Source organism: Psychromonas aquimarina ATCC BAA-1526 (assembly GCF_000428725.1).
Taxonomy (GTDB): domain Bacteria; phylum Pseudomonadota; class Gammaproteobacteria; order Enterobacterales; family Psychromonadaceae; genus Psychromonas; species Psychromonas aquimarina.
Genome location: NZ_AUAM01000012.1, coordinates 1 through 115,343, shown reverse-complemented (window position 1 = coordinate 115,343; position 115,343 = coordinate 1). Strand labels below are relative to the sequence as shown.

Here is a 115,343-nt window from a genome sequence, read left to right as displayed (position 1 = left end):
ACGCCACACATTAGTTTTTCCGTCGATATCGCTTTTAACAATCGCAGACTGCGGTAAAACTGCAATAGAGTCGAGGCCCTCTGCACTTAGCCGGCTACGGTAAACCGCAGACATATCAAGCAGCAGTTCTGCACTCATTCCCGGAATAACATTTAAATCCTGCGGCGGCGGCAAACTAAAGGTTACGGCATAGGTTTGTGTACCCGGGCTGACTTTGCTGGAGCGCTCTTTGTAACTCACTGGATAAGTGTTGTTGTTTTGACCTTGAGAAACAAAACGTACCTGCGGCTGATACTGCTTGTCTAAATTATTATTATCTAAGCTGATAATCAGCGACTCCGGTACTTGAATAGTGACATCCAGCAGCTGGTCGCCCTGCAGTGCTAATACCACCTGCGCTGCTTGAATCATCTGATAATTATCCGACTCAACTTTGGCAACAACGCCCGAGAAAGGGGCGGTTAAGCGGGTATATTTGAGCTGATCCTGGGCTGCATTTAATGCCGATTTGGTTGATTTTAAAGTCGCTCTGGCTGTGTCAAATTCCGCTTTAGAAATGAGTTTCTGCTTTAACAGCTGCTCTTTACGCTGGAAATCAAGTTCGGCTAAATCGTAGTTTGCTTCTGCATTTAACAGGTTGTTTTTTGCATCGCGGTCGTCAAGCTGTGCTAATAACTGGCCTTTCTTGACCTGCTGGCCTTCAATTAAATCTAGTTTTACCAGTTCACCGTTAATGCGGAATGCCAGATCCGCCTGCTGGCTGGCGGCCAGCTCGGCTGGAAAAATTCGACTCTTCTGAAAAGCATCATCACCTATAGTTATTAATTTTACCGGTCGGACGACGGGGGCCTGTACTGCCGCGCTTTCAGCACTGTCGCAGCCGCTCAGCAGCGAGCCCATGAAAATAGTGCCTGACAGCATAGCCAGCAGGCGGAGATTGGTTGAGGTCATTAGGTCATTCCTTATTGTTGTCCCTTATCCTGGCTGAACTATAACCTGATAATACATTTCTAAAAACCAAACTAAATGGAACGAAAGGTTTCACTAAATGGAACACTATTCTATTAATAAGCATGTTAAAGTCTTCGCAACAGAAATGAACCGATGTAAACAGAGCATTATGAAAACAGAAGATATTAAGTTATTTCACCAGATAGTTGACTGCGGTAGTTTGAATCGAACCTGTGAAGTATATTCTCTGGCTAAATCAAACGTCAGCAGACGTATTAAAGCACTGGAGCAGGAGCTTAACTTTCAGCTGTTTGATCGTCATAATCGTGCCATGCAGGTAAGTCATGCCGGACTGTTGTTTTACAACAGCTCGAAAACGATATTAGCGGAACTTGAAACGGGTCTTCAGGAGATCTGCGTGCCGAGTTCTGAAGTTTCCGGGCATTTACGTATTCAGCTGCTGCCCCTGCCGATGATACTTAATATCAGCCGCATCATTTTCCGTTTTATGGATCGTTACCCTAAGGTAAGCATTGAAATATTTAACAGCGCAGAAGACACAAATCTGCTCGAGAATAATATCGACGTGGCTTTGCGTGTCGGCGAAAAACTTCAGGACTCCAGCCTGGTTGCCCGTCCATTCGGCAGTACTTCCTTTGGTTTTTACTGCACGCCGCAGTATATCAAAGAGCATGGGTTGGCGCAGACGGCAGAAGAGCTGCACAGGCACAATATCATTCGCTACCGTTTTCCAAATGGTCAGATTTACAGCAGTCTGCCTTTTGGTAAAGAGCAGTTCGTTGAGGTTTCCGGCAATCTGATTATGAACAGTGTGCCGTTAATACTGGAAGCCTGTCTGCAGAGCCGCGGTATTATTTTTATTCCCGAGAAAACGGCTGAGAAATATGTTGAACAGGGAAAACTAGTGCGTTTGTTCAGTCATATTGAACCGTCGCTCAATTACGGCTGGTTAGTTTATCCCTACAGAAAGCATCTTTCTCCGGCAGCGCGGACTTTTGTTGAATACATACTATCGGAAGTACAAAGCAGCACTATGGGGAGGTGCGAAACTGATGACTGCAGAAGCACAATAATATAATACACAAATGCTCGTTAGTGCCTGTGATTAAGGGCAGGAAACGGATTTTATTTTTTATTAATCAGCGAAGTTAATCTGCCGGCAGGGGCATTTACCTTAGTCGTCAGTTACTTCATTTTTTATTTAACAGGAACACCCTATGACCATCAAACGTATCTCTTGTGCAGCCGCTATTACTTTAAGCGGCCTTAGTTATTCCGCTCACGGTGATGATTTATTAGAAGTCTATCAAACCGCTAAACTTAAAGATCCGATTATATTAAAAAGCAAAGCACAGTATGATCTCTACCTGGAAAAAGTCAGCGAAGCTAATGCCGCACTGTTACCCCAGGTTGGTTTCGGACTCAATGCAGGTTACAGCAGCGTGAGTGACAATACATTATCGAACTCAAATTACGGTGCAGATCTGTCTTTATCACAATCGCTTTATAACGGTAGCTACTGGCAGCAGCTGGATATTGCCGAGAAGCAGGTTACACAGTATGCGGCGCTTTACGGTTATGCCGCACAGGAGCTGCTGCTGCGCACTTCCAATGCATATTTTGATGTTCTGCGTGCCGACGAAGCGGTAAGATCCATTAAAGCCAATATACGTGCGGTTGAGCGTCAGCTGCAGCAGACTAAACAGCGTTTTGAAGTAGGATTAATCGCTATTACCGATGTTCACGAGGCACAAGCGGAATATGACCGAACCCTTGCTGATCAGATCAATGCTGAAAATACCCTGGCTAATACCTATTACGCACTGCGTGAATTAACCGGGCAGGATGTCGGGGCTGTTGCTCACCTTGATATAAATACTTTTTCACCGCAGAAATTACAAGCGGATGTGCAGTTGTGGCGTAATAAAGCACTGGAGCATAATTTAAGTCTGCATGCTAAACGTATTGCCAAAGAACTGGCGAAAATGAATATAGATCGCGCTGAAACGGGCCATCTGCCGACATTAGATTTTACTGCCGGAATGGGATATAACAACAGCAGTTATGATAATGCGCCTGCACGGGATACGGATCTCAGCACAGGTACGGTGGGTATAAACTTGAATGTGCCGATTTATTCCGGCGGCAGTATTACTTCACAGGTAAAACAGGCGCAGTACAATTATATTATTGCCGCTGAAGACTTAGTGCAGACTTTCCGCAGTACCGAAGCGCAGATCAGCAGCGGCTATAATAATGTTACTGCCTCTTTAAGCTCAATTCATGCTTATGAACAGACAGTTGTCTCATCAAAAAGTGCGCTTGAAGCAACGGAAGCCGGCTTTGAAGTGGGCACGCGAACCATTGTTGATGTGCTTGATGCAACGCGCAGTTTATATGCATCTGAAAACCAGTTAGCGAATGCACGTTATGATTATATTATTAATATGCTTCAGCTTAAGTTTGTCGCAGGTACCCTGTCCGAACAGGATATCACTCTGGTTTCTGCCGCTTTAACTGACAAGAGATCAGCTTCTAATATGCAGTAACAGCGCTTGTCAGGATCTGCCCGGGTAATTACTCAGGCGGACCAGGCTGCATTTATTGATTATCACAGGGTTGTGAATATGCGTTTTATCGACACATTTATTTATACATTTATTGTTATTGCGCTAGCAGGTGCTGCTGCTGTTTTTGCTGTTTCAGCATGCTTTGCTTCTGATTCATTAATTGATCAGCGCCTGGAAGAGGAAATTGAAGTCAGTCATTCTCGTTTTGCACTTATTCCGCATAAACCCACTTATATTCTGCCCTTTGTCTTTAATGATAAAATCCAGCAGTACAGCTCCTATGAAAATGCACAAAACAGTGACCGCAATGATTATCAGCAGCTGGAAATGAAGTTTCAAATCAGCTTTAAAATGCCGGTTTTAATTGAACCTGCGGATCTGCCCCTTGCTGTTTTTTTTGCTTATACCCAGGTGTCCTACTGGCAGGCTTATAATTCAGATCAGTCATCGCCCTTTAGAGAAACCAATTATGAACCGGAAGTTTTTGCTCTGTGGCATTTCGATAAAGAGCTCGGTGCTGACTGGAAACTTAAACTTGCCTCCGCCGGTTTTGTTCATCAGTCCAACGGACAAAGAGAGCCTGTCTCACGCAGCTGGAATAGAATTGAAGGTAATTTTATACTGGAGAAGGAAGATCTGGTTATTGCATTAACTTCCTGGCACCGCCTTAAAGAAGATTATGAGTCAGATGATAATCCGGACCTGTTAGATTATTACGGTCATGGACAGATAAATGCGGTTTATAAGGTAGAAAATAATACCTTTAGTCTGGTCAGCCGAAATAATCTTGAAAGCGGCTTCAGCAGAGGCTCAATGCAGCTTTCCTGGAATTTCCCGATCCATAAAAAACTGCATGGTTATGTACAGCTGTTCTCCGGATACGGAAACAGTCTGATTGAGTATAATCAATATACTAATACTATCGGTCTGGGTATTTCATTGACTGACTGGCTGTAGCTGTGCTTAGCTGGTAATCTGCGCTTTAAAGTATTAATAAACACAAGACAACACTATGAAAACAGAAGATATCAAGTTATTTCATCAGGTCGTTGATGCAGGCAGTCTGGTCCGAGCGTCGGAGATCTTTGAGCTGCCTAAATCGAATATCAGCCGGCGTATTAAAACACTGGAAGAAGAGCTTAACATTCTGCTTTTTCATCGTCAAAACCGTGCGATGCAGCTGACCGATGCCGGTATTAAGTTTTATGATAAAACCAAAACCATGCTTAATGAGCTTGAAGCCAGCATCCAGGAGATCTGTGCGCCTGTTTATGAAATTTCCGGACACCTGCGTATTCAGCTGCTGCCGCTGCCGGATCAGCTCGATATCGGACGAGTAATTTTTCAGTTTATGGATATGTACCCCAAAGTCAGTGTAGAAATACTTAACAGCTCAGAAGATAAAAATCTGGTGGAAAATCATATTGATGTCGCCATGCGTATCGGTGAAACATTAGAGGATTCAAGTCTGGTTGCTCGTCCGTTCGGCAGGGCAACCTTCGGGTTTTACAGTACGCCGCAGTATATCGAATCGAACGGTGTGCCGCTGACTGCTGAGGACCTGCAGAAACTGAATGTGATCCGTTACCGTTTCCCCAGCGGGCAGATTTACAGCCAGCTGCCTTTTGGTAAGGATAAAACCGTTGAAGTTTCCGGCAACCTGATTATGAACAGTGTGCCGTTAATTATTGAGGCCTGCCTGCAGAACCGCGGTATTATTTTTATTCCCGAAAAGGTAGCTAATTTTTATATTGAAAGGGGCTTATTCGTGCGTATATTCAACGATATTGAGCCGTCAATAAATCACTGCTGGCTGGTGTATGCTTCGCGTAAACATCTTTCTCTGGCCGCACGTACTTTTATTAATTATATGCTGCAGGAGTTTGGCGGTGATGATGACTTATGTGATATTGAAAATGATGTGCGCGGTATGATTATTTAGATACTGAAAACTCCGGACATTAAACACAAAAAGGCGCGCTATGTTTACATAGCGCGCCTTTTTTTCTAAGTTAATTCAGCGTTTTTAAACAGTCTGAGTTACGCTCTGCTGGTTTTCTTTGAAAACAACTAACGCAATAACTAATGCGGCTGCAATCGGTAATGCTGATGCCATACCGACTTCATACAAAGGCAGAAAATCAAATGCGCTCATATTAACGCCAGCCGCTTTAATACCGTCTAGAAGACCAAACAGGAAAGCAACGGCTAATACAAAACGGAAAGAAAGTGTTTTGTTTGCCAGAAAGTTTTTGCATAAAGTCAGTGCAACCAGTGCGATCGCTATAGGGTAAACAGTGTATAAAACCGGTACAGAAAGACTGATCAGTGCACTTAGACCGACATTGGTTACCAGCGCACATAATGCACAGTTAAGAATAACCAGCAGGCTGCGGTTCCAGTCGGGTTTTAGTTTATGCAGGAAGTCCGACATAGCACTTACCAGGCCGACAGCTGTGGTTAAACATGCCAGTGCAACAACTAACGAAAGTAAGACCTGACCCGGCGTGCCGAACAGTGCTTCGACATAAATAGCTATAATTTCGCCGCCGTTGCTGAGATTTGGTGCTATTTCCTGGCTTGTTGCGCCTAAGTAGAACAATGAGATGTATACAAAGGCTAAACCGCAGGCTGCAATTAAACCGGAAATAGACAGGTATTTATACTGAGCACGTTTATCGCTGATGCCTTTGGTTTTGATTACGTTGATGATCAGCATGCCGAAGACTAACGAGGCAAGCGTATCCATGGTGTTATAACCTTCCAGAAAACCTTTAATAAAAGGTGTCTCTACATAATCTGCAGTGGAAGGACCGATCTCAGATAACGGGTTAAGGAAAACAGAAACAGATAAAACCATTAGCAGAATAATAAGTAGAGGAGTAATCACTTTACCTACCATGTCCAGCAGTTTACCGGTTGATAATGAAAGGCCGCAGACAACCGCAAAAAATAGTACGGAGAACACTGCCAGGCTAGTTGTACCTGGTGCTGACAGGAAAGGTTTTACGCCGATTTCAAATGCAACTAATGCGGTTCTTGGTGTTGCAAAGCTTGGACCGATAATAATAAAGACAGCTAATGCCAGTATTGTGGCTAAATTGCCCGGCAGGTATTTTGCCATGGTAGTTAAACCGCCGCCGGCTTTGGCAACTGCGATTAGAGTTAAAAGCGGTAAACCTACTGCGGTGATAAGAAAACCTAACATTGCCAGTATGTAGTGATCACCGGCCATAGCGCCTGCCAGCGGCGGAAAAATAATATTACCGGCGCCTAAAAAGAATGCAAAGTTCATAAAACCTAACGCGAGAAGGTCAAATGAGGATAGTTTTTTGTTCATCTAAATATGTTCCTGTTTTGGTTACTGCGGCTGCTTCTGCCGCCGCAGTTAACGCTGTTTTAGTTTTTTCAAAGACAAAGTGGAAAACCATAAAATGTCTTGAACCTTTAACTGCTGAGTTCATCCCTGGAAAAATATATTTCAAACCACTTGCAGATACAGGAGTCAGCCTGTTGAGAAGTTTTAACTTTTTTATAAGCCGGTAAGTATGAATTGAAAAGTGAATAATTAGTCATTATTCGTTAAGGCCGGATAACGCAGATAAACACGTTTTGCAGGTCTGTTTTAACATTTTCATTTATCTTCGATCTGTATATTTAAGTTGTTTGATTATGTCCACCCAAGCAGCCAAATCCTTTAGAAAGCTCAGGTGGTTTATATTAACAAGTGCACTCTAGTGGGATAAAGAAGTATTTATCTTGATTCAAAGCAAATTTTCGATTGTTTGTATTGGCCAATAACTGCTGTGATACTTTATTGCTGTTTAGCAGTACAAATCCAGCATTTTATTGTCCAATATTTGATGAATTGAGCTTTATTTTGACTAATATCCTAAGTTAGATGCGTTTTTCTTGGATTTTACTGAGGCTGGAAACGGCGGCTGTTTAGTTGATTATCTGCCTGCCGGAGGAGAATAGAGTATTAATTTTATTTTTCAAGCGGGTGCTTTCGGATCTGATTATGCAGCTGTTCAAGGGGGAAACTTTTACACTGTTACTCTGCAGATAAGAGGTAATTATGCAGTTAAAAGGAGTAAATATACAAAAACGCCGCTATTCAAATATTCTGATTATTTTCTGTATCGTTTTTTAACAGGAATTATTAAAGGCATTCAGCTTTTTGTTTTGAATAGAAGAGAGGAGCCGCCTATTTAAAAGCGATAAAATGCTTTAAACAGGCGGCGAAATTGACTGCCGATCTTTAAATCATGAATTTTGCTACGCTGTCATCCATGCCTTGAGAAAGTGATTTTACATTCAGGCTTTCACTGCGGGTCTGTTCACTGGCTTGTCCAGTTTCGATGGAAATATCACTGATACTGACCATAGCGCGTGCTACCTCCTCTGATACAGCAGCCTGCTCTGTGGTAGCCGATGCTATCTGACCGGTCATATCATTAATCTGAGCGACATGTTTAACCACTAACTGCAGATTTTCATCGGTTTGTGCGGCTGCTTCAATTGTATGCCTGGTTGCTTCTTTACCTGCGGACATACTTTGTGATGCGGTCTGTGATAAAGCCTGTAATTTTTCGATTATTTTCTGAATCTCAACTGTCGAGTTCTGCGTACTGTGCGCCAGACTTCTTACTTCATCGGCGACAACTGCAAATCCGCGTCCTGCTTCACCGGCACGGGCCGCTTCTATAGCCGCATTTAAAGCAAGTAAGTTGGTCTGATCGGAAATGCCGGTGATAACATTTAACACTTCAGCTATTTCTGCAGAGCCCTGTTTAAGTTCTTCAACCACTTCGCTTGCATGGTCGATTTTTTGTGAAGCATCAGCAATTAAGTTCATGGTATCAGCTACCATGCGGCTGGCATCGTGGATCATATCACTGGCTTCTGCTGTGGTATTTGAAGCATTGAGCGTGTTTCCTTCGACCTCTTTAACGGTTAAAGACATCTGTTCAATGGCACTGACCACCGTCTGGATCTCTTCTGTCTGTCTGCTGACGCCCTGGTTAGTCTGTCCGGCAATAACAGATAAACTGTCTGAAGCAGATGTCAGGTTCTGTGACGATCCGACTAATTTTTCAACTAAGATGTGAAACTCGTTAAGCATTGAGTTTATGGAGCTGCTTAAAGCGCCCAGCTCGTCATTTTTTAAAATATCTAGACGCTGGGTCATGTCGCCGTTTTCAGCCTTAAGCATGACTTTCTGAATATTTTCGATGGGTTTAATCACGGCTCCGATAATCATATAAGCGATAGTTAACAGACCGCCTAAAATAATAAGGACCATAAAGCCCATAGTAGCGATATTTTCAGACATTTTTTCCTGAAGATCACTGATGTAGATACCTGTACCTATCACAAGATTCCAGGGTTTATAGATAAGGGCGTAGGATAATTTATCTTCTGAGGTGCCGCCGCTGACCCGCTGAAATTTATACTTAACATAACCTCGCCCCTCTGAGTTTTGAGTGCTGTTTAAAATATCCCGGTAAACAAAACGTCCGTCAGCATCTTTAGCCGCTGCGACATTAACTCCGGTTCGCTTACCTTTTAAGGTTGCCTGTAGAATCATATCCGTTGTAAAAGCAAAAAAGTAACCGCTGCCGCTGTACTGCAGTTCCGGCACTGTTTCGTAGAATTCATGCTGTGCCTGTGTAAGAGTCAGTTCACCGCTGCTGACTTTTTTTTGAAATGATTTGAGCAGACCTTCAACGGTTTCAACTTGTACTTTTAACTGAATTTTTCTGTCCTGGTAGAGTTCGTCATTAATCAATGAAAGCCCTCGATAACCGATAATCAATATGGAAAGTAATGAGAAAAAAACAAAAAAATAAACTTTTTGTTTGATGGTAAATGACATATATATTCCTTTATGTTTTTAGTGCAAATTATGTATAGCTTATGCACTCTACTGTAAGCGGACTTAATATGCCAATAGGCTAACTGCGATGCTCAATTTTCGGAAATAAAACTTCAATTATGCTTGTAGTATTGCCTGGTTAAAGGCATCTTTTAAAATATCAAAACAGATCAATTAGTTATCTGAGCACGTATGGATCTATGCAGCTAAAATATTTTATGACAGCTTTGCTTACAGTCACTATCTGTATTTTTTAAATATAACGCTGCAATTTTTTTTTGCTATTTTAATGCTGCTTATTGCTTTGTATATGTGTTACTTACAGTTGTTTTATGTGCGGTTTATAGTTGTTGTGTGCGCAGTGTTGAAAATGTGATCTGGCTCCGTTCGTTTGATGTTTTTTTAATCATCGTATCTTTGTAGCCATTCATTGTTGAGCGCATTTTGCCAGCTTGAATGCGGCTCTGCGATAGGTTTAAATAGTTTGGTTTTTTTAGCTATGCCTGTTACATACTGCGGCGCTAGAATGGTTGGATCTCCCCATACTGAAAACTCTCCTTTTACCGATTGAGCCTCCGGGCTGAGCATAAAGTTTATTGCAACTAAGGCGCCGGCTTCGGTGTTGGCATTCCAGGGAATAGTCAGGAAATGCGCCTGGGTTAATGCGCCGCTTGTAAATGCATAAATCTGCGTTGAAGAGTTTAATGAACCGTTAGCCTGTGCGCTGAGTACTTCATTGGGATTAAAAGTGAGTGCAAGGTCCAAAGCTCCATCGTTTAACAGCTTTATCATCTGCGCACTACCGGCCGGAAACTCCTTACCCTGCTGCCAGGCGACATCATGAAATTTATCTAAATAGGACCATAAAGGTGCGCTGAACTGCTGAAAAGTCTCCGGATCAACTTCCTGATAAAGGGGGTTTTTATCCGTACTTAATTCCAGCAGGGCCGCTTTAAGAAAACTGCTGCCGAGAAAAGAGGGCGGCTTCGGGTAGGTTAATTTATTCGGAGACAGTTTTGCGTAGCTGAGCAGCTCCGAAAAACTTTTTGGAGGGGTATTTACCTGATTTTCATCGTAGATAAAAAGCAGTTGTCCTATGCCCCAGGGCACTTCTAATCCGAGTGTCGGTTCGGAAAAGTCAGTGTCGACGGGCAGTGATTTATTGACCAGTACCCAGTTAGGAAGCCGTGTCGAGAAGGGCTTTGCCAGCAGCCTGTGCTGTTTCATTTTTTTGAAGGTTTCGCCGTTAACCCAGAGAATATCGACTTCTCCATTGCTGTTTCTTCCAGCCTTTTTCTGGCGCATGAATACTGGAAGCAGATCTGCCGGGTCATTAATTTTGACATGCTTTAAAGTTACGCCGTATTCCTTCAGCAGACGTGTACTTAGCCAGTGGAGATATTTATTTATCTTTTCACTTCCTCCCCAGGCATGCATATGCACAATCTGCCCTTTAGCCCGATATTCTACTAATTTCCAGTGCAGGGCTTGATCCTGATAAGAGCCGCTGATCATCAGCATGCAGATGATCACGATAAAGAATTTTTTCATAAAAATCCTGTGTTTTTGTTTCTCTGAATCTGTTTATTAAAAAGTGTTGCTGCAGATAAGTATAGGTGAAGTCAGACGGTGAGTGCGGTAGTTCTATTCAGTATCACAAAATCATGATAGTGAGTATTTTTTATTAGCAGTTTGTTTCTTTTAAGCTTGCCGGGTGGAACGGTAGAAAAAGCAATTATACTGAGCAGTATATAAATACAAGCATGCTGCTCAGTCAGACAAAAAAGGATTTAATGATGAGTAAAATACCACAGGCTCTTTTATTAGGAGCTGCACTGATGAGCGTACAGCCGTTAAATGCAGCTGAATATGCTGACACGATTATTAATAATGCGCTGATTTATAGCGAGGAGCCTGCACAGGCTTTAGCTGTTCACCAGGGGAAAATTATTTATATCGGCGATAATCAGGGGGCAGAGCGCTACCGCAGTGCGCAGACTAAAGTGCTGAATATGGACGGAGCCATGGTGCTGCCGGGGTTTGTTGATAATCATAATCATGTTTTTGAAGCGGCATCAGATGCCGGTGGTAACTGTGAACTGGGAGCTGATGCCGGACTTGAAGAGCAGATTCCCTACCTGAAGCTGTGCCGTAAACAGAGCCGCGATCAGAAGTGGCTGACCGGTTACGGTTTTTCACTGGATCTTATTTTGAGTGAAGCTAATAGACGTACGCCGCTGCAGGTGCTGGATAAAATATTTCCCGATCGACCTGTGGTATTGATGGAGCAGACTTCACATTCTATGTGGGTTAATTCTCAGGCACTTAAACTGGCAGGTATCAGCAAAGACTCCCCAGAGCCGCAGGGCGGTAAAATATTAACGGATCCTGTCAGCGCAGAGTTAAATGGTATTTTACTGGATAATGCCGGTGATATTGTTATGGAAATAGCCTGGAACAGCCTGCAGGATAAATTCAGACAAAGTTATAAAGGTTTATTAGCCGGATTAGAAGAGGCTGCCGTGCACGGTATTACCACTATTGGTGACGGACGCCTGTACTGGAAGCGCGGCTGGTATGAGGTATGGAAAGCTGCTGAAAAGAATGGTGATTTAAGCGCGCGTGTATCACTGCGTCCGTGGATTTATCCGCAGGACAGCAGCGCTCCGCAGCTGCAGTATCTGCAGAAAATTCGCTCAAAGGAGCCGGGAGCTCGTCTGATTGTTGATCAGGTAAAGATGTACAGTGACGGTATCTTAATTAACGGTACAGCCAAAACGCTGGCCCCTTACCGCTTTACCTATATTGAAGATCAGCCTTACGGAATTAATTATATCGCACCGGAAAAGATGAAAGACTGGCTGTCTGCGCTTGATAAGATAGGTTACGGTGCCCATATTCATGCCATTGGTGACGGTGCTGTTCATGAATCACTAAATGCGGTTGAATATATACGCAGTAAAGGGGGCGATCGTGATTATACGTTAACCCATGTAGAAATGGTGCAGGCTGATGATATAAAACGTTTTAAAACGCTGGATGTGAGTGCAGATTTCCAGGTTGGCTCAGATTATATTGCCTACCATGATCATGCCTGGGCAGAGCCTTTTATCGGTAAAAAACGCAGCGCTTCACTGATGCAGGTCGGCACTGTTTATAACAGCGGCGCGAATGTCAGTCTCAGCAGTGACTGGAATGTCCATGATATTAATCCTCTGGCCGGTATTGCAAACAGTCTTATTATGGGCGAGCAAGGTCTGCCGGATATAGATGCAGCTGTTGATGCCTACACCATTAATGCTGCTGTGAGCCTTGGGCTTGATGATATAACCGGTTCGATTGCTGTTGGAAAATCTGCGGATCTGGTGGTCCTGGATAAAGACATCACTAAACTTGCACCGCAGTTTATTGCAGATACGCAGATCTTAATGACCATGCTCCAGGGGGAAATCGTCTTTGCAGCGGAGTAATAACTGCTGCATAAAGTGCCCGTAAATAATGCGGGCACAGTTCATTTCTAGCACATGAATTCATGCTGTTTTTTAATAATATTGAGCAGCTTAGTTCCCTGGCGGGTCTGCTGCAGTCCCGGCTGCCATAATAACTCGACGCGCCGTGTTATCTGCTTTTGTTCAAAGTCTGTTTGTAAAAGAGATAACTCCTGTCCGTCGAGTTCTGTTTTAATCATATCCTGCGGCAGAAACGCATAACCAATGCCGCTTTTAAGCACAGCCAGCAGTGTAGATAAGTCCGAAAATGTCCCGTAGCAGCTGCTGTAACCCGGTTCGTTATCTTCTGTTATCTCTTCGCGTGTCCAGATCAACTCGCGAAATTCTGAGAGCATTTCTGTAGTGACTGCTGCTTGCTGAGATAAAACATGTCCCCGGCCGACAACTAAAATATCTCGATAACAGCCCAGACGGCAGTATTCATAATCGTTATAATGTAGGGCTTCACCTTCACTGAGCAGCGCGATATCCAGGCTTTTATCCTGAAGCTGTTCAGTCAGCACTCTGCGCTCATCACTGGAAACTTCAATATTGACCGGCAGCTCAGTCAGTGCAGAAACAAGCGCTCGGTGCAGGCTGGACGGAGGAATAAAATTATCAATGCCGAGGCGTAAAGTCACCGGTTCATTACTGCATAGAGCCTGTGCACAGGCAGAGAGTTTTTCTGCCTGACTTAGTGTATGAACAATCATCGGCAGCAGTGTTTGACCCTGTTCACTTAAATGCGTGCTGTTGCCGGTCCGCTCAAACAGTGCTGCTCCTAAGTCAATTTCTAGATTTGCAATCCACTGACTGACTTGAGACTGTCGTTTGCCCATAGACTTAGCAGCAGCTGAAATAGACCCTAGTTGATTAGCTAGAACAAATGCCTTTAGATGTTGAATATTCATGTGTTTATCTTCTATTGTCGATACAGGAAAAGATGTAATGCCAGGCTATATTACAGTTTATTCAAGTGAATTCAGTCTGAAAAGACTATTATTTTTTTAGCTGACTTCTTTTGCTGTTAAACAGGTGAATGATGAAATGGCTGATATAATTTGAAGCAGATAGATATTTAATGCTGCTGTAGAGAATACAAGGATGGTCATAATGTATATCAATATGCTTAAGTTAATAAGTCCGTTTTTTTTACTGTTATTTCTGCTTTCCGGCTGTGCCTCCGGCGGAAAAGGAGAAGCCCTGTTATCGGCGGGGGCGCTGGAACCCCCAGCGGTAGAGCCGGTTTTTGCAGATACAGGAGCTGAACCTGAAGCTGTGCCTGGCCCCGTATCCGGACCAACCGTTCTACCTACACTGATAGCTGAATCTTTTGGTTTTACTTCCACCTTATATATTGACAATAAGCTTAAGCTGTCATGCGGCGATTACAATCCATCCAGCCGGGCCTGCGGCGGCGGCAGTGAAAGAGCCTTTTTTAGTATTGCAGCTTCCGGTGCTGCCGCCGCTCCCGGTATTAATTTTCTGATCCGCGGCGGTGATTACCGGGAAGTGCTTCATGTCAGCACCTCGGGCAGCGCCGATGCTTATCTTGGGTATTCTGCTTATCCTGGAGAGGTGGTGACTCTGGTCGGTGTTGATTCCTGGGACGGCGCCGAGGAATACGGACCGATTTGGCTGGATCAGGTTTCCTACGTACTGGTGAATGAGATTGATGTACGCGGTTCAATTGGTTTTGGACGGTTATTAAACTCGCATTATAACATTATCAGCAGCAGCAGTTTTCATGAGTCAAAGATCTGGAACAACGGACGTGGATCCAGTAAACGCGGCGGTTTATATGTTGCTTTCAGCCATTACAACCGCATTTTAAACAACCGCTTCTATAAAGGTACCGACTCTCTGGCGATTATTCATTCCAATCATAATCTGGTTGAGGGCAACCGTATGGATCTAGCTGGTCATGATCTCTGGAATATTAAATGCGGCAGTTATAACGTTATTCGTAATAACCAGTTCAGTAATAAAAACCAGAAACTCGGCTCAGTATTTGACTGTGAATCATCAACCTTAGCCTGGCATGGAAACGGTGAGTTTGCGCAAAGAAAGGCTGTGCTGAACAGCACACAATACAATCTTATTGAGGGAAATATTTTCCGGGACTCGGTAAGGTATTACTCGACCAGCGGCGGCAACGGCATCCAGTATGCGGGGCAGAACGGCATTATCCGCGGCAATCTGTTTTACCGTGTAAATGCAGGGCTTGCTATGGCTTCGTATCGTGATGAGGCGACCTATAATTACGGTAATCGTATTTACAATAATACCTTTCACAATAACTGGTGTACGGCTGTCGCGATCGGCAAACCGATTAACAAAATGGCGGATAATCAATATAAAAACAATATCTTATGGGATAACCAGGGGCTTAGTCAGGAGCAGTGTTACGACAGCAGTGCCAAACAGATCCTGCTGCTTTCTCGTTTAAAAAGCGGGGATCGTTTTATTAATAATAATATCGCCAGCCGTGCAGGCGAAGACGTGCTGGGATTATGGGGTAATCCAGAAGCTTATACTATTAAAGGTTTTGAGAATAACCTGGGGGCAATTAGTTTCTCTGAAAATCTGGCTGAAGATCCGCTTTTTGTTGATGAATACGGCAATGACTACCGACTGCACTCTGCCAGCCCTATGGTGGACAGCGGCGCCTTTCTGAGTACGGTAACCAGTGCCTCCGGATCCGGTACTACACTGCAGCTTGCTGATGTTAACTCTTTTTATGATGGTTTTGCTATTCCGGGAGAGGTCGGTGACAGGGTGCAGATTGAAGGGCGTAGTGCAACAGCGGTGATTATTCATATCAATCATAAGCGTAAAATGATTATCCTGGACAAAGCCCTTACCTGGAAGCAAGGAGACGGCATTGCGCTTAGTTATAAGGGATCGAAACCAGATATAGGCGCTTTTGAACTAGGACAATAGTTGAATTTGATTTAGTAAGAGTGAGGTAGGGAGCAAAGGTGAAGAAAGTAACCATGCTGTTAATTTTAATGCTTACTTTTACAGCGGCCCATGCTGCAGTGAAAACTCTGCGGGCAGATTTTCGCCATCGCCCGCCGGAAATGGTTGTTTCAGGAAATCAGTTCTCCGGCCCTCTGAAAGAAATTATTGAACAGGCTGCAGATAAAACAGGTTATAAAATAAAGTGGCGGAAGGCGCCTTTTATTAGAAGCTTAAAGGGGGTAAAAGAGGGTAGTGTTGATATTTTACCCAGGACAGTGAGAAACGAAGCCAGAGAAAAGTTTATCGCTTTTCTTGGTCCAATTGGTTACCAGAATAAGGATATTATATTTTTAGTCAAAAAGGGTAACGAAGATCTGATTAACCACTATGAAGATCTATACGGGCTAAAAATAGCTGTTAAGAGAGGCACAGCTTATTTCAAACGTTTTAATGAAGATAACGGCCTTGAAAAGCAGGTGCATATGGATGATACAAATATGGTGAGAATGTTCAAGCGGGGCAGATTTGATACCATGGTGGTACTTGATCGGGAATCGCTTGAAGATGCGCTGCGGAAGCATAAAATAAGTGATTATGCCTATGCGAATTATAAGTATATTCAAAAAAACGGGAATTATTACGGCATGCCTAAAAAGTATGCCGGCAGTAGAATGTTTAGTCTGCTTAATAAGAGTCTGCTCAATATGGTAACGTCTGGTGAAATTACTCATATTTATCAGCAGTATGGGATTAAGCCTCCTGTTCAGAATAAGGAAAATGAACAGCCGTAAACATTTAAAATATTTACGGCTGTTTTGATGTCCGGTAATCTATATCCATATTACTTCAAGATGAGTCCTGATAAAGCACCTTGAGGTATCATAGGTATATATTATTTATTGGCTACTTTTTTGACACTTTCAGCTTCAAGCTGTTTAGGTGTTCCACTGTTATTTTCCGGCGCCGTCAGCTGGCTGTTATTTTTGTCGATGCTGGATACTGTTGATGCTTCCATCGGATGAATATCACCAAAGAATAAACCACCGCGGTCAATACTTAAGTTATCGCTGAATGCCGAGCCGGTAATTTTTCCTTTTTCGAGAATTTCAACAGCATTTGCATAACAAGAGCCGTTAACCACACCGTTAACTACGACTTTTTCAGCAAAAATTTCACCTTTAACGCAGCCTTCGTGACTGATCACCACCATTTTTTCGGAAATGATTTTGCCTTCAACCTGGCCGTCGATTTGAATATCGCAGGCTAATTGGATTGAACCAGTAATTCTGCATCCACTTGCGATAATAGTTGTAGCTGAGAGCTTATTTGGCGCTCCACTTTTCTTACCAAAAATTCCCATTTTACCGCCTTTTCTTTTTTAAAGATTGAATCAAAATTATTATTATCCCATTTTACAAATGCGAGAGGATTTAGTGCTCTGCCGACAAATCTGACTTCATAGTGCAGATGCGGTCCCGATGACAGGCCTGTATTACCAGATTTTGCCAGTAGTTGTCCTTTTTCAACAAAGTCGCCGTTTTTCACTTTAAAAGAGCTTAAATGTGAAAATGATGAAGTAAAACCGAAACCATGCTGAATACGTAAAAAGTTACCTGAACCGGCATTACTTTTACGTGCAATTTCGACTACACCATCGGCTGTAGCATAAACAGGCGTACCGGTATTAACCGCAAAATCGAGACCGTTGTGTCTCTTTTTTTTATTTGTTACCGGGTGAGTACGGTAACCAAATCGAGAAGAAAGGCGGGCATTTTTAACCGGTGCACCGTTAGGTATTGACTCCAGTAAACTAATCCGTACTGCGGAATTGACTGCCGCGATATTTAAGCGCAGATCAAAACCGCTGTCTTTTCCGCTGCTTAATGATGCCGGATAGCTTTCTGTTTCAAGGTATTGTTCAATCTCATCGAGGCGCGTTGAAACGTCTGTAATAAGGGTATCTCTGTTTTCCAGATCCTGCTCTAGGTTTTTGTTTTCAGAGCTTAAATTTTCAATGGTCGACTGCAGGGTTGAGCTGTGCTGTTTGAGTTTATCTTCCTGCGCGCTGACCTGATCGACTTTTTTACTGAGGTAGGAGAGGTTAAAAACAACAGCTGAAACCACCAGTACAAAGATCACTGCGCTGATTTTTAGAAATTGAGAATGCCATTTCTCGAAATGAAAACCTCTGGTTCCGTAAATAGTTGAAATTGTAATGATGGATTTGTTTTTCATATTAATAACATGTTCTGGGCCATACTTTTTGCAAAACAGGGTAATGGATAAAGGCAGCATTACTTTTGTCAGCTAAACCTGGTTCAAATTTAAGCAAGCAGACAATAATAGTGTATTGCTTGAAGATTTACAGTAGTTTTCGCATCCGGTTTTAAAAAACAGCTGCGGGATCTAATTATTGAACAGGTTTTGTAAGTATATTTGCTTTTAGCTGCGTTTTTTTTCTCTGTGCCGCTAAGCAGCTGTAAACTACAAATAAAAATGAGTGCATTTAGCTTGAGTTTTATATGAAGAGTTGAGGATACAATGAAATTATTTCTAAAAACGGGGGCTTTGTTATTTCCCTTTTTCGCTGCTGCGCAGCCAGTAGTAATCAATAATACTTCTGAGCTGCGAAGCTGGTGCGCAAACATATCAAAACAGCATTTAATCAGTAAAGATATGAAACCCTATAACTGGACCTCTTCCGGGTGGATTGAAGGCAGTGTTTTGAACGTCAAAGGGCAATGGAAAGCGGACCATAAAAAACAGCATGTAAACTGCCGAATTTTAAAAGGCGCTCCGGAAAAATATGCATTTATAGAAACACAGTCACAGACTCTGCCGCTCAGCAGTTATGAGGACCATACTCCAGTCAATAAAAGTGAAGAATTAGTTGCCTGGTGTAAAAACAGATCTGCGCAGCAGTACGTTGAAAAAGGTCTGCCTCTTTACAACTGGCAGGCAGAGCACTGGGAAAAAAGGGATTTCCTTTATGTAAAGGGTACCTGGAAAGTTAATAACTTAACACAGATTATTAACTGCCGGGTTAAAAAGGGGCTTTCTGAAAAGTATGCGCTTATAGAAATGATTAAAAAATGAAAGCGGACCGAGTCCGCATAAAGCTGATGCTTTTAACTGTTTTACTTATTCTGCTGTTCAAGCAGCGCCTGCAGCTCATTTAAGGAGCTGACCTGATAATGCGGTGTAATGTCTACCGGATTTTCCAGTCCTTTCACATTTAACCAGCAGGTATCGAGCCCGGCATTTAAACCGCCTAATATATCAGAGTGAGGGTTATCACCAACCATCAGTACATGATGCTTCTGCGGTTGTCCGATACTGACAAGTGCATGTTCGAAAATACCCGGGTGCGGTTTAGCAATACCGACCTGCTCAGAGATAATCAATGAATCAAAGTATTCACTAAAACCGGTCCGTTTTAAACGGATCTCCTGAAGTTCGGTAAAACCATTGGTAATAATGCCCATCTTGACTTTGCCGTGCAGTGAGGCGAGCAGTTCTTTAGCTCCAGGCAGTGGAGAGCAGATATCGGCCATTGCTTCCAGAAAGGCGCTGTTTAATGTCTGTGTTTTTACCTTGAGCTTTTCCGCCCATGCCTCAAAACGAATATTCTGCAGCTGCTTAGCAGTAATCGTACCGTCCTGGTAGTCGACCCATAGAGGTTTATTAGTAACCTGATACTCCTCGTAATCACGACGGGTAAAATCAATATCATAACGTGAAAACATTAACTGCAGCCCTTTAAAGGCATCAAAGTGAAACAAGGTTTCATCAGCATCAAACAGGATCCATTTGTATTTCATTGTTTATCTCCATCGGCTGAAAAGCCTTTAAGCACGTAGTACGATTTCTGCTAAGCGAACATGATAAGCTAGTTAGCCGCTAAACCCAAATTCAGTGCATTTGCAGATGATTAACCATTCTTTTAGTGCATTGTTGTAACTTCTTTCCCACAGTACTTAAATATCAGTGCACTCTAAATTCAGCGCTGCCTCACTTTTATCACTATAAAACTAAACGACAACTAAAAATCAATTGGTTATGTTCTATTCTTTATCTGTTGCTGGTGTCCAAGAAGGAATTTCTAATGCTGCTTAAACGTATAATGATCATGCTGTTTACGCTGCTCGGTTGTCTATTGAGCCTGCCGAGCTATTCACAACAAACGGATACTGGCGCTTCGTGGGAGCAGTGGGTGGCAGATCGCCATCCGGATTTAGATTGTCCCTGGCTTATCTCCGCTAAGAAACAAAAGGTCTGCAGCTGGCCCGGAGAGTTTGTCGGCAGGATAGTGGATGACGGTATGCTGTTCGAAATGTCGGTGCAGGTACTCTCTAAAGATGCTCTGCTTAATTTGCCCGGCAGTAAACTTAACTGGCCGACCGATTTAAGCGTTAATCAGCAGCCGGCCGATGCTATTGATCACAACGGCACACCAAGACTGCACCTCAATAAGGGAGCTAATATAATTCGCGGCAGGTTCCTGTGGCAGGAAATTCCACCAGCTATTGTGCTGCCCGAGAGTATTGCTTTAGTAAAAGTATTGATCAACAAAAAAGTGCTGCCGACCAGTATTAACAACGGACGGCTTATTTTATCTGCGCACAAAAAAGAAGCGCAGCTTAATGATAAAAACACGCTGAAAATTCAGGTCTATCGGGCAGTAAAAGATGCGGTTCCGATCTCTTTAACCACTATTATAAAACTGTTTGTCAGCGGCAAATCCCGTGAAATAACTATTGGGCAGGTTTCAATTGCAGGCAGCAGGACGGTCTCTCTGCGCTCGTCTTTGCCGGCGAGATTAGAAGAAGACGGTATGCTGCGGGTGCAGGTGAAACCGGGAATACATACGATAACAGTGGCAGGGCGTTTTACAGACAACCGTACTGCCGTTTCTACCAGCAAAGTTTCTGCGCAGTGGCCGCAGTATGAGTATTTTTCTTTTATTGCTGATCCCCGTATCCGGGAAGTTAAAATAAGCGGTGTTAAAAGTATTGATACGTCACTGGTTGATGTACCTGCGCAATGGAAATCCTATCCTACTTACCGTCTTGAAAAGGGTGATACACTGCAGCTTGAGACGACTACCCGCGGGGACAGCGATGCACACCATAACAGTATTAATATAGATCGGCAGATCTGGCTCTCCTTTGATGGAGAGGACGCTATCGTTAAAGACAATGTCAGCGGCAGAATGCATCAAGGCTGGCGTTTAGATGCAGCCGAAAGCATGCAGTTAGGACGGGCGTCGGTTAATCAAACCCCGGTATTAATTACCCGCTTTGAAGATAATCAGGGGGTGGAAATACGCAGTCCGAAAATTAATCTGCAGGCTGTCAGTTCTATCCCCTCGGTCAGTAATATCAATGCTGTGGGCTGGCAGACAGATGCCGAAAAATTAACGGCGGCAATTCATCTTCCTCCCGGCTGGCGCGCAGTTCACGCCGGCGGTGTTGACGGCATCAGCGGCACATGGGTGCAGAAGTGGAATTTATGGGATATCTTCTGGCTGATGATTTTGACTGCTGCCGCCAGAAAGCTGCTCGGTGTTAAAGGGGCGCTGCTGATGGCGCTGACCTTAGTGTTTACTTTTCATGAAGAGCAGGCACCGAATGCCCTCTGGGCAACTCTACTGGCCTTTATCGCTATTATCGGACTACCGCTGGGCAGGCATAAAGTATGGCTGAGCAGAATGGCTCTGCTGCCGGCTGCCGCTCTGGTACTGGCCTTTATCGCTTTCACTATCAGTTCGCTGCGTCTGGCTATATATCCGGCACTGGAAAAACACAGCATTAGCAGTTATCAGGTAAGTACGCCGCTGTATCAGCAGAATGCTGCTCCGGCAGAAGTGCTGATGATGGAGATGGATGAGGCTGTTACTGCTAGAAGTAAAAAAGAGGGGCTGCGCGAGAAACAGGTTAGACGTGAGCAGGAGAGCAGGCGTGATATTTATTCACAGAGTGAGCGTAAAGCCGGGCAGAACCTATACCAGGTGGGGGACAATGACCGCGTGCAGACGGGGCCGGGCATTCCTACATGGTTCTGGAACGCCTTATATATTAACTCCTCGGGCACAGTGACTGCAGATCAGCAGATCAGCCTGCTGCTCTCTTCTCCGCTGTTAACGGCTCTGTGGCGGATAATTAATGCTGTACTTATTGGTTTTACCGGAGCAGTTATGCTGCGCAGACTGTTAAAGGTTGGAAAGTTTAAAAAAGATAAACCCGAAAATAACGGTACAAGCAGTGCATCCACAGTACTTAGCGCGGTGCTGCTGCCGTTATTAACTGTGCTGATCTTGATTTCGCCGCAGCGTGCGGATGCTGCAGACCGGCTGCCTGAAGCAAACGGTTATCCGCCTGAATATCTGCTTAATGAATATGAAAGCCGGCTGCTGAAAGCACCGCCTTGTCTGCCGTCCTGTCTATCACTGGATAACGGCCTGCTGATGGTGAAAGATAATCGTCTAAGCTTGACCTTTGAGATCTCTGCCGATGCTGATATTGCCATGCCGTTACCTTCTGCGGGTGATGCCTGGCTGGCTGAAAAGATCCTGCTTGATAATAAGCCGGCGGTGCTTAGAAAGTCTAAAGGTGGTTTGAGAATATTTGTGACTAAAGGCAGGCATTCAGTCATCATGTCAGGGCAGGTAAAAAATGAACAGATATCCATTAACCTGCCGCACAATATTCATAATTTCAGGGTTAATGCGCCGTTTTGGTTAATCGACGGTATCCGTAAAGGGGTGGTCGTTAATAACAATATCGGACTTACCTCGAAAGAGGCTCTTGCCCGCCAGGACAGCAATACGCTGGCCCCGCTGCCGGTGAAATCATACGCTCTTGTACACCGCCGTATAACCCTTGGTAAAGAGTGGCGCATGCTGACCCGCGTAGAGAAACTGGCACCGACTGTTGATGCCGCCTCATTCAATATTACTTTATTAGAAGGCGAGCAGGTACTGTCTGCTTATCCGGTTAATGAAAACGGCAGTGTCAATGTCCAGATCCCGAAAAAGCAGCGTATGATCAGCTGGCAGTCGGCACTGCCGCCGGCTGAAATCATCACTCTTACGGCGCAGGATAATCCTTCCTATTCAGAAACCTGGACATTGATCCCTTCCTCTATCTGGAACGTAAAATTTACCGGTATCAAACCGCTCAAATCGGATATCAACAGTGGTCAGCTTCAGCCAGTGTGGAAACCATGGCCGGGAGAGTCCCTTGATATCCATGTAAAACGTCCGGATGGTGTGGCTGGAGAAGTCTTTACCACGGAAACGGCAGCGTTAATCCAGCAGCCCGGTAAAAATGTACAAAAGTCTACCCTCAAGCTTAGAGTGAGAGCCAGTCAGGGCACTGCTTACGAAATCATCCTGGCTGAAGGATCCAGAATTAATTCGCTGCTGCATGACGGACGAAAAATGAGTATTAACAGCGGAAACCGCGCTATTGTACAGCTTCACCCCGGTGAGCAGCAGATTGAGCTGCAGTTTGAAAAGCGTGCACAATTAAGCTGGAGTAACAGCAGTGCTGAAATAAAACTGCCGGGTAAAACCGTTAATATTAATATCGAGTACCACCTTAGCCGCGACCGCTGGTTAATCTACCTCAACGGCCCGTCACTGGGGGCTTCGATGTTATATTGGGGAATACTCTTTGTTATCTTAATCGGCGCGCTAGTCCTGCCGCTTATTGCCCGGAAACTGCAGCTGAGTATGCCGATAGGTACACCCGGCTGGGTTTTATTAGGTCTCGGTTTTTCAACTGTTAACAGCTATGGAGTTTTGCTGACTGCGCTGTTCTTTTTTGTGAGCGCATTGCGCAGTCAGTTTGTGGAGCCGGCTGCCATGAAGCGCTGGCAGTTTAATTGTCTGCAGCTGAGCCTGCTGGCTTTGACAGTGATTTGTGTGATTTCTCTGCTGGTGTCGATTCCGATAGGGCTGTTATCAACACCGGAAATGCAGGTCACGGGCAACGGCAGCTACGGACATTATTTTAAGTTTTTTCAGGATAAAGTCACAGAGGGTCATCTACCGGTTGTCACTGTGTTCAGTCTGCCGATCTGGTTTTATCGTCTGGTGATGCTGACCTGGTCTTTATGGATAGCAACCCGCTTAATCGGCTGGGGTAAATGGTGGTTTGCTGGTTATTCTCGCCACGGTGTCTGGATATCTAAACCGAAAAAGTCAGCGGGCAGGAAAAAACAGCAGACGGAGGCGCAAGGGGGTAATAAAGAGACTTAAGAAGTGCTTAGACACAGAATGAAAATCCTGCTTAGCGGGATTTTTTGTTTTTTATCTGCAGTAATGCCATTTTGCTTAAATATATGATTTAAAAGAATATAAGGTGTTAATATTTGCGATTTAAAACGTTTTAGCAGGCGTATATATTATTTTAATTATTTTTAGGTAATTAATACGCATTAGATTCACATTTGTTTGCTATAATCAGAATGATTTGACAATTACAGTGCTTATTAATAAGCCTGCTGTCTAACACATTGTTATATATTAACTGTATATAGAAGGACCTATAGATGTTAACAATAATAATTCTAATAGCAATATCTGTTTTTTTACCGTTTTTCTGGTTTATTACGATTGGATATATTATTTACCTGATTGCAACTAAAAAACGGCAAAGAGATAAAGTCATATTGGATGAGATAATACAGTCTATTGATTTAAAAAGAGAAAAAGTTATTCTAGATTGGTTGTATTTTAATTCGGCGAAAGGTTTCGCTGCAGATAACGGTGTGACTTTGTCCGAGTACGATAATGATCCTTCAGATGATACATTGATTGTAAATCTAAATATTGCTGGAGAAGATTATCAAGTAACCTTTCAGCGCTGGGGGGCAGACGAAACTCAGCTTTTAGTCTGCACTGCTGCAGAGGCGAAAGAAAAGCTGCAGAACACATTGGATAAGGAGCATATTTTATTAAAAGACTGCGCGTAACAAGTGACTGACTAAATGTATTGGGTTCATACTTCGATGTGGTCTGAAAACACCCAAATAATTACAAAGTAAAAGTGAGTTATTTAAATCATCATAACCAAAAAGGACACTTGCTCTATTGAATAATATAAGTGTCCTTCAAAGCAGTCTCTGAAGTTTTCAGCCTTTAGCGTAATACTCAGCAACAGCCGGAATTTGTGCAATGCGCTGCATATGCTCATTCAGCAGCGGAGCGGTGTTTTCAACCAGCGTGGCGGGGATATGATCCAGAAACCCGGAGTTAAGGGTACGCACCCATTCGAACACTTTTAAATCCGCCATAGTCAGGCGGTTATCTGCAAAATATGTTCCGCCATTGCGCTGCAGGTAAAGTGTAAATGGTCCTGCGGCTAAAGCCTCCCGGGCATTTTTCATCTCTTTTTCGGGTAAATGGAAGGTCGGCATCAGTTTATTGACTGCATCTTCCAGAGCACTCATGATTTCATCGCAGAGCATTGCCTGAAAGTTATCTTCCGGGTAGAGCCCGGCTAATTTGCCGATAAAACGGTTGATGCTGTTGCACTGGGTTATCTGTCTGCCGTCTATGGTCAGCACCGGTACCTGATTTAACGGGGTCTTCTTTTTAACTTCGGCAAACTGGGAGAAGGGAAAACGGATATCTTCGAAGGGGATACTGCCGATATGCATAGCAAGTCTGGCCGGCTCTGCGCGGCCGGCGGCGATATCAAAATAGGTTAGGCTGAGTTGGTACATTTTTTCTCCCATTGTGCTGCATGATTTTAAGCAAGTGTAATACATTCGCCGGAATAAGAGAGAAAAGACAATAGATCAGACTCTTTAAGGTCTGTTTTATAAAACCGCTCTGTTTTTTTAGATCATCTTCTGCAGCTGTACTCAGCCATGCAGCTGAGTTTATTTAACTGAACGCTGTTTACTTTGTGTTAAATCTTCTCTTGTGGTTCGCAGCTTATTGGATTATATGCTTTAATTACTGCATCTCCCGGCGGAGAAAAGTACTCAAACATATCTTTTCCAGCAGTTCTAGTTAGACACTTATTCTATGAATTTACGATCTGTTTTTCTGGGGTAAATATGAAAAAAATTTTAACTGTATTTGGTACTCGTCCTGAAGCGATTAAAATGGCTCCACTGGTACATAAATTATCTGAACAAAATAATTTAATCAGCAGAGTCTGTGTAACAGCACAGCATAGAGAGATGTTAGATCAGGTCTTAAATTTATTTGAAATCATACCGGACTACGACTTAAATATAATGAAACCGGGGCAGGATCTGTTTGATGTCACTGCTAATATATTAAATGGTTTAAAAGAAGTATTAGATGATTTTAAGCCGGATATTGTACTGGTGCACGGTGATACTACTACCACTTTTTCGGCCTCTTTAGCCGCATTTTATAAGCAGATCAAAATCGGCCATATAGAAGCTGGACTGCGCACCGGTAACCTCTACTCTCCCTGGCCTGAAGAGGCTAATAGAAAATTAACCGGGGTACTTACTCAATACAACTTTGCGCCGACTCAAGGAGCAAAAGACAACTTAATCAAAGAGCTGGTACCTGAAGCACGTATTACGGTAACAGGCAATACGGTGATTGATGCGCTTTTATGGGTTAAAGCTAAGCTGGATCATGATGCATCATTAAGTAACGAACTTGAGCAAAAATTCTCGTTTTTAGATAAGGGCAAAAATTTAATTTTAGTCACCGGCCATAGGCGGGAAAGCTTCGGCGGAGGGTTTGAGCGGATCTGTCAAGCGTTAGCAAATATTGCTGAATCGCGGCCGGATGTGCAGATATTATACCCTATGCATTTGAATCCTAATGTACGTGAGCCGGTAAATAGAATTTTGTCAGGCTTGGATAATATCTTTTTAATAGAACCTCTAGACTACCTGCCCTTTGTGTATTTAATGAACCGCAGTTATTTAATTATTACTGATTCAGGCGGCGTGCAGGAAGAGGCGCCGTCGCTGGGTAAACCTGTTTTAGTGATGCGCGATACCACTGAGCGTCCGGAAGCGGTAGAAGCGGGAACGGTTAAGCTGGTCGGTACTGATATTGATAAAATCACCACTACCGCTTTAGAGCTGCTGTCTGATAATAATTTATATCAGCAGATGGCAAAATCACATAACCCTTACGGTGATGGTTTAGCCTGCAGCCGGATCGTAAAAAAGTTAGTTAATGGTGAGTAATTGGATTGATAACACAGGGAATAAATTTTTCAGTGTGTTATCTGTCTCGCTCAATTTTTTACAGGTTAATTCTATCTTGTCCAGTCTCTCTATACGCTAAGAGATAATCCTGCTTTACTTTTGTTAAACTCCCTTTTAAATTCAAATTGTTATATTAATTCATCAAATTAACCTTATAGACTGTTGAGAAGTTCAAATATATGTTTCTGAAATGATGCTATTGTGGTTTTTGTTCAGGATGAAAAAGGCTGGCTGTTTAGATCTACAGTTCAGTCCGTTTATAACGGGTAAAGTACGTTAAAGGGGAGATTATGTATAAATCAACGGTTTATGTTTTTCTATCAATACTGGTACTACTGCTTAGCGGCTGTTCTACAGCCAATCACGCTACATTTATTTCGAATACTTTTATCGATCAAAAAATCCCTGCAAAAGGCTTATATGTTGCCGATGCTGTCGGCGAGTCTGCACAGACATGGTTTTTGTATATTATTCCAATGGGGGAGGCGCCTTCAACGAATGCCGCTATTGAAAGTGCCATACAGCAGAACCGCGGTACTAAGTATCTGACCGATCTGTCTATAGATGATCGTGTGAGCTGGCATTTCGGTTATTCTATCCAGTCTATAAAAGTTGAAGGCAAGGCTTATAAATAGGGAGTATTTTTGTGAGGGTGGTTGTTTATATATTAGCTGTAAGCTGTTTTTTAATTTCAGGTCAATCTTTTGCCGGCTCCGAGAGCAGTGAACAAACAGCAATGCTTAATAACCTGGTGCATGAGTGGGCCGTGCAGTTGAGTGTACCGAGTGTTATGCTGCGGGTTGAAGATGCAGGCGGCTTGATCTATGCGGGAGCCGCAGGACAAGCCTCTTTTAATGATCTTACGCCGGTTAAGCCTGATTCATATTTTCGCACCGCCAGTGTCGGTAAATTATTCACCGCGGTGACAGTGTTAAGGCTCCATGAAAGGGGGCGCTTAAGCCTTAATGACACGGTTGATAAGTATCTTGATGCGGATTTAGTCGCGCGCCTGCATGTATACAAAGGCAGGAGTTACGGGAACTCAATAACCATTAAGCAGCTTTTATCACACAGCAGCGGCTTGCCGAATACCGATGACAACCCGGCTTTTGGACGGTGGTTAATGAAATACCCGCAAAAGAATAGAATGCCGCAGGAGCTGCTTGAATACGCGATACAGATCGGGCCTGAATTTGCGCCCGGTGAAGGGCAGAGGTACTCCTCTCCGGGTTATACTCTGCTGGGGTTAATTATCGAAAGGGTCACTAAAAAGCCTTATTATCAGGTTGTTCGCGAGGAGGTGCTTACTCCTCTCGGGCTGAAAAACACCTTTGAGGAAACACACGAACTGCCTGGTTATATTAAACCAGTGCATAGTTATGTCAGTGATTATGATATGAACCAGATTCATTCCAGCATGGAGTTTGCAGATGGCGGATTTGTAACAACTGCAGCTGATTTAACCAAGTTTGCTTTGGCGCTGAACAGCGGTAAAACTTTTATACATGCAGATACATTAGCATCTGCACTAAAATTGTACGGCAGTGAGTCGATAGGATTAGGTCCCTTTGTCGGGGGAGCCGGTACATCGCAGGTGTTTTTTTATCACCCCGGTCACTGGGGCGTTTTACTGTATGTTGATAGAAGTAAACAGCTGGTCATAGTATATACGGTTAATCAGGGAAAAATAGATTACTCAGCTCTGCTTGATCAGGTTATTGAGATTTTGAATCAGTAGCCGTATAGGGGAAGTAAAATGGATTATATCGTTGTGGATAAAGATAATCTTGCATCGGAGCATATCTGCTGCGCTTTCTCAGACCGCAAGTGTAAGGATAGTTACCAGGCGAAGAAAACCTGGCTGCGCAGTCAGTTTGAAAATGGTTATGTGTTTAAGCGCCTGGATAAAAGAGCGAAAGTGTTTATAGAATACGGACCAGCTGAGAAAGCTTGGATGCCGGTTGATGCTGACAATTATCAGGCTCTCGGCTGTTTCTGGGTATCCGGTAAGTATAAGAAAAACGGGCATGGTAAACAGCTTTTAGCTGAGGCTGTTGAGGAGGCTAAAGCGCAGGGCAAATTCGGCATCATAACCGTTGCCGGTAAAAAGAAAGCGCATTTTATGAGTGATACAAAATGGCTTTTAAAGCAAGGTTTTGTTATCTGCGATGAAACACCTATGGGATTTGTTCTGTTGTGTCTGCAGTTTGATTCCGGCGGGCGTTTACCGGTTTTCTATGATAATGCCAAAGTCGAGCAGATCGAACAGCAAGGATGTGTTGCCTACTATTCAAACAGATGTCCGTATTCTGAATATCATGTAACGCAGTCGCTGGTTGAAAGCTGTAATAATCGTAATATTCCGCTGAAAGTAATTAAGCTCCAGAGCCTTAAGCAGGCTAGATCATGCCCGTCAGCGGCTACGATTTTCAGTCTGTTTTATAATGGCGAATTTATAACGACTGACATAAGTGCATGTATGGACAGCCGTTTTGATAAATTCATTGCTTTATAATCAGCTTTCATGCAGGTGCATGCGGCGCCTTCTGATAAAGATAACAATTAAAACGGCTGCTAGAATCACAGTCAGTGCATTAGGCGCGGGAGTCACAAAAATACTGAATTTTTCGGCGCTGTGTTCGCTGTTAAACAGTAACGCGAAATCGGTATTATAGATGTCCTGATCCAGTAAGTCCCAGTGCCATGTTTTTTGTGCTATACCGATATCTACTTTAAGCGAGGCATCGAGGATAAGATCTATATCATTTAGGAAAGTATTATCCAGCATAATCTCCGTTAGATAAAAGTCCCAGTAACCGTCTAAAGGCAGATCAAGTCCCAAATTTATGCCTTCATTTGTGCCAAGGTTAAAATTCATAAAACTGCTGTAACCCGAATCTCTATGCCTGCCGAGAATTGAGCCGTTTAAGCCGTTTGCCCAGAAACTGGCCGTTTGTTCAATAGCAAGATCAATCCCGATATCAACTAAACCGAGATCAAGTCCGGGGTTGAACAGGCTGAAGCTGTCTGAGCCCTGCTCAACTTTAGGGATTATCAGGTCTATGCTGCCCCAGGGAGGCGGGAGCTGAAACGAAAATTCTTGCGGAAGCTGCGGTGTAAACACTTCATCGATATTCAGTGAATAATCAGCAGAAAAAATATTACCGGATCCGGTTACCGGAATACCTAAAAGGTGCGTATCAACAAACCAGTCGAAATCAATATCAAGACCGGCAAATGTTGATAAGGAGCCCGCTCCCGGCTGTCCCTGAAAATTCAAATTTAGACTGGTATGTGTACTTCCGGTAAGCTCATCGTCATAAGCAATGGATAAAAGGCCGTCAAAATCAGCACTTACCGTGCCGCTGCTGGCTCTGAGCGTATACTCAAAGCCTGCCGCACCGCCGATTCGATCACTGTCTTCAATACTGCCTATCGGTCCTCCTTGAGTCCACATACTCTGCTCAGGGGCATGAAAATCGAGCTGCTGGTTGAGGGTTATCGGTACTGCGGCCAGCGCCGGGCTGAAAAGAAAAATAACGCCGCATAGAAACTTCCTGTGTAGATTTTTCATGACCTTACCCTCTGTCAGGTTATGCAGATTTTCTGTTTTCACCGCTGTAAAACGGTCCTAACCTGCTGTTACTGCTTGTGTGTCGGTAAACTTTTGTATCTGTAATTATAGTACTTTTTGTAAGGGTATAAGCCGCTTTGACCTGCTTAATCAGTAAGCCTATGAGCTGAACTTTCTTATGCAGACTTCAATGAAACACAGCTTTGTTTAATAAGCCGCCTGGTGGTCTTAAATTAGCTCTTGAAATCAATGCATTCTATAAAACGCATGGCGGCGGAGATAAATGAGTTTCGGTGCTGTAACAGTGTGCATATGGATAGAAACGCGCTGATGGATACAAAGTATTGATTATTAATTGAGTGCACAGGCGCAGAGCAGGTGTTTCTGTACACTATAATTTATTTAACTGACAGGTAAGCAAAATATGTACTGGATGTAGAAAGCAGGGAATGCTGAGGTGAATAATGACTATCTATTTATTGCCGAAAAAGAAATATCATCTCATTTTTGCACTCTATTTTGTTATCTTCGGTGTCATTGTTGCGCTGCTGACTTCATTTATAACTTATCATTTCAGCATTGCTGATATTGATAAAGAGTTTCAGGAAAAATCAAAATCCAGTATGGAATTCTCACGAGCGGCTCTGGATGACTATTTAGCCGCATCAGAAATGATTGTCTCGGCAGTTATACAGAATGAACTAACAGAGCAGTATATTAGATCAGACAGCAGTGACGATAAAAGAAAGCTGCTGCGTCTTTTTCAGGGTTTAACTTACGCTAATAATGATATTATGCAGCTGCGCTATATTGATGCTTCCGGCAAAGAAAATATTAGAATTCACCGTCATAGAAAAAATCAAAAGCTGCATATCGTCAGTGAAAGTGATCTGCAGGATAAAAAGCAGCGTTATTATTATAAAGAAACCGCCACATTAAATGCAGATCAGTTCTGGCATTCAAATATTGATCTCAATATTGAGAATAATAAGATTGAAATGCCCTTAAATCCCACCTTTAGAGTGGCTGCCCCTTTGTTTATTGACGGACGTTTTGAAGGCATTGTGATCGTTAATCTGCTGTTTGAAAAAATAATTAACTTATTAACCTATTCCGAGAATTTTAATATCTATCTTGCTGATCAGAATGGAGAAATAATTTCCCAGCCGGATCGGAGCAAGTCATGGAGCCGCTACTTTAAAAACAACCCGGATATGTCTGCGCTTTTTCCGGAACATGTTGAAAGTATTCTGTATCAGGAAACCTTCAGTGCTGAAAAAATATATTCATACAGCCTGGGCGAGTTGTTTAAAAATAATGAAGGAATAAAACTTATTTTTGTACCCGAGCAGGCTGTCGTACAAGAACTGCAGCAGGCTAATATAGTTCTGGCGCTGCTTCTTGCGTTTACCGTTATTCTGATTTCAATTCCCCTGTCCGGACTGGTGAGCATTATACCTGCAAGGCTGCAGTCGCAGCTTGCAAAAGCTTATAAGGTAATTAGAGATGACGCTGCTATCATAGACAAAAACGTTATGATTGCCAGAACAGATAAACATGGTGCTATACAGAATATCAGCACATGGTTCAGCAAAGTTACTGGTTATCAGCGTGATGAAGTTATCGGTAAAAACCACAATATATTAAGGCATCCCGATACAACACTGGAAACATACAGCAGCCTGTGGCAGACAATACTTGAGGGTAATACATGGGAAGGGCAGTTAAAAGATCTCAACAAATCAGGTGAAGAGATCTGGCTGAATACTGTTATTACACCAGAGTTTAAAGATAATAATTCAATCAGCGGTTTTACTGCGATTTCTCAGGATATTACTGCGCAGAAGGAAATCGAAAAAATGTCTGTCACTGACAGTTTAACGGGTTTATATAACCGCCATAAACTGGAGCTGCTATTGTCTGCTGAAATCTCCCGCTTTAAACGTTATCAGACTCCTTTTTCCCTGCTTCTTTTTGACGTTGATTACTTTAAAAAAATTAACGATTGTCACGGGCACTTAGTTGGTGATGAAACGCTGATTGCTTTGGCAAAACTTCTTCAGGAGAATGCGCGTGTGACAGACTGGGTCGTCCGCTGGGGCGGAGAAGAGTTTTTAATTGTTGCCGCAGGCACTGATATTGAAAATACCTGGTTTTTTGCTGAAAAATTACGCACAACAATTGCCGCACATAATTTTTCTGTTATCGGCAAGGCCACCGCCAGCTGTGGAATTGCGCAATATAAAGAGGGGGAATCTGCAGAGGAACTACTCTCTAGAGTCGACAGTGCTCTTTATCAAGCGAAGCAGACTGGAAGAAATAAAGTGGTAAAAAGTACAGACCCGGCTTAATCATTCTATCTGCTTTAATTATTATAATAATTTCCCGTATGCCACTGTTAAGGTTTATCAATGAGCTTCTTCGATGCCAGGCATTAGCTGTTCTTGAAGAAAAGTTTGCAGAAAACGCAACATGAGGACACAGATAGCTATGCACTTACTAAGCAGTATTGTGCTTTTAACTCGGTCTCTATTCTGACTAATCCTGCTGTTTTACAAATGCCCGTGTTGATTTTTTGTTTGTGTTTTATCATTTTCTGTCATGCTGTCGCGCCGCGGCAGAAATTTCAGTGAGTCCTATATAAAAAGGATTAGTTATAGTCGACAGGGGCAGGTAGGTAATGTCAATACCATATATACATAACAGGTATGTTAGTAACACATTGGATTGAAAGCTTAAATTTGTGATAGAGTAGTGTTCGTGCTTTATCTGCCGCATCGATAATTAATATCTCTGCAGCTGGCTTTGCTGTTTTTTCAAAGATAAGAGAGGTGCTTTATAACTGTGTCTCTATATTACCTTTGCCTGACACATGCTTTTTTTGTGATTAAGTTAAGCTGCTTTTGACTCTTGATTGTGGTTATTTTTCCCTAAAAAGTATTTGTTAAAAAAGCTCGGATTAATGTTGTTTATCGTTATAGTGAACAGATACAGAACAGTCTGCTCTTAGCTTAAACATTGGGCTATTCGCGATTTATGCTTTTTGTAAATTTAGGATAATAACGTGAAACTTGAAAATACAGATGATTCAGTTGTTACATGGCGAAAAACATGTGAGATGTGCGGCGGTAAATTTCTGGCTTCAATGAGTAAACCCTTCCCTATTCGAGTCAGAGATTTCAAAACCGCTTTCGGCCTGTGCCGCGAATGTACGCAGATGAGAAGACACCGTTATAAAATGAAGAAACGGCGTGAAAAAAATCTGTTTTTTGCCAGAGATCTACACTGGACCTTTGATTCAGTAAAAAAGTACTTCGAAACAAACCCTCCCTATAAAGGACAAGAGCTAATTGTTCTTGACAGCAGCTTCAATAAGAATACCTATGTGCTGGTCACTGTCGGTAGTCCGGCACACAGCCGCCAAAAAATCATTATTGACGGCTACAGTAACGGCTATTCCGGTAAAAGCTTCCACTTTTCAGGTAAAAACTGTTTTTCACCAGAAGGGCTGGTACGCTTGTTTCCATACCATCATCAGATTGGAAGTTTGATTAAACAAGGAGATGGAAAGTCTATATGCCTGGATCTCGAGCAGATAATTACTTTAATCGGTGAGAAAAATGCCGCAGAGCAAGATTTTTAATTGATTAGCCGCTGATTAATAGATACTGATGTCTGCAGCCTATAATAAAATACACTTTTGAGTGCCGCCGCTCGAATATAACTGTCCTGTTTCTCATTAGTTTTGCAGTTACTATCTTTGCTTTCGTCAACAACCCAGTATAAGCTTAATTTTATAATAAATTATTATAAATGAGTGTAAATCATTCTAATTAATGGTAAATGATTTTTTGTTGCGTGCTTTTTTTAGTATCTTATTGATATGTTTTTGAGTGCATTGGCACAATAATTCATATTTTAGGGTCTGTTGATCTTTCAAGGTTGTTTTTGCAATAGTTTGCTGGCTATTTATACAAGGCAGAGTCTATGTAGTGTAGTTGTTCTACATAAATAGACGATAACGCAGTAAAAATTGTCAGCAAACGTTGCCCTTCGGGTTCATCTCAAAGCGTTTTGCTCTTTGTTGAACGAAATTTACTTAGGTGACTAAGCCGCATTTCGTTCGTTGTGATCAAAACGCTTTTAGATAGAACAAAAATCAACCGGTAAAGATCAACAGATCCTAATAACAATTCTTAATAAATTATCACTTATTAAAAGTAAGTGGCTAAGGAGTTAGATTATGAGATACAAAAAATCACTAACGGCATTAAGTGTTGCCGGCTCATTGTTCTGCAGTAATATTCTGGCCTCAGAAGTTATTACTACGGAGCAGTACCGTGCTCTTCTGCCTGCCGATGGTTATCTGTTAACACTGGCTGATAAGACTACTGTTGATTACCACTGTAATATTAAAGAAGATGGCGGAAGATACGTTCTGGATCCTGACACCTGTGATCAGCGAACGATTAACTGGGAAAATGACTACCCGGACGAGGTTGATCTGAGCATTCTAGGTATTCCGTCAGATCTGTCTCTAAAAGAGCATAAGCTCTGGGCGATGTCCTTTGCGCATGCGGCAATGAACAGCATGGTATTAATGCAGTATGCGTTAGCCAAAGAGGGCGGCACATTTGATTTAGAGCGTCCCTTTGCAACAGGTGAATCTTTCGGCGATTATTTTATGAGAAATATGGGGCCGAATTATTACCTGTCAAAAGGTCTGCAGGAGTCATCTCTGGGGGACGATCTGCCGGATAATCCGATGGGAGAGGGGGATGACGACGGTGTACTGCAGGTAGAGTACCCAGGCAGCGCGTGGGCTGAGCTGCAGGGCGTAGCATCCGGCGGTTTTCCTGCTATTTTCGCAGCGATGGATCCGCAAGCTGTGTTGAGTTCAAACAATGGTCCGGCGAGAAATATTCTCGGTTCTGCAAGTACCAGTGCTTATTATAATGCATCGGCAACGGCAATTAATACCGGGTCATTAGAGTGGGATCAAAATCCTGACGGGCAGGCTAATCCGCAGAATAGACTGCATGAGTTTATACAGGGGGCAGGGGATCCGGAAGCCCTGTCAAAAATGCTCAGCTTTATGTACAACCGCGGCCCCTATGCGGCTAAAGATCAGCCTTTGAGAACAGAAGAGATTTTTCAGCACTGTATGTCGCTTCCCGGCGATCTGGAAAACGACTGGACCTGTTTTACTAAGCAGAATGACTTCGGTACAAGGTATATTCGCCAAATACCGGATGTTACCAGGCAGTTACTGGCTTCAGAAAATGCCTATGAAACGCAGCTGAGCTGGAGTGATTTACAGGCGTATCTGACACTGCTGACAAATTATGGTTTTTATGCTCAGGCCGATTACGATACGCTTGAAGCTGCAGTAAAAACGGTATTTGATGCCAGCGAGAAAGACGGCGGTATCAGTTACCAAAATGACTTCGGTAAAGTGATTGAAGCAATTGTCACCTCGGTGCCGATTAAAACATTTGCTGAAAAAGGCCCGATTGATCCGAGTAAAGAGATGCCGGTTTACGTAGCCGCGGATATTACCCCAAACTCTATGTTGATGCAGGCACATGACAGTAACAATAGTTATATTGTTAATGACTATTTAGTCCCGAATAAGCATATTTCATTACCTGTTGATGTCACAGTGACAACATTAAGCTATAGCGGTGCCAGCTGTGAAGATTCCTTTAATGAAGCTTTCCAGGTCTCCATTGAAAACATTGATCCGGAGAATCCCATTCAGCTGAATATTCTTTTTGAATCTGGTGACTGCAATATTTATGAAAGTGAATATGTAGAGGTTGAAGATGAGGAGCCGCTTCCTGAAGGTCAATGGGATCCGAACAAAGCATACCCGGAAAATTGTACTCTGGTTACTTATGAGGGAGCTGAGTATAAAAATGAATGGTACGCCAACCCTGGACAAGCACCTGATCCAACAGATATATATGGAGTTTGGCGGCAGCCGGACTGGACGAGCAGCACTTGTAAATAAACAGCTTTGCTTACTAAAAACGGAATTTTATTAAGCACAACTAAAGCGGGCCTCTAGAGATGAAAAACTAACTGTTGATATAGCAGAATCTCTGGGGCCCTGTGCAGATTACTTCTCAAATAGTACTTCTTATATAGCCTTTCCTTTGAAAAGAGAAACTTAAATATATACATCACTTCTCAGTGATGTATTTTCCGGATCACGATTTTGTTATATATATTTGCAATATATTGGTTTAATTTGATGTTTTAATTATTATTAGGTGGGTAACGTCGTTATGCAGCACTGCACCGTTTATGTCTTTACATAAAATCATTAGTGAGAGAATAGAATGGATATTTTAGCTAAATCGGATCCAGAAATATTATAAATTACAGCCGGTCATCGCTTCGCGATTGTAATCAGCTCTGATTCGGCGCTTAAAATGGCGTTATGTAACTAAACCTATATATGGTTTTATCAGAGAGGTTTAAATGTTCTTAATTAACAGCATATATTTTACTGCCGTTAGATATGTATCTAAGGTAACCCGTTTAGGAATGAAATTAACAACTAATAAGGATATTACTATGAAATTAAACAACTCCACTTTGAATAAGCCTTCATCAGCCTATATTTTAGCCACTTGGGGGGCTTTAATTATAGGAGTGTTATCCTATTTAATAGGGCTTTGGAATTCAACATTTGAATTAAATGAAAAGGGCTTCTATTTTGCTGTATTTCTGCTCGCTATGTTTGCTGCTGTAACATTGCAGAAAACAGTCAGAGATAAAGAAGAAGGTTTGCCTGTCACACAAATTTTTGTGGGTATGTGCTGGGCGGCATTCGCATCAGCCATTGCCATGCTGGTAATCGGTTTAATAAATGCGGATATTCTGTTAAGCGAAAAAGGCTTTTATGGTATCTCTTTTGTATTAGCATTATTTTCTGTAATAACGGTACAAAAAAATACCAGGGATTTAACAAATGAGCTGGGTGAAACGGATCCGTCTGCATTCCCTAAATCAGCACAAGGTATTGATGCTGCAGTAGAAACATCAGAAATAATTCAATAGTAACTGCAGCGTTAGTTATTACCGTTTTGCTCAACAAGTATAATTAGTACCTTGACACAAAAGTTTTGAACTCTGAATCAATCAAAACCTCTGTGTTAAGGTACTAGATAAGGATATTTATTAATGCAGTTTACCCCGTCTGATATAGAATTACTCAAAAAAGCTAGAAAAGATGTAGAAAACTGGCGCTGGATGAAATGGGTGCAGTTGGTGATATTTATAGGGCTGCCGTTTTTAGTATATTACAGTGGCGAGTTATCACTGCAGAACGGCATTATGTGGGGCGTATTTGTATTGTATGTGATTTATTTCATGGAGTTAATGCGTAACTGGAAAGGCTTAAAGAAAGAGCTGTTATTAATCAAATGCCTTGAATCAAATTAATAAGCCGCCATTTTATATCTAACTGTTCTCATTTGGCCTGAATTCAGTGGAGTTTTTATTTATGAGTAAAGTCATTAAAGAGATAAAAATCAGGTGCAGAATTCTAATAACAGCAGCAGTGCTTAATATATTATTCATAGCCCAGCCCGCAGCTGCTGACAATTACAGTAAACTCAAAGGCTCCTGGCAGTGCTCATTAGGTAATGAGAGTCACCAGCTTATATTTAAATCATCTAATCTGTTGACTTTGAACGGAGAGGCTTACCCTTGTCAAATTGCACCTGGAGTTATTTACGTGCAGGAGGAAGAAGGTGTGATAAGTTATTTTTACGCACTGCAAGGCCCTAAACTCATAATAGCTAACCCTGACGGCTCTGTTTCACAGTGTCAGCGGGGTAAAGCTAAAAAGCCCGGTAAGGCTCAGAGAAAAACGGCCGGGCTCAGTAATACACAAGCTTCTTCAAAGAGCTGGCCCCCTCCCTACGTCAGGCCTCAGGGACAGATCGATGAAAATAATCCCGGTGACCAGGCGCTGTTATATAAATTCGCCGGACGCTGGGCTAATGTCAGCACTAATACCATGACTAACATTTACCTCAGACCAGACGGCATCTATGAAGATGCCTACGAATCCAGCTACAGCGGGACTTTTAATGATCAAGGCGGCTATCAGACCGGCAGCTGGGGAGCCGCCGGTACAGAACAGTCAGGCGGACGCTGGCGGGTGGAAGGGGGCTTGAGGAGCGGCAGACTTATTTTGACAGATCCAAGCGGTTCTAAAAATGTGTATAATTATCAAGTGCATATTGAGAACGGAGAAGTATACTGGGGGGAATATTATTTCAACGGCGCGCTGTACAGTGTTAAGTATATCTACCGTTAGATAAATTGAATTCCTGCTCGTAAATATAAAAATATTCAGCAGCTGTGCCTGTTATGTTTGTTGTTTTTTAATCAAAGATCCTGCTCTGATATAGCCGGCTTTTATTTTCGCGATACTGAGCAAGTTTTTCCCGGTTTTCCTTGAGACTGTCTAATAAACTGCCTAATCTGTCTTCTTTTGTTCTCTGCTCTTTTTCATAGTTGTCCAATCTGTTTGACAGCTCATTTAAACGCTCTAGTGCATCCTGGGCTGCAAAACTAACATTGTGGCTGTTTTGGCTGTTATTTTCAGCTGCAGCTGTATTATCGGTTGTCTCTCTGCTTAGCTGTTTTCTGCTGCTGGTGCTTCTGATTGTAGTGCTGCTGGTTTGTTCTTGTTGATTTTTAATTGTTTCCTGTGATGCTGCGGGTGTTGGTGAAGCTGCTGGCGATTCCTGATTAATGACAGGCGCCTGCGTTGTTATGTCTGTTCCCGCCTGGCTGCTGTTTTCAGTGGTTACCTCAGCCTGCTGGGCAGACAGTGAGATATTACCTGGCTCAATATCGATTACAAAGTTTTCCTCTGGGAATTTACCTTTTAAGCGGTCAAATGCTGCTTCAAGTTCAAACTCCTCACTTTCTTTTTGAATTGCTAAATCTATCTGCTGCATACTTGAGACTTCACCATTTTCTTTTAAAAACAGACCTGTTCTCTGTACTTTTCCCAGTAAGTTATTTTGATTGTCGGTCAGATCAAATTCTGAAGAGGTCGAGCCTAAATATATGGCACCTACTCCGGCATCCTTTAGGCTGATCAGAGTATCTAAACCGTCTGCATCTTTAGTCCAGACCTGTAATTTTTCGAATATTTCATCATTTTCATCAATCCACAGATTGTCGTCTGCATCGTACTCCGCCAGCTCATTAAATCCCTGTCCGGTTTGTGCGCCGAACAGTTCAGAGCCGTTATTTATGCTGCCGTCGCCATTTTTATCCAAAACCAGCAGGCCGCTGCCGGGTTTTACAAATGCAATATTGTCCTGCTCACCGTCAGAATCAATATCAAACTGAAAACTTGTTTCGCTGAGCTCAACGGGAGCGCCGGATAGATTAATTACTAACGGATCTTTTAATGTTCTTTGTGATAAATTAACGTTAAGATTCTGCTCTAACTCATAGGATCGCTGCATTGACAGCTCAAGCGCAAAGTCGACTGTACGACCGTCTTCTAATCCCACTTTACCGAACGCTCTGACCTGCATATTCTGCTCTTCTTTAAGCATCTGATAACTTTCAACTTCCATCTGAAGTTGACCGGACAGCTGCAATGGGGAGCTTTCCAGCCGCCCGTTACCGCTGGCAGGTAGTTCGTTGTTAACTTGTTGAAACAAGGCTAGGTTTTCTGAAGTTTCATTGTCTGAAGCAAGAAATTCACTGTTAAATAGTGTTACCTGTTTATCGATAAGCCCGGAAACCATTTCGCTGACGGCCTGCTCATTGGTTATTTTAGTTCTCTCATTTTTATCTGCTGATGTGACTTCACTAATACTTTGACTTTCTAGCTGCTTTTTTGCGAGATAACGGGCGTTATAGGTCTGGTTTAATGTCAGCTGTGAACCAATAATATTTCTTTGTGCTTCTGGTGTATCTACGGACAGAGTACTTTGTCGTGTTTCCTGTTGAGTCTCTATTTTCTTGCCGCTGTTGGACCATAGTTGAATGTTAGAGTTGTTAATGCGCATGATTCCACCTTCGCAGATAATTGTGATTATTTAGCATATCGGCAGTTGTGATTTATTCTTGATTAAAAGTTTTTAATTGTCGCTGTTAGGTATGTTCTGATTATTTCAATGCATTCTAGGGTTTTATCTGCTGCGGCTCGGGTTTAATATACTTAGGTTGACTGCTTTGTCCTTTGTTTATTTGATTGTTAATTTATGTAATAGTGTTATCTATTGAGTTGACAGCTTATTGAATAATCAAGACCTTGTTCTTATTGATTTTTTCGCTGTATAAATACAACGTTTAATGATTGGTAACGGCTATAAACACATGTAATATAGCTGCTGATCAAACTATCTTTTATCTCACTAATCGAGCAAATAATGGAAGTCGAACTACTAGAAATTCAAGATTTTATCAGCCAGCATGCCCCTTTTGACGAGCTTCCGGAAGAAGCATTACTTGAAGTTGTACGAAGTGTTGAAATCTCTTACTACCGGGCTGACAGCACCATTATTGACTTTGGTGATAAAATTCACGAACTGTATATGATACGCAGTGGTGTGGTGGAGATATACCGCCGTAATGGTGATCTTTATAACCGCCTCGATCAGGGAAAATTATTCGGACAGATGGGGCTGCTGACCAGCAATAAAGTACGTTTTCCTGCTAAATCGGTAAACGACACGCTTTTATACTGTATTCCCGAGTCTGTCTTTCATGACTTATGTGAGCGTTTTGAAGATTTTGCTGACTTTGTTGAAGCAGAAGACAGTACCCGCTTAAAGCAGGCAGTAGAAAGTAAAAGCGATGATGCCAATGCGCTGACGACTTCCAAAGTAAAAACACTGCTGACCCGGGAGCCGCTGATGCTTGCCAGCAGCAGCTCTATTCAGTCTGTTGCGCAGATAATGGCGGAAGAGAATGTCTCCGCGGCACTGATTAATGATCCTGATATAGATGATGAGCAGGGCAGCAGTTTCGTTGGTATTATCACTGAACATGACCTTTGCGCTAAAGTAATTGCATCGGGATTAAATGTTGATAATCCGGTTTCAGAAGTGATGTCGACCGAGCTCATCTCACTGGATCACAACGCCTATATCTTTGAAGCTATGCTGATTATGCTTCGCTATAATGTTCACCACCTGCCTATTCTTAAGAATAAGCAGCCCATTGGTTTGATTGAAGTTTCTGATATTATCCGCTATGAATCGCAGAATAGTCTGTTATTTGTAAGCAGTATCTTCCAGCAGCAGAGTACCGAGGATTTAGTCCTTCTTTCTACGCAGTTAAAAGACTGTTTTGTACGTATGGTTAATGAAGATGCTAATTCTCATATGGTGGGGCGGGCCATTTCAGAAATCGGCCGCAGTTTTAAGCAGCGTTTATTAGAGTTAGCTGAAGAGGAATTCGGTCCGCCGCCTGTTCCTTACTGCTTTTTAGCGCTGGGCTCAATGGCACGTGATGAGCAGCTGATAGTTACCGATCAGGACAATGCGCTTATTCTCGATAACAGCTATGAGATCAGTAAGCATGGTGAATACTTTGAAAAACTAGCCAGTTTTGTCTGCGATGGTCTGGCTGCCTGTGGTTATAGTTACTGCTCCGGTGATATTATGGCAACCAATCCCGAGTATCGTAAAACTCAGTCACAGTGGGAAGATTGTTTTGCAGACTGGATAGACAACCCCAACCCGAAGGCTTTATTAAACAGCTCGATTTTCTTTGATCTTACTGGTGTTTACGGCCGGGTAAAATGGGCTGAGCAGTTAAATGCCTTTATTCTGCGCAGAGCCCGAAAAAATAACCGCTTTTTAGCCTGTCTGGCGCGTAATGCGCTTAACCGTACACCGCCATTGGGATTCTTTAAAGACTTTGTGATGGAGAAAGACGGCCGTCATAATAACTCGATTAATTTAAAACGCCGCGGTACAGCACCATTAGCTGATCTTATTCGTGTTCACGCACTCGCTATTGGCTCTCAATCACAAAACTCATTTGACCGTTTAGAGGATATTATTGAAGCGGGTATTCTGCCGAAATCCAAAGGAGCAGATCTGCAGCATGCCATGGAGCTTATTTCCCTGGTACGTCTGCGCCATCAGGCATTAGATATTGAGTCTGAGATTGAGCCGGATAATAATATAGAGCCTGAAAATATGTCTGATTTTGAAAGACGTAATCTTAAAGATGCCTTTTTAGTTTTGAGCAATGCACAAAACTTTTTGAAATATCGTTATAGTGCCAGCAAACTTTAAGGGTATCGTATAAATGCATAATTTTACCAATAAAGAGATCTTAAACTGGGCTGCTTTTCTGCAGGTAAAAGCAGATCAAAGTAAAGATCCGCGTCTGCAGAGCTTCTATGAAACCGGGACTTATCATGATGAAACTAAATTAAGTGATGTTGAGTTTGTTGCGCTTGATTTTGAAACAACAGGCTTAGATTCACAGCAGAACAGCATTATCAGTATCGGCCTGGTTCCCTTTAATCTGCAGCGTATTTTCTGCAGAAAAGCCAAAAGCTGGTATATCAATCCGCAGGATAATTTAGAAGAAGAGTCGATTATTATTCATGGTATCACCCATTCTGACTTGGAAGACGCACCTGATTTACGGCGTATTCTGGAGCAGCTTTTAGATGAGCTTGCAGGAAAAGTAGTGGTGGTTCATTATCGGCGCATTGAGCGCAATTTTTTTGACCGGAATTTACGTGCTCTGATTAATGAAGGAATTGTCTTTCCAGTTGTCGATACTATGCAGATTGAGGCCGATATACAGCGGAAACAGTCGCAGGGGATCATTAACTGGCTTAAGGGAAAACGACCTGAATCAATCCGTCTTGCTAACAGTCGTTTACGTTATAACTTACCCACCTATCAACCTCACGATGCTTTAACTGACGCTATTGCAACCGCTGAGTTATTACAGGCGCAGATTAGGCATCATTTCAGCCCTGATACCGCGATTAAAAAGTTATGGTTATAAAAATAAAAAAGCCGATAGACTATTAATCTATCGGCTTTTTTACATATCGCATATAGCAGCTTTAAGATGCACAGCCTGCATATTAAAGTTGAATAGTTATAGCTCTATCCTCTATGCTTTTCTGTGCGCATACCCATTATTAAACTTACACACATTATTAATAAAATAACGGTAAAGGGCAGGGCTGTTGAAATAGCACCGGCTTGTAACGCCTGAATCGCTTCAGTACCGCCAACCCAGAGTAAAGCCGCTGCAATAGCACCTTCGATAAATGCCCAGAAAACACGCTGCGGAACAGGTGCATCAACTTTACCGCCAGCAGTAATACTGTCTATTACCAGCGAGCCGGAGTCTGAAGAGGTGATAAAGAAAACCAGCACCAGTAATACAGCTAGCAATGATAACAGGCTGCCGAATGGTAGTACATCAAACATCTGGAACATAGCAAGAGGAACCTCAGTTAAACCTTGACTGCCTAATGTACCGATGTTGTTAACCACCTGATCAATCGCTACGCCGCCGAATACAGACATCCATAACACAGTCACTACCGTTGGTATAATCAATACTGCGGTAATAAATTCGCGTACTGTACGGCCGCGGGAGATACGGGCAATAAACATGCCTACAAATGGTGACCATGAAATCCACCATGCCCAGTAAAAGACTGTCCAGCCGTGCATCCAGGCTTCATCTTCACGTCCCATCGGGTTACTTAGCGGAATAATATTTTCAATATAACCCATAACAGTTGTTGGAATGGTGCCCATAGAAACAGCGAAGGTAACTAGTGCAACAAACAGTACTAATACAATAGCAAGCAGCATATTGATATTACTGATTACTTTCACACCACCTTCAATACCGCGTACCACAGAGACAACCGCAAGAAGAGTAACCACTGCAATAATGGCTATTTGAAAGGGCAGATCGGCATCAATACCAAATACATGATGAAAACCGCTTGCTGCTTGTTGTGCACCTAAGCCCAGCGATGTCGCAAGACCAAATAGAGTGGCTAATACCGCGAAAATATCAACGATATGTCCTGCCCATCCCCAGGTGCGGTCCCCTAAAATAGGATAAAAAATAGAACGCATTGAAAGCGGCAGGCCTTTATTGTAGGCAAAAAATGCTAACGATAAAGCAACAACGCCATAAATAGCCCAAGGGTGCAGTCCCCAGTGGAACATGGTTGCCCCGAGTGCAAGCTGAGCCGCTTCCGGTGTATTAGCGGTCACATTCAGCGGCGTTTCATACCAGCCGGTAAAATACGCAACGGGCTCGGCAACACCCCAGAACATCAAACCTATGCCCATACCGGCAGCAAACAGCATTGCTATCCAGGAAAGCGTTGAGTAATCAGACTTTGCATCATCGCCGCCGAGGCGAATTTTACCGAAAGGTGATACAACTAATGCCAGACAGAAAATTACAAAAATATTTGCAGACCACATAAATAAGCTGTCAAATGTACCAATAATCTGCCATTTTAAACCATCTAACGCGGCTTTAGATGTTTGCGGGTCAACGACTAAAACTGCAATTAAAAAGAGTCCGATTAAACCTGCACTGATACCAAAAACCGGGTTATGTACATCAAAGCCCCATTTTTGAACGTTATCTTGCCCGACAGTATAATCGGTATTATCTATACTGTATTTATCCTTATTTAAACTCATTAATCCTCATTAGAGCAGCTTCGCTCTTTACTTGTGTATTTATCTCGCAGAAAAGATTCTAGCAAATACAGCAGTAAATTTCAGATAAATTAATCAAACAGTTCTTTTATCAGGATAAATTTGCGGGAATACAATTAGAATTTCTGCAGATAAAGTTTTGTCTTAAGGAGTAAACAGGCTGCTCCCGGTGCGCCGTAATTAACGCATAGATGATTAAAGCTGAGCTGGGCGTCTGAATTCCTACGCAGAGTACGGGGAGTAGGAAAGCTGCTGTATATAAACTTCTTAGTTTGTCGAATAATCATCACAAGGTGCCCTCCGAAAAAGACACCTGAGTTGATTACTTGCGGTTTTCTGCAATACCTGCAGCACAACGATCAGCCTGCGTTACTAACTCGCTCATGCGCGGCTCATATAGACGCTCAACGATGTAGTACGGTTCGCCGGCGTTAACAGGCATCCAGTATGTACCATCCTTAGGATCTTCAGCAGAGAAGGTGACTGAAATTTTTCCATCTGCATCCGGCGTAGTATTGTACGAGTTAAACACGTCGTTTTTGTCCGGCAGAGTGTTGCGGGTTAGTGAACTGTAACGAGTGACTGACCAGAAGCTGTCAATAGCAGGGCTGTAGTCATATTTAATCGTGTAAGGGGCGCCGCCGATTAACGGTTTTCCATCGCTGCAGTTAGTCGCTTGTCCAGTGTAGAATGCGTGCGTCCCGCCAGTTGTGCTGTCAGTCGGCAGACCTAAGTGACCAATAATACCAAGAGCACGATATACCGGGCTGTCAGCACGTTCTTCTTTGCTGTCAATGCCGCCGAAGAACCCCATTGAATGAGAACCTTGACCAGACATTGCAGTATGTACAAACATATTAGTAGTGTATGAGATCAGCCGCTGCTGCTGCGCAGTTGAGTAAGAGCCTGCCACTGATTCAAGCAGCCCTGCGTTTTGCGGGTGCACATTATGATGGTCAAGAGTGAACTGGATGTAATTATCTGGTTCAACGTTTAATTCACCAGCTTGACCTGTAAGTTTAACCTGGTTTTGTACTGCGTGAGCGTTAGCGTAATCATCATTCGTCTTAACCTGAGTACGGATAAATAAGTGCGGGTAATCACCATTGCTTTTCAGCACTGCAGCGCCTGCTGGTATTTCGACATTTTCCCAGTCTGCATGTACGAATACGAATAAGCCGTTTTGCGGGTTAATCTCATCGTATGTAGTGTAATGCTCTGCATCCATAATCTGAATTGAGAAGTAACGATCTGCCGGGTCGATTACAGGCATTTCAAGAACGACAGGTTCGCCGGATGTTAAATCAATAATCGCTTTCGTATAGAGATGGTCTAAAGCAGGAGTAACAACCGGATCTGTTCCTTCCGTGGGCAGTTCACGAGTGTGAATTAAAGTATTAGTGCCGCCGGCGGCTTTAGCTGTGGCTGCTTTATAGTTTAAATGATGAAAAGCTTTGTAGGCGTGCAGCTCAGCTTCTGTAACAACCACTTCACCTTTTCCCCCTGCCGCGTAGTTAGTAACTGAGAAAGTGTCATGAGAAGCCGCCGCTGCAAAAGATGTGCAGGCGGCAATGGCCAATGCCGTTTTAGTAATCGTTTTCATGGAATTTACCTTTAAGTTTGTGGTTGTCCGTCCATGGAAGAAAATTCTGCTTTATTTACAACAAATTGAAACAGTGTAAATATCCACCGAAAATCGTTTGAAAGTGCAGATAATTCGATGGCGAAACAGCTTGTGAAATCATGATTTCACTATACTGCTTGTTTAGATGAATAATCGGACTTCAACAGGTTCCGTAATGGAAACTGACACTGCTTTAAGCTGGACAGCCTTTCACTATGGAATCGCAGGGAGCAGCTAGATAAGAATAAGAATCATAACTATTTCATTGTATTGAATATTTTTATAACCTTGTTGATTATCGGAGTATTAATTTCCTCTTGTCTCAGATAAAATCAGTAAAACTGTATTATGGGGGAAAACGGATGTCCTGCATTTCGGTGCTTTTACAGTGTCGATAATGCCTCTGCAAAGAAACTTTTAATTACGAATTTAGAATCATTATTAGGTAAATTATAAAGGGTCCAAGTTATGTTAGTTACAAAGAGTAAAGTTGATAGTTTTTTAAAAAAGAATGAGATGTCTGCGAGTGGAATTGACGCCGATGCCATGCTTGATGATTTCTGTTCTGAGATGCGCGGCGGTTTAGCCGGAAATGATTCATCTCTGGCAATGATTGCATCCTACGTAAGTGCTGATTCTTCAGTTCCGGCTAATAAACCGGTAATTGTTCTGGATGCCGGCGGCACTAACTTACGAGTTTGTACTGCGTCATTTGACGAACATGGCCGTGTGGATATTGAGCATTTTAAAAAATACCAGATGCCGGGTATTGCACATGAATTGAGCAGAGAGGAATTCTATACAACTCTTTGTGATTATCTTGAGCCGGTTATCAATAAGTCTGATTCAATTGGTTTCTGCTTTTCCTACCCGACAGAGATTTCTCCTGAAAAAGACGGAAAACTGCTGTGCTGGACCAAAGAAGTAAAAGTTCCTGAAGTTGTCGGGGAATATATTGGTGAAGGTCTTCTTGAAGCGCTGGCTGAAAGAGGGCATAAAGGCAAAAAACTGGTACTTTTAAATGATACTGTGGCGGCGCTTCTTGCTGGTAAAGCGGTTGGCGAACAACGCAAGTGTGACGGTTATATCGGATTCATTCTTGGTACCGGTACAAATACCGCATACGTTGAGAGTAACCGCAATATTGATAAGATTGAAGCGGTTGACGGAGCACAGGTTATTAATGTTGAATCTGGTAATTTTAATAAATGTCCGCAGGGCATTATTGACAAGCAGTTTGACGCATCAACGGCAAATCCCGGCGCTTATATCTTTGAAAAAATGATTTCCGGCCGCTACCTTGGTGAAGTTGCCCTTGAGGTTATAAAGCAGGCCACCAGAGACGGTTTGTTCTCTGAATCTGCAGCTGCTGAAATTACGGCTCTAAACTGTCTGGAAACTGCTGATTTAAGTCTGTTTCTTGAGAATCCGTTTAATGTGGTTGCGCCGTTCTGCAGTAAGACTATTCTCGAAGAAGATCGTGAAACATTATATTACCTTGTGCTGGATCTGATTGACCGTTCAGCAAAACTAACGGCGGTTAATATTGCCGCTGCCGTTGTTAAGGGAGATGCAGGGCGCAGTCCTTTATATCCGGTATGTATTAATGTTGACGGCTCTACCTACCATAAGCTGTATGGTTTACGTGCCAAGTGTGAAGCTTATCTGAGCAGCCTGCTTAACAGCCGCGGTTACTACTTTAAAACTATTGAAGTAGAGAATGCGCCGGTTATCGGCAGTGCCATTGCCGGCCTTGTAGGGTAAGATTTTCTCAAATCCGCTAGTTCGAAAGGCTTACAGTATGCTGTAAGCCTTTTTTACTTTTATAGAAACAGATCTGTATTTTATTAATTTTCCATCATCTCTCTGCTTTCTGATTTTCAAGTACGAATTTAGAGCGCTTAAACAGAGAAAACAGCGGCTTTTTGTACTGGGTTAAAAAGCTGCCGAACAGGACAGACAGCAGTCCGGCACTTGAGTAAACCGTCCATTGATAATCTTCATAAACACTCGATACCAGCAGTGCAACAATCGGTGTAATAACTAACAGATAAGCCGCGCTGTTGGCCCCGATACGGTCAACTAAAACCAGGTAAACGGTAAATCCAATCACTGATGCCGGAACGGCTAAATAGAATAAACTGCCTAAGTACAAGGGGCTGCTGCTGACTGCAAAGGGCAGTCCTTTGCAGGTGATTAAAGCAAATAAAGCGATACAGCCGTAGAGCATGGCGTAACTGGTAGCGGTAAAGGGCTGAATACTGCTGCGGCTGTTGCGGATACTGATCATATTTCCCATTGAAAAACACCAGGTACCGGCAAGTGCATAAGCTAAGCCGATTAATACCTGCACAGACCAGTCTGTCTGCATAAGATCCCCGGCAAACAGTAAACTAACACCTGTAAGCCCGACTGCAGCACCGAGCCAAAAATTCGGGCTAGTCGGCGTTTTATAAAACAGTTTACCATGCACCGCATTAAAGACAGGTGCTGCTGCCATTACTACAGCAGTCAGACCGCTGGCGATATATCCGGTGGAGCTGTAAAAGGCGATAAAATTACAGCAGAACAAACATATCCCCTGCAGAGCAAAAAACAGATGCTGACGGCGGGTGGTTTTCTGTAGTTTTTTGAAATACCAGCCGCCGATAAACATAAGGGCGGCTGCAATTGCAAAACGGTAGAATATCGATACCTCCATCGGTATCGGGCCATGCTGCCATTTAATGGCAATCCAGGAAAACCCCCAGGTTAAAATCATTACAAAATATAATAGTGCAGACATTTTTTATCCTTAAATATAACTTCTAATCACACTATTATTGCCTGTTCGGCGAAAGGCTTCTGTCACGATCTTTTCAAAACTATCACAATATTGCGCTTTTCTTTTCTGATATGTTGAGCGTTCTGCTGTTAACGGGTAGGCTTATCTGTGGTTGTGGTGGAATGTTAAAAGGGATGCATATTGAGAGATAATCAGGGAAAAGATATCAGCTTTGAGCAGTCGAGTCAGATCTGTCTTCGGAAAAAATCCTTAAGCAGCGGTTTAAGGTGGGCACATTATCAGAATGATCATGAGCGGATATTTTACGCTAACAACAAACAGCACACCTTAAGCATGTATCTAAGCGGCGGATTTGAAACCCATAGAACGGATATTCGCTCTGATTTCGGCGCGCCGGGTCGTTTTTGTCTGATGCCGAAAGGCTGTGAAAGCCACTGGCAGCTCGGCCGTCCGCAGCAGTTTATGCATCTCTATTTTGATGATAATTATTTAAAACAGTTAGCCTTAAAAACCTTTGATATAGACCCGCGCATGCTTTCATTACCCGAGCTTACCTTTGTCGAAAACAGCGGATTAGAAGCGATGTTCCGCCATCAAATGGTAAATACCGACTGGTTAGACACTAACAATCAGATGTTAATGGAGCAGGTAACTAACACGATTTTAGTGACCATGCTGCAGAATTTAGGCGCAGCTAAGTTTACTGATAAAGTGAAGGGCGGTTTAGCACCTAAAGTACTGCTGCAGGTTTGTGATTTTATACATGCTTTTTTTCATCGGCAGATATTTCTCAGTGAATTAGCTGCAGTAGCGCAGTTAAGTGAGTATCATTTCTGCCGCATGTTTAAAGAAAATATGGCGCAGACGCCGCAGGAGTACATAACTGCAGTAAGAATTAAGCAGGTAAAACTCCTGATCTCAACAACTAAGCTGTCACTTACTGATATAGCGCTGCAGTGTGGTTTTGCTAATCAAAGTCATATGGGGCGCTGTTTTAAAAAAATTCAGGGGATTACTCCCAAACAGTATCGTAATTATTTACTTGGTTAATTTTTAGTGCAGTAAAAACGGCATCGCGTTATATTTACTTCCCTATTTTCATTCTCTGCAGCCCGCAGTTACGGCGCATAAGTTTTGTAAGCTACTATTTATTTTTAAGGATAATAATGAAGCAGTCAATCGTGCATATTGCTTTAGTGGTTAAGGATTATGATGAAGCTATTGATTTTTATGTTAATAAGCTGAAGTTTGAACTGATAGAGGATACTTATCAACCGGAGCAGGATAAACGCTGGGTTGTGGTTTGCCCTCCAGGATCAAAAGGAGTCAGCCTGCTACTCGCCCGGGCATCCAAGCCGGAGCAGCATGACTTTATCGGCAATCAGTCCGGCGGTCGTGTTTTCCTTTTTTTGAATACTGATGACTTCTGGCGTGACTATAAACGCATGCTCTCAGAAGGCATTAAGTTTGTCAGACCTCCGAAAGAGCAGGGTTATGGAACGGTTGCTGTATTTGAAGATCTTTACGGTAATCTTTGGGATCTGCTGCAGTTAAACGAAGATCACCCGGTATCAATTAGAACAACAGATGCTGATCAAAAGTAAAATTAACTGCCTGGCGGTGTATTCATGTATATTTTCTTCTATTAAACAGTGCGCTGCACTGTTATTTACTTTCAGGCGGGTTTATGTCGGTTCTTTCTCCAAATAGTGTATTTACTTCTCTTCAGCAGCATGGTCCTTTTGCCGTTACTGACGATTCACTCAATGCCGGTTGTTTTTCTGTGCAGACCCGGCAATGGATAAAAGACCTGCAGAAGGATCCGAATAATATTACTAAGTACCGCGCACTGCGCAGTCAGATATTTGAGTTTTTAGGCGTGGACTGTATTAGTCAGGTTCAATCCTTGATTGCTGATAAAGATCTGCGTCAGACTCGTAGTGATCGAGCGCTGCGGCTTTTAGGTAATATGTTCGGTATTGACGGTAATCTGAATGAGATAAGCAGCCGTGTTGATGAATATGCGCGCACTGCTGATGCGGTTATCCATTCGATTACCGATAAAATTCTTTCTCCCTATGCTTCACATATTGAAACCACCAATGAAATAGAAGTTACCAATAATCCCGTTGAACTGTTATTGATTATGTTTAATGATGATTATCATAAAAAAGCACGTTTTGAAGCACGTCGTAAACTGATTTTAATGACACTGGCCGGCAGCATTGACCAGCGAGAACGTGAAACGGATATCGAAAATAAGTTTTCTACTTTTCTGGAATTTTTAAACGGTTATGTGTGGAGTCCGAATCTGAAAATCGGCGAGTTAGATCCGGTTTATCTGCACTCTACCCACAGTGAGCAGGACTACCGTTGTACTGCAGTAAGTGTATTGACGCCCAAGCAGGCGAAGTTAGTGCAGCCCGCTAAAGACAATAAGCTTACTTTAGTTAAACGCCGTAGTTTTAATGTCGGAAAGAAAAAAACACCTATTTATGTTTCCATAAGAAAGAAACCGCCTGAAGCTAAAGTATTAAAACTGTTAAGAAAAAATCAGAAAAACCCGGCGGTTGCCGTGGACGATGAATTAGGTTTAATGGCGGTACTGGACTCAGTAAGTGATGTTAGAGCTTTTCAGCAGCACCTTACCCGCAGCGCTTCTAAGGCAGATTCATTAATGGTGCTGGAAGATATTTCAGATACCTTAGTTGAACATACTGTGTACCGCGGCCGGGCTGTCGGCTCCAGTGATAAAACCTCAATGATGAAGTTTTTTGCGCGCCTCGGCGGCATGCGTGTGGAGTTTATTATCCATACCAATCAGACCTGGTTAAATTATATGTATCAGCAGGATGTGGCGCATAATGAGTATGAGGTAAAACGCCTTTTTGACAGCGGTGTTATCGAACTGCTTTTTCCGATGGATATTTTTCATCTTAAACACCTTAATACCCGTAATGAGATGGTGCAGTTTTTCCGTAAACAGATTGAATCTTAATATTATGGCAGGGCAGAGAAGGCGCCTTAACTGCCTTGCCCCAAGTTAACGGGTGCTTTTATATTAATATCAGTCTCATATATTCACATTAAAGTTATGCTTTGCTGCAACTTCATTTATAATCAGGAACTACTCTTAACTAGCTGTTAATGCTGAGCAAGGTATCTATTTCCAATACATTAAACTGAAATTGAGGGACCAATGACAGATCTGAGTGAACAAAAACCTGTAATTTTAGTTGTTGATGATATTCCTGAGAATATCCATGTTTTATCCGGTATTTTAGCGGATGAATTCACCGTTAAAGCCGCCAAAACAGGGCAGAAGGCCCTTAAAATTGCCAATTCGACTCCCAAGCCGGATCTGATTTTATTAGATATTATGATGCCGGAAATGGACGGTTATGAGGTTTGTCTGGCGTTAAAAGCCAATCCGGTCACTGCAGGGATTCCGGTTATTTTTGTTACTGCAAAAGCACAGGAAGTGGATGAACAGAAAGGTTTTGAACTTGGCGCCGTTGACTACATCACTAAGCCGATAAGTCCGGCAATTGTCAAAGCCCGGGTTCGCACACAGATTGCTTTATATGATCAGAATAAAGCGCTTGCTGTACAGGTTCGAGAGCGCACCCGGCAGCTTGAAGAAAGCCGCTTTGAAATTATCCGCAAACTGGGACGCGCCGCTGAATACAAAGATAATGAAACCGGCATGCACGTGCTGCGCATGAGCCACTACACTAAAGTATTAGCCGAGCAGTTAGATGTCAGCAGGGACTGGGTGGAGCTGCTGTTTAATGCGGCTCCCATGCATGATATCGGCAAAATAGGTATTCCAGACCATATCCTTGGTAAACCGGGTAAACTTGATGCTCAAGAATGGAATATCATGCTCCAGCACGCCCGGATCGGGGCAAATATTCTCGATGATAATGAATCTGAAATTCTGCAGCTGGCTCAGGAAATTGCGCTGTGCCACCACGAAAAATGGGACGGCAGCGGTTATCCGAACGGCCTTGCGGGGCAGGAGATACCGCTTTCTGCCCGTATTGTTGCAATATCCGATGTTTTTGATGCACTTACCAGTACACGGCCCTATAAAGAAGCCTGGCCCGTTGAGAAAGCGGTTTGTCTAATAGAAGAGCAGGCAGGGCTGCATTTTGATCCTGTGCTTGTGCCGTTATTTATTAGTCAGCTGGACAATATTCTTAAAATAAAAGCGTCATTTACGGACTAGCCGGCAGTACTTACACGCAATACAATGAGGTCATAATGCAGCAGCTTTCAGGGAACAGAAACGAGTCATATGTTAGTGATTCGAAAAGAATTTTGATTGGTTTCTGCATTGCGATGCTGATGCTGATCACGGCCGGAACCGCAGGCTGGAACAGTTTAAATAAACGCTTTTCTGCCGTTGACAGTTATGCTCTCAGCAGTCAGCTTGTTATGGCCCTGGATCGTGCTCGTTTATATCAGCTGACCTACAGCCGTGATAACAGCAGCGAGTCGGCTTCGGCCGCCAAAAAGGAAACTGCATTAGCGCTGTCTTTAGCGATGCAGTTTTCTTTAGAGAAGGGCAACAGCGGGGATGCTGAGAAGGCGCTTAAAAATTATCAGACCGGGACTGAGCAGTATTATCAGCTTAAGCAGCAGAGCCGGCAGATTAGAAAAAGCATGGCTGAGACCTCGGCTTCTGCTTTACTACATGCACGGACGATGCAGAAACTGCAGCAGCAGTATCAGGATGCTGATACGCTTAAAATTAAACAGCACAAAGAGCTGATGATGGCAGTTACTGCGAATAGTGCGGAAGTTCAGAAACTTGTCTCGTTTACTGCTAACGCGCAAAGCTATGCCAAAGACTTCCAGTTAACGCAGCTGCCGAAGGTTTATAACCAGACTATCCTTGAGATCAATAAAATATCGACACTGCTTAAACAGCTGGATAATTCAATTAAGGATCCGCACAGTCGTTCTCTGCTGCTCAGTATTAATCAGGCAAAAAACCGTTTTCATGTTAGTTTTACGCAGCTGCGCGGGCAGACAAATCCGCGCCTGCTGCAGTCTATTACTGCTCAGCTGAGCCGTGCCGGCAAAGACTTTTCTACCGCCTCACTGTCATTAAGGGATAATGAACATATTTTACTCAATAAAATACAGTCAGATCTGTCTCATATTCAGATGCTCTCAGCTGATCGTATGCTGCTCTCTAAAGCGGTATTCAGGCTGGAAAACAGTATTAATGATGCCAGCCTGCTGGACAGAGATTTTGTTTTAGCGAATACGCCGGAGATGCGCACCTTTTATGCGCAGCAGGTTGCACAGCGCCTTGGCGATGCTTTGCAGGAGGGCAGGCAGCTTTATAACAAATTAACTAAGCAGGATGACAAGAAGGCTTTTATAGCGCTTGAATCCAGAGTCCAAGACTACCTAGACAGCTTTGAGCAGTTAGTTGCAGTGAATCTGTTATCCGATAAGGTTACACAGGAGATGCATGCCGCTGTCTCCCTGGCAGATAAAGCCATATTAGCTGCCCGCGATAAACAGTTAAGCGCTTTTCAGTCCTCGAGCAGCCTGTCCGGTTATCTCGCATTCGGCGGGATCTTCTTTGTTATCACAGTGATTCTGCTGGTTATACTGACCAGTAAATCATACAGCGCGCTGCAGAGGTTTGCTGATAAGCTGGCTGACGCCCGGGATGAAGCTGATTCAGCTAATCTGGCCAAATCAGATTTCCTGGCTAATATGAGCCATGAAATAAGAACGCCGATGAATGCCATTATCGGTATGAGCTATCTGGCGCTGAAAACAGATCTCAATAAAGCGCAGCGCAATTATATCAATAAAGTTAAGCTGTCTGCGGACTCTCTGCTCGGGCTGATTAATGACATTCTTGATTTTTCAAAAATTGAAGCCGGTAAACTTGATATTGAAAACATCGATTTTCATCTGGAAACGGTACTCGACAATATCACTAACCTGGTCGGGCTGCGGGCTTCTGAAAGAGGTTTGGAGCTGCTGATTCATATTGATGAGAATGTGCCGACGGCACTGATCGGCGATCCGCTGAGGCTCAGTCAGATTCTGGTCAATTTAAGCAATAATGCGGTGAAGTTTACCGAAAAGGGCGAGATTAAAATTCATATCTCTGTTGCCGCGCAGCACCAGCAGCAGGTTACCCTGCAGTTTGAAGTAGCTGACAGCGGTATCGGCATGACCCGGGAGCAGGCCGATAAGCTGTTTAATAAATTTACCCAGGCGGACAGTTCTACAACCCGAAAATACGGCGGCACAGGTTTAGGTTTAGCAATAAGTAAGAATCTCTGTTCACTGATGGGGGGAGAAATCACGGTCAGTAGTGAAATTAATAAAGGGTCTGTATTTTCTTTTACCGCGCAGCTGCAGTGCAGCACTATGCTTAAGCAGGAGCCGGTTGTTATTCCACCGGCATTAAATGAACTGAAAGTGCTGGTGGTTGATGATAACTCCAGTGCTCGGCTGATTGTGACAGAAATTCTGCAGTCGCTGAAATTTGAAGCGCAGGCGGTTAATAGTGCGGATGACGCACTTGCGGCTATGAAGCAGGCTGATCTGTCTAAATGCCCCTTTGATCTGCTTATCATTGACTGGAAAATGCCGGGTAAAGACGGTGTGGATCTGGTTGAGTCTATTGAACAGCTACGGTCGATAGATAAACGGCCTAATATCATAATGTTAACGGCTTATGGACGAGAAGAGCTGGCGGATGCACTGACTTGTAGAAAACTGCAGGTAAAAACTATTTTAGATAAACCCGTTACCTCCTCGCACCTGTTCGATGCCGTTATTAATACCTACGGCCTGCAGAGCGGCCGTATCAGCCGTGATGATCTAAGCCGGCACAGTCTGCAGGAAAGTACCGCCAAACTTGCCGGCGCACATATTCTACTGGTTGAAGACAATGATATTAACCAAGAGCTGGCGAAAGAGTTATTAGAAAGTCAGCAGATTTATGTGAGCATAGCGGAAAACGGCCAGGAAGCAGTTAAGCTGTACGGCGAGTATGTGTTTGACGGTATATTAATGGATTGTCAGATGCCGGTGATGGATGGTTATGAAGCGAGCGAGCATATTCGCCGTAAGCTGGGAGACACAAAGATCCCTATTATTGCCATGACGGCTAATGTTATGGAAAAAGACCGGGAAAAAGCGCTGCTTTCGGGGATGAATGATCTTATCGCTAAACCTATCGATGTTCCCTGTATGTTTAAGACATTAGCAGAATGGGTGATACCGGCTAATCCGGAAATGCGAAGGGTAACTTCTGATGCAGAGACTCAGCTAAATTTACCTGTTATAGACGGAGTAGACACAAAAACCGGTCTCAATGCTGCTAACGGTAAAGTGCCGCTGTACCTCAAATTGTTAAAACGCTTCAGCGAAACTTATTCAGATCAGGCGCAGGTAAAAAACAGTCTGGCTGGATCGGGAGAAGAAAGAGAGCGTTATATTCATACTATTAAGGGAGTTTCCGGCACTATAGGTGCTAAATCACTGCATAAGCTCTGTGAAGAACTGGAGTTGAACGAGTCAGCTATGAATATGCAGCAGATCTCTGAACACACAGCTTTAATACAGGTACGTTTAGCTGATATAACAACTGCGCTGAGTGAATTTTTTGTACAGAACAGCGCACAAGAGCAGCAGCCGCAACAGGCAGCATATGCTGTTGATACAGATCTGCTGAATAATTTAATTACTAAAATTGAACATGATGATACCCAGGCATTAACGATAGTGAGCGGCCTGTCTAATGCCGGGCTAATCGGTTTGACAGAAGATGAATTTACTCAGTTAGAAACAGCACTGGAAGAGTTTGATTTTGATGAAGCGCTGCAGATAATAAAAAGCACTACTATTAATTAGTATGCTTGAGAGAGCATTATTAATCTATTTTCATTTAACATGAGCGATTGAATTCACTTCGGTGAAATATGCTTTGCGGCGGATCAGTTGATCAAGCCGCTGATGCAGTTTCATGTGATGGAGACAGACATATCTCCATTACAAAATGATAGTGCCGATTTGACTGCTTATGAATATATTTTCACACCTGATACTGCCGGCTCAAAGTCATCCCTTTTCTGATTCTTTCTCCTGCTTATTAAGGTTAACTGCGCATACTAACCTTCACTTAGTAAGAATATTTTCTGTGTGTTTTCTTCCGTAAGGCTGCTTTTTAGGGGCGTTATTATTATTAAACAGCAGCTTAATTATTTGAAAGGTGAGTTAGGGGCAAGATGTTAAAGTGAAAAAATGTGATCGGAGTGAAAAGTCGTGAAAAAGGGTGAATTTGTGTAAATAGCATCCGGAGGCAGGGGAATTCCTGCCGCTGCTGCTCTATTATTCAGCTTTGTCTTTTGAAGCATAAGGAATGAACTTAATGAAAGCATTTAAGAAACTACTATTAGCAGCGTTGATTTCCGGAGGTGTATCACTGCCGGTCACAGCTTACAGCGCGGGGGACTCCTATGATGCAGTAATGATGGAAGAGCATGATCATGACCATGCTCATGACCATGCTCATGACCATGCTCATGATTACGACCATAATGATACACCGGTCGTGCCCGGCGCAGAATGGGACCCTGAAGCCGCTTATAACACAGGGGACGAGGTAACTTACAATGATCTGGCCTATAGGGCACTATGGTGGACGCAGGGGGATCACCCTGGTACGTCTGACGCATGGGAAAAAAGTCAACAATAAGCGGTTTGTGCTGTTTCAAAACTAAGCAGGAAATTAATAACGGGTAACGGCTGATGCTGATACCCGTTTCTTTATAGATTAACATTTATAACAGCAAGGAAATTTACAATGCTTTTTATTTTAGAAAATGATTTTCTGTGTCATATAACACAAGTAAGCCTATGTTTAATAAGACTAAGCTGCAGCATAAAATTGAAAAATATAAGTAAATAAGTTAAGAGTAACAAGCAAGTGTAAATTAAGTGTAAAGACAGGGAGGCTGGAGAGAATTCCTATAGATATTGCCCTATTATCCAGGCTCATATCTGCAATATTAGGAGTTAAATCAATGAAAACGTTCAAAAAGTTGCTGTTAGCCGGGTTAATTTCTGCAGGTGTTTCGCTGCCTGCCGCCGCCGCCGACAAAGCCATGGTTAATCCGCAGGGTAATGTATTAGTCGGTTACTGGCATAACTGGGCTGATGGTGCTGGTTATAAAGGAGGAAATGCTCCCTGGGTAGATTTAGACGAGGTTCATGCCGCCTGGAATGTGGTGAATGTTTCATTTATGAAGGCATATCCGCCGCAGAAAATTCCGACTTTTGTATTAGATCCCCGTGTAACTGATGCAGAATTTATCGCTCAAATTTCACAAATAAATTCACAGGGACGTGCAGTACTGCTGGCCTTAGGTGGCGCAGATGCTCATATAGAACTGCAGACTGGTGATGAGCAGGCTTTTGCAGATGAAATTATCCGCCTGACCGAAAAATACGGCTTTGACGGTCTGGATATTGATCTGGAGCAGGCCGCTATTACCGCTGGAGATAATCAGAGTGTTATTCCTGCCGCGCTGATTATTGTTAAAGATCATTACCGCGCGCAGGGCAAGAACTTTATGATCACAGCCGCGCCTGAATTTCCTTATCTGACCGTTGGCGGGGCTTATCTGCCTTATCTGGATGCACTGGAAGGTTATTATGATTTCATTAACCCGCAGTTTTATAACCAGGGCGGAGACGGTTTATGGGTTGCTGACTACAATAACGGCCAGGGGATATGGATGACAGGTGAACATGACGAGTTCCCCTATTATATGAGCCGCGCCTTAGCTAATGGTATAGACGGATATAGTCAGATCCCGCATGATCGTCTGGTCTATGGAACACCTGCAAATATTGATGCTGCCGCTTCCGGATTTGAAAATCCACAGGATATTTATCAGGGGCTGACGCGTATGGCGCAGGACGGGCAGGCTCTGCATGGTATTATGAGCTGGTCAATTAACTGGGATATGGGCACGAATGTCAGCGGCGCTGAATACAATCAGCAGTTTATTAAAGATTACGCGGAATTTGTTCATAACGGGCCGGTTGATCCGAATGAAGGTTTCCCGGAAATAGCCGGCATAGAAGATACCAGTATTCAGCTTGGCAGTGAATTTGATGAGATGGCCGGTGTCACGGCTTCTGATGAAGAAGACGGTGATTTAACGGAGTCAATTATTGTAACGGGTGTTGTGGATGAAAATAGCGCAGGCAGTTACGAAATCACTTACAGTGTCACGGACTCCGATAAGAACACTACAACAGAAGTCAGAAATGTGGATGTTCTAGTGAACCAGCCTCCGGTTATCATCGGCGTTGAAGATGAAACGATTTTTGTTAATGAAGTCTTTGATCCTATGGCCGGTGTGAGTGCATCAGACAGTGAAGACGGGGACCTTACAGATGCTGTTATTGTAAGCGGCAGTGTAGATAATGCCGTTGTCGGCGATTACAGCTTAACCTACAGCGTAACAGATTCTGGAGATGTGACTACGGTTGAAGAGCGTATTATTACTGTGAAAGAACAGGAAGATCCCGGTGAAAATACATGGGATGCCGCAACTGTATATAATACAGATGACAAGGTGATTTACGATGCTGTTGAATATACCGCACTATGGTGGACACAGGGTGATGTCCCAGGTAAATCAGATGTCTGGAAAGCAGATACTAACGGTGCTGTGCTGGAGTGGTCTGCCGATACAACCTATAACGGTGGTGATAAAGCCTTGTATCAGGGACTTACCTGGACGGCAAGCTGGTGGACAAAAGGGGATGTCCCCGGTTCATCTGATGTATGGAAACAGGATTAATTTTACTTAAAATAGTAAATAATTATCCGCCTGCGCTGTTTTAATGCTGAGTAGGAAAAATCATAACGGGTAACAGCCTATGCTGCTGCCCGTTTTTTTATCAGCCGCCTTTTACCGTTACCTCATGCACTACTCTGTTCTCCGCTTCTTTTATCTCCTGTAAGGCTTGCATTCAGCTTCTCTTAGAGATATGGTGTTATACATAAGTATAACACCATAACAGGGACGCTATGACCGACTGGAATGATAAACAACCTATATTTCATCAAATAAAAGAGCTGATCGAAGAGCAGATTCTGCTTGGAGTATGGCTGGAGGGGAGTGCATTACCTTCGGTAAGAGTTGTTGCTGCAGATATGAAAATTAATCATCTGACCGTGATGAAAGCTTATCAGCTGCTGGTTGATAAAAACCTAATTGAAAAAAAACGCGGTCAGGGCATGTTCGTTTTACCCGGCGCCGCTGAAAAACTGAAAATGGAAAAAAAGCAGTTGTTTTTAACCCGGGACATCCCGAATATTGTGCAGCTGCTGAAACGGATTGATATGCCTTTGCAGGATTTTATTAAAGAGTTAGAAAAACAAATTGAGGAAAGCCAATGAGCACATTAGTCAGCGCTGCACATATCACTAAAAAGTACCAGTCCACCATGGCGGTTAAAGATGTTTCTTTTGAACTGCAGGCCGGGCAGGTACTCGGCCTGTTAGGGCATAATGGTGCGGGAAAATCCTCGCTGATCGGTGCGCTCCTGGGCTCTTTGCGTCATCAGGGAGAAGTTCGGGTCTGCGGCTTAAATCCGGTCAGTCAGCGTGCCGAGTTAATGCGCCATCTGGCATATATTTCGGATGTGAATGTATTACCGGAGTGGATGACAGTTGCACAGATTTTACGCTACACCAGCGGTGTGCACCCGAGTTTTGATATCAGTAAAGCTAAAGAGTTACTCAGCAGTACACAGATAGCACTGCGCACGAAAATCGGCGCTCTGTCTAAAGGTATGAAGGTGCAGCTGCATCTGTCTATTATTATTGCTACTGATACTAAGGTTTTAATTCTTGATGAGCCGACCTTAGGTTTGGATCTTATTTATCGTGACACCTTTTATCGTCATCTTATCGAGTGGTTTCATGATGGTGAACGTGCCCTAATTATTGCCAGTCATGAAGTTAATGAAATTGAACACCTGCTCACCGATGTACTAATGCTCAAGCAGGGGAAAGTTGTGCTGCAGGGCGATATGGACTCGTTGCATGCTCAGTATTTTATTGTTGATGCAGTGCATCAGCATCAGGAGGCCATTAAGCAGATGGCGCCGATCTCTTCTCAAGCTGGTCTCGGCAGCAGTAAATGGCTGCTCAGAAGTGAGTACCGCTCACAGGCAGAAGAGCTGGGAGAAATTATAAATCCGACCCTGCAGGAAATCTTTATTGCACTTCAAAAGGAGGGCGCGTAATGCATCCAAGTTTATTTATGCTTGAAAAAGAGCTCATTGAACATAAAATTGTTACCCGTTTACCGCTTTTTTTACTGATTTTCGGCTTATTAATACTGGGCTCGATAATGTTTAATAGTGACTCCGTTAACAGTATGTCGCTGCAGTTTAGTTATCAGGGCGATCTGTCAGCGGACTTTAGTCAGGGGCTTAGCAGTTTCATCTCAATGAGTGCCGGCGCTGTTTCTCTGCTGTTATCAATAATGTATCTGGCAAAAACGTTTCTTAAAGAGCGCCAGGAGGGCAGTCTGATGTTCTGGCGCAGTATGCCGGTATCAGATGCACTGACTCATGCCGTTAAGCTGGGCTTTGCATTGATTTTAATTCCGCTGATCTGTTCGGCTCTGGTCCTAAGTGCCGAGCTGTTACTGTGGTTTATTTCATTAACCAATGGTCAGAATTTAATTAGTCTGCTGGGGGAAGTCTCATTTTTCGGAGCACTGCTTAGCTGGTTACTGTTTATGGCTAAAATGATTCTGGTTAGTTTAGCGCTGCTGCCGCTGGCCTGTCTGCTGCTGGCCGTTTCTCAGGTAAGTAACTTTCCTTTGCTGGTGGTGGTAGTGGGAGCTTATACGCTTGAATTTCTCTGCAGTTATGTTTTTTCTTTTACAGCTCTGGCTGATTTCATCGACGATATTATGTCAATGCCGCTGACGCTGCTGACGGCGCAGCAGCCGTTAATGGTGTTTGCTCAGGTCGGCTGGTTATCCTGTTTAGGTGCTTATCTGCTTGGCGGCTTGTGCCTGCTGTTTAGTCTGTTAATAAGAAGACAGGGGAAATTCGCAGGCTAGTCGAAACGACAGTGTCCGGTAGATAAACTCCGGACACTGTTGTTGTTGTTGTTGTTGTTTTGTGGTTTTTTAATATCTGAAAGAACAGTATTTTGTATACCTGCCGCTTCCTGCATTACCTGTTTAATGACTATACTTACCCCTGTAAGTGATCTCCTGCTTATATTCAAATGATAAATAACCAATCAAATGGTCATTATTTTTCAAAAGGGTATGCTGTCTGCGTACTTACCGGCTGTATTTAATCATGTTGATCCAGCCGGCTAAAAATCCAGGTAAACCGTTCAGGGAATAACGGCATCAATTATCATGACAAAATTTATTTTTCTCTTTATCAGTTTTTTCTATATTAATAGTGTTTATGCCGGTGCAGAAAAAGTCACTCTGATATTTACCGGCGGGCTTACGGAAATAGCCGTTAAAGATAAAGGCGGTTATGCTGAATTAGCATCGTTATTAGAAATTCACAGAAAAAAGCCGACGGCAGTTTTTTTTATTTTCGGCGGCAACAGTCTTTTTCCGAGTATTTTATCTTCCTTTGATCACGGCACCCATATTATTGATCTGCTCAACAGCTTAGAGCCCGATGTGATGGGGGCCAGCAATGGTGATTTTGCGTTTTCTGAAGATGAATTGTCTCTGCGCACCTATGAGGCTGCTTTTCCTATTGTGCAGAGTAATATTATTGAAACAGCTTCCGGGCAGAATCTCGACGGAGTACTTAATTCAGTAATACTGCAGCAGGGGCGATATAAGCTGGGCTTTATATCGTTAATGGATGAGGGGGTACTTGAAACCTACAATTTAACACGAATCAGTGTGAAAGATCCGCAGTTGATTGTTGCTGCCGAAGCAGAAAAATTACGCAGCTTGGGAGCGGATCTTATCATTATACATTATCGAGGTACGGAACTTAACTGCATTGATTTTTTAAAAAACGGCATGGTGGACCTGGTTTTACGAAATAATAATGACAGCAGCCTATTAACTGCAGAAAAGGCGCAGAAGCATGCTAAGCAGATATTTTTAGCAGAAACTGCTCAGGCCGCTGTTATTGAATTAAGCTGGCAGAGCAAGCTGCCGCAGACATTAACTGTGCAGTGGCAGGCAGAGAAACTTGCCTTATACCCGAAAAATTCAGCTGTGCAGCAGCAGATAAAGAATTACAGCAGCCGTTTAGATTTACTGCTTGATGAAATAATCGGAGTTACCAGAACAGATATTGATACATCTACAGTAGGTTTGCGCACTAAAGAAAATGCCCTGGGCAATTTAGTGACCGATTTAATGAAAAAGCATAGCGGCGCTGATATTGCACTGCTTAACGGCGGCGCGGTTCGAGGCGACAGTTTTTATCCGAAAAACAGTCAAATTAGTAGAAGGGATATTGTCAAAATGCTTCCTTATCGTGACACAGTGGTTTTATTAGAAGTTACTGGAATGCAGTTATTAGCGGTATTAGAAAATGGTTTTTCACAAATTGAAAATATTAAAGGCCGCTTTCCGCAGATCTCGGGTATGAAAGTTGTTTATGATTCTCAGGCTGCTGCTGGTGACCGCGTTATTTCTGTCGAGATTAATAACAGCCCTCTGCAGCCCTTAAAGCGCTATAAACTGGCTACTTCATCTTATATTGCCAGAGGCGGAGACGGTTATCAGAGGTTTAGGCATAATGTCCCGCTTACCTATAATCAGCAGATGTCAAAACTGTTGTCAGACATACTGATTAACGAGCTGCGTTTAACCAACAGTATTTTCCCGAAAATAGAATCTAGAATGATAGATATCGTGAAACAGCCGGCGGGTCAGCCATGAACAGCAGAAAAAAAATGCCGCCGCCAGTCGAGCAGGAGCCTTCTCTGCAGCCGCTCTCACGTTCATCTCGCGGGCGTCGATGCTCCCTGGCCGCCGTTATCAGCAGTGCATTTATCTGCATTGTTTTTTTATTTATAAGCGCAATGACTTTATCACATTACCGTCTGCTTGGTTTTCAGTCTATTTTAACCGGTATTACAGAAGACTCTTTTCCAGAAATCACCTATTCAAGGAACCTGCACAACCAGATCAATGAGCTGCTTCATTTAAGCAGCCGTCTGGCTTATGCTGCTAATGATGTAACCCTGCGTATGGCAAAACAAAGCATCGATAATAAGGTGCAGAGCATTCAAAAGCAGATAAATGAACAGGACGGAAATGTTTATTTGGGTACTCAGCTGAATGTTATCAGTAATGAGTTTTCTAGTTTACAACTGCTGGTTAAGCAGAAACTCGCTGTTCAGGAGCAGATAATAGAAGCTCAGAACACTATGTATGTACTTCATGAAAAAATGTTCAGGCTGTCACCGCAGGTAAACAAAAATTCAGCGGGCACGACCTGGACATCGGCTTATTCAGAGATGATAACTTTAGCCAGTAAAACATTAATAAAGCTTAGATTACAGGAAGTAAGGCAGATTTATCGTCAGATAGAAAATAAAATATTTTTACTTGAGAAAGATATTATTTCTCTGCCGCAGTCCAGCCGCACAAGCGCTGAATCTTTAACTGCACAGCTGCGTCTGCTGCTGTTTGCCGAAAACGGCCTGCTGCAGCTGAAAATTGAGCAGCTGCGCATTAACGGGCGTGTTATCGGACGAGAGCATTTTGTGAAAAATCTGCTTGATGATTTTTCCCGCGTGGCCGAATTTAAGTCTTATCAGATTAATGAAGCAGTGATTGCTGATACAAATTCGATAACCGAGAAAGCTTCAGCTGAAACAAAACTAATGAATGCAGCTTCGTTATTGGTTTTATTTGTTCTTTTTGCTGTTATTTATTTTATTAAAAGGCGTTTTGTTGAACGTGTTGTTTTACTTAATAACCATGTTATTGCCCGCCTCAAAGGCGATAAGGTCGAATTTGATGTCAGCGGTAACGATGAAATTTCTGATATGGCGGAAGCATTTAATTTTTTTGCTGCTAAAGTCGAAGAGCAGAAGAAGATATTACGGGATCTGTCTTTAACTGACGGTTTAACGGGGTTGTTTAACCGGCGCGCTTTAGATCAGAGGCTGGATCAGGAATTACAGAGTGCCGTGAGAAATCAGCTGCCTGTGGCGGTACTGATAATGGATATTGATTATTTCAAAAGATACAACGATATTTATGGTCATTTAGCAGGAGATGACTGTCTGAAGCAGGTAAGTGCTGCCCTGCTGCGCTGCAAAAGGCGCTCTACTGATTTTATTGCGCGATACGGCGGCGAAGAGTTTCTGTTCATTTTACCTAATACAACACCCGATGGTGCGCAGAAAATGGCGGCGGAGGTGCTTGCTGAAGTTAATGCTTTGAATATCCCGCATGAAGGAAACCGCGCAGCTCCACACATCACCATGAGTATCGGTATTGCCGGCAGCTGTTATCAGGAAAACTTAAACAGTGCGGAGCTGCTTAAAAAAGCAGATGAAGCCTTATATAAGGCTAAAAAAAGCGGTAAAAACTGCATTTATTCTTCGTAATGCAGCTGCACTATATGAAAACTGCATTGCGCATAATATAGTTTTTACGGCTGTATAATGGGAGAAGGTTAATGAGCGGGAGGTTTTCTTTTAACTGTGGCAGAAAAAGTGGGAGTAAACTCCCACATTAAGAGATTAAGTTCTTCTGCGTCTTATTAAGACAAAGCCTAATAAAGCTAAGCCTAAAAGTGCGGACGCTGCAGGCTCTGGTACGTTGCCGTCACGAAGGGTACCGGTAATAGTGAGTTTACTGTAGTCAAAGACAACTGGCTCACCGCTGGTATTGGAGTTTAGATTAAATCTGAACGAGCCGCTGCCGTCAAGAAGAGCGGTCAGTGAAGCGCCGGTTAGCGCGTAACTTAAAATACCATAACCATTAGGTCCTTGATCGGGGATCTGCGCGCCGCTTGCAAACAGCGTTCCGTCTAAATACAGTCTGTCATTAAGGCTCTGTACACCGCCGACACCCACTTCCCATGTTGCCGAGGCAATGCTGCTGAAAACTGAATAACTGTGGTTAAAAGTCGGGTTACCTAACCAAGTGCCAAATGAATGAGTTGCATAGTCAGTATGCTGAGCGCCGTCGGTGGCTGCAAGCTCTGCCGGGGACCTGTTATCAAAAGGACCTGAAAATGAGGTTGCTCCACAGACAATTGCGCCGCCTAAACAATCGAGATCACCAACCATATCTGTGATAACAACTGCCTGAGTATTGCTCACTGCAAATGACAATGCTAAACCTGCTGCTAAATGTAGTTTTTTATTCATCAGTTAAGCTCCTACGTTTGCATAAGCATTACACCCTGCAATGCTCATCAGTAAACTTTTGCAATCGTTAGGCCATAATTATTAAATTGATACAGATCAAATCCTTAGAGTTAATTAATAGAAGTTAGGCCGAGTGAGATGCGCCGATAAAGAGTAAAACTGTAAAATTTTAAAATAGTTACGCACTAAGATATCAGTAGATTAACGAGCTTTTCTTATGTTTTTTCAATAAATCAATTGCTTAGCTTGTTTTTACTTTTGTAAAATAATCCGACAAAAAAAACAGTAGAGATTATTGTTTTTAAAATCATGTGCTTGAGTCTTAACAAGGGCACCGGCATGGTGCCTTGTCTATGTTATTAATTCAGCGCTTCAATTAAGTCCTTAACGTTTTTAAGCGGGATCACGGACTGCTCAGCTTTTACGAACTGCTGCATCGATTTATGATAAGCCACTGCAGGAATATAGATCTGTTTTTTACCATGGCTTAATGCTTCGCGCACACGCGGTACAATCTGCGGTATCTGACGTAACTCGCCGGTTAGAGCCAGTTCGCCGATAAATACTGAATCTTCCGGCAGCGGTCTGGAGTTAATAGAGCTGAGCAGGGCAGCTGTCACAGCCATATCAGTTGATGTTTCAGAATCGGCCATTTTCAGGCCGCCGACCAGACTGATATTAATATCGTAATAGGTAGGAATGCCGCCGTGTTTTTTTAATACCGCAGTAATAAGAGACAAGCGGCTGTAGGAAACGCCGATACAGTTACGGATAGATTTTTCGCCTTCTACCTCGGTTGCTAACGCCTGAATCTCAATCAGCAGATTGCGCGCGCCGTCTTTAATCACCGAGATGGCGGAGCCCTCAAAATGCTCTTCACTGCCGGAAAGGAAGAGGCGGCTCGGGTTGTCAACGGAGAGCATGCCTTTTTCGGTCATTTGGAAAATGCCTACCTGCTCGGTATCACCGAAACGGTTCTTATCCGCACGTAAAATACGTACCGAAGCATCATTTACTTCAATATGAACGGCGGTATCAATAATATGTTTTAAGGTCTGCGGGCCGGCCATCTGTGAGTTTTTATTTACCTGGCCGACTAAAATAAGGGTAATACCATGCTGCTTACATAATCTGTTTAAGATTTTGGCACAGGTTTTAACCTGGGTAACACCGCCGGCAGAGCCGTCTACGGCAGTTGATTCAAACGCCTGGATTGAATCGGCAATCAGAAACTTGATATTATTTTCGACACACTGATCAACAATATCTTCAACACTGTCGGTATCAGACAATAAAAAGTTATCTTCATTAAAGTTGAGTTTTAAGCGTTCAATGCCGCGTTTCGCCCACTGGCTGAGACTTTCTTCGGCGGTCACATAGAGAGTCGGCATAGACTGCGACATCACTTCGGCCACCTTGGTGAGCAGGGTAGTTTTACCTGAACCCGGATCGCCGCTGATCAGCACTACTGAGCCCAGTGTGATACCGCCGCCTAAAACACGGTCCAGTTCTGACAGACCGGTTGTTACACGAGCTGCATTTTCAACCTGTACACCGGAAATCCGCTGCACGCCGCTGCTGGAAACACCGGCATAACCACCGCTTTTAACACGGTTTACTGCCGCATTAACCGACTTTGTCGCTGCTGATGCTTCTCTAAACTCAGTGACGGTATTCCACGATTTGCATTCGACACACTGACCCTGCCATTTTTTATAATCTGCACCGCATTCACTGCATACATATGCGATTTTTGTTTTTGCCTTCGCCATTAACTTATCCTGCTGTTTGTACTATTTACTGCTCAGCTTCATGCATCTGTTTATTGAATTCTTTAACTGCATCCTGGGTATCACTGAATGTATAACCTCTTGATACTAAAAAACGCATCGCTTTATCGTGCTGTTTACGCTCAATAATTTCTGTCTTAAATTTACGAGACAGGAGCCGCACCGCCTCGTTTATATCAACACACTCTTCTTCCGGGAATGCTTCATTATGTATTTCAATAGCGCTGAATATATCATTGAAATCATGCCCTTTACCCTGTAGAAAAGCCATTGCTTTTTGTTTCAGGTGCTGATTAGCAAGGCGCTGTTTATATTTGTCCGACAAGAGCCTTACGGCACAGTTTACATAATCATGAATGCTGTTTTCAAAGATATCAGCAAGTTCATTTAAACTAATACCTTTGTTCTGCAGATCCCGTTTAATGCGGTTAAGGCCGAATCCTCTGTTTTGTGCTGAGCGGATAAAATTTTCTATAAAACGGGCATCATTTAAATAATTATTGTCAAGACACTCGCTGATAACCGTTTCAATCCACTGCTGATTGTCGGTTTTGCGGGAGATTTTTTCCCGCAGCTCTTTTTCGCTATGATCGCGCCGACCCAGATGCCAGAAGGCGGATCTGCGTACGCCGTCAATATCTTTGGCGGGTTTTATGGGTTTATTAAATGACATGTTTTCCTAGTCACCTGCAAGTGTCTATAATAACTGATTAAATATACAGTGAATTGTAACCGGAAAGAAATTTAAAGCAATCTTTGAGCCGCTTTAATCTTGATTATATATATCGAAGGCAGGAAAGAACGGTGATCTTTAGTCACCGTTCTTTGTTTGTACTCTGTTTATTTAAACTTTAAACCAGTCAATATAAAAGCTGGGATTAACGGCGTACTCAGCACTTAAATCACTAATGCTTTGCTGATCCGTGATCTCTTGTGCATGAATACCGCTAGTAATAAACAGGCTTGATATTCCTGCGTTATCCGCACCGGCCATATCGTGTTCCATGCTGTCGCCTACAGCTATGGCGTTCTCCCATCCGCCGACCAGTTCTCTGCACATCGCGTAGATATCCGGCTGCGGTTTGCCGTGCCAGTGTACTGTGCCGCCCATATCCTGATAAGCTTTAGCAATGGAGCCCGGACACATTTTTAATGAACCCTCAGGTGTCATAGCCACCAGATCGGGATTACTGACCACTAATTCAAGATTACGTGCGCGGGCTGCCTTAAGATCATCCATATAGTCGGAAAGCTCAGGACGGCTGACACCATAGCAGAGTACAAAGGATGCATTTTCAACAGATGCACGGCTTAACCCGCACTCTTCAAGCACAGTTGTACTCTCTTCCCAGGTGAAAAACAGGGGCTTTGTCCCGAGGTGCTTAAATTTTCCGGAGTTAAAATTATGACGCATATGGTCCCCGGATGTTAATACGTCGATATATAAATCGCGGCGAATGCCAGAGTCCTGTAAACGGGCGTAAGAAAAATTGTGGGTATTGCCGCTGTTAGACAGGATCACTACTTTCTTATTATGTTTGTGCAGAAATTCCAGTGTTTCAACCGCTTGTTCAAAAGCGTCGCCGCCGTTATGCAGCACGCCCCATTGATCTAGAATAAAGGTATCAAAACTGTCGATGATGTCCTTAAGACCGTTAATTATTTTCACTTATTGTTTACTCCGTTCGCAGGCTTAACAGCCGCTGGTTTATTATTTTCGTTGCGCGTCATCATATACTATGGCGGTTGATATGGTAAACAGCTGTTGTGTTGTAAAAAAGTATTCTGTCAGGCAGCAGCATATGAAATTTTTGTATGATTTTTTATAGTAAATTGACTTCAGATTGACGAGTATGATGTAATCAAAATTCAGATCCAGAGAGAGGGATAAAGCTTCTCTATTGGATGTTTTAAATAAATGATGAACTGCTGTTTGTACTAAGCCACTTGGAAATACCGTAATACGTATTTCCAAGCGGCTTAGTTGTTTCATTATCCATACTGATTGAGTTTGTGATTATTTCTCTTTGTACTGAAATGGGTCAAGGGATTAGCACACGAAGCATTAAGCAGAACAGATGCAGACTTAAACTGGTATCGGTACATCAGCTGTTTGAGAAATGATCGCTAGTGATTGTTTTTCAAGTTTAATTAATAAGAGAATGATTGATATGTTTAATAAAAAAGTATTAGCAGTGGTTATTACATCAACACTGGGGCTGTCTGCATGCAGCTTGAGCAGTGATGAAGAGCCGGTGCAGGTTGATCTGCGAATTTTAGAAACCACGGATCTGCACGCCAATATTATGGATTTCAACTATTACAGCGGCAAAGAAGATCCGACTATCGGCCTGACTCGTACTGCGAGTCTGATCCGTGCGGCTGGTGCAGAAAGTGATAACTTTGTGTTAGTGGACAACGGCGATCTGCTTCAAGGCAGTCCAATGGCGGATTATGTTGCTGATCAGTACAATAAAGATTTAGGTGTTGCTCAAGGTGATACTCATCCAGCCTACAAGGTAATGAATACACTTAACTATGCCGTGGGTAATATCGGTAATCATGAGTTCAACTACGGTTTAGAATTCCTGGAAAAAGCACTTTCCGGTGCACAGTTCCCCTATATCAACGCAAATGTTTACTGTGACAGTTCGCAGTGCTGGAACGGCCTGGAACGCGGTGATAATTTATTTACCCCTTATCTGATTCAGGAAAAAGAAGTGCTTGATACTGACGGTAATAAGCACATCATGAAAATCGGTTATATCGGTTTTGTGCCGCCGCAGATTCTTCAGTGGGATAAAAAACATTTAGAGGGCAAAGTACGTGCGGATGACATCATTGCAAGTGCTAATAAGTTTATACCTGAGATGAAAGCGCAGGGTGCAGATATTATTATTGCTATTCCGCACTCCGGTATCGGAACGCCGGAAAACCCGGGTGAGATTAATGCAGAAAATGCAACTTATGCACTGAGTCTGGTGGATGGTATTGATGCAATTATGTTCGGTCACAGCCACTCTATTTTCCCGGCGCCAAAATATGCTGATGTCCCCAATGCTGATATCGAAAAAGGTACCTTAAACGGTGTTGCTGCTGTTATGCCGGGCCGCTGGGGTGATAACCTCGGCGTTGTTGATCTTAAAGTTGAACTGAAAGAGGGCAAATGGTCAGTAGTTGATTCGCACTCAGAAGCGCGCCCGATTTTTAAAGATAAGCCGCTTGTTGAAGCCGATCAGGCTCTGCGTGATGCGGTCAAAACAGAACATCAGGAAACGCTTAACTTTGTCTCCCAGCCTATTGGTAAAGCATCGGGCAATATGTACAGCTTCTTGACACTGGTTCAGGATGATCCTACGGTGCAGATAGTGGCTGATGCGCAGATCGATAAAGTAAAAGAGCAGATAGCTAACATGCCTGCACTTAAAGATTTACCGGTACTTTCTGCCGCTGCTCCATTTAAAGCCGGCGGCCGTCATGGTACCTCGAGTGATGCGGATCAGTACGTGCAGGTTGATAAAGGTCAGCTAACCTATAAAAATGCGGCCGATTTATATCTTTATCCAAATACCATGGTAGTTGTAAAAGCGACAGGTGCTGAGGTTAAAGACTGGCTGGAATGCAGTGCAAACCAGTTTAATCAAATTGATCCTGGCAGCAGTAAACCGCAGGCGTTAATTAATTATGCTGGTCATCCGACTTATAATTATGACGTGATCGACGGTGTTACTTATCAGATTGATGTTACTCAGCCGAATAAGTTCGACAGCAGCTGTACGCTGGTGCCGGGTAATGAAGGCGCAGAGCGTATTTCTGGTTTAACCTATACAGCAGAAGACGGCACAAAGTACACGGGTGATAAGTTAGCCGCGATGGAATTCCTTGTCGGGGTGAATAATTACCGTGCCTTCGGAGGCAGTTTTGCCGGTACCGGATTTGACCATGTAGTGCTTGAACTGCCGGATGAGAACCGCACTGTGCTGTCAAACTATATCACTGCACAAACGGCTGCCAAAGGACAGGTGACGACAGAAGCGGATCATAACTGGAGTTTTAAAACGATTGATACGGAAACAGCGCTGGATATACGTTTTGAAACACAAAATACGGAAAAAGCAGCTGAATTTATTGAGCAGTTTAAGCAGAGAGATATGCACAAAGTGGCTGTTGATGATCTCGGTTTTGCAATTTACAAAATAGATTTAACAGCGCCGCCGAAAGGTAGGTAATAACGCGCCGGCAGATGCTCTGCTTGTAAAGCAGAGCATGATTAATGCTGAAATTGTATTTACAATTTAAACAGCCGATATTTTCCGGCATCTAAGGCCGCTGGGTGCTGCTGGTTGGAGTTGTTTCTATTGTGTGTGCATAGTTACTGAAAATTTTGTTGTACGTGCCGTTTTCACGTATGGTTTTTAAGCCGTAATTAAAATCATCGCGAATTTTTTCTGAAGTAAATGCATAATGGTAATGGGAAGGAGGAAATATACAATCGTATTTAACTTTCAGATCCAGATCTGAGGCGTTAATACCGAAGACAGCTTCACCGTTTAAGGATTCCAGCAGAGACTGATTATGAAAATACTTGAAAATATTCTTTTCTGAAATAACCACATCTACACGTTTTTTGAACAGCTGTTTTACCTGCAGCGACTGATCCGAAATCTCTCTATAACGTGTATTTTTCAAGGTCATGTTTTTGAAGTCTTTACCTAATATTGTTGATGCCCTTTGAAAGGCAACAATACGTTTGTCCTGCAGGTCATTAATGTCATTAATGACAAATTCGTTGTCGGCTAAGCTTATTGCACAATTTTGAAAACTGACCACCAGATCTGAATAAAAGCCGTTTACCATGCCTTTTTTAACATTAATTACTGCCTCAACCTTGCCGGAATCAAATGACTCGAAAGCTCTGGCCAGGGGCAGGTAGTGTGCTTTTATGCTGTGTCCTTTAACTGCAAATGCTTCTTTGAGTATGTCCAGCTCTAATCCCGTCTCAGTTTCCTTGATTACCCAGGGAGGGATTGAAAAACTAATGCCGATAGAGATCTGCTCTGCGCGCAGCTGCCCGGAAAAGACAAAACTCAGCAGCACTATTAAGCAAAAAGTTAAGATATTTTTCGGCAAAATAAATATCCCAATGTTAGGGCCGTTATATAGGAAGAGACTGCTCAGGATAAAACTGACGCTGACCACTAGTAAAATACACTATAACAATAGCATCTTCTTGTGTCTGAGGCGCGTATTTATGGACGCTGAATAATGCCGGAAAGCGCATTATTCAGCGCTTTTCGCTCGGGCTGGGAAGAATTTAATTTTCTAGTTATAAAAAATATAACATATTGATTATTAGATGATGATAAAGTGGATATAACTCTGCATCTTCTTGATTGTTACTAATTAACTGTACGCTGCAGTGCGCTTCATTATGTTATTAACAATCTGCTGAATTTCATTATTCAGCCACTGATAATAGGGATCATGGCGGTGTCGGTAATGGCCGTAAAGATGAATGGCTTTAGCGAATGTTTTATCGAATTCATGCAGACGAAAATCGACCAGAGCAAGGTCCCGGCTGTCATAAAGCTCCGAGGTAGGAAATATCTGCTCGCTTAATGCAGTGACCTGGGCAATGTTGGCGATGATTTCAGAGCGGAACCCCTGTATCAGGGATAGTCCGAACTGCTCAAAGACCTCTTCAATAAGTGTTTTATGCTGATTCCAGTCAGGGGCAATAGCAGTGGCTATCGGGTAGCGGGCAATATCTTTGAGGGTCGGGTTTACCAGGCGGGTTAACGGATGTGATTGAGATATGCAGGCTTTAAAATTATCAACTGCGAGCAGCGTGCTTATTATCTCTTTCTTGGTCTGCAGAGGGCTGTAATTAATGCCGATCAGGATTTGACCTGTACTTAATTTGTCAAGGGTCTGGTTATTCCAGATTTCTGTTGAAAACTCTATATTCGGTGCTTTCTGCTGCAGCATTAAAAAAATTTCAGCGGGCAGGCTTTGTCCTAATAAGGGGTTAACTGCTAATACCAGCTTATCGATTTTTTCTGCAGGATTAAACTCATAACTGCTCTCTATCGCTTGTGACAGATCGTTTAACAAAGAAGGAATGCTGCGGCTTAAAATCTCACACCTGGCGGTGAGTAATAACCCCTGGCTTGAGGGAACAAACAGCTGGTCATCAAACTGCTCTCTTAATCTTTTTAAACTGCGGCTGACGGAAGGCTGTGCCATATGTAAACGTTCGGCGGCTTTTACTGTGCTGCGCTCTTCAAGTAACACCTTAAACACTTTTAATAAATTAAGATCTAAAAGATTAAGGTTTACCTGCGGCATATATACTCCAAATAAAGGAGCCCGCAGGCTCCTGACTATTTTAGGTTTTTCAATTAAAAGACCGTTATTTCAACCCGTAGCTGTATGGGAAAAAAGTGAAATCAAAGGCATTATCAAAGCGTTGAATATCCCCTTTTTTACCTATGACTTTACCAAGGTCGTTAAGCATGGTGTTATCTTGATAGAATAATTTATCAAATTCAGCTCTAGCTGTAAGAACTGTTACATCACTCTCACTTTTCCCCTGGATAACTTCGACAATGCCGTTACGAAGGTGAACAGTAAAAGTCTCGCCGCTGTCGCTGAAATTAAACTGATAAACCGTTTCCGTGCCGCCGATAACTTCAGGTCTGACTTTATAACGCAGGCTGTCCATTAAGCTGCTGGTTGACATGCCGCTGATCATCTTAGGATTAGCAACCATGCTTTGCGCTATATTTTTGACCATATTCATATCTAAAAGTCCGTCCAGTTCATCGGCTGCCGTTAGGTAAAAGCCGCGATTAGAAGAGTTAATAGAGGCATAACCTAAATGACGTAAACCTGCCGCTTTGAGATGACGCGCCTGCTGGTCATTGTTATCAACACGCACCAGTTTGTCTGAAAGCTCAACCGACCATTTTATTTCACCGTCCTGCAGTGCTTTTTCAGCTAATTTCACCACCTGATTGCGGCCGCCCATGGCTGTGATTAATTTGTTCGCTGACTCAACTTCCGGCAGCGGCTCTAAATTCGCCGGATTGCCGTCAAACCAGGAAATATAACCGCTGTAAAAAGAGCGTACATTGGTGGCGACATTACCGTAGGTTTCTACCGTAAACGGATCCAGGGTTAAATAATCAGGAATTTTAATCTCATTAGCCAGCTGATCCGGGCCTTTACCCTGGTTAATTAGGCGGATTGCCTGATCATGCTGGTACTGCATTGAATCACGGTAAACGGTTAAGATCTTTTCTACTTTATCGCGGCCGTATTCCGGGCGGCCATGACCAGGCAGTAGATGTTCAGGATCTAAACCTCGAATATTATCAATGGCAGCTACCCAGGCATTAGTATCACGGAATTTGGTACCGCGTGGTGAATGCAGCTGCGGCGCCGCCGGGCCCTGCAGTTCATCACCGGTAAACACGGTGTTATATTCAGGTGCATAGATCACCATATGTGCTGAGTTTTCACCACCAGAATGAACAAAGGTTAACTCTAATCCCGCCACTTTGCGGGTTTCCTGCTCTTCAATAGTATAGGTTGGCGCAATAAATGAAGTGGCGCCTTGAGTCATATGACCGCAGCAGCCGATAGTATAATCTTCACGATCTTCAGGCTGTAATAAGGCGCCGTACATTGCGACTGCGCGCTGCGCCATCACCGGGCCGGTTGCCGCATTTTCAGAAATAAATGCTTCAACAAATTTAGCATCGGCAATCACTTCCACTTCGCCGCTGTTAACCTGCTCCTGTGTGATAAAGGCACCCACACCGCCAGTATGGTCAGCATGTGGATGGGTATAAATCACCGCTTTAATCGGTTTGTCCGATAATTTTTTTATTTTCTCAACTACGGGCCGCATTGACGGCTCATTTAAACCGGTATCGACAATAATCAGGCCTTCCGGCGCATCAATCACATGTATGGTAGCAAAAGCATTGTCTGGAATAATCGTCCAGATTGGCGCACTCGGGTGCTGGAAAAAGTTTTCTTCAAAATGCCTGCTGTGATTTTTGAAATACTCCGGCACATAACGTTTTACTTTGTACGGATTATCACCCTTAGAAAACTCCACATCATGGTAAACTTTCGTTTCTAAATCGGGTAAAACATGCGCAGAAAGTATAAACGGGCTGAGTAAAACTGCTGCGGCTATGATTGATTTTTTCATTTTATTATCCTCTCTTTAAACTGGTTATCTGTAAATACAAAGCCAGTTTAGAGAGGATAAAGGTATTAAACTAACGTATTATTTCTATATGTTGTATAACATAAGTGTTATACGATTTTTTGTGGAGTCCGAAATTTACAGCCGTTTGCGCAGAGCCTGAATTAAACACCTTCAGGTAAGTATCTTTCCTTATAGTGCTGAATAAACTTACGGGTTTGAATACAGGATTAAACATAGTAAAGTCAGCCTAAGCAGCATCTGTGAATTTAAATGTGTATTGCAAGGGGAAATAATGTCAGCAGTAAAAAATGTCGCTTTTGACAGTGAAAATAAACAGTCTATTCGTTTCATTCGAGAGAGTGTTTTTATTAAAGAGCAGGGCATAGATGCCGAGATTGAATTTGACGGTAATGATCAGTCTGCGCTGCATGCTCTGCTGTTTGTTGAGGGTAAAGCCGCCGCTACCGGGCGCATGCTGGAAGACGGACATATCGGACGTATTGCAGTTCTGCGTGATTATAGAGGTCAGGGGCTGGGGGCGAAAGTTGTGCTGTCATTAATCGACGCGGCCGCTGAAAAGGGCTGCTCGCGTGTTTATCTTGGGGCACAAAAACAAGCTGTCGATTTTTATACAAAACTAGGTTTTACACCATTTGGTGAAGAGTTTATGGAAGCCGGCATTGTGCATTTATCAATGGAAAGATTGTTAGGCTGATATAGCACACAGTGCAGGTAAAAAAGGCCCGCTGCAGCGGGCCTTAATCATTTTTATGATTCAACTTTTTCAATATTACCCAGCTGCCAGGTTTTATCAAACCAGGCCTGCTTCGGTCCATAGTTACGAAAGATGGTGGACCATGATCTGCCGCTGAGAGTTTTAACCCAGTTACTTTCATTGACTCCCTGCGGACGCTGCGGTGCAAAGTGCAGGGTATAGATCCGTCCTTGTTCGCCTGCGCATCAAAACCTATAACAGATGATTTACTGCCGTTAACCAGCATTGAGCGGGTCTGTGTATCATAAACAGTGAATGACCAGAAATCCTTTGCCGGAACACCTGCCGGAATAGTGATTGTATAATGTAAACCGCCGTCTAAATAAGCGCCCGTGGAGTCATGAAAAGCAGCTGCATATTTGCTGCCTTTCTCTAAGAAATCAAGCGCCATTGCCGGTGAAACACCTGTTGCATAATAATGGAAATAAATCATCGCATCAAAGTTTCGGCCTCCGTTTTCAGTGACATAATCATGGCTTGGATTAGGCTCATAGGGGGTTGTCCACTGCGGATTGCCCGGATAAACATTAAAGCTGTCATCGGGGCGGAAGGTTACCGCCCGGGCCTGTGCATTAGCAACGGCAGCCGCCTGAACCAGATCCGCTTTGGGGATAAAATCTTGTCCTTTAACGATTCCGATGGATTCCATCAGGCCGCGCTCTTCAACACTGTATAACTGTGCCGGCTCACGCTGAACCGCCGCGTTTAATTCCTGGTAGAAATCCTGATTATTTGCGTGAATGGTATTGGTTTCTTTACCTGTGTATTTAATAAACTGCATAGCCGGCGGATTATCGATATCAGCTAAGTAGAAACCTTTCATGTTCGCTTTGATATTAGCTACCGCTTTATCCCAGTTACCGTTTTGGTCACGAAAACCACGGTTAAGCATCATAATATTGTATGAAGGAGACTGATAAACAAAAGCGTTATGTTTGTTTTTCAGCTGCTCAGCGCTGCCGTAGTGGTTATCATAATCCGGCGGTAAAAGAATGAAGGTGCCGCCCTGGCCTTTATCTGCACCCGCGCGGCCGGTATCAGCGATATGATGGAATCGAGCATCATCGATAAATCCTAATGTATCGGGCGGTGTCTGCAGAACAACCGGGCCTCTGCTTAAATCATACTGGCCGAGGAAATAAACGGTGTCATTATTGGCAGTCAGCAGCAGTGTCTGGTCATCCATCATATCTTCAAACAGTAAAACCTGGTTAGGCTGTTTTTGTCCCGCTGCAGTCAGACCTTCTGTAAAGGCATACATTGATGTCGTCGGAATATGATCCAGGAAAACCTGCGATGCACGCTGCAGCTGCAGCAGTTCCAGTGCACGGGTCGTGCCGGCTTCGTCCAGGTAACCGTCAAAATAATTGAATGTCCCGACACTGGTGACAACTTTATCCGGCGTGGTAATATTTTCCGGGATCTGCACGGCACCTGCAGAAAATGAAAAAGCGGCAGTTCCGGCAATAATTAATTTTTTCATATCTTTGACCTTATTAGATAATTTAACTTTAAACGGGTATTTGTTTTGTTGATTGTTGTAAGCACAGAAGAAGTTTATGCTGAGAGGAGAAAGAGAATAATGCACTTAACTAGTGTTATTGCATAAACATGGTTTATGCATGATGCTAATTAAGCCTAGTTAATATAAGTTGCCGTATTGTCAGCAGGTGTTATGAAAAGATTAAATAAGTTAATCCCACTCCTATTATTTGTATTAGGGGCGCCTTGTGCTTATGCGGATACCCTGGTGCCTTTTACTAGTGACGGCTGCAGCGCATTTCCTGACGGAACAATAGAGCAGAACAAGCTATGGCTTTCATGCTGTACGAAGCATGATTATGACTACTGGAAAGGCGGCACTTACCAGCAGCGGATAGAGTCCGATAAAGCTTTGAAACTCTGTGTAACTCAGGTTGGAGAACCCGAAGTTGCTTTGTTAATGCTCCTGGGCGTCCGGGTTGGAGGCACTCCGTTTTTGCCAACCAGTTTTCGCTGGGGATACGGCTGGCCTTATCCGCGCTTTTATGGTGCTTTAACAGAGCAGGAACAGCACCAGGTAGAGTTGCTAAGCCGGTCAAACGGTCGTTAATTAATGAGCTTTAAGCACACTGTGTATTTGCCGGCATGCTTTTGCGGCTTAAATAAACCGTCAGTGCCGCCATGATTAAATAAGTGAATACGCAGGCTGTAAATACCATCGGCCAGCCCCCTGACTGCCAGCAGGATATCAGAACAAAGCCGCCCAGGCTGCCTCCGCAGTAATACATCACCAGATACAGAGCGGTTGCGGTAGATTTCCCGTGGCGCGCATTTCGCCCGACAAAACCATAAGCCAGAGAGTGGATAAAAAAAGCGCCGCCGCTGAGCAGCAGCAGACCTAGTACAATAGACACTAAATTCTGCAGCGACATGATTATTATTGCGCTGAAACAGACGGCCGCAGCCGCTAGTATGCCCGAAGTTGTGCTGTACTTTTTTGTCCAGCTGCCGCTCAGTTTAGCCGACAGGGTGCCGGCTAAATAACATAAAAATATCAGCGAAGTGATGCTCGCGGGCAGTGATAAAGGCGGCGATGATAATTTAAAGGCCATTACCGTATAGATATTAATAAACATTGCAAAATTTAATCCGCCGATAATCGTCGCCAGTAATATTTTTGGTGTGCGGATATGTGTAAGCAGCTGTCTGTTATGATGAAAAAAACGGCCTTTATGCGCACTGAAATGGTCTTGCCTGCTGATCCTCGGGAAGATAAAAAACAGTGCAGTAAAGCTTAAAGCAGACATACTTAATATCGTCCAGTTTAACCCTATAAAGTCGGTCATTACACCGCCGTATATTCGTCCTAGAATACCGCCCAGTGAATTAGCACTGATATAGCCGCCGACGGCAGTTAGTAAAGCCTGCGGTTCAAATTCATCAGCCATATAAGCGACGGCTACCGCAATAAAACCAGCTAGAGATATGCCCAGAAAAAAGCGCAGCACAAGCAGAGTTGATAAATCCTGACTAAAAAACATCAGCAGATTAATAACCGGAATTAACAATAAGCTGCATAACATTACCGGACGGCGGCCGTAAGTTTCAGAAAGAATTGCCCAGGGAATAAGTGCAATGGCTACAGCTAAGGTAGTAACAGAGAACAGCCAGTTTACCTGTATTTCTGTGGCATTAAATGTACGCATAAAATGGGGAAGTAACGGCTGAAAGTAATAGAGATTGCAAAATACTAGAAATGAACCTAATCCGAGGCCGACAGTCACGCGTTTATATGAGCTTGAATGTAATTTAATCATTTTTGAGTTCCGCAGCTGATAATTTACCAAGAGGTTAGCTGTTAAATGGTAGTATTAAAAATATATTAAACTTATCCCGGGTATATATTTTACTTATGCTTAATTCTAAGAACTTACACTATTTTGTCTCTGTTGTTGAGCACGGCAGTTATACAAAAGCAGCTGCATCCTTGAATATTGCTCAGTCAGCCCTGAGTATTTCTATGTCTAAATTTGAACAAAAGCTTGGTGTTACTTTATTGTACCGCAGCCGTAAAGGGGTCTCGGTCACTACAGAAGGGCAGGTTTTGTTAGATCATGCTAAAGGCATCCTTAATAAAATTGCAGATGCTCAGACTGCGGTTGATGAACTGCGCGGTCTGGAAAAGGGCGAAGTAAAAATCGGTATCCCGAGCATGATGGGTACCTATTTTTTTCCAGAGATCTTAATGGCATTTAAGTTTCAGCATCCGCATCTGAATCTTAGTATTGTGGAGTCGGGTACGCAGACTATTAAAGATCTGCTCCTCAGCGGGGAGCTGGATTTAGGCATAATTATCAATGAAAATGTGCCCGATGAACTGCAGGCAAAGCATCTGATCACCTCACAAATGGTAGCCGCCGTGGGGCAAAATCATCCTTTAGCTGCGCATAACAATATAAACTGCCGGACCTTTTTTGACCATGAACTGGTGATGTTTAAAGCCGGTTATTTCCACCGGGCTGTGATTGACGACCTATGTCAGCAGCACCACTGCACGGCACAATATTCTTTTGAAACTAATTTATTAGCGATGATTTTAAACATTGTAAAAAATGAATTTGCGATCACTGCATTATTAGAGTTAGTGACAGATGTTGAACCGGACATACAGGGCATCCCTTTTGAGCCGGCTGTACATCTGGATCTGGCTATGGCCTGGCGCAGGGACGGTTATTTGTCTGTTGCTAATAAACGTTTTGTTGATTTCACTTTAAATGAAGTGAACAAAAACAATAACTTTGGTGATTAACAGCGTTTTTGCTGTGTCCTGCCGGGTAATAAATTCCTAGAAAATGACAGAAAAAAACGCGAAGTGATATCTTTTTTATATTATTTCCTTATAATCCGCTTTTTTAATTTATTTACCATTTAAGAGAAGCCTGATGTTATTAGAATCTTATTACACGAAACGTGACAACCTTGTGCGCATTTCAGCTGCTCAGGCAAGCACCTTTGCTAAACAAGAATGTCGTGATTTTAACCCTATTCATGATCCTGAAAACAAACGTTTCTGCGTACCGGGGGATTTACTGTTTTCACTGGCATTAAATGAGTACGGCGTAAGTGAGTCTATGAGCTTCACTTTTACCAATATGGTGGGTGATAATGTCGGATTAGTTTTTCCTGAAGCAGACGGTGAGCATATCGTAATTACCAATGAACAGGGAAAAAGTGTCTTAGAAATTAGTAAAAAGGGCAGTACCAGCCATGATCCGGCATTAATCGAGTCTTTAATTAAAAACTACGTAGTTTTTTCGGGGCAGAATTTCCCGACATTATTAATGCCGCTGATGAAAAAGCATAATGTGATGTTTAACCCAGCCCGCCCGTTAGTGATGTACAACAGCATGAGTTTTGAATTTGATGCCCTGGCACTTAATGCGCCGGTAAATGTTGAACTGGAAGACTCTCTTTTTGAAGTAGAGCCGAAGCGTGCGAATAACTTTCTGCATTTTGCCATCAATGACGGTGAAAAGTCGATCGGCCGCGGTATTAAAAAAATGGTTGTTGCCGGTTTAAAACCCTATGATCATGAATCCATCACGGCTTTCTCAGCCGCTTATGAAGCCCGCCGTTCTGCGTTTTAGGCAGACTTAGCAGCATCCTATAAAAAAGCAGGGCACCTGAGCTTTATAAGTTTAAAGATTCGGGGCCCGCAAGTTTTCCCTTGTTTACTCCCTCATTGTGTTTTTTCTATTTTCTCTGCTGAACTTTGATATGTATCGAATGCAGGGGGACAAAAGTCCTCATTGCCGAGTAGTGCTTTTTATTACCATAGACATACCCGTTATCAATCAAAATGCATTTATCAGTCGCTAGCTCGGACACTAAGACAAGGCGCAACATGATGACAATGGCTAGTCCTTATCAAATGTTGCAACGCAGTATTGGTTTTCGAGCTGGCGACCCGCAGGGCAAGCCGTAAGGCAAACATTTTCGTTGTTATGAAGTCTCGATTTAACCCGTTAGATCTTCACCTTCACGCCTAGAACCTGTTCACCTTACGACTTGCTGATTTTTGCATCTTGATTGATAACGGGTATATAACTTTCAAAATCTATAAAAGGAATAAAAATGGATATCTTAACCTGGTTTGATATCAATAATACGCTGGTGAATATCCCTGTCGGCGGCGGTTACGCTATGTCGTGGATTGAGGCGGTTGGTACTGTTTTTGGTTTACTGTGTATCTGGAATGCCAGTCAGGAAAAAACCATCAACTATCTGTTTGGTCTGATTAATGTCACGCTGTTTGCGGTTATATTTTACCAGATTCAGCTTTACGGTATTCTTCTGCTGCAGCTGTTTTTCTTTTGTGCCAATCTGTACGGCTGGTACGCATGGACAAGACCAGCTTCTGAAGACGGTGACAAATTGACAGTGCGCTGGATGAGTAAACAGAAAACTGCATTTACCGTGGCGGTGAGTGTACTGGGTATTGCGCTGATGACGGTATATATCGATCCGGTTTTCTTAGTGCTGGCAAATGTTGCTGTTGATACCATGAATATTTTTGGTGCCGGGCTTGCCCGTCCGGAGTTATCGCCGGATGCATTTCCGTTCTGGGATTCTGTGATGACAGTGCTGTCAGTTGTGGCGCAGATTCTAATGACACGAAAATATGTTGAAAACTGGATCCTGTGGGTTGTTATTAATGTTATCAGCGTATGCATTTATGCAGCGCAGGGCGTTTATGCACTGTCAATTGAGTATGCGATTCTGATGATTATTGCGGCTAACGGTACACGTCAGTGGATGAATACTGCCAAAGATAATCAGGGAGCCAATACTGCTGCTTCAGAAACAAAAGTTCAGGACAGCGCAGAGGTTAAAACAGCATGAGTAAACAGCCTCATATTAACGTGAATGCCTCTCAGGTTGCCGCGCGTGTTATTGTCTGCGGCGAACCTGCCAGGGTTAACCGCATCGCTGATCTGCTTGACGATGTACAGCTTATATCGGATAACCGTGAATACCGCCTGATCAACGGTTATTATCAGGGCAAAGCGGTTACTGTGTGCAGCACAGGTATCGGTGCGCCTTCGGCAATTATTGCGCTTGAAGAGCTGCATTTATGCGGCGCACAATATATTGTCCGGGTGGGCTCTGCTGGCGCTCTGCAGGATAATATCGGATTAGGTGAACTGATTGTTGCTGAGGGGGCTGTGCGTGATGAAGGCGGCTCTAAGGCTTATGTTGCAGCTGAATTCCCCGCTTATGCGGATCGGCATTTACTGGCGGGTATTGAGCAGTACCTTAACATGCACAAGACTGCCGCTCATTTCGGTATTGTACGTTCTAACGACAGTTTTTATACCGATAATGAAGCGCAGATATGTGAGCACTGGAGTCAGAAAGGGGTGTTAGGTGCGGATATGGAAACCTCTGCTTTACTGACTGTGGGCAGGCTGCGGGGCCTGCGCATTGCCAGCATTCTTAATAATGTTGTTTTATATCAGCAGGATGTTCAAGAAGGGATAAATCAGTATGTGGATGCTGATCAGACAATGATGCAGGGAGAAAAAACAGCTGCTGAAGCTGCGCTGCATGCGCTGTGCTGCATGCGCTGTGCTGCCGGCCGTAACGGCTGATAGTTTGTGATACAGGCCCGGTTCTTTTACCGGGCTTTTTCACGGTCAGGTTTAATGCCGGAGTTTTGCAGTTAAACTATTGCTCTGCTGCTGATGATTGGTTAGCATGCGGCTTCTTAATTGTTCTCGTTAGCATTTTGCCGAAAGTATAAATTATGCAGTTGAAACCCTATTCACAAAGTCGTTTTTCCAGTCATCTGAATACCCTGTATCCTGAGTTTAAGGAAGCCTTTTATTTGTGCCAGAGCCATAGCCAGTATTTTCAGGCGGGTGAGGATATCCTGCGTCAGGGGCAGGTACTTAAACACCTGTATCTGGTTTCTGTCGGCCGGGTATCAATGAATATTGCCGCGGTCAACGGGCGGCGTTTTCAGTTAGGTGAAGTGGAATGTGATTATCATATTTTCGGTGAAATGGAGTACTTTACAGATACTGTCTGTCAGTGGAACGTGGTAGCGGCTGAAGGTATGCAGGTGGATATTATCTGCCTTAATGCCTTGACTGAGTTACTGGCGAAACGACCGGAGTTTCATCTGTTTTTTTCCTGTGCGTTAGCCGCCGATTATCAGGATTCGCTGGATATCTACACCCACCGTCTTCTGCACTCCATCACTTACAATATTGCTTATGATTTATGGCACCGCAGTCAAAGCAGTGTCATGCTCGGCAGTTTTGACAAGGTATGTATGGAAGCAGAGCGCTTCGGTACCACAAGCCGGGTTTATCGACGAGTGGTGAAAGATCTTATTGAGAAAGGTTTAGTTGAAAAACACGGCACAGAAATCCGTGTTATTGATACAGATGCCTTAAAGTTTTTTATTGACCACTACCAGTAATATCACTTTGTTGATTTCATTAACTTAATGTTTTTAAAGAAATTATTCATTTCGCGGCATATTATTTGCTGTTTTTGTCTGTTAGCATTTTATGTAGGTTTATAATTCTTCTGCTTCGATAACAGGTGATGTTTATGTTAAAACTACTTCCTACCGCTCTTCTGCTGGCTGTCTTAAATGTCAGCGCCGCGACTTCTGTCGATTTAGTTAAAAGTACTAAGTCATGGGATGGTACAAACCTTCCTGCTCAGTCATTAACTCAACCCGAGGTGACCATTAAAGAAATAGTTATTGCGCCGGGTGAAAAACTGCCTATGCATCAACATCCGGTTATTAATGCCGGTGTATTATTAAGCGGTACACTAACCGTTTACAGTGGTGACAAGGTGTTAAAGGTGCAGGCGGGTGACAGTCTGGTTGAGCTGGTAAACACCTCTCACTATGGAGAGAATACTGGTACAGAGGCGGCTAAGATTATTGTTTTTTATATCGCTGAAAAAGACCATAAAGTGACGGTTATTGATAAGTGACCTGCCTTAAATATTCTTAAGGTGTTCATTATTATGATGAACTGCTGTTATTCTGTGCTGTTTTCAGACTGGTAGTCACTCTGGTAGATATAGGTATATTTAGCGAGCAGTTTATCAACCCATTGATAATAACCCTGCTGCTGCATCTGTTTTTCAACTAACGGCAGCAGGTGCAGATAGTTGGATTTTTTGGACATTGATATATATAGTTTTCCGGTTAATACGGGATTGGGTAAACTGACGATATCTTCTGCAAATCCATATGCTTCCAGTATTGCTTGTCCGGAATTTCGCCCGATAACGACAGCATCGATTCGTTCCGATTTTAACTGTCTGAACAGCAGTTGATAATTGTTTGCTCTGAATACTTTTACATTGTTATTCAAAAAGTCATCAAATTTTGTGCCTAAGCTGACACCAAAGAGCAGTGCGACTTTTTTATTTTTTAAATCCTGCCATGAGTTGAAAGGAAACTCTTTGCCTTTTTTGACAAACAGCGCTTGTTCGATAAAACCCATCGGGGTTTCTATAAAAACAGAGTAGGCTTTTCTCTGTTCGTTAATAAATGCGCAGATATTAATATCGGCAACACCGTGTTCAACAAAACCCTGCCCTCTTTTCCACGGCCCTAGATAAGTTAAATCTATATTGGCACCGGCTTTCTTGAAAAGAACCGCTGTTATTTCAGCCGCCGCACCGACAATTTGATTATCTTTTTCCCAGTTCCAGGGCGCATAGTCATGATGGCCGATCGCTTTCAGAGTGGGCTGCTCAGAGGAAGCCGGGCTGCTCAAAAACAGAAGCACAAGAAAAAAAGGAGTGAAAGACATTTTTAGTTTAAACAGCGAGTCCATAATACATCCGTAGCAATATACGATTAACACAGAAAGAATTACTCTTTAAATAATAGCCTGTTTAAGCGCTGTCTAATTATTCTGGATGAAAATATATTATGACCCGCAGGCAGTTTTAACTGCAGTCTGTAGAGTTTATCTGTTCTGCCTGTAGGAAAGTAATAAAGACTATTTATGAAGGCTTTGTTTTACTAATAACAGTGCGGTTTCATGCTCGGAATGAACAAATGAGTTAATGGTAAGATCCGCAAAGGCGTGCCGTTCCTGATGGGTATTAATTTTTACCACTAGATTTGCCTGCGGGTAATAATCGAGCAGTGCTTCGCAGATTATTCTTTTAGTGCGGATGTTGTTAACTGTAATAATAATACTTGATGTCTGCTCGATATTGAGAGACTCCAGTACCGGTAGTTTTTCGAAATGCCCGAAATAGGCACTATAACCGCGTTTTCTGGCGATTAATACGTGCTGCAGGTTATTGGAAATAATTACAAAATTAACTTTCTGTTTCTGCAGCTCCCGGGCGGCTATTCGCCCGACCGTTGCAAAGCCGCAGATCACTGTATGGCGGCTGTTTTTAAGCGGGTTAATCTTATCGGATTCATAAAACTCAGCCACAAACAGGGCCGCTATTTTATAAATATTATTGACCATAAAAGGCGTCACCAGCATAGATAAAACCGTTACTAATATCAGGAATCCGCCGACCTCTTCGGAAAGTAAATGCTCGCTGAGGGCAAGTGAAAAAACGGCAAAGGAAAACTCGCCGATCTGACACAGTGCAACAGCAGATTTAAGCGAGTCACTCGTATTAGATTTATATCTGATTAGAAAATAGATAATCAGTGCTTTTATCAGCATGGCAAAAATTAATACGCTGAAGACTTGATATAAGTGCGTTATAAAATAATAGACATCAATTTTAGTGCCGATTGAAAAGAAAAAAGCGCCTAATAACAGATCCTTATAGGAAGAAATATCCGACTCTACTTTGATATGAAAAGTAGTTTCTGCAATGATCATTCCTGCAATAAAAGCCCCTAAAGAATAGGTAAAGCCCATTTTGTGGGCTAATAATGCGGCGCCGAGCACAATGGTTAATACCGAGGCTACGAATAATTCCTGCAGTTTTGCGCGGGATGAAAACTGCAGTAACCCTTCTATTATTTTTTTACCCAGGGTGAACATAAAAACAATGACCACGGCGGCCGAAATAAATGTTTTCAGCAGCACATCGCTGAGCGACAAATCATTACGGGATAAAAAACTGATCAAGAGTAAAATCGGGATAACGGCCAGATCTTGAAAAATTAAAACAGCGGCGGATTTTTTACCGTAAGGAGTAAGAATATCTTTTGACTGTTTCAGATAACTTAAGATGATGGCCGTAGATGATAAGCTGAAGGCCAGCGCAATAATAATTGATGAAGTGAGATCGAGAGCAAACAGATAATAGCAGATGCTGTAAATAACGACGGAACTTAAAGCAACCTGTATAAAGCCGTTAATAAAGATAATCTCTTTCATTTTTTTCAGTTTAGAAAAGGACATTTCTAAACCTATGGTAAACATAAGGAAGACGATGCCGAATTCCCCGATCAATGCTAATGACTTAAGATTTTCACTGCCGAAAGCAAAGATATTACTGATAATTGTACCGATAATTATGTAGCCGATAATATGCGATACCGAAAACTTTTTCAGCACGAGATTCAAGGTGCTTGCTATAGCTAAGGAGATGAAAATGATAAGCAGAACTGATTCCATGTATATCCTTTAAAACCTCTACATCCGGGTCTTTAATTATCCCTGAACTACAGGCTGGAGCAGGAATTTTGTTTTTGCTGTGCTGTTCAGCCTTTACAGGCTTTATAACTAATGTAGTTGTAAATTTACTAGTGAACAAATTAAGTTAGTTGACCTGCATTAGGAAAGAATCTGGCAAAATAAACAGCAGCGGATTACAAGTTTAAATAATTTACGGTTATCAACCTGTTATGACTGTATGTAAGGATCAGAAAAGGCTGGGCCTGCAAATATAAACACATTATTAAAGTGCAGGCGGTGTACCAGATTATTACAGTTGTACTATGCAGATCCGCTTAACCCCCTGCCAGTGAACACGGTTAATCATTATTTAAGCGCAGACGGTTGGCTAAGGGGGCTATTGCACCGCCTTGCAGTACAACCGAAAACAGGACAATAAAGAAAACCATATGCAGAATATCGACTGCACCCGGCACGCCTGCCGCCGCTGGAATAAGTGCAAATACAATGGGGGTTGCGCCTTTTAATCCGATTAAGGAGATAAACAGACGTTTTCGCCAGCTGGATTTAATAAAGGGCAGATAACAGATCTGCACCGCTAAAGGTCTGGCTGCAAAAATCAGCAGCAGTGCGGGTAATACCGAAGCCCAGAAAATTGTTATTAATGACTGCGGGAAAATCTGCAGGCCTAATACGATAAACATCAACGCCTGCGCCAGCCAGGAAAGGCTGTTAAAAAAGTGTTTGTTAACCTGCTGCCCGCGCTTGATACCGTTGCCGATCACTACCCCTGAGATATATGAAGCCAGGAGAATATTACCGCCGAGCATCTCTGCACCGTAGGTGGAAATAATAAAACAGGCAAGAATAAATACCGGGATCAGCCCGTATTCAGCAAGCTGAATTTTATTGAGCAGCCGGACAGTGATTTTACCAACCATAAGGCCGACCACCACTGCTACGCCGATTTGTGTTAATAAATTTAATGCAATGTCGTGGGCAAGGACTTCCTGAGTTGATGATAAAGCCATTTCAGTCAGGAATATAACCAGCAGCATCGCGACCGGATCATTGGTTGCTGATTCAAATTCTAATACGCTGTCGGTCTGCTCTTTTAATTTAAGTTTTTTAGATTCAAGTATCGAGAATACGGCTGCTGCATCGGTAGAGGAAACAACGGCGGCAAACAGCAGGCAGGTGATAAAGTTAAAATCGAGCAGCTGGTAAATAATCAGTGCAAAAAACAGGGTGGTAAAAACTACACCAAAGGAGGCAAGCACACCGCCTTCTTTAAAGGCCGCTTTAATCTTATCATTGCAGGTATTGAGCCCGCCGACAAATACAATAATATTGAGTGCCAGGCCGCCTACCCAGGCTGTTTTAGTGAGATTGTCATAAACAAAGTTGAACTCGCCGTTACCCAGTGCGAGTCCCACACCCATAAAGATAAGCAGAGAAGGGATGCCGAAGGTTCTTGACGGGTGATGCAGTAAAATTCCGACCGCGACTAATACGGCCATTCCCAGCATAATGATCTCAGTAGACATGAAATACTCCAGAAAGCGGATAAAGTGGAAAGTAAACTAGCCCTGAATATTGTAAATAACATCAAATAGTTAGACTTGTACATGGAGTTTGATTATAGCAATTTCCAGCCTTGAGGTTAATATAAAGTTATCAATAAGTTATCGATTTGGTGGCAAGCGGCAGAGTTGAACAGAGAGGTTTAACCTCGTTCCATGCTTCGCGTGGGAATGCATAGATTGATGGTTAATGCCGCTGCGCTGAGTTCCTGTGCAGAGCATGAGAATTAGAGGACAGGGGATAAAATTATCTTAAAGAAGTCTCAGGCTGTCTGCAGGCGTTTCTGTTGTGCTTTTTGTTTCTGCTGTGCTGTAAATTTCTGCTGTGCTTTGTGTATATACATAGCGCCGTCGGCTCTTTCAATTATTTTTTCAGCATTATCCTGTGCATCCAGAAGTTCAGCAGCACCGTGGCTTATACTCCATTCTTTACCTGCTTGTTTGAGACCCAGAGAGGAACATTTAGACTGCATGCGTTCCATAATGCTGCTGGCATTACCTGCATTGCAGTCCACAAATACAATGAGAAACTCATCGCCTCCTAAACGCGCCGCAAAATCAGATTCACGAATTGTTTGAGTAATGACTGAAGCAACACCTTTTATCAGGGCATCTCCAGCGTCATGTCCCAGCTGATCATTGGTCTTTTTCAAATCATTAACATCAATAAAGCCGACTGCTAAAGGAAAATTTCTGCGCCGGCTGATGCTGATATTTTTTTCAAGGTAATCAACAATTGCTTTTCGGTTATACAGCCCGGTTAATGCATCATGGTGAGCTTCAAAATTTAGTTTTTTAAATAACCATACCCGTTCTACCTGAGAGCCTGCCAGTATCCAGCCCAATAGTGAAAGCATAGGGAAAACCAGCAGGGAGCCTATGGCGATACCTTTCATCAACAGTGCATGTTCATCATGAAGAATATGTTCAGGGACATGCATAATAAGAAAAACCCGCTCGCTGTTAACTACATTAAACGATGCAGAGGGGGACAAGTAGAACTGAGTGAAATAATATTCGCCGTTTTCATTAGAGACCAGACCCTTTGTTTTCTCCTGCATCGCCTGCCATACCTGCGGATGCTCATCGGAGAATCTAAACTGTTTATCTTCAGGGAACATAAATCCCCATTCTTTCTTCGCTTCATTGCCTTTTAAGTAATAACCGTCCTCATTGATAAGAAAAACCTGATCACCTTCATGAACATTAAGATCCGTTATTATTTTCAGAATCTGGCTGCCGTTATAATTAATAACACCTGCGCCGAGTAGCTCACCATTTTCTGAGTGGACAGGTGTTGCATAACGGATCATTGGTTTGACGGGGTACTGGATTTTTCCCTGCTCTTTATTGAGATCAAACTGCGAGGTATAAATTTGTCCCGGCTGGAGGCGCAGCGCATTTTTGAAATAGTAACGGTCTTTTTTATTTTGTAATATAGGCTGCGGGACTTGTATCAGAGAGAAGTCCGAGCCTTGATTAAGACGAATGATCTCATTTCCCTGTGTATCAAAAAGGCGGATTTGATCATAACGTCTCTGATGCGAGCTGATTTTATACATCAAGGATGTCAGGTAGTTCTGGGCAGCCTGGTCTTGCGATGAAAGAGTTGCAATAGCGAGATCGCTGTGGGAATAATAGATAAGATCCGCTCCGACAGAGCTTAACTCTGCGATCACCTTGCTTTGGATATTAAAGAGTTCAGAATATTGTTTTACTTCGCGGTCATGGTCAATCTGTTCATGTATGAAGGCATAAATAACAGTAATCACTAAAATCAGAAACAGAAACAGCAGAGAAACATAAACGATGCCTTGTTTACGTTTTTTCTTTGTCAGGTTTGCTTTTGTGTAATTAACTGTATTCGCCATTTGCTTATTTATCCTTAAACTTTATGCAGCGAGACAGCAGATTCTGCTGTTAATCTCGTATCCTTATAAAAGCAAACGTATCTCCCTGTAAAATCTATACTTAATTCCATTTAAGTATAGATTTACAGGTACGGTTGACACAATCGACTTGCTGGCAAGCTTTTGTTATTAATAAATCAAAAACGAAAAAGATCTCTGTTTAAAGTTAACTGGGAATTGTTTTTGCTAGCTCTAGTTTTAACAGGGCCCGTGGTGATGCTGTGTGTTGAGTAATTTTTGCCATCAAAAAATCAATAAGGTTTCATCTGCAGGGAAATGCCGCGGTCGTAATTTTCTGTTTTGTTGTTCGGCTATAGCTGCTGGAAAGCCGTTATATTAACCAGTAAAAATCGAAGCCTGCTCCCTTAACAGCAGTTGTGCCAGCTTACGCTGTGTATTTTTCGGCTAAACTTGGATATAAAACCTTCATAAGTCTTATTAGCAGGCGGATAAGTCTGGGAGTTAGGCAATGACTATGAATTTACTGACAGGTAGATTAGCTCAACTAATGACTGCCGTGGTTCTGTTTTTTTCTGTCGAATTATCAGTCAGCGCAAAATGTATTGCTGTTGTTACTGCCGGCGGAGGGCAAAGCTTTTGGGGAGAAGTTATTCGCGGAGCTGTTAAGGCGGGACAGGAACTGAATATAAATATCTATGCTCGGGGAGTAATCGACGAGGTTAATAGAGAGGGACAAGGGGAGATAATACAATCGATCATCAATAAAGGCTGCCGCGCCTTAGTGCTGGCACCAAATTCAACAGATCGTATTAAAGATGTTGCCCGGTTAAAAGAGTTAGGTATTGCCACCGTTTATATTGATCGTGATATGGGTGGCGAAAGACTCAGTGTTATTAAAACAGAAAATTATGCTGCCGGGCGGCTGGCGGGCAGAGAAATGGCAAAAGCTCTGCAGGGGCAGGGGCAGATTGCTGTACTGCGCTTAAGTAAAGAAGTGTTAAGTACTACTTTACGTGAAAATGGTTTTATAGAAGGTGCAGTGCAGGGCGGTCTGGAAATTGTGGTTGATCAGTATATCGGCACCATGGTGGGAGATGCACGAGCGGCTGCCTATCAGATTCTCAGACTGCAGAAACAGATCGACGGCATTTTTACCCCGAACGAATCCACCAGTATAGGAGTATCTATAGCGCTGAAACGCATTAACCGGGCTGAAAATATCATCCATATCGGTTTTGATGCCCATCGAATTATGGTTAACTCGGTAAAAGATGCACAGATGTACGGCTTTGTTATGCAGAATCCTTTTCGTATGGGATATGAGGGGGTAACAACAGCGTATCGTGCAATGCGTGGTTTATCTGTTGAAGAGTATCTAGATACTGGTGTGATTTTTGTAGGACAGAAGAATATAAACAGTAATGAGATAATGCAGCTGTTAGGAGAAAGTGAATAATAAAGGATCAAAGCTGCACTGATAATTCTGCTGTTTACAATAAAAATTTTGTTTCAAAGTATTATTTTTTGAGTGACTGCCGTTTTTTATCTTTTAACGCTATCAGAAGTGCTGTTTTCTGTTATTTTTCCTGCAGGCAAAGGAATGCTGTTTAATTAAATCATTTCCCTAACCTGTCGTTGAGAACAAATGAAAACTTATCCTGCCAGAATTGCCAGTCTTGAATTTATGCGCGTTATCGCTATGGCTGCGGTTATTGCGATTCATACCCGATTATTTATTGATGCACCGATTATAAACGGCCATGCCTGGCTGGCTGATGTTGTTAATCAGCTCAGTCGTTTTGCCGTACCGTTTTTCTTTTTATTAGCGGGTTTTTTAATCCAGCCGAAACTGATGAACTCGCCGTTGTCTGTGATGCGCCGCTATAATGCACCGCTGCTGAAAGTGTGGCTGGTGTGGACTGCCATCTGTCTGATACTGCCGACGAGATTAAATACTGTGATGGAGCAGGGCTATCTTGGTGAGCGCCAGGCTTACTGGAATTTTTTATTAGATACGCCGCTTAATTCATTTTTAGAGGGCGGTTTAGTACATTTATGGTTCTTACCGGCACTGATCATCGCCGTTGTTATGACAGGTTTATTTGTTCACTTTAAACTGCTGAAACTGTTATTACCCGCCGCCGCCTTATTGTATATATACGGTGTTTTAGCCGGAAGCTATGCATCAATTACTGAAATCGGCTCTCCCTTTTTAACGCGTAACGGGCCGTTTTTCAGTTTTCTGATGGTGGTCATCGGTTTTGAAATTAGAAGATTTGAATTCAGATTATCAGCTCAGTCTGCCTTACTGATGCTGTCTGCTGGTCTGCTTGGGCATTTTGCTGAAGCCTACTGGTTATTTACTAAAGAGGTGGCATTTTCCAGTCACGATCTTTTACTGTTTACTCCGTTGTGGGCAAGCGGTCTGTTTTTCTTTTTATTAGCAAAACCTCTGCTTGGGGATCACCCGCTGACTTACTGGTTAAGTAAAAGCATACTGCCGATCTATGTCTGTCATCTGTCAATTGTGATTGTTTTTTATAATATTGCCGGGATATTTGCAGTAAGCGGATTAGCAAGAGATGCACTGTTATTCTTCGGCACCATCATCTCTTCAATAGCTTTTGTTAAATTAGTTGAAAAAACATCTGTGCAGAAATATCTTTTCAGGTAAACAGCTCGTTCCTACGCAGAACACCTCGTTCCCATGCTCTGCGTGGGAATGCATAGGTCTATGCTTAGTGCTGCCGTCGCGAGTCTGAATTCCCACGCTCCGTGTAACAATACCTCGTTCCCATGCTCTGCGTGGGAATGCATAGGTCTATGCTTAGTGTTGCCATAACGAGTCTTAAGCCCCGTGTAGCTCATGGGAACTAACGGGCGATAAACAAAGGAGCACACATGGGAAGAAGCCGTTACAAAATAACGCAAGTTGATGCACCGCATTTTATTACCTTAACCGTATTGCACTGGATACCTGTATTCACACGTCCGGAAACGGTTGAAATGATATTTGATTCACTGCGCTTTTTAATACGGGAAGGTTTGAAAGTGCATGCTTATGTGATTCTGGAAAACCACCTGCATCTGATTGTTCAGAGTGAGCAGTTAGACAAAGATATAAGACGTTTAAAATCTTATACAGCCAAGCAGTTGATTGCTTATCTTACGCGGCATAATGTAAAAACAATTTTAGAGCAGTTAGCTTTTTATAAAAAAGCACATAAAGATGATCGTGCTTATCAGTTCTGGCAGGAAGGTATTCACCCGGAGTTGATTCAAAATGAAACGATGATGCGTCAAAAAATTGAGTATATTCATCAAAACCCAGTTAAGCGTGGTTATGTTGAGTCAGCTGAGCACTGGCGATATTCTAGTGCAAAAAATTACCAGGGAGAGCCGGGGCTTATTGAGGTATGTAAAAACTGGTAAGTGTATATTGCTCGTTACCATGCTCTGCGTGGTAATGCATAGACTGATGGTTATGCTGTAGTCGAGAGTATGAATTCCCACGCAGAGCATGGGAACTAGTGGGGAGGAGATGTGCATAGACTGATGGTTATGCTTTCGTCGTGAGTATGAATTCCCACGCAGAGCATGGGAACTAGCGGGGTTTAGTGCATGGGAGCTAGCCGTTACATCTCGTTACCACGCTCTGCGTGGTAATGCATAGATTGATGCTTAGTTCTGCGCCGATGAGTCTGAATTCCCACGCGGAGCATGGGAACTAGTGGGTCTGGAGTATGGGAATTAGAAGGTATGGAGCATGGGAACTAGTGGGTCTGGAGTATGGGAATTAGAAGGTATGGAGCATGGGAACCTGCTGCGCACGCAGGGTATCAGCTTCCGATAATACCGCCGTCTTTTCTGCTTATCATCATTACTGCTGAGCGGGGAGTACTGGTGCCGCCGTCCGGCCAGTGCGACGGCTGCAGATCTTCACCCGGATGCTGTACACCGACAAACATGGTTTTATAATCCGGGCTGAAGGTCAGTCCGGTAATTTCACAGGCAATCGGGCCGGTTAAGAAACGGCGTATTTCACCGCTGTCAGGGTCACCGCAGAACATTGAATTATTACCCATGCCTGCATATTCGCCTTTATTTGAATAGGCACCGTCCGTTTGAATCCATAAGCGGCCTGCCTGATCAAAGCCTAAACCGTCCGGGCTGTTGAACATATTGTCACTGTTAATATTGCTGCTGCCCGCATAACTTCCGCCTTTATGGACTTGAGGATTCCCGGCAACCACATACAGATCCCAGGCAAATGTCGGGTAAGTATGGTCGTCATTAACCTGGCGCCAGCGTAAAATCTGCCCGTAGTTATTCGCTTTACGCGGGTTTGGTCCGCCCACCGGCTGACCCTCTTTTATACCGCGGTGTTTGTTATTGGTGAGGGTACAGAAAGCGTAATCCTGTTTTGGATGCACAGCAATCCATTCCGGGCGGTCCATCGTAGTTGCATTAACCTGTGTGGCGGCTAAACGTGTATAGATATTAATGTATTCCTGATTCGGGAAACCGTTTTCACGTGTTAAGCCGTTTTTGCCGTGTGTTAATGCAACCCACTGGCCGATACCGCCGCTCTTATTACGGTCTGCACTAAACTTGGCAGCGTAAATCGTACCTTCTTCTAACAGTCTGCGGTTTGCCGCATCATCACCTTCAACGTATTTGTTTTTAGAAACAAAGCGGTATAAGTGTTCGCCGCGTTCATCATCACCCATATAAGCAACAATAAAACCGTCTTTATTAATAATAACAGCAACATTTTCATGCTTAAAACGTCCCATTGCGGTGCGTTTTTTCGGTGTTGATGTCGGATCCATGGGGTCAATTTCTACCACCCAGCCGTGACGGTTTGCTTCGTTGGGATTTTGAGCGATATCAAAGCGCGGATCATGCTGATGCCAGTGATAGCCTGCTTCTTCCTGACTAATACCGTAGCGTTTCTGCTCTTTATTAAGACTCACATCGTTTTCTGAGCCGAAGTAACCGTTAAAATTTTCTTCGCAGGTTAAGTAGGTTCCCCAGGGAGTCACGCCGTTTGCACAGTTGCCAAAGGTGCCTAATGCTTTTGTTCCCAGAGGATCGGCTGCAGTGATCAGATCCGGATGACCGGCGGCTAAACCTGTGATTTCTATTTCACTGTCTGCCGTAATACGGCGGTTATATTTTGAGTCTAATACGATTTTCCAGTTATCAGCACTGCTGCGTTTTACTTCAAAAATAGAGATACCATGTGCCGCTTGTGATTTTTTGACATCATCGGCAGTCATCGTTTCACCCTGGTGTGAAAACAGATATTCGTTATTGCAGTACTCATTATTAACGGCTAATACAGCTCTTTCCTGTGAGAGCGGAAACAGGGCCATGCCGTCATTATTGTCACCGAACTGCAGCGCCTGATCGGCTGCTTTGGCATTACCTGTCGGATCAAATTGCGGCGCATCTGCAAACAGCGGATCACCCCAGCGTATTAATACATTTGCTTCATAACCTTCAGGTACAACAAAGGAATCAGCAGTACTGACATCTACTTTCTTGAATCCCATTAGTCTGCTGCCGCTTGGAGAGCCTGAGCCGGCCGCTGCAGAAACAGGCATACCGCTCATAAAAGCACCGGCAGTCATAACGGAAGCCGCGCTTAAAAATTTACGGCGAGACATAGCCGTTGTGATCATTTCTGTCAGCTGGGTAGTTTCTTCTCGAGGATCAAGGTCTTGTTCACGGCGTTCAAAGGGGCTCATACGGGTTGTCATTACTTATCTCCAGTCTTGTTGTTTTTTATGAGGCTAGTAAACAGCAGCAAGATGTCAGTGTGATTACACTTATTTTGCATAAATATGACAGATGCTGAGATGAATTTTCGCACCGGCATAACAGCTGGGCAGAAAAAATATCAAAAAATGCTGTCAAAACGCTTGCGGTTTGATATCAAACCTTTTATCATTGGTTTCAAGTTAAACGAAAAGGGCAAACATGCTGAAAGAAGAAAAAAAAACTGCCTGCTCTGTTGGCGTTGTTAAATATGACTTTCATATGTCGGTTAGAAAACTTCCCGATAATACAAGAAAGCGTTTTGATAAATTAGTAACAACAGGAAAGGCAAGCGGTGCACTGGAGGCATACGTAAGACTGGCCATTGCCAATCAGTTAAAACGCGATGAGGAAAGAGAGGGTTAGAAGAGTACAAGTTTAGACGCCGCTCTTTTAATAAAAGAGAGTGGCTGAATAAACAGAGGCTTTTAATATTTGACATCTTATGTTTGCCGTCAAATCAATTGTTCAGCAGAGCGTTTATTTAAGCCTGCAGCTTAGGCTTTTGGATTGTAGATTAAGCTAAAAAATTTAACCACAAAGGTTGAATGTTAAATGTAATTACTAAAAGGATTGAAAGTTATTTCTGACGCTGTCTGATATTTCTCCCGGCTAAACGTCGGTGAGATATCGTCAAATAAACACTAAATTATGCGTGAAATTAACACGCTGGGAATACCGATGAAAAAATTATTACTAGTATTAGCGCTTATGCCGTTTTTTGCCGCCGCTCACTCTCAGAGTCCGCGTGAAATCCGTGCTTTCTCTGCAGAAGACAGAGTCACTGTAGCAATTGATGTCACTAACCTGAACAGCTATACGCAAAGCTACGAGGTTATTGTTGACGGCAGTGTTTTAGGTAAGTTTACGCTGGTGCCGGATGAAGAAAAAAAGATTCAGTTAAATGTGAAGGTCGATAAAAAAGATGCATGGAATCATAAGATTGTCAGCACCCGCAGTATCCCGGGAAAAGGGCAGACAACTAGAAGCGAAATTGAGTCGTTAATCAGCATTTATGGTTTAGTTATCAAACAAGGTGAAGACAAGTGAAAAAACTGATTATAGGAGCAGCTTTAGCGCTGACAACACTGTCAAGTATTGCAGGTTATATGCCTAGTCCGACAATGGCCCAGGGTGATCGTGTGCGGGTTCGCGGCGAAAGCGGTATTGAGATTGATACTACTATCGCACCGGATATGACTCTGCAGATGGGCGGTTCATACGGCCAGGATAAATCTCATGATCGTTATTATGATCATTTAAGACATAACGACCGTGACAGAAATGAAGGCACTATTTATATACAGGCTGTCATCCCGATTACGTTTGGTGACAAGGCAAAACCTGATCCTAGTCGTTTATATGATCTGGAACTGCGCGCACGTAATACGCATATTCAAAAATTAGAAGCAGAGCTGCTTTTACTAAAAGCAGCTGCTACAGCTGGTAAGTCAAACGGCAAAGAAATCTTTGTTGAAGGTTAGTTTTAAACACCGGTCATGTGACCAAAACGCATAATTTTATGCATAATATTAAGGTAATAAAAATGAAAAAATCACTTTTAGTTCTTGCTCTTGCATCTGTTGTTTGTACTTCTGCCACTGCTTCTGATCAGGCTTATGCTGAGTTCAACCGTACTGTTGAACCTGTTCGCTCAATTGTAATCACTAATGCCAGCGGTGAAATTGCTTTTGGTGATGAGTCTTTCAACAGCCAAAGAGCCGCAATGGTAAGAGTTGTGTCTAATGCATCCGCTCAAGAGTCATTATCTATTGAGACTTTGCGTGTTAGTCCAAACCTGTCTGGTCTTGAAAATAAAATCGTTTATTCAGTTGGTGATAATCAAGGTTTACACAGTGGTGATACATTCATGCTCCCTGTTGGTCGTGATTTTGATTTTTATACAAAGGTAGAAGAACATAAGCGCAACGTCCCAGCTGGTGATGCTCAAGTGCATACCGTTATTAAAATTAATGCACCAACTTTTAACGGCTAATTATTGCTGACGGAAGCTGCAGGCCTGAGTTCTCACGCGCAGAGCGTGGGAACTAGAAAATAAGAGTAAGGCAGTTGTTTTAAACGGAGTTTTTGGGGTATTTATTAAGGAATTTTTTGTCGTCATGCTGGATATGTATTAATAACCAGTCAGTTAAATACCAAAGCAGTTCATTTGATACATCATCTGTTTTAAGACTTTGTTTTACATTATCGAGTTGTTCTATGAAATGTTTATGCTGTAATTTATGTAATTCAGTGTCAGCTTTATCCAAACTAAAAAAATACTGTTCTTCGGATTTAAAATGGTAAATTGTATAGTCATAAAGTTTATCGAAACAACTTAAAATAACTTCATTTTTTAAATCTTCATTTACTGCATTAATTAATTCATTGACGACTGCCATTAGTTTTTTATGCTGCTCATCTATCAAGGCTATGCCAATATTATATTCTTCATCCCATGGAACTAAGTCTACTTTCACAGCACTATTGAAAGGTTTCATTTTTTTTCCTATGGCAAGGTTTTCTATAAAATAAATACTAAAGACAGCCGCCTTAACGGTCTGCAATATCGCCGCCGGTAATACCTAGAGTATAGTCTGGATTCCCACGCGGAGCATGGGAACCAGCAGTCCCTTGGACACTGCTGTACAGAGGCGCATACCTCGTTACCATGCTCTGCGCAGGAATACATAGATTAACGCTTAATAACGGCGTCACCATGAAAGCTGGTGGTATATACTTAAAGCGATTGGTATTAGTACTGGAGGTGTTTATGCAGGGGCAGTCATGTTTTGTTACGCTTGTTACTATCGAACTGCTGATTCCCCATGCGCAGTCGCTTAAAGACAAACGCCAGGTGGTGCGCAGTTTAAAGGAGCGTATCCGCGCAAAATTCAACGCATCCGTGGCGGAGGTCGCCTTTCAGGATAAATGGCAGCGGGCAGTCTTAGCTGTCTGCCTGGTCGGCAGCGATAAGCGCCTGTTAACGTCAAATACCGATAGAATCCGCAGCCTTTGTGAAGAAAACCGTGATATCGAAATAACAGAAATTGAACAGCTGTGGCTGTAATTAAAACTGCACGGCAGCCGGTCTTTGTTCCCGCGCAGAGTAAAAACCTTGTTCCCATGCTCCGCGTGGGAATGCATAGAACTGGTAATGTGTCAGATCAAATCATTTTGAGCTTCCCTTGTGTATTATTATTTCTTATTGATTAGAGCAAATATAATTACAACAGGGACATTCTAATTATGCATAAATACATATTAATTCTACTTCTATTCGCCGGCAGCTGTTTTGCTGCTGATGTAGAAAAAGGAATGCAGGCAGTAGATGCAAAGGATTATGCTGCTGCATATCAGGAATTTACTGAAGCTGCCGTACAGGGAAATGCCGAAGCTCAGTATCAGCTTGCAATACTGATTCTAGAGTTAGAATATGACGGAGCCGCCGCAAAAGAGCTGCTGCTTAAAGCCGCGAAACAAAACCATGCAAAGGCGCAGACAAAACTTGGACTGATCTATCGTTTTCCTACTGATTACGGCCTGGATAGTAAAGCAGATGATGAAAAGCAGGCCCTTAAATGGATCCGCAAAGCTGCTGAACAGGGCGAGCCGGAAGCGCAATATCGACTAGGGTCACTGTACAGCTGGGGAGACGGTGTTGCTGAGAGTAAAAGTAATGCTCTGAAATGGTATCGAAAAGCTGCTGAGCAGGGCAATGCCGATGCTCAGTACCGGGTGGCAGAGCATTATTACGCCATTGATAAAAACTATAAACAAGCCGCAAAGTGGTATCGCAGAGCCGCCGTACAGGAGCACGCTTCCAGTCAAGTTGAACTTGGGGATATGTATGTTTATGGAAAGGGCGTTGCTCAGAGTTATTCAGAAGCCGTGTACTGGTATAGTAAAGCCTCTTTAGTAAAGGATTCAGTTCAAGATTATGTTGTTATAAGCAATCTGCATGATTTAGCAGATAAGGGAAGTGTTGACGCTCAAGTTACGCTCGGCTGGATTTATCTCAAGGGGCGTGGTGCTGTCGACTCTAACCATCGGCTGGCAAAAAGTTATTTCCTTAAAGCTGCTGAACAGGGTAATGCCGAAGGTCAAGTCGGACTTGGTATAATTTATCAGTACGGCCTTGCTGGAACCAAGAATAATAGCGAAGCGAAAAAGTGGTTTTATAAAGCCGCTAAGCAGGGAAATGTAGAAAGCTATGTTGAGATCGGGCAGATGCATTTTAGTGGTGAAGGTGTAGATCAAAATGATAAGAAGGCTTTATATTGGCTGGATAAAGCTGCTGAGCATGGAAACGCTAGAGCAATGTACATTATTGGGGCTATGCACGGAAATGGACAAGGCGTTCCTAAAAGTGATAAAGCAGCTGCAGAATGGATCCTTAAAGCAGCAGAAAAAGGCAGTATTGAAGCCCAGCATCGGATTGCCGGCATGTACTTTAATGGTAAGGGCGTTGCTAAAAGCGAGAAACAAGCCTTTAAGTGGTTTTACAAAGCTGCAGAACAGGGAGCCGCTTCGGCGCAGACAGCTATTGGCTGGATGTATGACCGTGGAACGGGGATAACCAGGAACAGTCAAGGTGCATTTTTCTGGTATAAACAAGCCGCTATGCAGAGAAACCGTGATGCATTAATCTGGCTTCACCAGAGTGCTGAAAAAGGCAGCGTGCAGGCACAATTCCAGCTTGGAATTATGTACGCTTACGGTCGAATTGTTTCAATAAATGACGAAGAATCACAGAAATGGTTCCGCAAAGCGGCAGAGCAGGGACACAGCAGAGCTAAAGAGCGAGTCCGGCATGTTAAATAATAATTCATAGCGCACAACACCTTGCAGCCGTACTTCGCGTGGTAATACATACCTCGTTCCCATGCTCTGCGTGGGAATGCATAGAATCCAATTGATTCCCGGCTTCAGGCTAGGGGGAAATATACAGTTAAAATGTTCAGCGGTTTATGTTTTTTATACAGGGAAAGTTATGTTATCCAGATTGTTTTTTTTATTGCTCTGTTCGGCTGCGCTAAATACCGCTGCTGAACCAATAGTGAACACTAATTTTACTTATTACAGTGTCGATATAAAACAAGCTGAATCGGCTGGAGAAATGAGTAAAATTCTTTCTAAAGCATCGCCAGTATCGAAAGACGGGAAAAAAGTTCATGGACATACGAAGTGGTTTGTAAAGTGGAATTTTCGTTGGAAGAAAGAGGGGGGAGTGTGCTGGGTTACTAAAGTAACGAGCCATGTTGATCTGACCTATACAATGCCTAAAGCGCTGACGCTTCCAGTGAATGAAACGCTTTGGCTGAGTTATTTGTCATATTATGATGCGTTGTTTCGTCATGAAAAAGGCCATGCTGATTATGCAGTGAATGCTGCGAAATCAATCGAAAGTTCACTGTATGCGATGACGTATGAAGGAAACTGTAAACTGTTTACAAATGATTTGAATGCGCAAGCTTATATGGTGCTGAATACTTATAAGGAACTCAGTGAACAGTATGATCGGATAACAGAGAACGGGCGAACTCAGGGGGTATTTTTAAATTAGTAAGCAATGCTGGTTTTAGCATCACCTCGCTCTTACGCCACCGCGTGGTAATGCATAGATTGATGCGCTATGCACAAACAGCGAGTCTGAGTTCCCACACAAAGCATGGGAACTAGTGGGAGAGTGAGGCTGTTCGTTCCCGTGTAGAGTAGGACACCTCGTTCCCACGCTCCGCGTGGTAATGCATAGATTGATGCGCTATGCACAAACAGCGAGTCTGAGTTCCCACACAGAGCATGGGAACTACTGGTATTAATTAACGAAGCCCTATAAAGCTAGGATTTCCCCTGTATCACCCGCTCTACGGTATCAACAATCGCCTGTGTCTGGCTGTCTATTTCAATATTAACGTGCTCACCCATCCTGCGGCCGCCTAAGTTTGTCACCGCTAATGTTTCCGGTATCAGGTGTACCCAGAATAAACCGTTATCAACATCACCTAAGGTCAGGCTGATGCCGTCAATGGCAATAAAACCTTTAGGCAGAATATATTTCTGCCACTGCGTTTCAATTTTGAAGCAGATATCGCAGTTAGTGTCGGTACGCTTAATGGTGACAATTTCTGCCTGCGTATGCACATGGCCGGAAAGCAGGTGCCCGCCGATTTCATCACCGAATCGGGCGGCCCGTTCAATATTAACCTCACTGCCGACCTGCAGATCTGCCAGGTTAGTTACCTTTAGTGTTTCCTCAATCACATCAAAAAATACCGCAGTGTCGGTCATTTTTACGACCGTTAAACAGGTGCCGTTATTAGCAATGCTGGCCCCGGTTATTAAACCGTCCTGATCTTCCTTAGCTAAAGCAACTTCTAATCTATGCAGTTGATCTTTTTTTTCGATACTCACTATTTCAGCTTTTCTCTGCACTATTCCGGTAAACATAATCTGCCCTCTAGGGTATTAATATAAGTATTTGTTATCACGTCACTATATCGTATTGGCAGTGATATTTCTTGTCCCTTGCCGCCAGACAGCGCAAAGATTGATGGTTAATTCTACTGCCGAGAGTCTGAATTCCCATGCTCCGCGTGGGAATGCATAGATCCATGATTGATACGGCGTCTTATGTGCCGGGCAATGTTTACACCTCGTTCCCACGCTCTGCGTGGTAACGCATAGGCTGGTGGTTAATGTCGGGAGCGTCTGGTCTGAATGCATACTTACGGCTGTATGCGCCTTTTGTGCCGGCAGACATTTGTTTTTAGTTAAGTTGTGAGTGATGTTTTCTTTGGGCTAATATTGTAGAGTAGTATCAGGTTTGAGTACTCGGCCTGCAGGTGGTTCGGTTATATGAAAATTGAGAAATAAAGTTATGCAGAATACTTCCCAACAAACTCAGCTGTTTTTAGACAGGGCATCATTAGCGGATAAGTCAGAGCAGTTAAAACCTGTTATTGACACCTTTTTCAGCACTGATATTGGCCATAAACATATCATTGTAAAACGTTCTATTATCTATTTTTATGAACATGACCAGATCGTCAACAGCATTGCCTGCGGCGGTGATGCAGATAACAGCATATATACATTTGACGGTCTGAAAGTCTCAAGAATTGCCCCGCAGTACTTTATCGGCAGTGCGTTTGTCGGTTCTGCCGCTGCTCAGGATATGCACTCGGCGAATAATAATAACAACAATAATAACAATAATAATAACGGTAACAATAACGGCTAAGTTATTGCGTTAAGAAATGGAATTCAATTATGTTATATCTGGTTATCGCTTTGTTTATTGTCTATCACCTTTATAAAACTATAGGTATTTACCGTCGCGGTATGAAACGCTCAAATAAGATGCACAGGGCGGTATATTTAAACGACCAGGTAAAAGTCGGTGATTATATTCGCTTTCAAGGTTCGTTCAGTCTGCCGGAAACACAAACGCCTTTTAATAAGGTAAATTGTGTTTACTGGGGCGCTGTTGTCCGTGCCGTATTTACCACTAAAATGAAAAAACCAGGCAAAGGAATGCAGACCCATTCTCCGGTTATTTTTAAAGACAGTAATGATCATCTGCCGCTGTTAATCAGCGACGGCAAACAGGTGGTACAGTTAGGTTTTGCCAATAATATTGAAGCCTTTGTCAATTTAAACAGCACAACCATTATCAGCAATGAGCCTCCTTGTGATGCCGTTAAGGCCTTAGCTAAACCGAAATATCAGCACTATTCCATAGAAGAAAAATGGGCGGATAAAACAACCCGGATTAATGTCTGGGGAACCGTGAACAGCGTCAATAAAAACTGTGTGACCCTGACGGCTAACAAAAAAGATAAAAGCGGGTTTATGGTCTTTTATGGCGACAGCTCCTTACTGCTGGAAACGCTGGTTAAAAAACGCCGGGATACTATTTTATTATTTATCTGGTTAATTATTATGTCGGCAGTCGCCGCCGCTGTGCTGCCTGTTCTGCCGAACCTGGTGATGCAGATAATATCGGCCGTTGTAATGGCGGGTTTTACACTGTATTTGAAACACCGCTTAAGCAGTGATCCTTTTAAGCAGGCAAGTTGATTATGTCATCCCCAAAATTTATTCACCTCTTATATGCGCCGACCAACTTCTGCAATATGGGCTGTAAATACTGTTACTTAGGCACAGGTACAGAGCAGAAAAACAAAGCCTCGCAGACAGTCAGCACACTGGAGCATGCCGTACAGCAGTTTTTAAATGAGGATGTTATTCCCTTTAATCTGTCTTTTCACGGCGGCGAGCCGACTTCTATTCCACCGCAGCAGCTGGCTGAACTGTTCGAATTTTCTAAAAACTATTATGCAAAGTTCGGCGCTCAGATAAAAGAAGCGGGTTATCCGTTAAACCCTATTCATATTAAAACCAATTTGTTTAATTTTGACCGCATTTACTCTCTGTGTGAGAATTATCAGGTTTCAATCAGCGGCAGTGTTGATTTGCCGTTATTTCTGCATGAAAAATACCGCACAGATAAAAGAGGGCGCTCAACACTGGCGCAGATCCGCAAAAACTTAAAATTACTCGCAAATTACCCGCACCATAAAAAAATATCCTGTGTTGTTACCCGGGAACATCTTGACCATCTAGATGAATTTATTGCTGATATCAAACATATTCATTACGACATAGGTCTGGATATGAGTAAGTTTAATATTATGTTCTCCTTTGACAGCGATAAAAACAGTGAAAAGTTTGCTCAGGAAAATGATCCTGCCTGCATGCTGACTCAAGAGCAGCAGCTGTATTTTTATCAGCGCTTATCCTCTGAGTTTAGCGGCAGTGAGCTGGAGCAAGGTCTAAAAGAGCACTGGTTTAAAGAGTTTACCCCGGAGTTCTGCTGCAGTGCGGTGAACTGCGGCGATAAATTTTTTCTGCTGCAGAGTAACGGGGATGTGTATTCATGTCCGAGAGGGCAGTCTTCACGGCAGTTCTTTTACGGTAATTTATATAAGCAGCCGATTACGGACATTATTGCAAACGGCTGGCAGGTTATTGAATCGATTGAAAACCGCCTGCAGGCTGATCAGGAGTGTTTCAGCTGCAGCTATTTACCTTATTGTAATCAGGGCTGTGTATTTGTACGTCAGCAGACCGGGCTGACTAAGAGCTATACCTGTTTACTGCAGAAAGCTTTATATAAAGACAACCTGGAGCGCTATCCGCCTTATGAAGAGAGCTACATAAAGCAGTATGCCGCGAATTATAAATACAAAAACAGTATTCAAAGCTTTAAGGAGAATCAGATAGAAACCGTTAAACCGCGTTATATTACGCCGGAATTATATGAAGACAGCAATGCATTAACCAGCTTAATAGCCGCTGATGAGGTGCTGCAGACTATCTATAGTGACACACTTTTTTCGCTGCAGGTTGACGGGGTTGACTACGCGTTAACCAGCCCGGTTCTTCATAACAGTAATGACCTGGCTTTATTAAATAAACAGGCCTCAGTGATCCTCAAAGTAAGAGAGGATATCTTTGGTCTGCACAGTAAAGATCCGGTCAATAACTGCATTCATTTGATGTTGTTAAGAAATACCATGGTGACTTACGGTGATGAAGGACGTGAAAAGCAGGAGCATATAGTTGACTACAGTTTATATAAAAATAGTTTTGAGCTGTTGTCTGAAAATAAAGACGGCTGGTATCTATTTGATTTAAGACCTTTCTTTTTGCAGCATCAGGCGCTATTTCTGCCTGATGTGCGTAATAATCTTTATTTCACCACAAAAACGCTGCGTGAATACCATTACAGTAAACAAAAAAAGAATGCCTTTTATCATATTCAGGCAATCAACCTGCCTTTTCCATATTTAGAGTTTTACTGGGCGGAATAAGCACGCTATTTTTCAAAAGTTACAACTCTGCTGACTGATTAGTTTCAGGCCGCTAGTGCAGCCGCCGGTTTTACCCGGCCGCTGCATCTGGCTTTGTTTACCACGGTTTAAGCTGTAGCGAATACAGACATGACCAGGAACATAAAGATTAGTGCTAGTACTGGTTTGACGGCTTTCATCGTAATGTTTCCTTTAAGTTAGTTTGTTGAATTATGTGAATATTGTTCGTTGAACTAAGCCTATCTGCTTAGTCTGGTGTTTAAAATTATTCACACTGTGAATTTCTATGGTGTAATTTTAACTCTTCGGTGATATCAATCTAATGACAATTTGGTATTTGAGAAATGACCATTTGTTATATCAGCGCTTAAGGATATGACACTCGCTTACCTCGTTCCTGCACTACCCCCATGCGAAGCACTCCTCGCTCCCATGCGCAGCACTCCTCGCTCCCATGCGCAGCACATCTCGTTCCCATGCTCCGCGTGGGAATGCATAGCTCTGCGATTAATACCACCGCACCTCATGCCCATACTCCACCTGGTAATACTTAGCTCGACGCTTAATACCACCGTTACCTGTTTGAATTCCCAGACTAAACACAAGTTCTAACCAGAAATGACTAGCTCGTTTATATTTTATTTCACAATGTTGATCTCAAACACAAAGTTGATGATTGAGTGAGGTAATATGCATTTTGATTTCATCAACTGAACCTGTTTGTTTTTCAACCTCTTAAGTTTAATGTCAAGATAATGTCCTGCATGGGGGAAGGTTTTAATGTCAGAAAATTTTTACAATAAAAATGCGTCTAGCCTTGCTGATTTATATCTTTCAAAATCATTTGAACAGGTACATGAGCCATGGCTGGATCTGTTAGCGCCGATTTTAGAGAAAACTAATGCGCGCATTCTTGATATTGGGGCCGGTGCCGGGCGTGACAGCCAGTATATGGCAGAGCAGGGCGCGCTTAATAACGTCTGTATCACTGCTGTTGAACCTGCACAAATGCTTGCTGAGCTGGGTAAAAAACACACTCAGGGATTAAACGTACACTGGCTGCAGGATGCGCTGCCGGACTTAAATATAATAACAAAGCAGCAGAGCGGTTTCGACTTGATCCTTCTCAGTGCAGTGTGGATGCATATTCCCGACTCTGAGCGCGAGCCCTCCATTCATAAACTTTCTGATTTGTTGAAACCGGGCGGCAAACTGGTTATCTCATTACGTCACGGTCCATGCGGTGATGAACGCAAGGTGTTTGAAGTGTTCGCCGATCAGCTTGTACTGCTTGGAAGGTCTGTGGGTTTATCACCTGTGTTAGTGACTGAAAAAAATAGCGATGTCATGGGCCGTGAAGCGATTTACTGGCAGACGGTGGTGTTTACCAAGGAAAGTGACTAATGACAGTACAGTTTTACCTTGATAAGTTTCAATCTTTACGTACAGACCGCTCTAACGGCCATGCTAAACCGCATAAAGTCTGTTTAATGTTTGCTGTTATTGATCTGATTGAGCAGGGGGGGATTACTCAAAACCGAATTCAATTCAATGAACAGCTTAAAGCCGCTTTTACCTCCTATTTTGAACAGCTGAAACAGGGTAATGATCAAGACACGCCGCACTTACCTTTTTACCATTTACAAAGCAGTCAATTCTGGCATCTCGATATCAAACCCGATCACCAAAAAGAGTTCGAACAATCAAAATCTGCCAGTAGTGCCTTTATTCAGCGTTGTGTGAATTTTGCATATCTTGATGATGAACTATTCACTTACCTGAAAAGCCCGATAACACGATCGTCGTTAAAAGAGGCATTAACGCATAATTTGGGTGATCTAGAAATTCAATATAGACGCTGGGCATTATCCATAGGCAAGTCGGATAAAACCGTTAAAAATTATATCGGCGCATTAAAAGGCTCAATTCCTAACTGGCTTGAAGATGCCGGTATTCCGACAGCAAACTTAATGACCATAAGCTCGCACTCTGTGTACAGCATGGTCGCCGCAAAAGTTATGCTGGTAGAAGAATTTAAAGTAAAAAATGCAAAAGGCAAGGGCATGTACAGTGCCGCCCTTAAATCCTATCAAGTCTTTTTAGATGATCTTACTCAGGCAAGTCTCAATAACGATATAGAAGAAATTCTAAAAGATGGTGATACAACAGCAACATACAAAGCAGTTTTAGTTAACACGCGGCTAGGTCAGGGAAAATTTAGAACAGATCTTATTGATCACTGGCAGGGATGCGCATTAACGGGTTACAGCAACACAGATTTTTTAATTGCATCACATATTAAACCCTGGTCAAAATCAAATGATATTGAAAGGTTAGATCCTAATAATGGTTTCCTGCTGCTGGCAAATATTGATAAAGCCTTTGACCGCGGTTACATCACCTTTACTGACAAAGGCAAGATTCGCATATCAGAGTGTTTAGACGACTACAAAGCACTCGGTCTCAGTGAAAATATGGGAATTATCTTAAAAAAAGAGCACCAGGATTACCTCGCTTATCATCGGGAAATTACGTTTAAGAATTGAAGTTAAATTGGGCGGAGTTGGTTTTCCTGTTGGTAAAAGCAGGAGCTAACTTCAATTAAATTAGAGCCGTTAAAAAATCAACAAAATTTAATACTTGAGTCATGAGTTTTATTGGATCTATAAAATTCATTAAAAAAAATAGGAATTTGTGCATGAGCCACAGTTTTAAAGAGTCAGATACCTGGAAAGCATTAATAAGTATATTTCGTATAGGCAAAAAGGAAGAGTCATTTAGTCCCATACTATGGGCTGGTGCAGGATTGTCGGTTTCATCTGGCTACCCAACTACGCTTGATCTTATAAAGCTAATTAGAGAAAAAAGTTTGTTGGATTTACCTGATTTTACCCCATGGGATTCAACACTTGCCACTAACTCCCCGAAGTTTTCTTTTACACATTGGGTGCAAGAGTTTGCTTTTAAAAATGGCTACGGTCGACTAAATGCCACACTGGCTAGTATTTTTACTAATTTACCAAAAGATGCTAGTAGCATGCATGTGGATTTGGTTAACTTACCTTGGAATAAAATTTATACAACAAATTATGATCAATTGCTCGAGAATGCATTAGACAAAAATAACTGTAGATACAATCTAGTAACCTTAGAGCAAAACATTGGACTAGAGCAATCAAACTTATTGTCTCTATATAAAATACATGGTGGTTATCATAATATTTCTAATTGGATATTTGACGAAGATAGTTACCTAAAATTTTCAGATCAATATCCATTTTTAATTGGAAAACTCCATAATGATTTATTGTCTCGTTCAATAGTGTATTTTGGGTGTTCAATGTTAGATCCTCGTGTTATTGAGTGGTACAAATTATGTGAATCACAAAATAAACTCAATAAGCTTCAGTATTCAATTACAGTAATGCGAGAACAAGATTGGCGAGATTTACCTGCCGACCTTAAAGAGTTATATAAAAAAGCACAAGTCAATCCATTGTTGTATAAAGACTTTAATGAATTGCCCGATTTAATTAGTTCTTTAGTGAATGAGATAACTCGTTCGGAAAAAGAGCTATTAGAAGAACGTGTTATAAATGATGAAAAGATTAGTACTGTAAGCGAAGTTGAAAGGCTAGAAAGAGAAAACCAAGAAATTGAAGATTTACTTTATGAATCTTTAGCACCACAAATTGTCAAAGCGATTGCGAACATATGGTTGTGTTCAGATGTTGGTTTATCTTATACGGAGGAATTACAGAGAATTGTAGGTACTAGAGGGAAAATAAAAGGGCGCAATGCTTTTGAACGTTTGCTTGATGACGTTGTAGAATTGGCTTTGGGATTATTAGGAATAAAAGCAGAGCACTCTACAAAAATTCATCTGATTAATGAATTAGCTACAATACTACAAAATAATCCAATTTATCATAACCAATTAGATAAAATTAACTTTGAACCTCATGCTCTTTATGGCTCGTTAAAAGTACAATATCTGGAAGTATCATCCCCAAGTTTCGATCAGATATTAAAAGAGTTATGTGAAGTTATTATAGATTGCAGTAATGCACTACCTACATGGAATGAATCAAATTTAATCACACAGTTAGAAGATGATTCCGAACTGTTTAAAAAGTTACGTGAAGAGCTAGCTAGTTGGAAGCAAACAAAAGAACAAGAAAAAGACGAAAGTTCATTAATTGAAAGTGAATATAGGCGTGCCATAGTAAGGCGTTTTGATGAATTGCGAATTTTTGGTGTCAATTTTGGTAAACGCGCCCGTAAATATCAGCTTACTGTTGCCTATATTTCTTTGACAACAGAAACAGAATTTAACGAGTTTGATGACACTTGCATTATGTCAACTGAAGATGCGTTAACTAATTTCGAACATTTGGTTATTTTAGGTGAAGCAGGCCAAGGAAAAACGACATTATTGCAATGGTTGACAGTTCAGTGTGGAAGGAAAGCATTTCAGGATGAAGAATGGAACAAGAAAGTGCCTGTATTAATTCAGCTAAGAAAAGTGTTGAATGATGCTGAATTACCTGAACAACCTGATTTTTATGACTTAATGGTAGAAAATGTTGAATCAGAATTATCGCATCAAGAATGGGCCTCTCAAGTAATAGAAGAGAAGCGAGCTATTTTCATGATTGATGGATTTGATGAGGTACCTAAAACAAGACGATCGGAAGTTGTTTTGTGGATTGAAAGTCTTTGTGAAAGATATAAAGGTAATCGTTTTGTGCTGACATCACGGCCATCTGCATATGAGGATACAACACTTGATAAATCAAAATTTCAAGTTATTGAGCTTCAACCAATGGATAGGAAGGCACAAAATGATTTTGTTGCACATTGGCATAATGCAATAGCGTTAGAATATGATCAGACTAAGCCGGACGCATTATTAGTTGAATCAGATGAGTTAAAGCAAAAACTATCTTTACAGAACTCATTACGTCACCTGGCACAAACACCATTATTATGTGGTGTAATTTGTATGTTACATCATGACAGAAGCGGTTATTTACCAAGAGATCGCTCTGACCTTTATGAATCAACTTCTAGAATGTTTCTTGATAATCGAGACCGAGAAAGAAAGATAATTGAAGAAAATAACTTTAATCTATTGGATTACCGTTATAAACAGACATTTTTATGTGATATTGCACAAAATATGACTAAAAAAGAAAAAACGTCGATATCACCTAGCGCTCTACGGTTAATTTTAGAACAAAAACTTTTGGATATACCTGATTTAAAATGGAAATTATCAGCAGAAGATTTGTTACGATTTTTCCTTGAAAGAAGTGGGTTATTACAAAAAGTTGGGAATGCTGAAATACAATTTGCACATCGGTCATTTCAAGAGTTCTTTACTGCTGAATACATAGTATCGAATAAAGATTGGGAGTTATTAAAGAAAAATGCAACGAATGATTACTGGCATGAAACAATACAATTAGCCGTTGGTTTATCAAAATCAAAAGATGATAATGAGAATTTTTTAACTTCAATTTTAGAGCTTGCAAACAAATTTGAGAGTGATAAAAAAAATGTTGAAGCAATACCGTTGTACCTAATAGTATTACGTTGTAAAGAAAGTATGAGAGAAATAACTCCAGCATTTTCTATGCGGTTAGAGAAAATAATCCCTAAAGTTATTCCACCTCCAAATGCTAAAGTTAAAGATGCAATCGGGGATTCTGGTAATTTAGCATTACCTTACTTAAAAAGACCTAAGAAAGCACGAGTTGTTAAACATGATCTATATTGTGCGCAAGCATTAATTAAAATAGAAACTTCTGAATCGTACCTATTACTCTTAGATTATTTGAAAGATAATCGTAGTAGTTATGTAGAAAAATTAGCAAACAGTTTGAAGAAATTAGCTCCAGAATTAGCGTTGGAAATTAATCTTGAACATTTACTTATTTCAGAAGGGGTCGACAGCTACCCTAAAGAAATATTGGAGGTGTTAGCATTTATTTGCCAAAGCCAAAAACTTTATTACAAATCTCAATATGTTGACTTAGTCACAATCGAAAATTGGCAAGTCGCCTTAGGCCTAGAGCCTATAAACGGGATCGACTTTAATACTGTAAAGACAGTTTTGGCATATAATGATGACTTAAATGACTTAGAGTTTTTGCCAAATTGTAAGAATTTGAAAAAAATAATTTGTCGTGGTAAGCATACTACACACCTCAATATTATCAGCACATTAAATAATTTAACTGCGCTTGACATTTACGATACATGTGTAAATAACTTAAGCGCTGTTTCAGGTTTGAGAAAATTAAAACATATCGATTTTTCTTCTACTTATATTGAAGATATTTCACCGTTATGTAATTTAGTCGAGCTTAAAACGATTAAATTTAATGCTACAAGTGTTACTAATTTAGATGTATTTATCAATCTTGTTAATGTTGAGAGAGTTGAGTTTTATTCTACTTTTGTTAATGATCTATCACCACTTTCGTGTTGTACGAAAATCACTTTTCTTGACTGTTCTCATACGGATATAAGTGATATCTCGCCTATTTCATATATGTTAAATATTGTTAAACTAGAACTTGATTACACTGGTGTATCCGATATATCTGCTTTATCAAATTGTAATGAACTTGAATATTTGAGTTTATGTTCATCAGATATTGAAGAGCTATCAGCAGTATCTAATTGTACAAATCTTAAATACTTAAATTGCTCAAATTTAAATGTCGTTGACCTAGAAATGGTCCCCAAAAATCGGACACGATCTTAAGTGATTAATCTGTTTTAATAACTAGCATCACAGCTGGAGCAGATTATGACTAGAAAACGTAGAAACCACTCACCAGAATTTAAAGCTAAGGTTGCATTAGCGGCTGCTAAGGGAGATAAAACTTTATCTGAGTTAGCACAGCAATTTAATCTTCACACCAATCAAATTACCACCTGGAAGCAGGAGTTACTTAATAATGCCTCTTCAATTTTTGATGGGAAGTCTTCGGTCGCTAAAGATGACAGTGCCGAGGTCGACAAACTGCACGCTAAAATTGGGCAATTGACGATGGAAAA

General features: G+C 42.6%; 92 protein-coding genes (1 of these 92 running past the window's edge). 61 read left to right on the top strand and 31 right to left on the bottom strand.

Annotated features, from left to right (window positions below; all coding sequences use genetic code 11):
* Positions 1-951, bottom strand: the 5' portion of a protein-coding gene (locus G337_RS0104755; protein WP_028862859.1) for an efflux RND transporter periplasmic adaptor subunit. The gene continues 177 nt to the left of window position 1, outside the view; only the first 951 of its 1,128 coding nucleotides appear in the window; it begins with the start codon at positions 949-951; the stop codon falls past the left edge of the window.
* A gap of 97 nt (positions 952-1,048) precedes the next feature.
* Here G337_RS0104755 and G337_RS0104750 point away from each other — a divergent pair, with 97 nt between their 5' ends.
* The 4 genes from G337_RS0104750 (at position 1,049) to G337_RS0104735 (ending at position 5,484) form a co-directional block, all read left to right on the top strand.
* Complete coding sequence (locus G337_RS0104750) at positions 1,049-2,050, top strand: LysR family transcriptional regulator (RefSeq protein WP_245597631.1); 1,002 nt, start codon at positions 1,049-1,051, stop codon at positions 2,048-2,050.
* Positions 2,051-2,189: 139 nt separating this feature from the next.
* On the top strand, positions 2,190-3,521 hold the full coding sequence (tolC, locus tag G337_RS0104745) for an outer membrane channel protein TolC (protein WP_028862857.1): 1,332 nt from the start codon (positions 2,190-2,192) through the stop codon (positions 3,519-3,521).
* Positions 3,522-3,599: 78 nt separating this feature from the next.
* Entirely contained in the window at positions 3,600-4,499 is a 900-nt protein-coding gene (locus G337_RS0104740; protein ID WP_028862856.1) for a phospholipase A, read from the top strand.
* Between the two features lie 55 nt (positions 4,500-4,554).
* Positions 4,555-5,484: a LysR family transcriptional regulator gene (locus tag G337_RS0104735; RefSeq protein WP_028862855.1), complete on the top strand. Its 930-nt coding sequence runs from the start codon at positions 4,555-4,557 to the stop codon at positions 5,482-5,484.
* 84 nt (positions 5,485-5,568) lie between these two features.
* On the opposite strand, the gene brnQ is transcribed toward G337_RS0104735, so the two are convergent.
* The 4 genes from brnQ to G337_RS0104715 form a co-directional block, all read right to left on the bottom strand.
* Entirely contained in the window at positions 5,569-6,882 is a 1,314-nt protein-coding gene (gene brnQ / locus G337_RS0104730; RefSeq protein WP_028862854.1) for a branched-chain amino acid transport system II carrier protein, read from the bottom strand.
* The gene (locus G337_RS28550; RefSeq protein ID WP_157619222.1) at positions 6,857-7,027 is read right to left on the bottom strand and encodes a hypothetical protein; all 171 of its coding nucleotides are present in this window, start codon (positions 7,025-7,027) and stop codon (positions 6,857-6,859) included. The genes brnQ and G337_RS28550 overlap by 26 nt, the downstream gene beginning before the upstream one ends.
* Positions 7,028-7,803: 776 nt before the next feature.
* Entirely contained in the window at positions 7,804-9,420 is a 1,617-nt protein-coding gene (locus tag G337_RS0104720) for a methyl-accepting chemotaxis protein (RefSeq protein ID WP_028862853.1), read from the bottom strand.
* Positions 9,421-9,822: 402 nt separating this feature from the next.
* On the bottom strand, positions 9,823-10,971 hold the full coding sequence (locus G337_RS0104715; protein WP_028862852.1) for an ABC transporter substrate-binding protein: 1,149 nt from the start codon (positions 10,969-10,971) through the stop codon (positions 9,823-9,825).
* Positions 10,972-11,216: 245 nt separating this feature from the next.
* On the opposite strand from G337_RS0104715, the gene G337_RS0104710 reads away from it, so the two are divergent.
* Complete coding sequence (locus tag G337_RS0104710; RefSeq protein WP_028862851.1) at positions 11,217-12,890, top strand: amidohydrolase; 1,674 nt, start codon at positions 11,217-11,219, stop codon at positions 12,888-12,890.
* A 47-nt stretch (positions 12,891-12,937) separates the two neighbouring features.
* Here the strand turns inward: G337_RS0104710 and G337_RS0104705 are convergent, their stop codons facing one another.
* Positions 12,938-13,819, bottom strand: a complete 882-nt coding sequence (locus tag G337_RS0104705) for a LysR family transcriptional regulator (RefSeq protein WP_028862850.1) — start codon at positions 13,817-13,819, stop codon at positions 12,938-12,940.
* A 202-nt stretch (positions 13,820-14,021) separates the two neighbouring features.
* Here G337_RS0104705 and G337_RS0104700 point away from each other — a divergent pair, with 202 nt between their 5' ends.
* The gene (locus G337_RS0104700) at positions 14,022-15,851 is read left to right on the top strand and encodes a NosD domain-containing protein (protein WP_028862849.1); all 1,830 of its coding nucleotides are present in this window, start codon (positions 14,022-14,024) and stop codon (positions 15,849-15,851) included.
* A 38-nt stretch (positions 15,852-15,889) separates the two neighbouring features.
* Complete coding sequence (locus G337_RS0104695; RefSeq protein ID WP_245597630.1) at positions 15,890-16,663, top strand: substrate-binding periplasmic protein; 774 nt, start codon at positions 15,890-15,892, stop codon at positions 16,661-16,663.
* A gap of 101 nt (positions 16,664-16,764) precedes the next feature.
* On the opposite strand, the gene G337_RS27575 is transcribed toward G337_RS0104695, so the two are convergent.
* Both G337_RS27575 and G337_RS0104685 read right to left on the bottom strand, forming a co-directional pair.
* Positions 16,765-17,232 (bottom strand): bactofilin family protein, encoded by a 468-nt coding sequence (locus G337_RS27575; protein ID WP_051302966.1) that lies wholly within the window; start codon positions 17,230-17,232, stop codon positions 16,765-16,767.
* Positions 17,136-18,107, bottom strand: a complete 972-nt coding sequence (locus G337_RS0104685; RefSeq protein ID WP_028862847.1) for a M23 family metallopeptidase — start codon at positions 18,105-18,107, stop codon at positions 17,136-17,138. The genes G337_RS27575 and G337_RS0104685 overlap by 97 nt, the downstream gene beginning before the upstream one ends.
* A 306-nt stretch (positions 18,108-18,413) precedes the next feature.
* Between G337_RS0104685 and G337_RS0104680 the strand changes: the two genes are divergently transcribed.
* Positions 18,414-18,968 (top strand): hypothetical protein, encoded by a 555-nt coding sequence (locus G337_RS0104680; RefSeq protein ID WP_028862846.1) that lies wholly within the window; start codon positions 18,414-18,416, stop codon positions 18,966-18,968.
* A gap of 41 nt (positions 18,969-19,009) precedes the next feature.
* Here G337_RS0104680 and yjjG read toward each other — a convergent pair whose 3' ends face one another.
* Positions 19,010-19,693, bottom strand: coding sequence for a pyrimidine 5'-nucleotidase (gene yjjG / locus G337_RS0104675; RefSeq protein ID WP_028862845.1), 684 nt, complete (start codon positions 19,691-19,693; stop codon positions 19,010-19,012).
* Positions 19,694-19,977: 284 nt separating this feature from the next.
* Between yjjG and G337_RS0104670 the strand changes: the two genes are divergently transcribed.
* Both G337_RS0104670 and G337_RS0104665 read left to right on the top strand, forming a co-directional pair.
* Positions 19,978-24,135 (top strand): hypothetical protein, encoded by a 4,158-nt coding sequence (locus G337_RS0104670; protein ID WP_028862844.1) that lies wholly within the window; start codon positions 19,978-19,980, stop codon positions 24,133-24,135.
* Positions 24,136-24,428: 293 nt separating this feature from the next.
* A complete protein-coding gene (locus G337_RS0104665; protein WP_028862843.1) occupies positions 24,429-24,851 on the top strand; it encodes a hypothetical protein in 423 nt (140 codons plus the stop codon).
* Between the two features lie 159 nt (positions 24,852-25,010).
* Here the strand turns inward: G337_RS0104665 and G337_RS0104660 are convergent, their stop codons facing one another.
* A complete protein-coding gene (locus tag G337_RS0104660) occupies positions 25,011-25,604 on the bottom strand; it encodes a glutathione S-transferase (protein ID WP_028862842.1) in 594 nt (197 codons plus the stop codon).
* 339 nt (positions 25,605-25,943) lie between these two features.
* On the opposite strand from G337_RS0104660, the gene wecB reads away from it, so the two are divergent.
* From wecB to G337_RS0104640, 4 genes are all read left to right on the top strand, one after another.
* Entirely contained in the window at positions 25,944-27,068 is a 1,125-nt protein-coding gene (wecB, locus tag G337_RS0104655; protein WP_028862841.1) for a non-hydrolyzing UDP-N-acetylglucosamine 2-epimerase, read from the top strand.
* 311 nt (positions 27,069-27,379) lie between these two features.
* Positions 27,380-27,724 (top strand): hypothetical protein, encoded by a 345-nt coding sequence (locus G337_RS0104650; RefSeq protein ID WP_051302964.1) that lies wholly within the window; start codon positions 27,380-27,382, stop codon positions 27,722-27,724.
* 11 nt (positions 27,725-27,735) lie between these two features.
* A complete protein-coding gene (locus G337_RS27570) occupies positions 27,736-28,827 on the top strand; it encodes a serine hydrolase domain-containing protein (protein WP_051302962.1) in 1,092 nt (363 codons plus the stop codon).
* An 18-nt stretch (positions 28,828-28,845) separates the two neighbouring features.
* Positions 28,846-29,604, top strand: a complete 759-nt coding sequence (locus G337_RS0104640) for an N-acetyltransferase (protein ID WP_028862839.1) — start codon at positions 28,846-28,848, stop codon at positions 29,602-29,604.
* On the opposite strand, the gene G337_RS0104635 is transcribed toward G337_RS0104640, so the two are convergent.
* Positions 29,605-30,663 (bottom strand): hypothetical protein, encoded by a 1,059-nt coding sequence (locus tag G337_RS0104635; RefSeq protein ID WP_157619218.1) that lies wholly within the window; start codon positions 30,661-30,663, stop codon positions 29,605-29,607.
* 464 nt (positions 30,664-31,127) lie between these two features.
* Between G337_RS0104635 and G337_RS0104630 the strand changes: the two genes are divergently transcribed.
* From G337_RS0104630 to G337_RS0104605, 6 genes are all read left to right on the top strand, one after another.
* On the top strand, positions 31,128-33,014 hold the full coding sequence (locus tag G337_RS0104630) for a sensor domain-containing diguanylate cyclase (protein WP_028862837.1): 1,887 nt from the start codon (positions 31,128-31,130) through the stop codon (positions 33,012-33,014).
* A gap of 713 nt (positions 33,015-33,727) precedes the next feature.
* The gene (locus G337_RS0104625) at positions 33,728-34,306 is read left to right on the top strand and encodes a hypothetical protein (RefSeq protein ID WP_028862836.1); all 579 of its coding nucleotides are present in this window, start codon (positions 33,728-33,730) and stop codon (positions 34,304-34,306) included.
* A 600-nt stretch (positions 34,307-34,906) separates the two neighbouring features.
* Positions 34,907-36,676: a hypothetical protein gene (locus tag G337_RS0104620; RefSeq protein WP_028862835.1), complete on the top strand. Its 1,770-nt coding sequence runs from the start codon at positions 34,907-34,909 to the stop codon at positions 36,674-36,676.
* Positions 36,677-37,245: 569 nt separating this feature from the next.
* Positions 37,246-37,731 carry an inner membrane protein YiaA gene (gene yiaA, locus G337_RS25625; protein ID WP_037027081.1) on the top strand — a complete coding sequence of 162 codons (486 nt, stop codon included), beginning with the start codon at positions 37,246-37,248 and terminating at the stop codon, positions 37,729-37,731.
* Between the two features lie 123 nt (positions 37,732-37,854).
* Positions 37,855-38,115, top strand: coding sequence for a hypothetical protein (locus tag G337_RS0104610; protein ID WP_028862834.1), 261 nt, complete (start codon positions 37,855-37,857; stop codon positions 38,113-38,115).
* Between the two features lie 61 nt (positions 38,116-38,176).
* Entirely contained in the window at positions 38,177-38,998 is an 822-nt protein-coding gene (locus tag G337_RS0104605) for a hypothetical protein (RefSeq protein ID WP_028862833.1), read from the top strand.
* A gap of 67 nt (positions 38,999-39,065) precedes the next feature.
* Here G337_RS0104605 and G337_RS27565 read toward each other — a convergent pair whose 3' ends face one another.
* Complete coding sequence (locus G337_RS27565; protein WP_051302960.1) at positions 39,066-40,718, bottom strand: hypothetical protein; 1,653 nt, start codon at positions 40,716-40,718, stop codon at positions 39,066-39,068.
* 363 nt (positions 40,719-41,081) lie between these two features.
* Here G337_RS27565 and G337_RS0104595 point away from each other — a divergent pair, with 363 nt between their 5' ends.
* On the top strand, positions 41,082-42,959 hold the full coding sequence (locus G337_RS0104595) for a DUF294 nucleotidyltransferase-like domain-containing protein (protein ID WP_028862832.1): 1,878 nt from the start codon (positions 41,082-41,084) through the stop codon (positions 42,957-42,959).
* A gap of 13 nt (positions 42,960-42,972) precedes the next feature.
* A complete protein-coding gene (locus G337_RS0104590; protein ID WP_028862831.1) occupies positions 42,973-43,689 on the top strand; it encodes a 3'-5' exonuclease in 717 nt (238 codons plus the stop codon).
* Between the two features lie 104 nt (positions 43,690-43,793).
* On the opposite strand, the gene G337_RS0104585 is transcribed toward G337_RS0104590, so the two are convergent.
* Together G337_RS0104585 and G337_RS0104580 are read right to left on the bottom strand one after the other, a co-directional pair.
* A complete protein-coding gene (locus G337_RS0104585; protein ID WP_028862830.1) occupies positions 43,794-45,371 on the bottom strand; it encodes a BCCT family transporter in 1,578 nt (525 codons plus the stop codon).
* 340 nt (positions 45,372-45,711) lie between these two features.
* The gene (locus tag G337_RS0104580; RefSeq protein ID WP_028862829.1) at positions 45,712-46,992 is read right to left on the bottom strand and encodes a DUF1254 domain-containing protein; all 1,281 of its coding nucleotides are present in this window, start codon (positions 46,990-46,992) and stop codon (positions 45,712-45,714) included.
* A gap of 489 nt (positions 46,993-47,481) precedes the next feature.
* On the opposite strand from G337_RS0104580, the gene G337_RS0104575 reads away from it, so the two are divergent.
* Positions 47,482-48,777 carry a hexokinase family protein gene (locus G337_RS0104575; protein ID WP_028862828.1) on the top strand — a complete coding sequence of 432 codons (1,296 nt, stop codon included), beginning with the start codon at positions 47,482-47,484 and terminating at the stop codon, positions 48,775-48,777.
* A gap of 94 nt (positions 48,778-48,871) precedes the next feature.
* On the opposite strand, the gene G337_RS0104570 is transcribed toward G337_RS0104575, so the two are convergent.
* Entirely contained in the window at positions 48,872-49,798 is a 927-nt protein-coding gene (locus G337_RS0104570; RefSeq protein ID WP_028862827.1) for a DMT family transporter, read from the bottom strand.
* Between the two features lie 180 nt (positions 49,799-49,978).
* On the opposite strand from G337_RS0104570, the gene G337_RS0104565 reads away from it, so the two are divergent.
* The 12 genes from G337_RS0104565 (at position 49,979) to G337_RS27560 (ending at position 66,440) form a co-directional block, all read left to right on the top strand.
* Positions 49,979-50,848, top strand: coding sequence for a helix-turn-helix transcriptional regulator (locus tag G337_RS0104565; RefSeq protein ID WP_028862826.1), 870 nt, complete (start codon positions 49,979-49,981; stop codon positions 50,846-50,848).
* Between the two features lie 116 nt (positions 50,849-50,964).
* Positions 50,965-51,402 carry a VOC family protein gene (locus G337_RS0104560; RefSeq protein ID WP_028862825.1) on the top strand — a complete coding sequence of 146 codons (438 nt, stop codon included), beginning with the start codon at positions 50,965-50,967 and terminating at the stop codon, positions 51,400-51,402.
* An 83-nt stretch (positions 51,403-51,485) separates the two neighbouring features.
* A complete protein-coding gene (locus G337_RS0104555) occupies positions 51,486-52,796 on the top strand; it encodes a hypothetical protein (protein ID WP_028862824.1) in 1,311 nt (436 codons plus the stop codon).
* 201 nt (positions 52,797-52,997) lie between these two features.
* A complete protein-coding gene (locus G337_RS0104550) occupies positions 52,998-54,029 on the top strand; it encodes a response regulator (protein WP_028862823.1) in 1,032 nt (343 codons plus the stop codon).
* 35 nt (positions 54,030-54,064) lie between these two features.
* Positions 54,065-57,697, top strand: coding sequence for a hybrid sensor histidine kinase/response regulator (locus G337_RS0104545; protein ID WP_028862822.1), 3,633 nt, complete (start codon positions 54,065-54,067; stop codon positions 57,695-57,697).
* 517 nt (positions 57,698-58,214) lie between these two features.
* Positions 58,215-58,541, top strand: a complete 327-nt coding sequence (locus G337_RS0104535; protein ID WP_028862821.1) for a carbohydrate-binding protein — start codon at positions 58,215-58,217, stop codon at positions 58,539-58,541.
* Between the two features lie 328 nt (positions 58,542-58,869).
* Positions 58,870-60,660: an immunoglobulin-like domain-containing protein gene (locus G337_RS25615; protein ID WP_051302958.1), complete on the top strand. Its 1,791-nt coding sequence runs from the start codon at positions 58,870-58,872 to the stop codon at positions 60,658-60,660.
* Positions 60,661-60,890: 230 nt separating this feature from the next.
* Positions 60,891-61,262, top strand: a complete 372-nt coding sequence (locus tag G337_RS0104525; protein ID WP_028862820.1) for a GntR family transcriptional regulator — start codon at positions 60,891-60,893, stop codon at positions 61,260-61,262.
* Positions 61,259-62,113, top strand: coding sequence for an ABC transporter ATP-binding protein (locus G337_RS0104520; RefSeq protein ID WP_028862819.1), 855 nt, complete (start codon positions 61,259-61,261; stop codon positions 62,111-62,113). Before G337_RS0104525 ends, G337_RS0104520 begins: the two co-directional genes overlap by 4 nt.
* Entirely contained in the window at positions 62,113-62,943 is an 831-nt protein-coding gene (locus G337_RS0104515) for a hypothetical protein (RefSeq protein ID WP_028862818.1), read from the top strand. Before G337_RS0104520 ends, G337_RS0104515 begins: the two co-directional genes overlap by 1 nt.
* Positions 62,944-63,252: 309 nt before the next feature.
* Positions 63,253-64,758 carry a bifunctional metallophosphatase/5'-nucleotidase gene (locus G337_RS0104510; RefSeq protein ID WP_051302956.1) on the top strand — a complete coding sequence of 502 codons (1,506 nt, stop codon included), beginning with the start codon at positions 63,253-63,255 and terminating at the stop codon, positions 64,756-64,758.
* Positions 64,755-66,440 carry a diguanylate cyclase domain-containing protein gene (locus G337_RS27560; protein WP_051302954.1) on the top strand — a complete coding sequence of 562 codons (1,686 nt, stop codon included), beginning with the start codon at positions 64,755-64,757 and terminating at the stop codon, positions 66,438-66,440. The genes G337_RS0104510 and G337_RS27560 overlap by 4 nt, the downstream gene beginning before the upstream one ends.
* Before the next feature lie 135 nt (positions 66,441-66,575).
* On the opposite strand, the gene G337_RS0104500 is transcribed toward G337_RS27560, so the two are convergent.
* The 4 genes from G337_RS0104500 to G337_RS0104485 form a co-directional block, all read right to left on the bottom strand.
* Entirely contained in the window at positions 66,576-67,208 is a 633-nt protein-coding gene (locus G337_RS0104500; protein WP_028862816.1) for a PEP-CTERM sorting domain-containing protein, read from the bottom strand.
* Positions 67,209-67,567: 359 nt separating this feature from the next.
* Complete coding sequence (radA, locus tag G337_RS0104495; protein WP_028862815.1) at positions 67,568-68,980, bottom strand: DNA repair protein RadA; 1,413 nt, start codon at positions 68,978-68,980, stop codon at positions 67,568-67,570.
* A 25-nt stretch (positions 68,981-69,005) separates the two neighbouring features.
* Positions 69,006-69,671 carry a regulatory protein RecX gene (locus tag G337_RS0104490; protein WP_028862814.1) on the bottom strand — a complete coding sequence of 222 codons (666 nt, stop codon included), beginning with the start codon at positions 69,669-69,671 and terminating at the stop codon, positions 69,006-69,008.
* Positions 69,672-69,842: 171 nt separating this feature from the next.
* Positions 69,843-70,667, bottom strand: a complete 825-nt coding sequence (locus G337_RS0104485; RefSeq protein ID WP_245597629.1) for a TIGR01459 family HAD-type hydrolase — start codon at positions 70,665-70,667, stop codon at positions 69,843-69,845.
* Between the two features lie 502 nt (positions 70,668-71,169).
* Here G337_RS0104485 and G337_RS0104480 point away from each other — a divergent pair.
* Positions 71,170-73,227: a bifunctional 2',3'-cyclic-nucleotide 2'-phosphodiesterase/3'-nucleotidase gene (locus tag G337_RS0104480; RefSeq protein WP_028862812.1), complete on the top strand. Its 2,058-nt coding sequence runs from the start codon at positions 71,170-71,172 to the stop codon at positions 73,225-73,227.
* 91 nt (positions 73,228-73,318) lie between these two features.
* Here the strand turns inward: G337_RS0104480 and G337_RS25605 are convergent, their stop codons facing one another.
* From G337_RS25605 to G337_RS25600, 3 genes are all read right to left on the bottom strand, one after another.
* Positions 73,319-74,128: a substrate-binding periplasmic protein gene (locus G337_RS25605; protein WP_051302952.1), complete on the bottom strand. Its 810-nt coding sequence runs from the start codon at positions 74,126-74,128 to the stop codon at positions 73,319-73,321.
* A 273-nt stretch (positions 74,129-74,401) separates the two neighbouring features.
* Positions 74,402-75,346, bottom strand: a complete 945-nt coding sequence (locus tag G337_RS0104470) for a LysR family transcriptional regulator (protein WP_028862811.1) — start codon at positions 75,344-75,346, stop codon at positions 74,402-74,404.
* A gap of 64 nt (positions 75,347-75,410) precedes the next feature.
* A complete protein-coding gene (locus G337_RS25600; RefSeq protein ID WP_051302949.1) occupies positions 75,411-77,222 on the bottom strand; it encodes an alkyl sulfatase dimerization domain-containing protein in 1,812 nt (603 codons plus the stop codon).
* A 292-nt stretch (positions 77,223-77,514) separates the two neighbouring features.
* Between G337_RS25600 and G337_RS0104460 the strand changes: the two genes are divergently transcribed.
* A complete protein-coding gene (locus tag G337_RS0104460) occupies positions 77,515-77,937 on the top strand; it encodes a GNAT family N-acetyltransferase (RefSeq protein ID WP_028862810.1) in 423 nt (140 codons plus the stop codon).
* Positions 77,938-77,980: 43 nt separating this feature from the next.
* Here G337_RS0104460 and G337_RS25595 read toward each other — a convergent pair whose 3' ends face one another.
* Positions 77,981-79,480, bottom strand: coding sequence for a DUF1254 domain-containing protein (locus G337_RS25595; protein WP_051302947.1), 1,500 nt, complete (start codon positions 79,478-79,480; stop codon positions 77,981-77,983).
* A 192-nt stretch (positions 79,481-79,672) separates the two neighbouring features.
* Between G337_RS25595 and G337_RS0104450 the strand changes: the two genes are divergently transcribed.
* Positions 79,673-80,089, top strand: coding sequence for a hypothetical protein (locus tag G337_RS0104450; RefSeq protein WP_028862809.1), 417 nt, complete (start codon positions 79,673-79,675; stop codon positions 80,087-80,089).
* Between the two features lie 10 nt (positions 80,090-80,099).
* On the opposite strand, the gene G337_RS25590 is transcribed toward G337_RS0104450, so the two are convergent.
* Positions 80,100-81,296 (bottom strand): MFS transporter, encoded by a 1,197-nt coding sequence (locus tag G337_RS25590; protein WP_037027080.1) that lies wholly within the window; start codon positions 81,294-81,296, stop codon positions 80,100-80,102.
* Positions 81,297-81,391: 95 nt separating this feature from the next.
* Between G337_RS25590 and G337_RS0104440 the strand changes: the two genes are divergently transcribed.
* The 6 genes from G337_RS0104440 (at position 81,392) to G337_RS0104415 (ending at position 86,496) form a co-directional block, all read left to right on the top strand.
* Complete coding sequence (locus tag G337_RS0104440) at positions 81,392-82,288, top strand: LysR family transcriptional regulator (protein WP_028862808.1); 897 nt, start codon at positions 81,392-81,394, stop codon at positions 82,286-82,288.
* Between the two features lie 133 nt (positions 82,289-82,421).
* Positions 82,422-83,126, top strand: coding sequence for a DUF3581 domain-containing protein (locus tag G337_RS0104435; RefSeq protein ID WP_028862807.1), 705 nt, complete (start codon positions 82,422-82,424; stop codon positions 83,124-83,126).
* A 487-nt stretch (positions 83,127-83,613) separates the two neighbouring features.
* Positions 83,614-84,381, top strand: coding sequence for a nicotinamide riboside transporter PnuC (gene pnuC, locus G337_RS0104430; RefSeq protein ID WP_028862806.1), 768 nt, complete (start codon positions 83,614-83,616; stop codon positions 84,379-84,381).
* Positions 84,378-85,130: a nucleoside phosphorylase gene (locus tag G337_RS0104425; protein WP_028862805.1), complete on the top strand. Its 753-nt coding sequence runs from the start codon at positions 84,378-84,380 to the stop codon at positions 85,128-85,130. Before pnuC ends, G337_RS0104425 begins: the two co-directional genes overlap by 4 nt.
* 155 nt (positions 85,131-85,285) lie before the next feature.
* Positions 85,286-85,966: a Crp/Fnr family transcriptional regulator gene (locus G337_RS0104420; protein WP_028862804.1), complete on the top strand. Its 681-nt coding sequence runs from the start codon at positions 85,286-85,288 to the stop codon at positions 85,964-85,966.
* Between the two features lie 134 nt (positions 85,967-86,100).
* Positions 86,101-86,496 carry a cupin domain-containing protein gene (locus G337_RS0104415; protein ID WP_028862803.1) on the top strand — a complete coding sequence of 132 codons (396 nt, stop codon included), beginning with the start codon at positions 86,101-86,103 and terminating at the stop codon, positions 86,494-86,496.
* A gap of 47 nt (positions 86,497-86,543) precedes the next feature.
* On the opposite strand, the gene G337_RS0104410 is transcribed toward G337_RS0104415, so the two are convergent.
* The 4 genes from G337_RS0104410 to G337_RS0104395 all read right to left on the bottom strand — a co-directional run bounded on the left by G337_RS0104410 (position 86,544) and on the right by G337_RS0104395 (position 92,571).
* Complete coding sequence (locus G337_RS0104410; protein WP_028862802.1) at positions 86,544-87,350, bottom strand: substrate-binding periplasmic protein; 807 nt, start codon at positions 87,348-87,350, stop codon at positions 86,544-86,546.
* 168 nt (positions 87,351-87,518) lie between these two features.
* Entirely contained in the window at positions 87,519-89,117 is a 1,599-nt protein-coding gene (locus G337_RS0104405; RefSeq protein ID WP_028862801.1) for a cation:proton antiporter domain-containing protein, read from the bottom strand.
* Positions 89,118-89,476: 359 nt separating this feature from the next.
* Positions 89,477-90,664 (bottom strand): potassium/proton antiporter, encoded by a 1,188-nt coding sequence (locus G337_RS0104400; RefSeq protein ID WP_028862800.1) that lies wholly within the window; start codon positions 90,662-90,664, stop codon positions 89,477-89,479.
* Positions 90,665-90,963: 299 nt separating this feature from the next.
* Complete coding sequence (locus G337_RS0104395; protein WP_028862799.1) at positions 90,964-92,571, bottom strand: sensor domain-containing diguanylate cyclase; 1,608 nt, start codon at positions 92,569-92,571, stop codon at positions 90,964-90,966.
* Between the two features lie 514 nt (positions 92,572-93,085).
* Here G337_RS0104395 and G337_RS0104390 point away from each other — a divergent pair.
* From G337_RS0104390 to G337_RS0104380, 3 genes are all read left to right on the top strand, one after another.
* Positions 93,086-94,027: an ABC transporter substrate-binding protein gene (locus G337_RS0104390; protein WP_051302945.1), complete on the top strand. Its 942-nt coding sequence runs from the start codon at positions 93,086-93,088 to the stop codon at positions 94,025-94,027.
* A gap of 189 nt (positions 94,028-94,216) precedes the next feature.
* Positions 94,217-95,245, top strand: coding sequence for an acyltransferase (locus G337_RS0104385; protein WP_028862797.1), 1,029 nt, complete (start codon positions 94,217-94,219; stop codon positions 95,243-95,245).
* Positions 95,246-95,472: 227 nt separating this feature from the next.
* The gene (locus G337_RS0104380) at positions 95,473-96,003 is read left to right on the top strand and encodes an REP-associated tyrosine transposase (protein ID WP_028862796.1); all 531 of its coding nucleotides are present in this window, start codon (positions 95,473-95,475) and stop codon (positions 96,001-96,003) included.
* Between the two features lie 407 nt (positions 96,004-96,410).
* Here the strand turns inward: G337_RS0104380 and G337_RS0104375 are convergent, their stop codons facing one another.
* Positions 96,411-98,336, bottom strand: a complete 1,926-nt coding sequence (locus G337_RS0104375; RefSeq protein WP_157619216.1) for a PhoX family protein — start codon at positions 98,334-98,336, stop codon at positions 96,411-96,413.
* 220 nt (positions 98,337-98,556) lie between these two features.
* Between G337_RS0104375 and G337_RS0104370 the strand changes: the two genes are divergently transcribed.
* The 4 genes from G337_RS0104370 (at position 98,557) to G337_RS0104355 (ending at position 100,390) form a co-directional block, all read left to right on the top strand.
* Positions 98,557-98,760 (top strand): hypothetical protein, encoded by a 204-nt coding sequence (locus G337_RS0104370; RefSeq protein WP_028862794.1) that lies wholly within the window; start codon positions 98,557-98,559, stop codon positions 98,758-98,760.
* A gap of 315 nt (positions 98,761-99,075) precedes the next feature.
* On the top strand, positions 99,076-99,444 hold the full coding sequence (locus tag G337_RS0104365) for a hypothetical protein (RefSeq protein WP_028862793.1): 369 nt from the start codon (positions 99,076-99,078) through the stop codon (positions 99,442-99,444).
* Positions 99,441-99,878, top strand: coding sequence for a hypothetical protein (locus G337_RS0104360; RefSeq protein WP_028862792.1), 438 nt, complete (start codon positions 99,441-99,443; stop codon positions 99,876-99,878). The genes G337_RS0104365 and G337_RS0104360 overlap by 4 nt, the downstream gene beginning before the upstream one ends.
* A gap of 62 nt (positions 99,879-99,940) precedes the next feature.
* A complete protein-coding gene (locus G337_RS0104355) occupies positions 99,941-100,390 on the top strand; it encodes a hypothetical protein (RefSeq protein WP_028862791.1) in 450 nt (149 codons plus the stop codon).
* 79 nt (positions 100,391-100,469) lie between these two features.
* On the opposite strand, the gene G337_RS25585 is transcribed toward G337_RS0104355, so the two are convergent.
* Positions 100,470-100,895 (bottom strand): bacteriohemerythrin, encoded by a 426-nt coding sequence (locus G337_RS25585; RefSeq protein ID WP_051302944.1) that lies wholly within the window; start codon positions 100,893-100,895, stop codon positions 100,470-100,472.
* Positions 100,896-101,113: 218 nt separating this feature from the next.
* Here G337_RS25585 and G337_RS0104345 point away from each other — a divergent pair, with 218 nt between their 5' ends.
* From G337_RS0104345 to G337_RS0104335, 3 genes are all read left to right on the top strand, one after another.
* Positions 101,114-101,464, top strand: a complete 351-nt coding sequence (locus G337_RS0104345; RefSeq protein ID WP_211235780.1) for a DUF503 domain-containing protein — start codon at positions 101,114-101,116, stop codon at positions 101,462-101,464.
* A 179-nt stretch (positions 101,465-101,643) separates the two neighbouring features.
* The gene (locus tag G337_RS25580; protein WP_037027079.1) at positions 101,644-103,218 is read left to right on the top strand and encodes an SEL1-like repeat protein; all 1,575 of its coding nucleotides are present in this window, start codon (positions 101,644-101,646) and stop codon (positions 103,216-103,218) included.
* Between the two features lie 169 nt (positions 103,219-103,387).
* The gene (locus tag G337_RS0104335) at positions 103,388-103,960 is read left to right on the top strand and encodes a DUF922 domain-containing Zn-dependent protease (RefSeq protein WP_028862789.1); all 573 of its coding nucleotides are present in this window, start codon (positions 103,388-103,390) and stop codon (positions 103,958-103,960) included.
* Between the two features lie 275 nt (positions 103,961-104,235).
* Here the strand turns inward: G337_RS0104335 and G337_RS0104330 are convergent, their stop codons facing one another.
* Entirely contained in the window at positions 104,236-104,844 is a 609-nt protein-coding gene (locus G337_RS0104330) for a riboflavin synthase (RefSeq protein WP_028862788.1), read from the bottom strand.
* Positions 104,845-105,274: 430 nt separating this feature from the next.
* Here G337_RS0104330 and G337_RS0104325 point away from each other — a divergent pair, with 430 nt between their 5' ends.
* The 7 genes from G337_RS0104325 to G337_RS0104295 form a co-directional block, all read left to right on the top strand.
* Positions 105,275-105,637 carry a hypothetical protein gene (locus tag G337_RS0104325; protein WP_028862787.1) on the top strand — a complete coding sequence of 121 codons (363 nt, stop codon included), beginning with the start codon at positions 105,275-105,277 and terminating at the stop codon, positions 105,635-105,637.
* Between the two features lie 29 nt (positions 105,638-105,666).
* Entirely contained in the window at positions 105,667-106,476 is an 810-nt protein-coding gene (locus G337_RS0104320) for a hypothetical protein (protein ID WP_028862786.1), read from the top strand.
* A gap of 2 nt (positions 106,477-106,478) precedes the next feature.
* On the top strand, positions 106,479-108,272 hold the full coding sequence (locus G337_RS0104315; protein WP_051302943.1) for a radical SAM/SPASM domain-containing protein: 1,794 nt from the start codon (positions 106,479-106,481) through the stop codon (positions 108,270-108,272).
* 780 nt (positions 108,273-109,052) lie between these two features.
* Positions 109,053-109,676, top strand: coding sequence for a class I SAM-dependent methyltransferase (locus G337_RS0104310; RefSeq protein ID WP_028862784.1), 624 nt, complete (start codon positions 109,053-109,055; stop codon positions 109,674-109,676).
* The gene (locus G337_RS0104305; RefSeq protein ID WP_028862783.1) at positions 109,676-110,818 is read left to right on the top strand and encodes an HNH endonuclease; all 1,143 of its coding nucleotides are present in this window, start codon (positions 109,676-109,678) and stop codon (positions 110,816-110,818) included. Before G337_RS0104310 ends, G337_RS0104305 begins: the two co-directional genes overlap by 1 nt.
* A gap of 152 nt (positions 110,819-110,970) precedes the next feature.
* Positions 110,971-115,047, top strand: coding sequence for an NACHT domain-containing protein (locus G337_RS0104300; RefSeq protein ID WP_028862782.1), 4,077 nt, complete (start codon positions 110,971-110,973; stop codon positions 115,045-115,047).
* 45 nt (positions 115,048-115,092) lie between these two features.
* Positions 115,093-115,343 (top strand): IS3 family transposase (locus G337_RS0104295; RefSeq protein ID WP_028862781.1); only part of this gene is annotated, 251 nt, incomplete at its 3' end.

What these genes read in the sequence shown, in the direction of transcription:
- G337_RS0104750 (WP_245597631.1), top strand. Translation starts at nt 1,049, where the DNA reads ATGGAACACTATTCTATTAATAAGCATGTTAAAGTCTTCGCAACAGAA.
- tolC (WP_028862857.1), top strand. Translation starts at nt 2,190, where the DNA reads ATGACCATCAAACGTATCTCTTGTGCAGCCGCTATTACTTTAAGCGGC.
- G337_RS0104740 (WP_028862856.1), top strand. Translation starts at nt 3,600, where the DNA reads ATGCGTTTTATCGACACATTTATTTATACATTTATTGTTATTGCGCTA.
- G337_RS0104735 (WP_028862855.1), top strand. Translation starts at nt 4,555, where the DNA reads ATGAAAACAGAAGATATCAAGTTATTTCATCAGGTCGTTGATGCAGGC.
- brnQ (WP_028862854.1), bottom strand. Translation starts at nt 6,882, where the DNA reads ATGAACAAAAAACTATCCTCATTTGACCTTCTCGCGTTAGGTTTTATG.
- G337_RS0104720 (WP_028862853.1), bottom strand. Translation starts at nt 9,420, where the DNA reads ATGTCATTTACCATCAAACAAAAAGTTTATTTTTTTGTTTTTTTCTCA.
- G337_RS0104715 (WP_028862852.1), bottom strand. Translation starts at nt 10,971, where the DNA reads ATGAAAAAATTCTTTATCGTGATCATCTGCATGCTGATGATCAGCGGC.
- G337_RS0104710 (WP_028862851.1), top strand. Translation starts at nt 11,217, where the DNA reads ATGAGTAAAATACCACAGGCTCTTTTATTAGGAGCTGCACTGATGAGC.
- G337_RS0104705 (WP_028862850.1), bottom strand. Translation starts at nt 13,819, where the DNA reads ATGAATATTCAACATCTAAAGGCATTTGTTCTAGCTAATCAACTAGGG.
- G337_RS0104700 (WP_028862849.1), top strand. Translation starts at nt 14,022, where the DNA reads ATGTATATCAATATGCTTAAGTTAATAAGTCCGTTTTTTTTACTGTTA.
- G337_RS27575 (WP_051302966.1), bottom strand. Translation starts at nt 17,232, where the DNA reads ATGGGAATTTTTGGTAAGAAAAGTGGAGCGCCAAATAAGCTCTCAGCT.
- G337_RS0104685 (WP_028862847.1), bottom strand. Translation starts at nt 18,107, where the DNA reads ATGAAAAACAAATCCATCATTACAATTTCAACTATTTACGGAACCAGA.
- G337_RS0104680 (WP_028862846.1), top strand. Translation starts at nt 18,414, where the DNA reads ATGAAATTATTTCTAAAAACGGGGGCTTTGTTATTTCCCTTTTTCGCT.
- yjjG (WP_028862845.1), bottom strand. Translation starts at nt 19,693, where the DNA reads ATGAAATACAAATGGATCCTGTTTGATGCTGATGAAACCTTGTTTCAC.
- G337_RS0104670 (WP_028862844.1), top strand. Translation starts at nt 19,978, where the DNA reads ATGCTGCTTAAACGTATAATGATCATGCTGTTTACGCTGCTCGGTTGT.
- G337_RS0104665 (WP_028862843.1), top strand. Translation starts at nt 24,429, where the DNA reads ATGTTAACAATAATAATTCTAATAGCAATATCTGTTTTTTTACCGTTT.
- G337_RS0104660 (WP_028862842.1), bottom strand. Translation starts at nt 25,604, where the DNA reads ATGTACCAACTCAGCCTAACCTATTTTGATATCGCCGCCGGCCGCGCA.
- wecB (WP_028862841.1), top strand. Translation starts at nt 25,944, where the DNA reads ATGAAAAAAATTTTAACTGTATTTGGTACTCGTCCTGAAGCGATTAAA.
- G337_RS0104650 (WP_051302964.1), top strand. Translation starts at nt 27,380, where the DNA reads ATGTATAAATCAACGGTTTATGTTTTTCTATCAATACTGGTACTACTG.
- G337_RS0104640 (WP_028862839.1), top strand. Translation starts at nt 28,846, where the DNA reads ATGGATTATATCGTTGTGGATAAAGATAATCTTGCATCGGAGCATATC.
- G337_RS0104635 (WP_157619218.1), bottom strand. Translation starts at nt 30,663, where the DNA reads ATGAAAAATCTACACAGGAAGTTTCTATGCGGCGTTATTTTTCTTTTC.
- G337_RS0104630 (WP_028862837.1), top strand. Translation starts at nt 31,128, where the DNA reads ATGACTATCTATTTATTGCCGAAAAAGAAATATCATCTCATTTTTGCA.
- G337_RS0104620 (WP_028862835.1), top strand. Translation starts at nt 34,907, where the DNA reads ATGAGATACAAAAAATCACTAACGGCATTAAGTGTTGCCGGCTCATTG.
- yiaA (WP_037027081.1), top strand. Translation starts at nt 37,246, where the DNA reads ATGAAATTAAACAACTCCACTTTGAATAAGCCTTCATCAGCCTATATT.
- G337_RS0104610 (WP_028862834.1), top strand. Translation starts at nt 37,855, where the DNA reads ATGCAGTTTACCCCGTCTGATATAGAATTACTCAAAAAAGCTAGAAAA.
- G337_RS0104605 (WP_028862833.1), top strand. Translation starts at nt 38,177, where the DNA reads ATGAGTAAAGTCATTAAAGAGATAAAAATCAGGTGCAGAATTCTAATA.
- G337_RS27565 (WP_051302960.1), bottom strand. Translation starts at nt 40,718, where the DNA reads ATGCGCATTAACAACTCTAACATTCAACTATGGTCCAACAGCGGCAAG.
- G337_RS0104595 (WP_028862832.1), top strand. Translation starts at nt 41,082, where the DNA reads ATGGAAGTCGAACTACTAGAAATTCAAGATTTTATCAGCCAGCATGCC.
- G337_RS0104590 (WP_028862831.1), top strand. Translation starts at nt 42,973, where the DNA reads ATGCATAATTTTACCAATAAAGAGATCTTAAACTGGGCTGCTTTTCTG.
- G337_RS0104585 (WP_028862830.1), bottom strand. Translation starts at nt 45,371, where the DNA reads ATGAGTTTAAATAAGGATAAATACAGTATAGATAATACCGATTATACT.
- G337_RS0104580 (WP_028862829.1), bottom strand. Translation starts at nt 46,992, where the DNA reads ATGAAAACGATTACTAAAACGGCATTGGCCATTGCCGCCTGCACATCT.
- G337_RS0104575 (WP_028862828.1), top strand. Translation starts at nt 47,482, where the DNA reads ATGTTAGTTACAAAGAGTAAAGTTGATAGTTTTTTAAAAAAGAATGAG.
- G337_RS0104570 (WP_028862827.1), bottom strand. Translation starts at nt 49,798, where the DNA reads ATGTCTGCACTATTATATTTTGTAATGATTTTAACCTGGGGGTTTTCC.
- G337_RS0104560 (WP_028862825.1), top strand. Translation starts at nt 50,965, where the DNA reads ATGAAGCAGTCAATCGTGCATATTGCTTTAGTGGTTAAGGATTATGAT.
- G337_RS0104555 (WP_028862824.1), top strand. Translation starts at nt 51,486, where the DNA reads ATGTCGGTTCTTTCTCCAAATAGTGTATTTACTTCTCTTCAGCAGCAT.
- G337_RS0104550 (WP_028862823.1), top strand. Translation starts at nt 52,998, where the DNA reads ATGACAGATCTGAGTGAACAAAAACCTGTAATTTTAGTTGTTGATGAT.
- G337_RS0104545 (WP_028862822.1), top strand. Translation starts at nt 54,065, where the DNA reads ATGCAGCAGCTTTCAGGGAACAGAAACGAGTCATATGTTAGTGATTCG.
- G337_RS0104535 (WP_028862821.1), top strand. Translation starts at nt 58,215, where the DNA reads ATGAAAGCATTTAAGAAACTACTATTAGCAGCGTTGATTTCCGGAGGT.
- G337_RS25615 (WP_051302958.1), top strand. Translation starts at nt 58,870, where the DNA reads ATGAAAACGTTCAAAAAGTTGCTGTTAGCCGGGTTAATTTCTGCAGGT.
- G337_RS0104525 (WP_028862820.1), top strand. Translation starts at nt 60,891, where the DNA reads ATGACCGACTGGAATGATAAACAACCTATATTTCATCAAATAAAAGAG.
- G337_RS0104520 (WP_028862819.1), top strand. Translation starts at nt 61,259, where the DNA reads ATGAGCACATTAGTCAGCGCTGCACATATCACTAAAAAGTACCAGTCC.
- G337_RS0104515 (WP_028862818.1), top strand. Translation starts at nt 62,113, where the DNA reads ATGCATCCAAGTTTATTTATGCTTGAAAAAGAGCTCATTGAACATAAA.
- G337_RS0104510 (WP_051302956.1), top strand. Translation starts at nt 63,253, where the DNA reads ATGACAAAATTTATTTTTCTCTTTATCAGTTTTTTCTATATTAATAGT.
- G337_RS27560 (WP_051302954.1), top strand. Translation starts at nt 64,755, where the DNA reads ATGAACAGCAGAAAAAAAATGCCGCCGCCAGTCGAGCAGGAGCCTTCT.
- G337_RS0104500 (WP_028862816.1), bottom strand. Translation starts at nt 67,208, where the DNA reads ATGAATAAAAAACTACATTTAGCAGCAGGTTTAGCATTGTCATTTGCA.
- radA (WP_028862815.1), bottom strand. Translation starts at nt 68,980, where the DNA reads ATGGCGAAGGCAAAAACAAAAATCGCATATGTATGCAGTGAATGCGGT.
- G337_RS0104490 (WP_028862814.1), bottom strand. Translation starts at nt 69,671, where the DNA reads ATGTCATTTAATAAACCCATAAAACCCGCCAAAGATATTGACGGCGTA.
- G337_RS0104480 (WP_028862812.1), top strand. Translation starts at nt 71,170, where the DNA reads ATGTTTAATAAAAAAGTATTAGCAGTGGTTATTACATCAACACTGGGG.
- G337_RS0104470 (WP_028862811.1), bottom strand. Translation starts at nt 75,346, where the DNA reads ATGCCGCAGGTAAACCTTAATCTTTTAGATCTTAATTTATTAAAAGTG.
- G337_RS25600 (WP_051302949.1), bottom strand. Translation starts at nt 77,222, where the DNA reads ATGAAAAAATCAATCATAGCCGCAGCAGTTTTACTCAGCCCGTTTATA.
- G337_RS0104460 (WP_028862810.1), top strand. Translation starts at nt 77,515, where the DNA reads ATGTCAGCAGTAAAAAATGTCGCTTTTGACAGTGAAAATAAACAGTCT.
- G337_RS25595 (WP_051302947.1), bottom strand. Translation starts at nt 79,480, where the DNA reads ATGAAAAAATTAATTATTGCCGGAACTGCCGCTTTTTCATTTTCTGCA.
- G337_RS0104450 (WP_028862809.1), top strand. Translation starts at nt 79,673, where the DNA reads ATGAAAAGATTAAATAAGTTAATCCCACTCCTATTATTTGTATTAGGG.
- G337_RS25590 (WP_037027080.1), bottom strand. Translation starts at nt 81,296, where the DNA reads ATGATTAAATTACATTCAAGCTCATATAAACGCGTGACTGTCGGCCTC.
- G337_RS0104440 (WP_028862808.1), top strand. Translation starts at nt 81,392, where the DNA reads ATGCTTAATTCTAAGAACTTACACTATTTTGTCTCTGTTGTTGAGCAC.
- G337_RS0104435 (WP_028862807.1), top strand. Translation starts at nt 82,422, where the DNA reads ATGTTATTAGAATCTTATTACACGAAACGTGACAACCTTGTGCGCATT.
- pnuC (WP_028862806.1), top strand. Translation starts at nt 83,614, where the DNA reads ATGGATATCTTAACCTGGTTTGATATCAATAATACGCTGGTGAATATC.
- G337_RS0104425 (WP_028862805.1), top strand. Translation starts at nt 84,378, where the DNA reads ATGAGTAAACAGCCTCATATTAACGTGAATGCCTCTCAGGTTGCCGCG.
- G337_RS0104420 (WP_028862804.1), top strand. Translation starts at nt 85,286, where the DNA reads ATGCAGTTGAAACCCTATTCACAAAGTCGTTTTTCCAGTCATCTGAAT.
- G337_RS0104415 (WP_028862803.1), top strand. Translation starts at nt 86,101, where the DNA reads ATGTTAAAACTACTTCCTACCGCTCTTCTGCTGGCTGTCTTAAATGTC.
- G337_RS0104410 (WP_028862802.1), bottom strand. Translation starts at nt 87,350, where the DNA reads ATGGACTCGCTGTTTAAACTAAAAATGTCTTTCACTCCTTTTTTTCTT.
- G337_RS0104405 (WP_028862801.1), bottom strand. Translation starts at nt 89,117, where the DNA reads ATGGAATCAGTTCTGCTTATCATTTTCATCTCCTTAGCTATAGCAAGC.
- G337_RS0104400 (WP_028862800.1), bottom strand. Translation starts at nt 90,664, where the DNA reads ATGTCTACTGAGATCATTATGCTGGGAATGGCCGTATTAGTCGCGGTC.
- G337_RS0104395 (WP_028862799.1), bottom strand. Translation starts at nt 92,571, where the DNA reads ATGGCGAATACAGTTAATTACACAAAAGCAAACCTGACAAAGAAAAAA.
- G337_RS0104390 (WP_051302945.1), top strand. Translation starts at nt 93,086, where the DNA reads ATGAATTTACTGACAGGTAGATTAGCTCAACTAATGACTGCCGTGGTT.
- G337_RS0104385 (WP_028862797.1), top strand. Translation starts at nt 94,217, where the DNA reads ATGAAAACTTATCCTGCCAGAATTGCCAGTCTTGAATTTATGCGCGTT.
- G337_RS0104380 (WP_028862796.1), top strand. Translation starts at nt 95,473, where the DNA reads ATGGGAAGAAGCCGTTACAAAATAACGCAAGTTGATGCACCGCATTTT.
- G337_RS0104375 (WP_157619216.1), bottom strand. Translation starts at nt 98,336, where the DNA reads ATGACAACCCGTATGAGCCCCTTTGAACGCCGTGAACAAGACCTTGAT.
- G337_RS0104370 (WP_028862794.1), top strand. Translation starts at nt 98,557, where the DNA reads ATGCTGAAAGAAGAAAAAAAAACTGCCTGCTCTGTTGGCGTTGTTAAA.
- G337_RS0104365 (WP_028862793.1), top strand. Translation starts at nt 99,076, where the DNA reads ATGAAAAAATTATTACTAGTATTAGCGCTTATGCCGTTTTTTGCCGCC.
- G337_RS0104355 (WP_028862791.1), top strand. Translation starts at nt 99,941, where the DNA reads ATGAAAAAATCACTTTTAGTTCTTGCTCTTGCATCTGTTGTTTGTACT.
- G337_RS25585 (WP_051302944.1), bottom strand. Translation starts at nt 100,895, where the DNA reads ATGAAACCTTTCAATAGTGCTGTGAAAGTAGACTTAGTTCCATGGGAT.
- G337_RS0104345 (WP_211235780.1), top strand. Translation starts at nt 101,114, where the DNA reads ATGAAAGCTGGTGGTATATACTTAAAGCGATTGGTATTAGTACTGGAG.
- G337_RS25580 (WP_037027079.1), top strand. Translation starts at nt 101,644, where the DNA reads ATGCATAAATACATATTAATTCTACTTCTATTCGCCGGCAGCTGTTTT.
- G337_RS0104335 (WP_028862789.1), top strand. Translation starts at nt 103,388, where the DNA reads ATGTTATCCAGATTGTTTTTTTTATTGCTCTGTTCGGCTGCGCTAAAT.
- G337_RS0104330 (WP_028862788.1), bottom strand. Translation starts at nt 104,844, where the DNA reads ATGTTTACCGGAATAGTGCAGAGAAAAGCTGAAATAGTGAGTATCGAA.
- G337_RS0104325 (WP_028862787.1), top strand. Translation starts at nt 105,275, where the DNA reads ATGCAGAATACTTCCCAACAAACTCAGCTGTTTTTAGACAGGGCATCA.
- G337_RS0104320 (WP_028862786.1), top strand. Translation starts at nt 105,667, where the DNA reads ATGTTATATCTGGTTATCGCTTTGTTTATTGTCTATCACCTTTATAAA.
- G337_RS0104315 (WP_051302943.1), top strand. Translation starts at nt 106,479, where the DNA reads ATGTCATCCCCAAAATTTATTCACCTCTTATATGCGCCGACCAACTTC.
- G337_RS0104310 (WP_028862784.1), top strand. Translation starts at nt 109,053, where the DNA reads ATGTCAGAAAATTTTTACAATAAAAATGCGTCTAGCCTTGCTGATTTA.
- G337_RS0104305 (WP_028862783.1), top strand. Translation starts at nt 109,676, where the DNA reads ATGACAGTACAGTTTTACCTTGATAAGTTTCAATCTTTACGTACAGAC.
- G337_RS0104300 (WP_028862782.1), top strand. Translation starts at nt 110,971, where the DNA reads ATGAGCCACAGTTTTAAAGAGTCAGATACCTGGAAAGCATTAATAAGT.